The sequence below is a fragment of the Martelella mediterranea genome (genome assembly GCF_004342225.1).
Classification (GTDB): Bacteria; Pseudomonadota; Alphaproteobacteria; order Rhizobiales; family Rhizobiaceae; genus Martelella; species Martelella mediterranea_B.
In genome coordinates, this window is sequence record NZ_SMAR01000012.1 from 1 (window position 1) to 105,177 (window position 105,177).

Sequence of the window (105,177 nt, forward strand, 5' to 3'; positions counted from 1 at the left end):
CGATCGCGATGGAAGAAAAGCTTCGCTTCGCGATCCGCGAAGGTGGCCGCACCGTCGGCGCCGGTATCGTGGCTTCTATCGTCGAGTAATCGACGCGCAATAGTCAATTCGAAAAAGCCCCGTCGGAGCGATCCGGCGGGGCTTATTCGTATGGTAGTTCAATAGCTTTTGTTGTCCTGCACCGGTACTGCCTGTTTCCAGAGATCTTCATAGATCGCTATCTTGGTAGTGGCGATTGTAGGTTGAAGGGGCACTAGATATGTGGGTTTTTTGCCTGCGTCTTTAATTGAGCCACCAACTATCCAACAATCATTGCCATCAACTATAACTAGGCGATCATGTAGGTCTCTGCTTTTTCTCAGCAGCGGTTCGCGGCCGTATTGAGCCTTAAACGCTGATAAATGGCCCGCTACGTCGTTTGCATATCGGCCGCATAGCACTTTTATTTCGCACCGCCCGCCTATGGACGTAAAATAGGTTTGAAATGTTGCTCCATCGAAGTATGGATCGACAACGAAAACGGAGGTTTGAGCGGCTGAAATGATCTCGCTTAGGTCTTTCAGGAAATCGTATTGTCGCTGCGATTCATATACCTCGCCAATATGTTCGTGACCTTCGAGCTCTAACTCGAGTTTTATCTCCTCCGCTGCCGCTACCAGCAGCTGGCGGAATGACTCTCTGGACAATGCCCAATATCTGACTGTGATCGACTTCTGGTTGTTGAAGGCCAATTTATGCTCAATTCCTAAACGTGCCAGTAGTGCACCAATCCGAGCAATCCATTGCTGAGGTGCAGAAGTTGCATCTGCGATGTACATCTCTCCGAAATCGGGTGCTGTTTCTATCTCGTGCAAAATCTTCATCAGCAACACCTGCATTGCTGCGGGATCATTCGTTCCTAGGTGTATCATTTTCTGGCCCCCTTGTTTCGCTTCTTGTTATTCCAGTCAGCTCATCCACCCAAAACCAGCATTACCATCGGTAGCGTAAAGAACGACAGTACTGTCTGCACCGTTACCACGGCTGCATAAAGCCGGGCGTCGCCACCGAGCTGGCGCGCCAGCACATATCCGTTCATCGCTGTGGGAACACCGGCGCCCAGGACCATCATCGTCAGAGGCGTGCCGGAAACACCGAGGGTTTTTGCAAGGGCGAAGATGATGACCGGGAACAGGAGGAGCTTGAAGGCTGACGGCAACAGCACGAGCGGCTTTGGCTTCAATGCGTCGGAAAGCACCAGTCCTGCGCCGACCAGCACAAGGCCCATGCCCAGAGCAGCGCGGGCCATCAGGTCCATGGTGACGAAGACCGGCTCATAAACCGGAATACCGCCGAAGTTGAAAACAATGCCAAGCAGCGACGCAAGCACCAGCGGGTTGGTGACGATTTTGCGGATCATCGCAGTGATATTCCGGTCTTCACCAGAAAACCAGACAAGCACAAATACATTGATGATGTTGAGAGGGATGATGTTCACCGTCATCATCAGGGCAATAACGGCCATGCCCTCAAGGCCAGCGAGCTTGTCGGCGATGGCAAGTGCCATAAACCCGTTCCAGCGGGTGGATGTCTGGAAGAGTGAGGTAAAGGCAGGCGAGCCGACACCGGCTTTTTTCAGCGGAAACCACAAAGCCATGGTGAGCGCGGAAAGCGCAAGGACGCCGAGAAAAGAGGCAGTGCCGATACCGCCTGCCGCAAGATCTGAAAAATCCGCCCGCGCCAGTGTCGTAAACAGAAGCGCCGGGAAAAGGACATAATAGCCAAACTGGTTCAGGCCAGACCAGAAGTCGCCGGTAAAAATCGGCAGGCGTTTCAAAAAAGCGCCAAGGGCCACAGTCAGAAATATTGGAAGAATACTTTCAAAAATAATGATCATCGTGTCCGCATATTTGCTTCGGGTTAACCGTTCGCGTGAAAGTCGCTTGCCAGAACGCACTGCAATCTGTCAGAAAGGCGATAACGAAGGATGAATGTATTCATGCGCCCGATTTCCGGACAGTGTATTAATGTCGGCCTGATGAGCCTGTTTTTTGTGCTTCTCCCTCTGGAGTTGCCAATCAGTGCGGCCATCATGGGGGCGATCGTGCTGGCGGACTATGCTTTCAGCCCTGAGCGTATGTTTAAATCAGAGCAGGATGGTCAGCAGCCGGCGCAGGAGTGACGCTGCTTTTAAAGTGCTTTCAGCCGATCCAGCGCGCCCTGAAGAATGAATGCGGCGGCCGCTGAGTCGATCCGTTCTGCACGCTTCTGGCGCGACACGTCCATTTCCAGCAAAGCCCGTTCTGCAGCAACGGTTGAGAGCCGTTCGTCCCAGAAGGTGAAGGGGATGTCGGTTTTCGGTTCCATATTGCGTACGAAAGCGCGTGTGGCCTGTACCCGAGGTCCGGCGCTGCCATCCATATTCATCGGCAGGCCAATCACAAAAGCCGCGATACGCTCCTTTTGCGCGAAGCTCAGAAGAATTTCGGCGTCTTTTGTGAACTTTGTTCTTTTCAGTACCGGACGTGGACTGGAAAAGCGTCGCGACATATCCGAAACCGCAAGGCCAATCGTTTTGGTTCCAAGATCCAGCCCGGCAATGACAGCGTGACCGTCAAGGGTTTCGGCCAGATTCTCGATGGTCAGAACGGTCATGTCTGCTTCCTGTCAGTCAGATTGATGGTGCGCCCGCATGGAATCTGACACGGTTCCGCATTAGTTTATTGTCAGAAGCATTCCACATACCGTCCGCAAGGAGGAAAAGCAAAATGAAGCTCATCTGGCTTGGACATTCCGCATTTCGCATCGAAACGGCTGAGGCCACAATCCTGATCGACCCTTTCTTTACGGGCAATGCCTCATTTGAGGGGCTTGACCGGGAAAAGCTCACCGAAGGCGTCACTCACATTCTCCTGACGCATGGGCACGGCGATCATCTGGGGGATACGGTTGAAATCGCCAGGCAAACCGGTGCGACAGTGCTCGCGAATGCGGATCTTGCGTCCTGGCTTTCCACCAAGGGGCTGGAAAAGCTGGAGCCCGGCAATACCGGAGGCACGGTCGATTTCGGCTCTTTCACGGTCACCTTCACCAATGCGCTTCACTCGTCCGCATTCCTGACAGAAGATGGGGTGTCGCATGCGCTGGGTAATCCTAACGGTCTGATGCTGCACATAGATGATGAACCGACTGTCTATCATATGGGGGATACAGATATTTTTTCCGATATGGCCCTAATCAACGAGCTTCATGGCCCGGCGATCGGTCTGGTGCCAATCGGGGATCGTTTCACGATGGGGGGAGCTGTGGCGGCGCTGGCCTGCAAGCGCTATTTCAATTTTGATGCTGTAATCCCGATTCACTATGGCACGTTCCCGATTATCGATCAGACACCGGATGCCTTTGTAGAGGGGATGGCCGGGTCCTCCACCGTGGTGAAAACGCCGAAACCGGGCGAGGCAATCAGTTTCTGAAGAAATGCCCCGTTGCGAAGGGAGGCTCAGCCCTTTATAGCGGTTGATGAAACTGTTGATCCGGAGAAAATTTCATGTCCGTGGACACCGCCACTGTAAAACGCGTTGCAAAACTGGCCCGTATTGCTGTCGATGACGATGGTGCAGAACGTATGACCGGTGAACTGAATGCGATTTTAGGCTTTGTCGAACAACTGGGAGAGGTCAATGTTGATGGCGTTGAGCCTATGACTTCGGTCATGCCCATGGACATGAAAAAGCGCGAAGATGTCGTCACCGACGGTAACAAGGCCGACGATATTGTCGCCAATGCGCCGGAGACGGAACGGAATTTCTTTCTTGTACCTAAAGTCGTGGAGTGAGGTATGGTACGTCCCATTATTGATATCGAAAGCCCGCATGACGATTCGCTGCGCACGCTCTTCGTTGAACTGAAATCTTCGATGACGGCGATGTCGTCATCGGACGTTATTGATTATCAGCTTTCTGTCGATGTCAGTTCCCCCAGTGCAACAACCTTCGTTGCGCGCGTGGATGGCAAAGCTGTCGGTACCGGTTCGCTGGTGCGCCATTCCGGCGGTGTGGCAGAAGCCAAGAGGCTTTTCACCGAGCCTGCTTACCGCAAACACGGCATTGGCCGGTCTATTTTGCGCCATATCAGCTCTCTTGCCGCCTCTGAGGGCTTCAAGGAGCTTGTGATGGTGACGGATGCCAAACTCGATGATTCAATTGCTTTTGCGGAGAAAGCAGGATTTTCGCGTCGCGAAAAGATTCTCGACCATGCGCCCAGCAAGCATTCGATTTTCTTTGCCAAGACGCTCCCCTGATTTGAAGTGACAGAAATGACCGAACTGACCAGCCTGACCATCGCCGAGGCCCGCGACAAGCTTGCGGCGAAGGATATTACCGCGACTGAACTGACGGCCGCTTACCTGAAAGCGATTGAAGATCATAACAGTACGTTTAACGCTTATGTCGCGGTGACACCCGAGCGCGCTCTGGCCATGGCCAAAGCCTCGGATCTCAAGCTGTCTCAGGGGCAGGGCGGAGCACTGGAAGGTATTCCGCTCGGCGTCAAGGACCTGTTCGGCACCAAGGATGTTCACACTCAGGCCGCCTCGCATATTCTTGACGGATTCAAGCCGAAGTATGAGTCCACCGTCACCCAGAATCTCTGGGATGACGGTGCGGTTATGCTGGGCAAGCTCAATATGGATGAGTTTGCCATGGGCTCTTCGAACGAGACATCGTATTACGGGCCGGTTATCAACCCCTGGCGCGAACAGGGATCAGACCGTCAGCTTGTGTCCGGTGGTTCTTCGGGTGGTTCTGCTGCTGCCGTGGCTGCATGGCTTTGCGCCGGCGCAACGGCAACGGATACGGGCGGCTCGATCCGCCAGCCCGCAGCCTTTACCGGCACAGTCGGCATTAAGCCGACCTATGGCCGCTGCTCGCGCTGGGGCGTGGTTGCCTTTGCGTCCTCGCTGGATCAGGCAGGCCCGATTGCCCGTGACGTGCGCGATTCAGCGATCCTGCTGAAATCCATGGCCAGCGTTGATGCCAAGGATACGACCTCCGTCGATCTGCCAGTGCCGGATTACGAAGCCGCCATCGGCCAGTCCGTGAAGGGTATGAAGATCGGCATTCCGAAAGAATATCGTGTTGACGGTATGTCGGAAGAAATCGAAAAACTCTGGAGCCAGGGTATTGCGTGGCTCAAAGATGCCGGCGCTGAGATTGTCGATATCTCCCTGCCGCACACCAAGTACGCGTTGCCGGCTTACTACATCGTCGCCCCTGCCGAGGCGTCTTCAAACCTTGCACGTTATGACGGCGTGAAATACGGCCTGCGCGTGCCCGGCAAGGACATTGCCGACATGTACGAAAAGACCCGTGCAGAAGGTTTTGGCGAAGAAGTACAGCGCCGCATTATGATTGGGACTTACGTGCTTTCGGCAGGCTATTACGATGCCTACTATCTGAAAGCCCAGAAGGTTCGCACCCTGATCAAGCGTGACTTCGAAAATGTTTTCGCACAGGGTGTCGATACCATCCTGACGCCTGCGACACCGTCAGCTGCCTTTGGTATTGCCGATACAGAGCTCGCCAGAGACCCGGTGAAGATGTATCTGAATGATATCTTTACGGTGACCGTCAATATGGCTGGTCTACCGGGCATTTCTGTGCCTGCCGGTGTCGACGCCAAGGGGCTTCCGCTTGGTCTGCAGCTTATCGGTAAGCCCTTCGATGAAGAGACGCTGTTCCGCACGGCTTCGGTCATTGAAAAGGCCGCTGGACGCTTTACCCCTGAAAAGTGGTGGTAGGGCTTTTATCAGCCAGTTGATTGCTTGGTGTAAGGCAGTGAATACGAAAGAGGGCTTAAGTGCCCTCTTTTTGCGTTTCGGCGGCCTCAGCCGCTAAATGATCACCGATTTTGCGGGTTTTAGACGCATTTCTGAATATGTCTGCGCGCTTTCAAAGCGTCAGAAGAAATGTGATCGTGAAGACCAAAACCCTCCTGTTGATAGCGCTACTGGTGACAGTGGCATCGTGTTCAACCCTGCCTTCCGGTAATCCGGAGACACAGGCCCGCAACCACTTCGTCGTTCAGTCCGCCAGTGGAGACGGAGGTGCCAGCGACACCGGGCCGGATGATCGGCTTCGTCTGTCCTATGCCTCTCCGGCAGCTAGCGGAGAGGATTCGCTGACGGGTGCCTCTTCTGCTTTCGACCTGATTGCGCGGTTTGGCAACAGCGAAATCAATGTCTACCGGTTTAAAGATCCTGATAGCGGTCGCATGGCCTTTTACGACGCCAAAGGCGAAAAGCTGGGGCAGTATCTGCTACGCAATCCCGTGCCGGATGGCCGGAAAACGTCTGGCTACGGCATGCGCCGTCATCCCGTGTTGAAGACAACCCGCATGCATGCCGGTGTCGACTGGGCAGCGCCTGTGGGCACGCCGATTTATGCGGCTGCAGATGGTATCGTTCGCTTTGCAGGCCGGGATGGTGGCGATGGTCAGCAGATCGTGATCGATCACGGCTTCGGTTACAAAACAGCCTATAGTCATCAAAGCAAATTTGCCAAGGGCATCAAATCCGGTGTGGCAGTGAAGCAGGGCGATATCATCGGCTATGTCGGCCAGTCGGGTCTGGCGACTGGTCCTCACCTTCATTACGAGGTCATCGTCAATGGCCGCAAGGTAAACCCCATGCATGTGCATTTCATCATTGAGGGGCAGTTGAAAGGCCGTGACCTTGCGAGGTTTAAGACAGACGTAAAACGGGCCGAAGCTGCCAGCTGAGGAATTGGTGGATGCGACGAAACTCTTGAAAGCGGATCCTCCAAAGATCACATCATGGTCGTGATAAATTTCGAGGAGGCTTGAATGGCTGTCGATCAGACACAAAAACTGGCGATTGCGCTTGATAAGCTGGCAGCTGCCGGATTTTCCATGGGGCCTGAATGGGAAGGGTTGCATGCCATTTGTCAGGCCTATGAAGGTGCGCCGTTGTTTGACCGTGGTCATGCGCTGTGTCACCGGATTGAAGGCGATAGCTGGAATGCCGGTTATTGGTACCGCCGTGCGGGCACCACACCGCCCGGCGGCACGCTGGGATCCGAGTATCGTCAGCTGAAGGCGGATATTGAGGATAGTGTGTGAGGAACGCGGATAGCCGCGTCCCTCTGTTGGCTGTTTTATCTGTTATCCGGCTGGCTTCTGACCAGTTCCAGGCCGCGCTGCGTGATCTGGTAGGGTCGTCCGCGTGTTGAGCGGATTGCCCGTTTCGCCTTCAGTTTGCGAAACAAAATCAGATCGACACCGGGAAAACGCCAGCCTTCCCGTGTGTAGCAATCGATCCGGTCGATCTTTCTGCTGTCATTGCGGATGAGCTCGATTCTGCCGCCCTGAGCCAGCAGATGCAAAATGCGCTGTTCGTCGCGCGAAATGTCCATTGTTCTGAAATCCGTACACGGCGCTCTTTTTTAAAAGAGCGCAAACGATCTTTGCCGCACATCTTAAGCGATGGCGGGGCTTATCGTTCTGGCCACTGCGCACGCGCGTCCCTGATACTTCAGAGAAAGCGGGCAGGGCCCTTACCGGGATTCCATATGGTTAGACATCAAAACTCCTGATTGTCAGCCTTGAGATAGTCAAGCTTCCGGATAAGGTCAAGCAATTGCGCACATCCGGCGTGTTCAGCCGCTTGCGTCAGGCGCGCAATTGCTCTACCTCACAAAGCAAACCTTCGAATGTGAATGACGAGCTGACCATGACCATTGTCGATACCCGCACGCCTGATCCGAAACGCCTGATTCCCGGAGCCACCGGTGATTGGGAGGTGATTGTCGGTCTGGAGGTGCATGCGCAGGTCACCAGCAATTCCAAGCTGTTTTCAGGTTCATCCACCGCCTTCGGCAAGGCGCCAAACGCCAATGTTTCGCTGGTGGACGCCGCTATGCCTGGTATGCTGCCGGTGATTAACGAGGAATGCGTAAAACAGGCGGTGCGCACCGGACTTGGTCTGAAAGCACAGATTAACAAGCGCTCGATCTTCGACCGGAAGAACTATTTTTATCCCGACCTGCCGCAGGGCTACCAGATTTCTCAATATAAGGACCCGATTGTCGGTGAGGGCAAAATCACGATTTCGCTCGGCCCGGACAAGAAGGGCAATTTCGAGGATATCGAAATCGGTATTGAGCGGCTGCATCTGGAGCAGGATGCGGGTAAGTCGATGCACGACCAGCATCCGTCCATGTCGTTTGTCGATTTGAACCGCTCCGGCGTGGCGCTGATGGAAATTGTCTCCAAACCGGATTTGCGCTCTGCGGACGAGGCGAAGGCCTATGTGACGAAGCTGCGCACCATTGTCCGTTACCTTGGCACCTGTGACGGGAATATGGATGAAGGCTCGATGCGCGCGGATGTGAATGTCTCCGTCCGTCGCCCCGGTGAGGACTTTGGTACGCGCTGCGAAATCAAGAATGTGAACTCGATCCGTTTCGTCGGCATGGCAATCGAGAGCGAAGCGCGTCGCCAGATTGATATTCTGGAAGAGGGCGGCGCGATTGATCAGGAGACCCGCCTGTTTGATCCGGTCAAGGGTGAAACGCGGTCGATGCGTTCCAAGGAAGATGCGCACGACTACCGCTATTTCCCCGATCCCGATCTGCTGCCACTCGAATTCGATGATGCCTTTATCGAAGAACTGGCAAAGGATTTGCCGGAGCTTCCTGACGATAAAAAGGCCCGCTTCATCAACGAGTTTGGTCTTTCGGTTTACGATGCATCTGTTCTGGTGTCCGATAAGGCTGTTTCTGACTATTACGAAAAGCTTGTTGCCGGTCATGACGCAAAGGCTGGCGCAAACTGGGTAATCAACGACCTTTTGGGCGCCTTGAACAAGGCTGGTAAGGGCATTGATGAGACGCCCGTTTCGCCCGAGCAGTTGGGCGCGATCCTTGATCTGATCAAGGAAGGCACGATTTCCGGGAAGATTGCCAAGGATCTGTTCGAAATCGTCTGGAACGAAGGCGGTGACCCGAAAGTGATCGTCGAAGAACGCGGTATGAAGCAGGTCACGGATATGGGGGCGATCGAAAAGATCGTCGATGATATTATCGCGGACAATCCCGAGCAGGCCGAAAAGGTCAAGGACAAGCCGTCTCTGGCTGGCTGGTTTGTCGGTCAGGTGATGAAGGCCTCCAAGGGCAAGGCCAATCCGCAGGCTGTGCAGAAGCTGGTGAAGGAAAAACTCGGCGTCGAGGAGTAAGGTTTGTTTTTTGTCCGAACCGCCATGGAAAGCGATCTCGACGCCGTTCGCGATCTGCTGGAAGTGACCTGGCACGCAACCTATGATGATATTTTAGGGACGGCGAAGGTCAACGAAATCATTGCAAGCTGGCATTCTGCCAATGCGCTTAAGCTGCGTATGAACCGCAAGGATAGTGAATTCCTGGTTGCAGACAGCGGCACGCGCATCGGCGGTATGGCCTATGCTGCACCGGATCACGATCGCACAGGCGTCGTCAATCTCAGTCAGCTTTATGTCCACCCGAACCTTCAGCGTCAGGGGATTGGCCGGGATCTGTTCGCGGAAATCGAAACCTGCTTTCCCAATGCCCGCCGGCTGAGCCTTGAGGTTGAGCCGGAAAACCAAGCTGCACGGGCTTTTTATGCGGCGCATGGTCTGACCGAAACCGGGCGTACGGAAGACAGTGGTGGTTGTGGTGCCGGTATTCCGGCGATCGTCATGGAAAAGGACCTGCCCGGTGCCTGATTTTAAAGACGTGGTCATTCGCGAGGCGCGGGCAGAAGACCTTGAAGCGCTGGTCGCGATTTTCGCAAGCGACGATAAAGGCGGGCACGGGGATACCACGGATCCGGAGGCATTCTCAGACTATCGCGAAGCCTTTGAAGCGATTGCCGCGTCTGCGAATGACACGCTCTATGTGGCCGAATCGGATGGCGGCATTGTTGGTACTTTTCAGACGACATATTCGCGGTCCTTACCCGGACGCGGCGGTGCCAATCTGATTCTCGAAGCGGTTCAGACCCACCCGGATTATCGCGGTAAGGGCATTGGCAAGACAATGGTTCAGGCCGCAATTGACGAGGCTCATATCCGTGGGTGCCGCCTCATTCAGCTGATGAGCAACGCCCAGCGCACAGATGCGCACCGCTTTTATGAGCGCATGGGTTTCAGACAATCCCATCTTGGGTTTAAAATGAAGCTTAAGTAGCCCGAAGCGTGACCGAAGCCTCTGGACAAGCGCGGCCTTAAGCGCCATACACTGGGCGAGGATTTTTAGGCTTATGCCCGCTTTGCCTGTCGTGACGAAGGATGAAAGATGGCAAATTTTCTGACGAAGATGTTTACCTGGTGGAACGGTTCTACGATCGGAACCGACGTATTCACCCGCCGTTTCGGTAAGAAAGTTGGCGAAGATCAGTTTGGCAATGTCTATTACGAAGGTGGAAAATCGACCTACGGTCTGACGCGCCGCTGGGTCATTTACAACGGATATGCAGAAGCTTCTGCAATCCCGCCCGGCTGGCATGGCTGGATGCATCATCGCACGGACACGCCCCCACCGCAGCAGACTTATACGGCCCGGGAATGGGAAAAGCCCCATCACCCGAATCGTACAGGAACAGCACAGTCTTACCGTCCGCCGGGTTCGCTTGCCGTGAAGGGTGAACGCCCGAAGGTGACTGGCGATTACGACGCCTGGACCCCCGGAAGCTGACCGCGTTTTGCCGCATTTTGCCTTTAGCCAGTTTGCGGTCCGGTATTATTTCAAAGCGCGGCCATGGGTCGCGCTTTTTGCATGAGGGATATGATGGCTATAGCTGGGAAGAAAATCGGGCAGGCAGTAACAGCACTGCTGGCACTTACCGCTTTTACGGGGGGGATGCAGAGCGTTCCGGCTTCAGCTGCGCGCGTCGAAAATCCGGTGGCCGTGTTCGGTGGAATCGACAAGATCACCGGCCGGACTTACACGTTTAATGCCTATGTCGGTGAGACTGTTCAGTTTGGCCGTTTGCAGGTGACACCGCGTGTCTGTTACTCGCGTGACGATACCGAGAAGCAGCAGATTGATGCCTTTGTACAGGTTGATAAGGTTTCTCTGCAAAACGAGATCGGTCGTATCTTCTCTGGCTGGATGTTTGCCGACTCGCCAGCGCTGAATGCCGTGCAGGATCCGATCTATGATGTGTGGCTGACAGATTGCGTCCAGCAGGCGGATGTGCCCCCGCCGGAGCGTGTCGACACTGGCTCTCAGTGAACGTTTACTACTTCGCTTTATAGGCTGCGACTGCCTTGGATTTTGGAGCCTTTTAAAAGCCGGCATAGCGGGTACCGGTTGCCTTTTTGCATTTTCTGAACCAACAAATATGCTAGTCTGCATTTAGGCATTTGCTGACTGGCGAAGGCCTGTTTTTTGTTGAGGAGGTCTTTTATGTCGGTCGCCCGCCCGCAGCTCAACGCAGAGCAAGCCAGGTATTTCCATTATTCTGAAGTTTTAAAATATACCGGCAGAGCTGGCGCTGAATGCCTTGATCCGTGGGATCCGAAGGCAGACCTTTTTATGAAAGGCGAAGCGTCGGTCATCCCGGACTATACTGTCAGTAAAAACGAAGACGGATGTTTCGGGACCATTCAGGCAGCCATCAGCCAGGCTGTTACTGATGCCAGAAATGCAAGGGCGCACAGGCGCTTCTATGTGGCTGTGAAGCCCGGTCTCTATGAAGAACTGGTCTATATTCCAAGATTGATCGTTGATGGCGTGTCGGTTCCCATCACCCTTTACGGAACAGATCAGAATGCTGAAAACACGACCATTCGTATTGCGATCGATCAGGGCATGTCAGGAGAAGCCTACCGCAATGCGTTTTCAGCCGCTATGGAGGGTCTTGCCCCTGAAATCCGTGATATCTTCCGGGCCAATGCGACGTTGCCAAGGTTATCAACGGAGAATGCCTGTGTGCTTCGGGTCGAGAATGATGGCTTTCAGGCCAGGAATCTGACCATCCACAACAGCTATAACTGTGACCGCGCTGATGAAAACTCCAAGTGTGATCACGGCAAAGGCGGTCCAAAAAACGATGCCGGGCAATTTTCCAAAGGCTGGCATCAGGCCGTCGCCGCACTGATCCATAATGCCGACTGCGTACATTTCGATAATGTCCGTTTCAAAAGCTTTCAGGATACACTCTATTTCAAGGGTCGGGTGCCTGGCGAAACCGTCCGGTCGTTTTATACAAACTGCTATATCGAAGGTGATATCGATTTCATTTTTGGCCGTTCGACGGCGTTCTTCGAGCGATGCGAAATCCGCTCTCTTGGTTCGCGCGTTTCCCACACCTATGTCGTCGCGCCGTCAACCAATATGCTGACGCGTTACGGCATTGTCTTTAACGATTGCGATTTCACCCATGACAACAGCGTGGCTGCGAAGCAGGGAACGTTTTCACTCGGTCGGCAGTGGTTTCAGTCCGTCAGAGCAACGCCTTATGGCGTTCCGAATATCGAGGGTTATGAGACCCATCTGGCTGAAACGTCCGAGTTCGATCATCCGCCGAAGGGGACGATTTCACTCGATGTGCTGGAAGCGGTTGGCAAATGCGTCATCATGAATTCGCGGATCGGAGCGCACATTAACGCTTCGGCGCCCTGGGATGACTGGAGCGGCGGGCGCCGGAATGCGGACGGAGAGTTTATGCCCGGCGAATGGAATACCCGCTATCGTCCGGCACAGTATTCGTCCGATGTTTTTTTCGAGAACCTGTCTCAATGGCTTTTGAAAGAGGGTTTGTCTTATGAGCGGCCAAACCCTGCAGAGCCGTGGCTGGCTGAATTCAATAACCGCTAGATTACGACCTCAGGGAAACGGCTGATCGGGCCAGACAAGTGCTGCATTCAGCAGCGTCATGTATTCCTCCTTGGGAAGATCGATCGCCCCCATTGTTTTCAGATGCTCTGTGGTGAATTGCGTGTCGAGAAGCAGGAAATTGTTGGCGGAAAGACGCTCGACAAGGTGAACGAGGCAAATTTTTGAAGCATTGCTGCGGCGTGAAAACATGCTTTCGCCGAAGAAAGCCGCTTTCAGCGACACGCCATAGAGGCCACCGACGAGCCGGCCATCTTCATAAGCCTCAACACTATGCGCATGTCCCATGCGATGCAGCTCATTATAGAGCGCGCGAATTTCGGCATTGATCCATGTTTGTGGCCGGTCAGGCGCCGGTTCTGCGCAGGCGGCAATGACACCATCAAAGTCATGGTTGAATCGAATTTCATAGGGTTGCCTGCGCATGAATTTGCGCAGGCTGTGCGATACATGCAGCCCATCTAAAGGGATGATGCCGCGGATCTCAGGCTCGACCCAGAAAAGCTCTGTGTCTTCGGCTGATTCAGACATAGGAAACAGGCCAATGCTATAAGCATTCAAAAGGAGTTCCGGCGTTATTCCGCTGCCTTTTGCTGCCTTGTCTTCCATGGCCTCTCAGCTATTTTGCCTTGTTTTCCAGATAGTGCTCAAGCCAGTGAATGTCATAGTCGCCATTGGCGATGTCCTGATTTGCTATCAGATCCTGAAAAAGCGGCAGGGTCGTGTCAATGCCATCAACCACGAACTCGTCGAGCGCGCGTTTCAGACGCATCATGCATTCCACACGTGTGCGGCCATGCACAATGAGCTTGCCGATCAGGCTGTCATAATAGGGCGGAATTTTATAGCCCTGATAAACGCCGGAATCGATACGAACGCCAAGACCGCCGGGCGCATGAAAGTGGCTGATCGTGCCCGGCGAAGGCCGGAACGTGGCCGCGTTTTCAGCGTTGATACGGCATTCAATCGCGTGACCGGAAAAGAAGATCTGGTCTTGCGTGACAGAAAGCCCGGCGCCTGCTGCGACCCGGATCTGCTCATGGACAAGATCGATGCCGGTGATGGCTTCTGTCACCGGATGCTCCACCTGAAGGCGGGTGTTCATTTCGATGAAATAGAACTCGCCGTTTTCGTAGAGAAACTCGATCGTGCCTGCACCACGATACTTCATCTTGCGCATGGCTTCGGCACAGACTTCGCCGATCTTCATGCGCTGCTCGACGTTGAGTGCCGGTGAATTGGCTTCTTCCCACACCTTCTGGTGACGGCGCTGAAGCGAACAATCGCGCTCACCCAAGTGAACAGCGGCACCTTCGCCATCTCCGAAGACCTGGACTTCGATATGACGCGGTGTATCGAGATATTTCTCCATATAAACCGAATCATTGCCAAAGGCTGCACCAGCTTCGCCGCGCGCAGTGCGGTAAGCTTCCAGAAGGTCATCCTTCGAGCGGGCAAGCTTCATGCCGCGACCGCCGCCGCCAGCCGTGGCCTTGATCAGAACGGGATATCCGATCTCATCGGCAACCTGCAGTGCGTCTTCATCCGTGTCCACGGAGCCGCCGGAGCCGGGGACGACCGGGATGCCAAGATCTTCCGCTGTTGTTTTGGCGGTGATCTTGTCACCCATCATGCGGATATGTTCACTCGTCGGACCGATGAAGGTGATGCCGTGCGCTTCAAGGATTTCAGCGAACTTGGCATTTTCCGAAAGAAAACCATAACCTGGATGAACCGCATCGGCGCCGGTGATCTCGCAAGCGGCGACGATCTGGTGGATATTGAGGTAGCTATCGCGTGATGAGGGCGGGCCGATACACACACTTTCATCGGCTAGCCGCACATGCATGGCGTTGGCGTCGGCGGTGGAGTGGACCGCGACGGTCGCAATGCCAAGCTCTTTGCAGGCCCGTTGAACGCGAAGCGCGATTTCGCCGCGATTGGCGATCAGAATTTTCGAAAACATCGCTCTTGGATCCGTCACTCGATTACGACCAGCGGCTCATCAAATTCGACCGGTTGCGCGTCGTCGACCAGAATTTCAACGACCTTACCGCTCTTCGGCGCCGGAATCTGGTTCATCGTTTTCATGGCTTCGATGATCAGAAGCGTCTGGCCTTCCTTAACGTTGGCACCGACCTCGATAAACGGACGCGCGCCAGGAGCAGGGGCGAGGTAGACAGTGCCAACCATCGGGGCCTTGATCGCCTGGTCGTGTTTGCTCGAAGCGGCCGGAGCTGCTGCCGGGGCAGGCACTGCAGCAGGCGCGGGTGCTGCAGCGGGCGCAGGCGCATAAGAAACCTGTTGCGCTGCCGGAGCGACGGTGATCTCACGTGCAACCCGGATATGAAGGTTATCATGCTCGACTTCGATCTCGGTCAGGTCGGTGTCTTTCAGGATGACGGCAAGCTCACGCACCAGCTCTGCGTCGATTGCCTTCTTCTGGTCTGCCATGGGTGTTTTCCTTTGTTCTTTTTATTCCGTGAGGTTTTTCAGCGCACGAAGTGCAAGCAGGTAGCTGTCCGGACCGAAGCCGCAGATCATGCCTTTCGCTGCCGGGGCGATCATGCTCTTGTGGCGGAATTCCTCACGGGCATGAATATTCGATATATGTAGCTCAACAACCGGTATGGATATTGAGCGGACCGCATCGTGAAGCGCTATGGACGTATGGCCATAGGCCCCTGGATTGATTGCCACACCTGCTGCTGCATCATCGGCCTCGTGAAGCCAGTCAACCAGCATGCCTTCGTGGTTTGTCTGCCGGAAATCGATCTGAAAACCGATAGACTGAGCTTCTTCACGGCAAGCTTTCTCGATTGCAGCGAGCGTCATATCACCATAGATACCAGGCTCGCGCTTGCCCAGAAGATTGATGTTCGGACCATTTAGGACAAAGACAGTGCGTGTCATACGTCAATTCCAGTTTCGAGACCACCTATAGACGCTCACGCCTTTCAGGAAAAGCCCTTTCAGCGGATACTAAAAGGGCCTGGTTAATTGTGGTTTGCGGGATCAGAAGAAATGCTCTTGCCTCAAGAGCAGGTCGCGCTGCCGCATTCCCTTACATTATCGATGCGATCCTGCAGCGTGTCCGCGCCAACAGCACCACTGATTAAGGCGTCTCCCACGATATAGGCAGGTGTGCCATTGACGCCGATGGAGCTTGCGAGCGCGAAATGCTCCTGAAGGGCTTCATCGCCAGGATAATCAACCATTGCCTGCTGCATCGTTTCTGCGTCAAAGCCAAGAGAGTCCGCAACTGCAAGTGCTGTATCTTCGGTTGCGCGACCGCCGGATTGCATCAGGGCCCGGTGAAAGTCTTCGTATTTTTCAGGAGCGATCCGCATGAAAGCGTAAGAAACCCGCTGCACAGCTTCAGATTCTGGGCCGAGAACCGGTATTTCCTTCAGGATGAAGCGCACATCGTCATTCGTTGCGATAAGCTCATCCATGTCTGCCAGCGCACGTCTGCAGTAGCCGCAATTGTAGTCGAAGAATTCGACAACAGTGATGGCGCCGTCCGGGTTGCCCAGCTCGAAATCATAGTCGGGCTGATAGAGCTTTTCCTGGTTCTGGGCGAGAACTTCGGCCGCAGCCTTTTGCTGTTCGGCCACCTGCTTTTCTCTGAGCGCGGCCTGAACGTCCAGAAGGATTTCAGGGTTTTCAAGAAGGTAATCGCGGATCTGCGGACCAATATCCTGATCTTCAGAGACAGCAGCAGCTTGTGTCTCGTTTTGGTCGCTTCCCGGCGTGCCATAGTGATAGATCGCAGCAGTCGTGGCGGCTGCCGTTGCGATCGCTGTTGCAAAAACAGCTGCAACTGCCAGTGTCGTTCCCTTCGCAGACATGCGTTCCCCTTCAAACGGTCAATAAGGTGGTTTATCGCGTAAGAACCAAATGTGGGGAAATGTCGGCATTGTCCAGACTGAGTGTGTGGTTTATCCCGTTTCAACCATCAAAATTTCTTTTTTTGGGCTTTTCTGTCCAGAACGACCCAGAACGACAATGAACGACGCATGCCCGCTTTAAAAAAAAACGAGTCCGGATCACGAGGGGCGGTTCGGGTTCCAACCAAGATAAGGATTGTTCCATGCTCACGCCTTCCGGTCGCAGCGATATCGATTCATTTCTGGCGATGGATGTTCTCGCAGAAGCCAACAGACGAAAAGCCGAAGGAAAGCCGGTTATTTCGCTCGCTGTCGGTCAGCCATCGCATCCGGCACCAGATCTTGCTCTGAATGCGGCGCGGAATGCTCTGTCTCACGGGCATTTCGGTTATACCGATGCTTTTGGTCTGCAGTCACTGCGTGTCGCGATCGCAAAAGACTATGAGACGCGCATGGGGCTGAAGATCGATCCGGCGCGGATCGCAGTGACAACGGGCTCGTCAGCGGGTTTTAATCTTGCGTTCCTGGCGTTGTTTGATGCCGGTGATGCCGTTGCAATCGCGCGACCGGGCTATCCGGCCTATCGCAATATCCTGAAGGCTCTGGATCTGAAGGTCATCGAGGTGGAGGCTGACAGGGCGCATGATTTCACCATCACACCGGAAAGTCTTGAAGCGGCAGAAAAAGAACACGGCGTTCGTTTCAAGGGCGTTCTTCTGGCAAGCCCCGCCAACCCGACGGGCACGGTCACCGGCAGGGCGGCACTGAAACATCTTTCAGACTGGTGTTCCGAGCGCGGCACGGCCTTCATCTCCGACGAGATTTATCACGGTCTGGTTTTTTCCGGTGAAGAGGTCTCCGCTCTGGCCGTCACCGATGAGGCGATCATCATCAACTCGTTTTCTAAATATTATTGCATGACCGGCTGGCGCATCGGCTGGATGGTTCTGCCTGAGCGGTTGATCCGGGTGTTTGAGCAACTGGCGCAGAATATTTACATTTCCGCACCTGAGTTTTCTCAGATTGCCGCAGAGGCTGCGCTTCAGGCGCGCGCGCAGCTTGATCAGTATCGGGAGATCTATCGTAAAAACAGAGCGTTCCTGGTCAATGCACTGCCAGAGATTGGCCTGCCGGTTGTCTCTCCGGTGGACGGTGCGTTTTATGCCTATGTCGATGTCAGTGCCCACTCAAATGACAGCATGGCGTTCTCGAAGCGAATGCTGTCAGAAATTGATGTTGCGGCAACGCCGGGGGCGGACTTCGATCCCGTCAGCGGAAACCAGTTTCTGCGTCTTTCTTATGCAGGAACGGAAGCCGAGATTCGCGAAGCAATTGAACGCATCGGAAACTGGCTGGCCTGAATTTCCGGTCATGGTCACAAAAAAAGCCAGCCCCGAAAGGCTGGCTTTTAAAACATAAACAACGATCAACGGATCAGCCGGCAGCGCGCGATTTCTCGAAGCGCTTGCGTTCGTTGGGATCCAGATAGAGCTTGCGCAGACGGATCGATTTCGGCGTAACTTCCACCAGTTCATCATCCTGAATCCAGGAAAGCGCGCGGTCCAGTGTCATGCGAACCGGCGGCGTCAGCTTGACAGCTTCATCCTTGCCGGCGGATCGGATGTTGGTGAGCTGCTTGCCTTTCAGCACATTGACTTCAAGGTCATTGTCACGGGTATGGATGCCGACGATCATGCCAGCATAAACCTTATCGCCGGGATCGATGACCATCGGGCCGCGATCTTCCAGATTGAACATCGCGTAGGCCACGGCCTCACCAGACTGGTTCGAAAGCAGAACGCCCTGATTACGTCCACCGATCTCACCCTTGAAAGGCTGATAGTCGTGGAACAGGCGGTTCATGATGGCTGTGCCGCGCGTATCGGTCAAAAGCTCAGACTGATATCCGATCAGGCCGCGCGTCGGCGCGAAGAAACGCAGGCGAACGCGGTCGCCGCCGGATGGACGAAGCTCGACCATCTCGCCTTTACGCTCAGCCATTTTCTGAACAACAACGCCGGAATGCTCCTCATCAACGTCGATGACGACTTCCTCAATTGGCTCCATCAGCTGGCCGGTTTCTTCGTCTTTGTGCATGACAACACGCGGACGTGAAACGGCAATTTCGAAGCCTTCGCGGCGCATGGTTTCGATCAGCACTGCAAGCTGAAGCTCGCCGCGACCGGAGACATAGAAGGATTCCTTGCCCGGAGCCTCTTCAATTTTCAGCGCGACATTGCCTTCGGCTTCTTTGAACAGCCGGTCACGGATGACACGGCTCGTCACCTTGTCGCCTTCGGTGCCTGCAAGCGGACTATCATTGACGATGAATGACATCGTAACAGTCGGAGGATCAATCGGCTGTGCGGTCAGCGCCGTGGTTACTGACGGATCGCAGAACGTGTCCGCCACGGTGCCTTTGGAAAGACCGGCAATGGCAACAATGTCGCCTGCCTGAGCCTCTTCGATCGGCTGCCGTTCAATGCCACGGAAAGCCAGAATTTTGGACACGCGACCGGTTTCGACGGTCTTGCCGTCTTGCCCCAGAACCTTGACGGGCTGGTTTGGCTTGAGGGTCCCTGAATTGATACGGCCGGTGATGATGCGCCCGAGATAGGGGTTGGCTTCCAGCAGCGTACCGATCATGGTGAACGGACCTTCGGCAACCGGCGGCTCGGGAACATGATCGACAACCAGGTCCAGAAGCGGGCCGAGACCCTGATCTGTCGGGCCTTCCGGTGAGGTGTTCATCCAGCCTGCGCGGCCAGACCCGTAGAGTATGTGAAAGTCGAGCTGTTCGTCGGTTGCGTCGAGCGCGGCAAACAGGTCGAACACCTCGTTGACGACTTCGTCAGCGCGGGCATCCGGGCGGTCGATCTTGTTGATCGCGACGATCGGCTTCAGGCCAACCTTGAGCGCCTTTCCGACAACGAACTTGGTCTGCGGCATCGGACCTTCAGCCGCATCGACGAGAACGATGGCGCCATCCACCATCGACAGGATGCGCTCAACCTCACCACCGAAGTCGGCGTGGCCGGGCGTGTCGACGATGTTGATGCGGGTATCCTTCCAGACGACCGATGTTGCCTTGGCAAGAATAGTGATGCCGCGTTCTTTTTCGAGGTCGTTGGAGTCCATTACGCGTTCATCAACGCGCTGATTTTCACGGAATGCGCCGGACTGTTTCAAAAGCTCATCGACGAGTGTCGTTTTGCCATGGTCAACGTGCGCGATAATCGCGATATTGCGAAGTGCCATACTATAAATCTCTGGGGCTGGGGCGCAGTCAAACAAAAATGGGGAGGGGGCGCCCGTTAGTCATGAGGGCGCTCTTACACATTTTTTGACGAAAACGAAAGAGAATGTTTTGTGGCAGTCTCTAGCTAAAGCCCAGAAGCAAGGCACTCTGATAGAAAATGAACGCCACAACCCAGGCATAAACAAGCGATACGATCAGTGAAAAGACCATGAAGCCGGTTGATTTGCTTTCCGCCTTTACCGTGGCAACCGTTGTCAGGCATGGGGTGTAAAGCAGGCAGAACAGGCAGAAGGAATAAGCTGCTGCCGGTGAAACTGTGATGGCGATCTGATGCGCGACGAGGCCTGAAGACATGGCATAGATCGTCGATAATGAGCCGATCACGACTTCCTTGGCGATAAATCCGAAAATCAGCGCCAGTGTAAGGTACGGGTTGATGCCAATGGGAGCCATCACCGGTTGCAGGAATTCACCGAGCTGCCCACCCCATGTTTCAAGCCCGGTCGCATTAGTCGGGAAATTGGTCAGAAACCAGACTGCAATCGTGCCGACGATGATAAAGCGTGTGGCCCGACGCAGAAATTCGCGCAGCTCGCCATACCCGCGCAGCCAGACCTGCCTGAGTGTCGGCACCCGATAGGGCGGCAACTCCAGCACAAACGGTTCTGTATTCTTGAACTGTTTTGACCGGCTGAAAATGGCAGCGGCCAGAAAGGCCGCGGCAAAGCTGATGATATAAAATGAGAAAAGCACCAGTGGTCCCTGCGATGCAGGGAATACGGCTGCGATGATGAAGACAAAAACAGCCAGTCGCGCCGAACACAGCGAAAACGGGATGATCAGCATAGAAAGCAGGCGCAAAGGCTGTGAGCGCATCACGCGCGTACCCATCAATGCCGGCACATTGCAGCCAAAGCCCATCATCTGCATTACGAATGCACGGCCGTCCAGGCCGATCTGGCGCATGAAGGCGTCCATCAGATAGGCGGCGCGGGAGAGATAACCGGAGTCTTCTACCGCTGCCATGCAAAAGAAAAACAGCATGATCAGGGGTATGAACGAGGCGACCGTCGCGACGCCAAGCCAGATGCCATTGATGACAAAATTCTGAAGCCATGCCGGACCGAGGCTTAAGGCCGGCTCCAGCGCATACCTTTGAATACTGTCGGTGATAAAGCCTGCCCAGTCTTGTGATGGCAGTCCGATAGCCCAGACGATATAGAAAACAAGCAGCATTACCGCGAAGAAGATCGGCAGGCCGAGGACGGGATGAAGCAGGATCCGATCCAGCTTTTCCGTCAGCGTTTTCGGCGGGGTGTCCGGATATTTCACTGCACCGTTCAGGGCTTCAGCGAGAGTTTCCTCCGACATCAGCGTTGAGCGCAATGTGTCGTAATCTGCCAGAACCGGCGGCATGTTTTCGCGCGCGCTCAGCGACCGGCTGACCGTTTCAATGGCATCTGCATAGCCTTCACCATATTTGGCGCTGATGAGATGAACCGGCAGGCCAAGGCGTGCTGAAAGGGCTTCCGGATCGATTTCGATGCCATGTTTGCGGGCCTCATCGCACATATTGAGCATAACGACAGCTGGAATGCCCAGCTTCTGAACCTGAAGCGGTGTCAGAATTTGCCGGTCGATCTGGCTGGCATTGATAACAATAACAAGAAGATCGACGGGATAGGTTTTGAGGAAATTGGCGACAACCGTTTCATCTTCGGAATACCCCTCGAGATCATAAATGCCGGGCAGGTCGACGAACTCGACTTCTCGGCCATCCAGCCTGATGCGGGCGTTGGAGAGCGAAACCGTGATCCCCGGCCAGTTACCGACATAGGCATTGGCCCCGGTGATGCGGTTGTAAAGCATCGATTTGCCGGTATTCGGCTGACCGAGCATTGCAACACGCGGTACATCGTTCAGATCAAGATTGGCTTCGGCGGGGGAGCAGTGACTCATCATGGCATCCAGAAATATTGTCCGGCCCCCACATCTGATGCGACGGACCGGAGTGGTCATACTGTGTTTTGTCTGACCCGGAGCGCTTTAAATATGCGCTTCTCTTTGAGGGAGATATTCCTGCAGGAGGACGTAGGAAAAATGCTGAAACAGCGTAACGGTTCGTCAGATCCTGCGTACCTTGACCAGCTCTGCTTCCGAGCGACGGATTGCGATTTCCGTGGTTTTACCGGCGCGCACAACCAGCGGACCACCGAACCAGCCGTGGCGGAGCATCGAAACCTGATGTGATGAACTGACGCCAAGCGCTCGCAATCGAACAGAAAGGCCGTTTTCATAACTGCCTGCTTCGACGATTTCTACAATGCCGCTTTCGCCCGGCTGCAGGTTGTCGAGTGAGACAATCCTGCCTGCAAGGACGGTTTCCAACGCCGGATTGTTCATGCACCTTCTCCATTGATCTCAAAAGATCGCTCGAATGGAACAGGCTTTGCGCGGCACGACCCGCTGAGTGTCAGAAAAGCAGCATCGGCCGGAGAACAAAGTCTTAGTCGTTTATGCGCCAAAAGGTCAGCTATTTGCAGAGCGGCCAAAGCCAAGATCTGCGAATGCTTCTCAATTCGACTGCTAATCTATGCCACGCTGAGTGACTTTGCGCAAGATACTTAACCTAAAACTGAAAGTTTTAATAAGTAATTGAAAAATATAAAAGAAGTATAGAATTTCGTAGAATGATTCTAAGGAGAAATAGACCTGGATATGCGGCCAATCAACGCAGATGGCATTGTCGGATCTATCCAGGCGAGACGGTATTTCAGTGTGAAATGAAAAAGCCGGCTGCAAATATACAACCGGCTGAGAGCGTCGGGCGAGAAAGCCGAACCCGGTTTTTCGTTACCCTGACCTGTCAGGAACTTCAGCTACATCAGGCGATGCTGACCAATCGCCCGGTGTTATGGACAACGCGCAATGCGTTTGAAGAGGCTTACATCACTGCGCCAACCTGCCACGGCACGAATTCATTATCGCCAAGGCCCAAAATCTCTGACTTGGTTTTCTGGCCGGACGCGGCTGCGAGCACATAGTCGAGAATTTCCTGTCCTTTTTCCTCAATGCTGGCGCCACCGGAAAGGATGTCTCCACAATTGAGGTCCATGTCATCGGGCATTGAGGCAAACAGCGCCGAGTTGGTGGCAACCTTGATTGTCGGTGTGGGCTTGGACCCAAAGGCAGAGCCGCGGCCCGTGGTAAACACCAGCATCTGCGCGCCCCCTGCAATCTGACCGGTTGCCGAAACCGGATCATAACCGGGCGTATCCATGAACAGGAGCCCCTTTTCGCGAATCTGCTCGCCATATTCGAGCACATCGGCCAGCGGCGTGCTGCCCGCTTTGGCCACTGCACCAAGCGACTTTTCCAGGATCGTCGTCAAGCCGCCCTGCTTGTTGCCGGGGGAGGGGTTGTTGTCCATCGAGCCATGGGCCGCTGCGGTGTATTCCTCCCACCATTTGATCCGGGTCAGCAGTTTCTGTGCAACCTCTTCGCTGGCAGAACGGCGCAACAGCAGTTGTTCAGCACCATAAATCTCCGGTGTTTCGGAAAGAACGACCGCGCCGCCCATTCCGATCAGAAGGTCTGAAGCAACACCAAGTGCAGGGTTTGCGGTAATGCCGGAAAAACCATCCGAGCCGCCGCATTGGAGCGCCAGTTTCAGTTCTGATGCCGGGATTTCAACGCGCTTTGCCTCGTTGACCTTCGGCAGGAGTTTTTTGATGTGATCGACGATCATGTCGATGGATTTCTGCGTGCCGCCATTTTCCTGAATGGTCATCATGAAGAAACGGCTTTCATCCATCTCACCATGGATTTCGCGCATCCGCGCAAGCTGCATCTGCTCACAGCCAAGGCCGACGAAGAGCGCCGCACCGGTGTTCGGATGAGTTGCGTAACCCCAGAGAACCCGTTGCAGGTTATCAAAACCGGGGCCGGAATTGGCCATGCCGCAGCCGGTGCCATGGGCAAAGGCGGCCACGCCGTCAACATTGGGATAGTTTTCCAGAATGCCGGAATGGTTGATGATGTCGGCCGCCTTGCGGATGACCGTGGCGGAACAGTTCACCGTGCCGCAAATGGCGATATAATTGCGCGTTCCCGCAGAGCCATCCTCACGCCGGTATCCCATGAATGTGCGCGGGGCGACTTCGGGAATGGCTGCCTTTGCGGCTTCCAGATCGGCGCCGATCTGATATTCACGGCCATGATCACCGAACGAGCAGTTGTGGACATGGACATGTTCACCAGCCCTGATCGGACGTGAGGCATAGCCGATCAACTGGCCGAATTTGTAGATTTCACCGCCTTCGGGAATATCAACATTGGCGATCTTGTGGCCGCGGGTGACTGGCTTTTCAAGCGGCACTCCAGAGCCCAGCGGTGTAGCACCGGCATTGGCATTCACAGTCAGGATTGAGACCGTGTCCTTCGGGTGCAGTTTCAGACAGTCGGATTGTTCAGCCATCATAGACCTCCAGACGGGCAGCGGCTTGACCCGCTATTCATAATGGCCGGCTTCTGGCGGAAGAGTTACCAGGCCGGATTCTTTTTGCATTCGGGCAAGGGGTGGCTTTCGCCACCCCAAACATCAGCTTTAGGCAACGACCTGTTCAGCCATAACGCGTGCACCCTTTTCGACAAGTCCCTCATATGCAGAGACGAGGCCTTCAACGAATGCCTTATTTTCCTGCAAAACCTTGGGGAAGACGTCGTCGACGGCGACCATCGCTTCGACCTTCTTGCGTGGTGTTTCGCCGCTGTCTGAAAGCGCTTTCAGCTTTTCGGCGAGCGGGTCTCGCACATCGATCGGGTTGCCGCGTTCGTCCACACCGCCGACATAGCGCATCCATGCAGCAATCGCGAGCGAAAGGCCGGGAACCGGACGATCGGCTTCCAGATCCTCAGCGACGGTCTCCAGAATACGCTGCGGCAGCTTCTGTGAACCATCCATGGCGATCTGCCATGTGCGATGCTGGATCGACGGGTTTGAGTACCGCTCGAACAGAGCGGCGGTATATTCCTCAAGGCTGACACCGGGCGGTGCGTCAACAGCCGGGATGATTTCTCTTTCCCAGAGGAATTTGCAATAGGCTGCAAACACCGGATCGGAAACGGTTTCGAAGATGGTTTCCTTGCCCGCCAGATAACCAAGATAGGAAATCGAGGAGTGCGTACCGTTCAGGCATCTGAGTTTCATATGCTCAAACGGGGTTACGTCTTCAACCAACTGCGCGCCGGCTGCACCGATATCCGGGCGTTCATTGTCGACAAACTTGCCTTCAACGACCCACTGGCGGAAGGGCTCGTGCATCACCGGAACCGGATCGTAAACGCCGGTCAGTTCTGCAACCTGCTCGATATCTTCCGGCTTGGTAGCCGGAACAATCCGGTCAATCATGGTGCAGGGGAAGGTGACTTCTTTCTCGATCCATTCGGCAAGCTCAGGATCGATCATGCCAGCCAGTTCGACGACAACGGCGTGGACGACATGGCCGTTATTGGGAAGGTTGTCCGAACTCATCATCGTAAACGGACGGATACCAGCCTTGCGGCGACGATCCAGTGCGCGAACGATATATCCGATTGCCGACTTCGGCTTGTTCGGATCTTTCAGGTCTTCCAGAATGAACGGATGCTCACGGTTGAGCTTTCCGGTTGACGGGAAATGGCAGTAGCCTTTTTCAGTCACCGTCGATGTGACGATCTTGATTTTCGGATCGGCCATCAGTGTCAGTACGGCTTCCGGGTCTTCAGGTGCGTCGAGCACATCATTGAGAACCGGGATAACCTGCGGCTTGATGCCATCAGGTGCCAGCGAGACAGCTGTGTAGGCAAAGCCCTGCGGCTCGAAAATCTCGCGCTGAAGCGGCGGAGTCATCAGGTTGACGCCGACAATACCCCAGTCACCGCCGGATTTCTTCATAGCTTCATAAAAATAAATGGCGCCATGGGAGCGGTAAAACGCTCCCAGGCCCAGATGCACAATCCCCGAACCCGGACGTTCAACGTCCGGGCGTTTGAGGCGGGGAAGGTCTTTCACATTAGCGGGCAAGCCAGCCTCCATCGACATTAAGAACCGCGCCATGGATATAATTAGCCGCTGGCGAGGCGAGGAATACGGCCGTTCCCCCCATATCTTCCGGGGAGCCCCAGCGACCTGCCGGGATACGACCGAGAATTTCCGCAGAGCGCTTTTCATCTGCGCGCAGTGCGGCTGTATTGTTGGTGGCGATGTAGCCTGGCGCGATGGCATTCACATTGATGCCTTTCGCGGCCCATTCATTCGCCAGAAGCTTGGTAACACCGGCTACACCGCTTTTTGAGGCGGTATAGGAGGGAACGCGAATGCCGCCCTGAAACGACAGCATCGAAGCGATGTTGACGATCTTGCCAGTGCCGCCGCGTTCCAGAACCTTCTTGCCAAAACCCTGGCAGGTGAAGAACACAGCCTTGATGTTCATATCCATCACGTCGTCCCAGTCTTTTTCCGAGAAATCGACTGCGTCTTCGCGACGGATCAGGCCGGCATTGTTGACCAGAATATCAATCGGCTTGTCATAGGCCTCAATGAATTTCTTGCCATTCATCGGATCTGACAGGTCGAGGATTTCGCTGACGGCCTTGCCGCCAGCGTCCTTGATGATCTTGACCGTTTCATCCGATTCAACGTGACTGGTGCATATGACTTCAGCACCTGCCTGGCCGAGAGCAATTGCAATGCCCTGACCGATGCCGGTGTTCGCGCCTGTCACCAGTGCGCGCTTACCTTCAAGAGAAAAAGAAATAGCCATTACTTAATCGTCTCCATGGATACCATTTCAACATCTTTGTAATCGACGTTATCGCCAGCCATGGCCCAGATGAACGCATAGTTGGATGTACCTGCACCCGAGTGGATCGACCAGGACGGGGAGATTGCACCTTCCTCGTTCTTCAGGACCATGTGACGTGTTTCGTCCGGCTCGCCCATCATGTGGAAGACCCGCGCATCTTCATCAAGGTCAATGTAAAGATAGGCTTCCATGCGGCGATCGTGCACATGGGCCGGCATGGTGTTCCAGACGGAACCTTTCTGCAGCTTGGTCATGCCGACAACAAGCTGGCAGGACTTCATCACGTCAGGGTGGACGAACTGATAGATCGTGCGTTCATTGCAGTTTTCCGAAGAGCCGAGAGTGACATTGGCAGCTTCTGCGATCTTGATGAGGCGCGACGGGTAGGTCTGGTGGGCCGGAGCCGAGATGATATAAAAGCGGCCTTCACCGGAAAAGGTGATCTTGCCTGCGCCCATGCCCAGGTAAAGCATGTCGCCGTGCACCATATCGTATTCAGCATCGCAGGTGACCTTTCCGGGGCCGCCAAGCTTCACGATGGTCATTTCGCGGCGGTCGAGAACCGAGGCTGTACCGCAGGGGGCAACGTGATCCAGCTCCAGCGTACTGTCGCCGGGGCAGGCGCCGCCGACCATCATGCGGTCGTAATGCGTATAAATCAGATTGATTTCACCCGGTACGAAGATGTCGCTGACATGAAAATGCTCGCGCAGCTCGGACGTGTCAAACGTACTGGCCGTAACCGGGTCAATAGCGTGGCGGATTTCGATATTAAGCATCGTCTTCTCCTCAAATGTTAAAGAAAATCATCACGGCGGGGCGTGAAGGTGTCGATCAACGTGCCCTTTTCCAGCGCTAGGCAGCCATGCGTTGCGTTGGAAGGAATCACGAAACTGTCGCCGGGACCGATCTCGAAACTTTCACCCTCAATGGTGAATTTGAAACGGCCCGACTGCACATAGGTTGATTGTACATGCGGGTGGCTGTGAAGGCTGCCTTCTCCACCCTCACTGAAATGGAACTCGACAACCATTAGTTCCGCACTGTCTGCAACAACCTTGCGCATAACTCCCCCGCCGGCATCAACGGCGGGGAATTGTTTGATCGGGGTTTCAGCCATGTTTTTCTCCTAATGGAACAATGATGGCAGGAAGAGGGTCAGCGCTGGTATGTAAGTCACCAGCAGCAGAGTAAAGACGGCTGCGAAATAAAACGGCCAGATGGTTCTGATGGCTTGTGAAACCGGTATCTTGCCGACTGCGCAGCCAACAAAAAGCACAGATCCCACAGGCGGTGTGCAAAGCCCGATGCCGAGGTTCAGGATCATGATCACACCGAACTGAACCGGGTCGACGCCAAAGGCAGAGGCAACCGGCAGGAAAATCGGCGTTGTGATCACGATCAGCGGTGACATGTCCATGAATGTACCCAGAACCAGAAGGGCGACATTGATCAGGAGCATGATGATGATCGGATTTTCCGAAACCGTCTGCATGAAGGCGACGATGTTTGCAGGCACCCGCAAATAGGCCAGTAGCCAGCCGAAGCAGGCGGCAGAACCAATCACCAGAAGCACCATTGCTGTCGTTTTGACCGCACCGACCGTTACTTCGACGAAGGCTTTGAAGTCCATCGTCTTGTAAAGGAAGATCGTGCACAAAATCGCATAGACCACAGCGATATTGGAGCTTTCTGATGCGGTGAAAATACCGGAGCGTACACCACCGAAGATGATGGCAATCAGGATCAGACCAGGGATTGCATCCAGAAACAGATGCCCGGCCATCTTCAAACCCGGAAACTTTTCCGTCGGATAACCACGCTTCTTTGCCACAAAATAAGCGGCCACCATAAGTGCCAGCGCCAGAATGATGCCGGGAATGATGCCCGCCGTGAACAGATCGGCAATCGAGATACGGCCACCACCGGCGATCGAATAGATGATCAGGTTGTGAGACGGCGGTAGCATCAGCGCGATCATAGCCGCCGTCACAGTGATGTTCACCGCGTAGTCCGCGTCATAGCCACGTTCACGCATCTGCGGCACCATCAGGCCGCCAATGGCTGACGCATCAGCTGCAGCAGAGCCGGAAATGCCGCCAAAGAGCACCGATGCAGCAATATTGACCTGGCCAAGACCACCGCGGAAATGTCCGACCGCTGCACCGGCAAGCGCTACAAGGCGCCGGGCGATGCCGCCGCGGACCATGATTTCACCGGCGTAGATGAAGAAAGGAATCGCCATCAGCGCGAAAACCGACACACCGGAGTTCAAACGCTGAAACACCACCAGTGGCGGAAGGCCAAGGTAGAGAATTGTGGCGAAGGATGAAATTCCAAGGCAGAAGGCAACCGGCGTTCCGATAAAAAGCAGGAAGGCGAAGGTGCCGAATAGGACTATCAGTTCCATGATCGTCACTCCTCGTCAAAAAGATCGGTTTCGCCAAACCGTGCTGTCGGAAGTCCCGCGAAACGTCTTGCAATGCGTTCGAGCGAGAAAATGGACATGAGTGCACCGCCGCAGACCAGCGACAGGTAATCAATGCCACCGGGAATACCGAGCGCTGGTGTGGTCGCACTCCAGGTTCCGGCAACCAGCTGGGACCCGTAGATGACCATGCCAGCGGAAAAGGCGATGACGAAGAAGTCGGAAATGGTGAAGAAGGTGAGCTTCACCTTACGTGGAACGACATGGATCAGAATGTCGAAGCTCAGATGATAGCCCTGACGGATGCCGACGGCCGCGCCAAGGAAAATAAACCAGCCCATCAGAAGAACAGAGGTTTGCTCTGTCCAGATCGGCGTTGAATTCAGAACATAACGACCAAAGACCTGCCATGCGATGAAGATCGTCATCAGCGTGAGGCCGATGGCTGCCCCCCAAAGCGCGATGTTGGCGACAACACCCAGCACCCGCGCTATTGATTTCATTGTCTGTTGCACTGTTTTTACTCCCCCGAGGAGAGAACGCGGCGGCGATCAAACCGCCGCGCCCATCTGTGCTTACTGGGTTTCCTGAATACGCCTGACCATGTCTTTCAGCTTCTCGCTGGTGACATGCTTTTCGTAGACAGGGCCCATGGCCTCAATGAACGGGGTCTTGTCGATATCGGTGATGATCTCGACGCCAGCCTCGCGGACGATGGCTTCGGACTCGGCTTCACGCTCAGCCCATTTTTCGCGCTGATACTCGACCGATTGCTTGGCCGTTTTACGTACGCAGGCCTGATCTTCCGGTGAAAGCTTGTCCCATGTGGTTTTCGACATCACCAGCACTTCCGGCACGATCAGGTGCTGATCGAGCGTATAGTATGGGGCGACATCGTAATGGCTGGACGATTCAAAGGACGGCCAGTTGTTTTCTGCTCCATCGATAACGCCGGTCTGGATCGAGGAGTAAACCTCGCCATAGGGCATCGGGGTTGCGTTAGCACCCAGTGCGTTGACCATGTCGACAAAGATGTCGGACTGCATCACGCGGAATTTAAGACCGTTGAGGTCTTCCATCGAGGTGATTGGCTTTTCGCGGTTGTAGAAGGAGCGCGAGCCACCATCATAAAAGGCCAGTCCCACGAGCCCGTAAGGTTCGAAGGCAGCCAGGATTTCATCGCCGATCTCGCCATCCATGACCGTATGCATGTGGTCGACGGAACGGAAGATGTAAGGTAGCGAAGGAACCTGCGTTTCTTCGATCAGACCGTTAAACGGCCCGAGACTCACGCGCAGCATATCGATAACGCCAAAGCGGGCCTGCTCGATTGTGTCTTTTTCCTCCCCGAGCTGAGCTGAGTCGTAAACATCAATGGCAAGGCCGCCATTGGTGCACTCTTCCAGCTGATCACTCATATATTCGACGGCGACAACCGTCGGATAGCCCGCCGGATGCGTATCCGACGAGCGCAATGTCATATCTGCGGCATTTGCCGAAATGGCCCCCGTCGCAATGATCGCGACGGTTGCAATTCCCACTCCCAGTTCTTTCAAGCTTTTCATAAGGTCCTCGCCCTGCTTGAAAATGGCTGTTGCTACAGCCTGTATGCGCGCTTGACCAGATTGTAGGCCAAGTCGCGCGCGACTTCGGGCGCTTCGTCCTCAGCGAGGCGCCCCGTGGCGACGAGTGTCGCCAGAAATGCACAGTCGACACGACGGGCAACGTCATGGCGCGCGGGGATCGAGCAGAATGCGCGCGTGTCGTCGTTAAAGCCAACTGTATTATAGAAGCCTGCAGTTTCCGTCATCATTTCGCGATAGCGACGCATGCCTTCAGGGCTGTCATGGAACCACCAGGCAGGACCTGCTTTCAGTGACGGATAAACACCGACGAGCGGTGCCAGCTCACGCGAATAACTGGTTTCATCCAGCGTGAACAGGATGATCGAAAGCTTCGGGTTCATGCCAACGGCATTGAGAAGCGGACGGAGATCGCGAACGTAGTTGGTCTGGGTCGGGATGTCGAAACCCTTGTCACGCCCGAACCGTGCCATCACGTCATCATTGTGGTTGCGCATCGATCCGGGGTGGATCTGCAGGACCAGACCATCTTCAATGCTCATGCGTGCCATTTCCGTCAGCATGTGGCCGCGGAAGGCATCGGCTTCTTCAGCAGAGCATTTTCCCTTAAGCGCCTTTTCAAAAAGAGCTTCGGCTTCAGCCTTCGGCAGATCTTCCGTGCGTGCGGTCGGATGACCGTGGTCGGTCGATGTTGCGCCATATTCCTTGAAGAACGCACGGCGAATGCGGTGGGCTTCGAGATAGCCGTCATAGTTTGTGGCGTCGACGCCGGCCATTTCACCGAATTTTTCGATGTTCCCGGCAAAACCTTCAAAATCCGGGTCGACAACCGGGTCGGGACGGTAGGCCGTTACCACCTTGCCGCCGGTCCAGCCGGACTCCTTGATCATCTTGTGCCATTTCAGATCATCAAGCGGGCTTTCCGTTGTCGCGATCACTTCGATGTTGAAGCGTTCAAACAAAGCGCGCGGGCGGAATTCCGGCTTCTGCAGACAATCATTGATGTGGTCGTAAAATTCGTCCGCTGTTTCCGGGCCAAAACGTTTGGTCAGGCCAAAAACATGCTCAAAGGAATGTTCCAGCCATCCGCGGCTTGGTGTGCCGCGCAGCAGGTAAAAGTTCTCGGCAAACAGGCGCCAGATCTTGCGGCTGTCGGTCTCTGTTTCGCCGCCATCTGCACGCGGAACGCCCAGAGAAGTCAGGTCAACACCCTGCGAGCAGAGCATGCGGAAGACGTAATGGTCGGGAACGACGAAAAGTTTGGCCGGGTCCGGGAAGGGCTCGTTTTCAGCATACCAGCGCGGATCCGTGTGACCGTGCGGGCTGACGATCGGAAGTGTGCTGACTTCATTGTAAAGCGAACGTGCAATATCCCGTGCACGCGGTTCGATCGGAAAGAGCCGGTCTTTGTCGAGCATTATTTTGACCTCCCCAGATGGGCTTTGGTGTCGCGGCTGAAAAAGCGCGATTGCATTTCACGAGAAAACTAATATGTTAGTATGCACCAAGTGTCAATGGAGGTCGTGATGGCCGGAAAACTAAATATCGGGGCTCTGGAGCCGACGCGCTCTCCATCCGTGACGGATCTGGTTTATGAGCACCTTTACAAACAAGTTGTTGAAACGGATCTGCCGCCTGGCGCCAAACTTTCGGAAGTTGAGGTGGCGCGGCAGCTTGGAGTTTCGCGTCAGCCCGTTCGCGATGCGTTTTACCGTTTATCGCAGCAGGGCTTCCTGCTTATACGGCCGCAACGTGCAACGCTTGTGACACCGATTTCGATTGAGGCGGTGATGCAGGCACATTTTATCCGCACCTCGCTGGAAATGGCAACGGTCAGGGCCGCGGTGGAAATGGGACCGGAGTGCAACACGAAGGTCCTTGATGAAATGCTGGAACAGCAGCGCGAAGCCTATGATGCGGGCGACAAGGCGCTGTTTCATCAACTGGATGACGAATTCCACAAGATCATTTCTGAGCTTTCCGGCCATGGTTACACCTGGTCATTGATCCGCGAACACAAGGCGCATATGGACCGGGTGCGCTTTCTCTCGCTGTCATTTACTGCGAACAACGCGCTCGAAGAACATGAAGGCATCGTCAAAGCCATAAAGGAAAACGATGTTGATGCTGCAGTCGAGGCAATGCGGTTTCACCTTTCCCGCATTGCCGGCATCGTTGAGCGAATCCACACGACCCATCCCGGTTTTTTTGAAACGGACGAAAAATGAAAAAACTGCCTCCCAAAATCATGTGCATCGGCGAATGCATGGTCGAGATGGCGCCGCGCGAAGACGGGGCCTATCGGCGAGGATTTGCCGGCGATACCTTCAATTCGGCATGGTATCTTTCAAAGCTTCTGCCGAAAGACTTCTCTGTCGACTATTTTACCGGTGCAGGCACGGATGCAATCTCCGGTGCAATGATAAGCTTTATGGAAGATGCGGGCGTTGGAACCTCCAGCATCCGCCGGTTCGACGATCGCACTGTCGGGCTTTATATGATCGCACTTAAAAACGGAGAGCGCAGCTTTTCCTACTGGCGTGATATGTCGGCTGCCAAGCTTCTGGCAGAGGACCGGTCTGCGCTTGAAAAGGCCGTCGAAGGCAAGGGCCTGATCCTGTTTTCCGGCATCACCATGGCGGTGATCTATCCCGAACATCGTGACATTCTTCTGTCGGTTCTTGCGGAAGCGCGCAAGGCCGGTGCTGTTGTGGCTTTTGATCCGAATATGCGTGAGCGTCTGTGGCCGTCACGCGAGGTGATGGCGGAAGCGATCACCAGGGCCGCTGCCGTCAGCGATATCGTCCTGCCGTCCTTTGATGAGGATGGCACGATTTTCGGTGATGAGAACCCGCAAGCAACCATTGCACGCTATCGTTCGAAGGGTGTCAAAACCGTCATCGTTAAAAACGGCCCCAATACGATCTTTGCAGAAGATGCCGATGCCGGGCCCGTAACCTTTGATCCGACACCGTCTGAGAATGTTGTTGATACCACCGCTGCCGGTGACAGCTTCAATGCTGGTCTGATTTCGGCCCTGATGGCAGGTGCTCCTCTTGTTGAGGCGCTTGAGAAGGCTTCAGCACTTTCTGCCCGCGTCATCGGTGCCCGTGGCGCTCTGGTCCCTGAGGCTATCTGAGCGATGCCTGAAGTAGCGCGTTAGCCATCCCGCTATATTTTCGATGCGGGAATGAATTTGCGGCAATGGAGCGGTGAGATGGCGAGACCATATCACCGCTCTTTTCGTATGTCTCGGACAGCGCGCATCCGTGTTGAATTGTGGCAAAAATACAACCTTAAATTAAAACCAGATGTTGCTAACGTTCGTTAAGGCGATTTAATAGACGCGTCCAGATGGAGATGGCATTAATCAATAACTCGCTTTAGTTGTTTTAGTGAGGGATTAAATGATTGATTACAGGCCTCTTTGCCTCATTCTGCCGCTGATCGCAGGGTGTCAGACCGCTAAGCCGGTTTCTATGGTTGTGGATGCAACCCCGACTGTCGCGTCAGTCAAACATGGCGATGTGCTGGCCGCTCAGCGTGCAGCCGGTCAGGATATCCCGGAGGTGAGGGGATTCGACTACGTGACCGTTCGTGCCGTTGCTGTTCTGCGTGACGAGGAAACAGGCAGATCAAAGAACGAAGAGCTTGAGGGAATACCTTGCACGGTTTCCAGTGAAGGATATACCGCTGAAGTTAAAACGGCAGCGCAGGTTAAGGTTCCCAATTATGGTTATGCATCGCGCCCGATTGAAGTGCGGTGCAAAGCTCCGGGATACAAGGACGGAGTTAAAACTGTTTCGGCTTATGACATCACGAGCTCCAACCGCTTGAATTCGGCTGCTTCCGGTGGCTTGCTTGGTGTTGTGGTTGTCGGTCTTATTGATGCGGCAGATTCAAAAGATGACCACAAGTTCGGTTATCCGGAGGTCAGGGTTTACATGTATCCGCAGGCATCGAAGCAATCGGCATCAAAAAGCTGAGCTTTTAACATCAAGCGACGGAACGTCAGTCGTTCGGTCTCAAAAGAGGGTAGAGGGTCATGCCATCCTCTTCCCCCCTTGGGAAGCCACCATCCTGATGGCGCTTCTGCAGTATCTTGTAGCCAGCAGGGCTGACGCCGATATAGCGCTTGAACATGCGAGAAAAGTAGTAGCTGTCGGAATACCCGACGAAGGCGGCGGCCTGTTTGACGCTCTGTCCGCTTGCTAGAAGCGCCATGGCGCGTTCCATGCGCTTGAACTCCTGATATTTCGGCGGTGTCAGGCCGACCTGCTTTCTGAATTCCCTGCGAAAATAATCTTCATTGTAAGGGATGCCTTCGAGTACGCGGGTTACCGTATCTTCGCTGATCGGATCTGCTGCGATCTGACTGGCCGCGACCATCACTGACAGAGACAGGCTGTCCGGGCTGTTGACCGACACATCCTGTTGCGGCTTCCAGCGAATGAATGCAGCTTCGATAAATTCTGTCAGCAGCACGATAAACATATGGTGCTGGCTGAACGTGGTGGAGGAGAGTGGTACCGACTCGCGGTAGTGTCGCGCCAGAGGTTCGATCATGTCCCAGCGCGGCAGGTCGACCCATTTTTGGTATTCCAGCTGGTCCAGAAGGTCCATGCGGCCGAAAACTTCAGCTCTGAAATGCTGTGCCACGCCGGTATAAAGCTCTTTCGACAGGGACCGGCCGATGAAGCGTTGTCCTGCACGAATCAGCATCGCCCGGCCTGGCTTCATCTCGAAAGCTTCGCCGTCAATTTCATATTCAGCCCGACCGGTGAGGCAGATTACAAGGTCATGGACCCGGTTGATTTTGTCCGTTGTCCACGTGGACGTGTGCAGCATTTTGATGGCTGAGCGGGTTAATGTGAGGTTCAGCGCATTAACCGCAAGTCCGTCAAGAATGCCACCTTCGATTTTGTCCATCTTTTTGTCCGAAACCCTCTATTCCCAATTTCGCGCCATCCATGATTATTAGCAGTCGAAACGTCAAATTCCAGACGTTGAAACGAATATTCAGACTGGGAGGACAGTACAGGCATGGGAGTAAAACGAGTTTAATCGGTTTAATTCCGCTGTCTGTCTGCATGCGCCATGCACAATTCAGAACATATAAAGGCGTGTCATAAAATACGATGGGGAGGAGGGTCGCTGGTTTCGGCGACAATGCGCCCGGTAATGAATTGCCGGAGCTGCGCCCCTGTCTGGCAACGCCAAAACAGAATCGATATGCCTTTTGAAGGTCGGGTCCTGCATTCCCTTTTCAGTGCACGGATCAGCAAAAGAGGGCGTCTTTCGGGATCTGCCAGTGAGCGGTATAATGCTGCTTCTTGCCCGAGCGCACCTTTCGACCCGACTATGGCAGATGCGAAACGCCAAAGCGCCACTGGCAGGGTCGCTATGGCATATCAACCCGAACGGCCCGTTTTGCCGTTCATCTCTCACAAAACCTTCGTCTGCGCCAGCCGTCTTTTGGCGGCTCTTTTCCAGCGCAATAAACTGATCGTGGCTTTCGGGAGGGGTTCCGAAAATCCGTTCACAGTCATGGGGACCAAGTCATGAGCGGCGAAAATCGTTTCATGGGCCTGGCCTATCTGTCTCCGTACATTATAGGCCTCCTGCTCTTCACGGCCGTACCCTTTATCGCTTCGTTTGTGCTGTCGTTTACCGACTACAGCCTGATGAGTGCGCCGCACTGGGTCGGTCTGAAAAATTATATCCGGCTTTTCACGCATGACCGGACGTTCAACAAATCGCTGACCGTCACGCTGATCTACGTGTTTTCCACTGTTCCGCTGAAGCTTGCTTTTGCACTCCTGATTGCGGTGATCTTGAACTATAAGCTGAAGTTCATCAACTTCTTCCGCACCGCCTTTTATGTTCCATCGATCCTCGGTGGTTCTGTCGCAATTGCGGTTTTGTGGCGCTATCTGTTTGCCGATGTCGGCCTCGTCAATATGATGCTGGAAGGCCTTGGTTTTCAGGCTGTCAACTGGTTCGGCGATCCCAACAACGCGCTGTTCACGATCACGCTTCTGCGTCTGTGGCAGTTCGGTTCGGCCATGGTGATCTTCCTGGCTGCTCTGCAAAGCGTTGATAATTCGCTCTATGAAGCGGCTGCGATTGATGGTGCCGGCAAATGGCGAACCTTCTTCTTCATCACTTTGCCGCTGATTACGCCGGTGATCTTCTTCAACCTGATCATGCAGACGGTTCAGGCCTTCCAGGAATTCAATGGTCCTTACATCATCACCGGTGGCGGTCCGCTGAAATCAACCTACCTGCTGCCGCTCTACATCTACGACGAAGCGTTTAAAAACTTCCGCATGGGTTACGCCTCGGCAATCGCATGGGTGATGTTTGCCATCATCATGGTTCTGACACTGATCGCTTTCTGGTCGTCCCGCCACTGGGTCTACTACGCTGGCGACAAGAGGAGCTGAGAAATGACCGAAGCTTTGTCAAACGCAACAATTTCTGCGAAAGATCTGGAAGCCGCCCGCGCCCGCAAGAATGAGCAGCGCAAGGTCCTACTCTCTTCGATCATCCGCTATATCGTATTGTTCGCCGTCGGGCTGATCATGCTTTATCCGCTGATCTGGCTGATCGGTGCCTCGTTCAAGACCAATTCGGAGATGTTCGCCAGTGCCGGTTTCTGGCCGAAGAACCCGACCATCAGCGGTTATATTGAAGGCTGGAGAACCTCGACGCCTTATACGTTCGGCCGGTTCTTCCTGAACACCTTCCTGATCCTGATCCCGAAAATGATCGGAACGGCGATTTCGGCAACGGCTGTTGCCTACGGTTTTGCCCGGTTCGAATTTCCCGGCAAGAAAGTGCTGTTCGCCTCGCTGATCGCGATCCTGCTTCTGCCGAACGTCGTCACCCGTATTCCCCAGTATCTGCTGTTCCGTGAATTCGGCTGGCTCGACAGCTTCCTGCCGCTATGGGTGCCATCTGCACTCGCCGGTGATGCCTTCTTCGTCTTCATGCTGGTTCAGTTCCTGCGCGCTATCCCGCGTGACATGGAAGAGGCTGCCCGCGTTGACGGTGCATCCAGCTGGCAGGCGCTGCTGTTCATTGTGGTGCCACTTCTGACACCGGCGCTGATCTCGGTGTGCCTGTTCCAGTTCATGTGGACGATGAACGACTTCCTCGGTCCGTTGATCTATCTCTCATCTGTCGACAAGTACCCGGTATCGCTGGCGCTGAAGCTTTCCATCGACACCACTGAGGCATTTGCCTGGAACAAGATCCTGTCAATGTCGGTCCTCGCAATCACACCCGCCCTCGTCGTGTTCTTCATGGCGCAGAAATATTTCATCGAAGGGATCTCCGCAGGCGGAGTTAAAGGATAAGAACCATGGCTAAAGTTGAGCTGAAAAACCTCGAAAAGGTCTATGGCAAATTCCAGGCCGTGCATGGCATCAACCTGGAAATCGAAGACGGTGAATTCATGGTGCTCGTCGGCCCGTCCGGCTGCGCCAAGTCCACCACGCTGCGTATGATTGCCGGTCTGGAGCGCATCTCCGGCGGTGAAGTTCGCATCGGTGATGATCTTGTCAACGACAAGGCACCCGGACAGCGTGGTATTGCCATGGTGTTTCAGAACTACGCGCTTTACCCGCATATGAAGGTTAAGAACAACCTGTCCTTCGGTCTTCGCCTGAAGCACGCGCCGAAAGATGAGATTGCTGCGGCGACGGATGACGTTTCGCACATCCTGGAGATTGAGGAATACCTTGAACGACTGCCAAAGCAGTTGTCGGGTGGTCAGGCCCAGCGTGTTGCCGTTGGCCGTGCGCTGATCAAGAAGCCACAGGTGTTCCTGTTCGACGAACCGCTGTCAAACCTCGATGCAAAGCTTCGCGCTTCTATGCGCGTGCGCATTACCGACCTGCATAAACGCCTTCTTGAAGAAGGTATGCATTCAACCGTGGTTTACGTCACGCATGACCAGACAGAAGCCATGACCATGGGAGACCGTATCTGCGTGATGAAGGAAGGCCGGATCATGCAGGTTGCCGATCCCTACACGCTCTATCAGAAGCCTGCGAATGCTTTTGTGGCTGGCTTCATCGGTTCGCCGGAAATGAACATCGGCGATGCGACGCTTGGTAGCGACGGTACGATCCGCATCGGCACGCAAGTGCTGAAGCTGGATGAAAAAACGCTATCTCGTATCGACAAAGATGCACCGAGTGAAGTGACCTTCGGCCTGCGCCCGCAGAGTTTTGATCTTGTCGATCCCGAGAACGGCGAGGGTTTGCTTGGCCGCATTTCTCACGTCGAGTTCATGGGGCACGAAATTTTCCTTTATGTCACGGTGGAGGATCAGTCCTTCACGATTGTGGTGCCTGCATCCGGCATGGAGGGACAGTATCAGCGCGATCAGCAGATCCGCGTGAAACCGCGTGAAAACGCGATGCACATTTTCCACCGTCGTACCGGCGAGAACATCTCGCTTTCGGCATAACGTCTGACGATCATCTTTTTTAGGGAGGATACTATGAAACTGAAGATGACTGTACTGGCTGGCCTGATGGCCGCAACCTCACTTTCCGCCGTTCAGGCTGCGGATCTCCGCATGTCCTGGTGGGGCGGTGACAGCCGTCACCTTGCCACGCAGGAAGCTTTGAAATACTGCGGTGAAAAGCTTGGTCACACGATTTCGCCGGAATTCACCGGCTGGTCAGGTCACCAGGAAAAAATTACCACGCAGCTTGCCGGCGGCACTGAGGCCGACATCATGCAGATCAACTGGCCCTGGCTCCCACTGTTCACGCCCACGGGCGAGGGCTTTGCCGATCTGAACGAGTTTTCCGACACGATTGATCTGTCACAGTGGACCGATGCCGAGCTGGCAACATCCACCGTCAATGGCCACCTGCAGGGTCTGCCGCTTTCCATCACCGGCCGTTTGCCGTGGTTCAACAAGACTACGTTTGAAAAAGCCGGACTGGAAATCCCGACCACCTGGGCTGAGCTGGAAGAAGCAGGCAAGGTGTTCAAGGAAAAGCTGGGTGAGGACTACTATCCTTACGAAGCAACGGGTCAGGATGGCCTTGATGCCCGTCTTCTTATGACAGCTTATCTGACACAGAAGACCGGCAAAACGATGATCGACCCGGAAACGCTGGAGCTCAACTACTCCATGGATGAGCTTGTTGAGGCGCTGAACATGTACAAGCGCTTTTCAGATGAAGGCGTGATCATTCCGTGGCCGAAGGTCGCTGCAGGCGGCAATCTGGTTTTGAACGAAAACCCCAACTGGTCTGATGGTCACATTGCGGGCACCTATCAGTGGGACACGGTTTACTTCAAGATTTCCGACCCGCTGCAGGAAGGTCAGGAACTGGTTCCATCCAGCATCCTTCTTGCTGAAGGCGCAACCAATGATGGTGTTTATCGTAAGCCATCCATGTTGTTCTCGATCTCGAAGAACTCCGACAACCAGAAAGCCGCTGCTGAAGTCGTCAACTGCCTCCTGAACGATGAGGGCGCAATTGACATTCTGGGCACAACCCGTGGTCTCCCGGCTTCAAAGAAAGCCTTTGATCAGCTGATGGAAGCCGGTGAAATCGCTCCGGAACAGATCGAAGCTCACCAGATCATTCTGGATGCAACCGGACCAACGATTTCGCCATACTTCGAACATCCGCAGATTGCTCAGGCGATCGGCGATACGCTCGAGGAGTTTGCCTATGGCCAGATCGACGCCGAAACAGCTGCCGACGACATTATCTACAACGTCAACGACGTTCTTGATCGGCTGAACCGCTAGAAATAACGAAGGGCGGCGGTTTTCTGCCGCCCTTTCCTCCGCCTACCTGATTGGACGAAGAACATGACCGCCATTGAGCTGCTTGCCGTTTCGGCGAGGACGGTGACTTTTGCTGCCTTTTCGAGGCAATCCAAATACTTCCTGAAGGATACGCTTGATTGGCGCGTCGTAGACGCTGCCTCTGGTGACACTGTTGCAAAAGGCCAGACCGCGAAAACAGTCTTCAGTGTCTTCGGTCTGGAACCGGCAAGCGATTATCGTCTTGAAATCGGTGACGAAGGCCTGGCCTTTAATACTACTTCAGAAGCCCGCTTTGCCGATATTACCGAGTTTGGCGCGACACCGGAAAGCCCGAACAATGCCGCGGCCATCCAGAACGCACTTGATACGCTGCCTGCCGGTTCAACGCTGTTTTTCGGTGCCGGTGTCTGGAGCACGGGGCCGCTCTTTCTGAAAAGCGGTATCACGCTTTATCTTGCTGAAGACGCTGTCCTTTATGGCATTGCAGACCGTGATCAGTATCCGATCCTTCCCGCGCGCCATGACGATGGCCGGGTGCTCGGTACATGGGAAGGTGTTGCAGAGCCCTGCTATGCCTCCGTTATCACTGCGATTGATCAGAAAAATATCACGATCACCGGTCCCGGACGGATTGATGCCGGCGGTGATCGCGGCGACTGGTGGACCTGGCACAAGGAAACCCGCAACGGTGCGCGCCGTGCCCGGACCCTGTTCCTGAGCGGCTGTGAAAACATCACTGTTACAGGTCCCACGATTTGCAACTCTCCCGCCTGGATGGTGCACCCTGTCTTTACTGAAAATATGCTGGTTGCCGACGTGAAGATCGAAAGCGATCCGGATTCGCCGAATACGGACGGTTTTGATCCTGAATGCTGCACCAATGTTGTTATGCGCGGCATTCATTTTTCTGTTGGAGATGACTGTATCGCCATCAAGGCTGGCAAGCGCGACCCTAAAGGCGGGCTGGATGGTCCAACACGCAATATCTGGATTGAGAACTGCTTTATGGAGCGCGGCCACGGCGGTGTCGTTGTCGGCTCGGAAATGAGCGGCTCGGTTTCCAATGTCACTGTCGCTCGCTGCGAAATGCGCGATACTGACCGCGGGTTCAGGGTTAAAACCCGGCGCGGCCGTGGTGGTTTTGTTTCACAGATTTTGATGGAAGACTGTGAAATGGACAATGTCGTCAGCCCGTTCGTAATGAACGCGTTTTACTTCTGCGATAGTGATGGCAAATCCGACTATGTACAGTCTCGCGATCCGGATGCTGTTTCTGATGTTACACCGCGCATGTCGGATATCACGATGCGTCGTGTTGTTGCGCGCAATGTTCACACCTCTGCGGCGGCTTTTTACGGGTTGCCGGAGATGCCGATCGAGAACGTCACGATTGAAGATTACACAGTTTCTTATGCGCCACATGCTATCGCCCAGCCGCCGGTCATGGCCTGCCAGATCGATCCCGTTCGCCATGCAGGCATTATCGCTGAAAACGCATCTGTGACCGCGACGAATGTGGTTTTTGAGCGCGAGGCGTCAGTGGAACCATTCTACCAGCAGGCGCTTTTGCGTTACTGCGATGAATATGCCCGCGATTACGAGGCTTATAAGGGCGGCCCGCTTTGCTATGAAGATGGCTGCCTTTATCGCGGTCTGATCGCACTTTATGAAACCACAGGTGAAAAGCGCTGGTTTGATCATCTGGTTCGCCTCGTGAGTGCGCAGGTTGATGAAAACGGCGTTATGGCCGGGTACGTGCTGGAAGATTTCAACATTGATAATGTTCTGTCCGGCCGTGCGCTGGTCTGGCTGGCGCGAAACAGCGAGGATCAGCGTTATAAAAAAGCTGCTGACACGCTGGTCGAACAGCTTAAAAAACATCCGCGCACCAAGGAAGGCCCGCACTGGCATAAGCATCGCTACCCGGAGCAGGTCTGGCTTGACGGGCTTTATATGGGGCTGCCGTTCAAACTCGAATATGGTCTGGCCTTCGATGTACCACATCTGATTGAAGAAGCCGCTGACGAGCTTCTGGCTGGCCTCGATGTGACCTATGACCCGGAAAGCCGGCTCTATCGTCATGCTTATGATTCTGCGCGTGTTCAGCCGTGGGCCGACAGCCAAACCGGACAGGCACCGGCACACTGGTCGCGGGCGATTGGCTGGGCCGCGATGGCACTGGTCGATATCATTGAAAACCTGCCGGATGGCGAAAAACGCAATCGTCTGATTGCGCGCTGGGCGGCACTCGCCGGGCAGCTTGGTGGGATGACCACTGCCGACGGACGCTGGCTGCAGGTGACAGATAAGCCGGAAATGGGTGGCAATTATGCGGAGAGTTCGGCAACGGCCATGTTTGCCTATGCCTATATGAAGAGCCGCCGTCTGGGCCTTGCCGGAGTGGATGCCGCAATTGGCGATCAGGCTTTTGAAACACTGGTGCGCAAGGCTTTTGAAACCGATGAGAGCGGCCGCCGGGTTCTTGGAAAGATCGTTTGTGTCGCCGGTTTGGGAGCCTTCGGTGGTGTCATTCGCGACGGCACACCCGGATATTATCTGACCGAGGCTATTCGCGCTGACGATATTAAAGGAGTTGGCCCGTTCATGATGGGCTTTGCCGAGGTGCTGGCCGAATCCAGGGCTGCTGGTCTCGTGGCAGAAGGCAAGAGCAGGGCGGTCGCCTGAACGACCGCATACGCTGAAGAAACAGCGCCGCATTTTCGGTCGGCGGCGCTCTTGGATGGAAATTGCGCGTGACCATCCATCCTGTTTTTAAATCGCGCGATCCTCCCGACTGGGCGGCTGATTTGGGTCAGCCGCCCCTTTTTTGTCGGGCATTATGTCAGCATCAACTGATCGTCATCGATTTCGGTGCCTGCCGCCCGGCCAAAGCGTTCCAGAAGGTCGGTCACCTTCAGCCTGGAGCGTTCTTCGCCCTTGATATCGAGAACAATCTGCCCGGCATTCATCATCAGCGTGCGCGTGCCGTAAGCCAGTGCATCCCGCATGGAATGCGTCACCATCAGCGTGGTCAGCTTACGTTCCTGTGCAATTTCGGCAGAAAGGGTGAGAACCTTGTGCGCGGCCGATGGGTCGAGTGCGGCTGTATGCTCATCAAGCACCAGGATTTTCATCGGCAAAAGCGTTGCCATCAGCAGACTGACAGCCTGACGCTGACCGCCGGACAGCGCGCCGATTGGTGTGCCCATACGGTGTTCAAGTCCAAGGCCAAGCTTCTCCAGATGTTCGGCAAACATCTGCTTCTGGCCTTTTTTACCAAGAGCAAGCCGCAATCCCCGGTTCTTTCCACGGGCTGCAGCAAGGGCCAGATTTTCTTCAATCGACAGCGACGAACAGGTGCCAAGCCGCGGCTCCTGAAAAACCCGGCCAACATGGCGCGCGCGTTTGGCTGCAGACCAGTCGGTGACATCATCTGTATCGAGATAGACCGAGCCGGTATCAGGTTTCACCGTGCCGACGACCGTGGACAGGAGGGTCGACTTTCCTGCTCCGTTGGAGCCGATCACGGTTACGAATTCGCCCTCGTTGATATCGGTGGTGATGCCGCGAAGCGCCTTCACCTCGGTTGCGGTTCCGGCATTGAAGGTAATATGGATATCGGTCATCCGCAGCATTATTCTGCCCCTTCTTCTGTGGCCCGGTCACCGCGTACCAGCCGGAATTTGAATAACGGCTTGCGACGGCCTTTGTTGCCGCGCCTTTGCGAGAGCACCACAGCAACAGCCACAACAATGGCGGTGATCAGATTGAGGTCCTGTGGGCGAATGCCGATAAAGCCGGCTGAAAGCGCAAGCGCAATGAACAGGCGGTAGACGACCGCGCCGATAATGCAGCCAAGGGTCGCCAGAAACACCGTGCGGCGCCCGAGAATGGCTTCGCCGATAATCAGCGCTGCAAGACCAGTGACGATGGTGCCAACACCCATGGTGACGTCCGCCACGCCCTGCATCTGCGCAAAAAGCGAGCCGCCAAGGGCACAAAGTGCGTTGGCAATCGACATGCCGAGCAGAGTCATCGCGCCGTTTTTGATGCCCTGTGCCTCGGCCATGGCCGCGTTTTCGCCGGACGCGCGCAAACCAAGGCCGATTTCTGTCTTTAAAAACCAGTCAATGATCAGCTTTGCGCCAACAGCGAAAAGCAGAAGCAGGATCGAATTGCTCCACAGCCCGGCATTAAAGAGTGAATCGGCGCGGGTAAACACGGTGTCGTGACCGTAGACTGGCAGGTTCGGCCGGCCCATGATGCGAAGATTGATCGAAAACAGCGCAACCATCATCAAGATGCCGGACAGCAGGTTCATGATCCCGAAGCGGACATTTAAAAGGCCTGTGACGAAACCAGCCGCTGCACCGGCCATAGCGCCGAGAAACGTCGCAATAAACGGATCGACGCCATTGATGATGGCAGCCGCCGAAACGGCAGCGCCCAGTGGGAAACTGCCATCGACCGTCAGGTCAGGAAAATCAAGCACGCGGAATGACATGAAAATGCTCAACGCCACGAGGGCGAAGAGCAGGCCGGTCTCCAATGCACCGGCAAGAGCGAAAAGCGTCATTTTATTCGATGACCTTCTTGGCTTTGGCTTTCATTTCGTCGGGAACGGTGACGCCCATGGCCTCAGCCGATTTCAGGTTCAGGTAAAGATCCTGGTTACCCGGAACAACGACTGGAATTTCGGCGATTGCCTTGCCGTTCAGGATATCGGCAACCATCTGTCCGGTAACAACACCCATTTCGCCATAGTTAAAGCCCAGCGCTGCAACGGCGCCGCGCTCAACAGAGTCCGTATCCGTTGTGAATACCGGCAGCTTGGCGCGCTCGCCAACAGTCACGATGGCTTCCAGCACCGAAATCACCGAATTGTCGGTCGGCAGAAGGATCGCGTCGGCTTTGCCAACAAGGTTGCGCGCTGCATCCGGCACCATGGTTGACTGGGCAGCGGGGCTTTCGATGACTTCCATACCAAGTGCTTCAGCGCCGCGCTTGATGTCTTCCACCTGGGCCACGGAATTGGCTTCACCAGGATTGTAGATCACACCGATTTTTTCGGCGTCAGGCACAAAGGCCTTGATCATCTCAAGGGCAGGTTCTGCGGGCTGGTTATCAGACGTTCCGGTGATATTGGCTTCCGGTGCGTCAGGGCTTTCAACGAGGCCGGCTGCGACCGGATCGGTAACGGCTGCGAACACCACGGGCGTATCGCCCATCGAATTTTTCAAAGCCTGTGCAGACGGTGTTGAGATGCCTACAGTTACATCGGGCGATAGCCCGGCAAACTCGGATGCGATCTGCGTCTGGGTGGTCATATTGCCCTGTGCAGAGCGGGCAACGATTTTCAGATTGTCACCTTCGGTGAAGCCATTCTCGCCGAGGCCCTCAATGATGCCCTCGCGCACGGCGTCCAGTGCGGGGTGTTCCACAATGTAGGTGATGGCGACGGTTTTCTCGTCGGCGTCCTGAGCCTGGGCAACGCCTGCAAGGCCGGCGAGCGTTGCAACGGTCGCAGCAGCCAGAGCGGCCTTTTTGAAATTCAACATATCGAAACCCTCTGTAAGGATAGGAGATTGTGCGTTTTTGATCACAGTCGACACTTTGGCGTGCAGCCTTGCCTTGGTCAATCACTCACGACAAGTCTTCGTATGTTTCCTGAGGGCAGAGAGGCGCTTCGGTCATACAGGTTTCGATCATTTTTTCTTGGTATAAAATTGGAAATCAATAATATAATTCGCCATTTTATATGTAAAAGTGATTTCTTTATTCTGTTCCAGAAAGACATGAGGACTGTGTCAAAATAGCTATGGAGATACATAAATGCCAAACGATGGGATCTCTGGTTCGCAGCAACCACGAGCGCCGCAGCCAATAAACTGGCAACCAGGTCCGCAGCAACCACAAGCGCCGCAACCGGGAACTCAGTCACAACGCGTGCCACGACCACCAACTTGGAGACCACAGCATCCGAGCCAGAGAGCGATAGATAGAACAGAGTTGAGGCGAGAAGCAGCTCAGGCTCGTGGGCAACAGCCGTTGCCTAGTTTGCGCTCCACAATCAATCAGGCCAATACAGCAATGAATGATGCCCGAGGGGTTCTCGCTGCGGCGCGGCAATTTTTACAACATGTTCCTCAGCCGCCGCAGATGCAGCAGCCTCGGGCCGACGATCAAGGCGGTAGGGATAACTCTCAGCAGCCAGGCACCAGTGCTTCAGACAGTGGAGAATTCCGTCCGGCTCAGCCGCGAAGCTAACCTGCGTCCTCAGCCGACTGTGTTGTTACCGTTCTGTCATCGTCGAGCCTAATCTTCCGCACTCTGCGACCTTCGTCTTAGGGATAAGGGCGGTAGTTTGAGCCTTGGCAAATGCATTTGCCGCCACGGTGAAGGCCGCCGTAAACTTGCTCAGTTTGGATTTCCCGTCGAATAGTGCCGACACGAAAGCGGTGAGCTGTATTGTTTTGTCCTCCTTTTGCCAACTCAAACCCGCTTCGCAGGAGCGCGCGTAGCGGGTTTGAGAGTTTCGCAGGCAGTTGCATCGCCGCGGCCGTGAGGGTAACAATAACAGCATCTGGCAAGGGATAGGGTGTGATGACAGAGAGCGAAATCAGGCTGGATGAAGGCTGGAAAGAACGTCTGAAGCCGGAGTTTGAAAGTCGCTATATGGAAGATCTCAGAGGTTTTCTACGAACCGAGCTGAAATCGGGAAAAACCATATTCCCCAAAGGCAGTGAGTATTTTCGCGCCCTTGACCTGACACCGCTGGAAAATGTTCGTGTCGTCATTCTGGGGCAGGATCCCTATCATGGTCTGGGGCAGGCGCATGGGCTTTGTTTTTCAGTTCAGCCCGGCGTGCGAACGCCGCCATCCCTCGTCAATATTTATAAAGAGCTTCAGGCCGATGTCGGGTTCCAGCCCGTCAAACACGGTTTTCTGGAGCATTGGGCGAAGCAGGGCGTTCTTCTTTTGAACAGCGTTCTGACCGTTCAGCAGGCGCAGGCTGCCTCTCATCGTGGCAAGGGATGGGAGCAGTTTACCGATGCTGTCATTCGTGTGGTCAACGAGGAGTGCGAGCACGTCGTCTTCATCCTCTGGGGGGCTTATGCCCAGAAGAAAGCCTCGTTTGTCGACACATCGAAGCATCTGGTGCTGAAAGCACCGCATCCTTCGCCGCTGTCCGCCCATAATGGCTTCTTCGGTTGCCGCCATTTCTCAAAGGCCAATCAGTTCCTGCTGGAAAAAGGTCTTGAACCGATTGACTGGCAATTGCCGGAAGATCCGAAACAGGAATAACCTGCGCCAAGATTGCAGACCCGCTGGCAGAGGCCTATCTATAAATGCTAGAATCGGGCATCACCATTCGGGCTGATTTTAAAATTTTAGCAGGAGATCTTCATGCAAAATCATCTGAAATTCTATATTGATGGCGCATGGGTCGACCCTGCCGACACCAAAACACTCGACGTTATCAACCCGGCGACAGAAGACGCGTTTGCTCGGATCGCGCTTGGCAATGCCAGTGATGTTGATAAGGCAGTAAAGGCAGCCCGGTCGGCTTTTGCTGATTTTTCCAGGTGGTCGGTCGAAGACCGCGTTGGTCTGCTTGAGCGCATCCTTGAGTGCTACATGGCACGCTTTGACGATCTGGTCATGGCTGTCAGTCAGGAAATGGGCGCACCTGTTGAATTTGCACGTGGCTCGCAAGTGCCTGTTGGCGCTTCGCACATCAAATCCACGCTCGAGGCTCTTAAAACTTTTTCGTTCTCCGAGGCGCGGAACAAGGGGCTGATTGTGCGTGAGCCGATCGGCGTATGCGCGCTGATCACGCCGTGGAACTGGCCGCTGAATCAAATTGCTGCCAAGGTCGCACCGGCAATTGCCACTGGCTGCACCATTGTGCTGAAGCCCTCCGAGATTGCGCCGGTTTCAGGCATCATCTTTGCTGAGATTATGGATGCTGCAGGTGTGCCGAAGGGCGTGTTCAATCTGGTCAATGGTAATGGGCCGGATGTCGGTCAGGTCATGGCAGGCCATCCGGAAGTTGATATGGTGTCCTTCACCGGTTCGACGCGTGCAGGCATTCTGGTTGCCAAGACCGCGGCTGATACCGTCAAACGTGTGTGCCAGGAACTGGGTGGCAAATCGCCGAACATTGTGCTTCGGGATGCGGATATTGAAGCGGCTGTCGAAGCCGGTGTGCGCGGCTGCTTCGATAATTCCGGCCAGTCCTGTGATGCACCGACTCGAATGCTGGTGCCTTCCGAAAGCCATGAAAAGGCGTTGGCGGTCGCAAAGCGTGTGGCTGAAGCGCTGAAAACCGGTGATCCGACGGCGAAAGATACCGACCTCGGGCCCGTCGTCAGTCAACAGCAATACGATAAAATTCAAGGGCTTATTACTGCTGCCATTGACGAGGGCGCGACACTGGTGACCGGCGGGCCTGATCGGCCCGACGGCATCAATCGCGGATATTTTGTCCGGCCAACCGTTTTTGGTGATGTTCGCAACGATATGACCATCGCCCGGCAGGAGGTTTTTGGTCCGGTCCTTTCGATTTTGCCTTATGAAACCGAGGAAGAGGCGATTGAAATCGCCAATGATACTGAATACGGGCTTGCAGCTTATGTTCAGGGGGAGCTGGAGCATGCCCGTGCCGTTGCTATGCGTCTGCGTGCAGGAAATGTCTCGATCAACGACCCGGATTGGGACACGGCAATCCCGTTTGGTGGATACAAGCAGTCCGGGAATGGTCGCGAGTTTGCTGATTTCGGTATGGAAGATTTTCTGGAAATCAAAGGTATTCGAGGGTTTAAGGCCTAGAAACGGTTACGAAATGCCTTAATATAAGGCCACAGCCCGGTTGTCGGTGAGAGCTTGACAGCCGGGCGTTTTTACGGCCATGCGTCAACCATCGTTCGGAGGCAGGTAATTATGAAAAAAAGCATCAATCCAACCGGTGTACGCAAGCCGTTCGGAAACTACAGCCACGGGCTTTATGTGCCGCCCGGTGCCGGTCTTCTGGTCACCTCAGGTCAACTGGGTATTGGTCCGGATGAAACCATTCCGCGTTCGGTCAAAGGCCAGGCTGAACTTTGCTTTGAAGCCATCGCCAAAATTCTTGCAGAGGCGGATATGAGCTTTGAGGATGCCATTCGCATTACCGGCTATGTGACCATGCGTGAGGATTTTCCGGCTTATATGGAAGTGCGCGATCGCTATATATCCGATCCAAAGCCCGTTTCCACGCTTCTGGTCGTCAGCGGGTTCACCCGTGCGGAATTCCTGGTCGAGGTTGAGGTTACAGCCGCCAAGGTCCCGTGATCTGCAAGTGCGTGTTTGCACTGCAATTCAATTGTTTCTGTCTTGTCCATATACCAGAACAGTGCGGGGGCATGTCTTCCACGCTGTTCTGGTATTTTCTGTAATTTTCCACAAAACCACTTGACCTTCCAGCTGCTGGAAGCCCCATCTTCCTGTTCATTGAACAAAAGGAGTGTCGAAGATGGCTGAGAATATCACCCTGAAAATTGAAGGTATGGGCTGCGCAAAATGCACCGAGAAGGTCGAGAAAGCCCTTGCGGCGCTGGATGGCGTTTCTGATATCAAGGTCAGTCTTGAAGAGAATGCCGCGCATTTCACACTTTCCGCCCCGGCCAGCCGCGATCAGGCCGTCGAAGCTGTCGAAGACAGCGGCTATGATGTGATCAGCTGAAGCAGGGCGTGAGCCGTCCGTTGCATTTTCAGGAAGGAGCGATCTCATGGAAAAGACGCTTTCAGGTTCAGGGACAGAAATTGGAAAGCAGCAGCATCTGACAATTCCGGTCTCGGGCATGACCTGCGCATCTTGCGTGCGCAGTGTTGAGCGCGTTGTTGGAAAGGTTGATGGTGTCCGAGAGGTTGCGGTGAACCTGGCGACTGAAAGCGCGGATGTCACGCTCTTTGACCGGAAAGCCGGACCTGCCGTCGTGGCCGCGATTGAAAAGGCTGGCTACGGCGTGCCGCTTCAGACGATTGAGCTGGAGGTTTCCGGCATGCACTGTGCTTCCTGCGTTCAAAGTGTTGAGCGTGTGCTGTCAAAGGTGCCCGGCGTGATTGATGCGAAGGTGAACCTTGCAAGCGAGCGGGCGCAGGTTTCTCTTGTGCCGTCGACACCCATTGAGGCGCTGGAGCGTGCGATTGAAAAAGCGGGCTTCGAGCCACGCCGGATCGGCAGTGCCGCAGATGCTGCCGAAGCCCATGACAAGGCAAAGGCTGAGGAGCTTTCAGCGCTGAAGCGCGATCTGTTCATGGCTTTCGTATTCACTCTGCCGCTGTTTGTTCTTGAGATGGGATCGCATGTCATTCCGCCGCTCGGCGCAACGCTGAAGGCATCCATCGGATTGTTTCCCCTTCACATCTTTTACTTCGCGCTGGCGACAATCGTGCAGTTTGGTCCCGGTCGCCGTTTCTATCGTCATGGCGTTGCCTCATTCCGTCGGAAGTCACCGGATATGAATGCGCTGGTGATGCTCGGATCAAGCGCCGCCTGGGGATATTCAACGGTCGCGACTTTTCTGCCGCAGATTTTCCCGGAGGGTGCGGCGCAGGTCTATTTTGAGTCTTCCGCTGTAATCATCACACTCATCCTGCTCGGGCGCTCCCTTGAAGCCAAGGCAAAGGGGCGCACCTCCGCCGCGATCAAACACCTGATGGGGTTGCAGCCCAAAACAGCCCGCGTCGAACGAGGCGGAGAAACACGCGATATTCCAATCGCTGAATTGAAGCTGGACGATATCGTAACGGTTCGCCCTGGTGAAAAGGTTGCGGTCGATGGTGTCGTGACGGACGGGTCTTCCTATGTCGATGAATCGATGATTTCCGGAGAGCCCGTTCCTGTTGAAAAAGGCGCCGGTGATACGGTGACCGGCGGCACGATCAACAAGACCGGCTCGTTCAGTTTCCGGGCCACGGCAATCGGTGCGGACACCGTGCTTTCACGCATCGTGAAGATGGTCGAGAATGCTCAGGGTGCCAAGCTGCCGGTTCAGGCCATGGTGGACAAGGTGACTGCTTGGTTTGTGCCAGCTGTGCTGGTTGCGGCTGCGATCACCTTTTTCATCTGGCTGTTTTTCGGTCCGTCTCCGGCCCTCAGTTTTGCGGTTATCAATGCGGTCGCGGTGATGATCATCGCCTGTCCTTGCGCTATGGGGCTGGCAACGCCAACCTCGATCATGGTCGGTACAGGCAGGGCGGCTGAAATCGGCGTTCTCTTCCGAAATGGCGAGGCTCTGCAGACCCTGAAAGACACAAAAATTGTTGCCTTCGACAAAACAGGCACGCTGACAGAAGGCCGTCCGCAGGTGACAGACGTTCTGACGGTCAACGGTTTCTCGCGCTCTGACATTCTGGCACGAACAGCCTCGGTTGAGGCGGGATCGGAGCATCCGCTGGCCGAAGCGGTCGTGTCTGCTGCGTATGAGGAAGCCGTCAACGTCGAAAAGGCAACCCGCTTTGAGGCGGTTCCCGGCTACGGTGTGAAAGCAGATGTAAGCGAAGAGAACGTGGCCGTTGGTGCCCGCCGTTTTATGGAACAGCTCGGTATTAAAACGGCTGATCTTGATGAACAGGCAGAAAATCTGGCAGCGGAAGCCCGCTCATTGTTGTTCGTCTCGGTGGATAACAGGCTGGTAGGCGTGATCGGCGTGTCTGACCCGGTTAAGCTCACAGCGAAAAGTGCCGTCGCCGCGCTTCATTCCGCCGGTGTCAAAACCGCAATGATCACTGGCGATAATACAAAAACGGCAGAGGCTATCGCGCGTGCGGTTGGCATTGATACTGTGGTTTCGGATGTGTTGCCGGATGGCAAGGTTGAAGCGCTGGAAAAGCTACGGCGTCAGCATGGCGCCATCGCCTTTGCCGGTGATGGTATTAACGATGCGCCCGCTCTTGCAACGGCTGATACTGGCATAGCGATTGGCACGGGTACGGATATCGCGATTGAGACCGCCGATATTGTGCTGATGTCCGGCGAGCTTTCAGGAGTGGTCAATGCTGTCGCACTGTCGCGGGCTGTCATGCGCAATATCGCGCAGAACCTGTTCTGGGCCTTTGCCTATAATGTGGTTCTGATCCCCGTGGCGGCCGGGCTTCTCTATCCCGTCAATGGTACGCTTCTCTCGCCAATGCTGGCTGCGGCAGCGATGGGGCTTTCCAGCGTGTTTGTGCTGTCGAACGCATTGCGACTCAAGCGCTTTAAAGTCTCTGACGCGATAGAAGCATAAATTCGCCGGATATCAGGCCTGAAATCAACAAAGACCTTTCATCAAATCGGGAATGCCCTATCATCAGGGTGTCCCCGATTTTCGTCGTTCGTGGACCATTGCAGCAGTTTTTTGGATGGCGGATCGGGGTTGCTAAACACATGACGTGTTTTGGACTTAAAAAAGATCAAGTTTGATCCCGATCAAAACGAAGCCTTTTAAAACGATTTATGTGTCGTTTTGTAGAGATCGAGCGGTCCTTAATCGGAAATGAGAGAAACGCTTTTGGCAATTGCCATCCGATAGCAAAGCGTCAGGAAGATTTAAGGGGCCTCATGGCACCGAGCCCAAGATCGGCGTCCGGCTCACTCATGGATTGTCAGTAACCGCCGGCCCTCAAAGGTTTCGGCAAGAAGCGCAGGAGAAGTCCCATGCCGGCTACCAGCACGACCGAACTAGACCAGCTCGTTGCCCGGACAAAGGCAGCGCAGCAAAAGTTTGCGAACTTTACCCAGGAACAGGTTGACTACATCTTCCGCTCGGCAGCCCTTGCTGCCGCCGATGCCCGCATTCCACTGGCCCGCATGGCCTTTGAAGAGACGGGCATGGGTGTGATGGAAGACAAGGTCATCAAGAACCACTTTGCCTCGGAATACATCTACAACAAATACAAGGACGACAAGACTTGCGGCATCCTTTCTGAAGAGCCTGAATATGGCATCTTCACCGTCGCTGAACCTGTCGGCCTGATTTGCGCCATCGTCCCGACGACCAACCCGACCTCGACGGCGATCTTTAAGGCGCTGATCAGCCTGAAGACCCGAAACGGGGTGATCTTCTCGCCGCATCCGCGTGCAAAGCGTTCGACCTGTGAGGCGGCCCGTATTGTTCTGGACGCTGCCGTCAAGGCCGGTGCTCCGAAGGACATTATCGGCTGGATTGATGAGCCGACCGTCGAACTTTCAAATGCGCTGATGCATCACGATGACATCAACCTCATTCTCGCAACCGGTGGACCCGGCATGGTCAAGGCGGCCTATTCATCGGGCAAACCGGCCATCGGCGTTGGCGCCGGTAACACACCTGCCGTGATTGATGAATATGCCGATATCAAGCGTGCTGTTGCCTCGATCCTGATGTCGAAGACGTTCGACAATGGCGTAATCTGCGCCTCGGAACAGTCGGTTGTCGTCGTCGACAAGGTTTATGATCAGGTGCGTGAGCGCTTTGCCAGCCATGGCGCCTATGTGCTTTCGGGCAATGAGGCCGGTGCGGTTCGCGATATCATCATGAACAAGAAGGGCACGCTGAACGCCGAAATCGTTGGCCAGTCGGCTGTCAAAATCGCGCAGATGGCGGGTATTGAAGTGCCGCCGCGCACCAAGGTGCTGATTGCCGAAGTCGAAGATGTGAATGATGAAGAAGTCTTCGCGCATGAGAAGCTGTCACCGACGCTTGCCATGTATCGGGCGAAGAATTTCGATCACGCGACGCGCATCGCCGCCGATCTTGTTGCCCTTGGCGGTATTGGACACACCTCGGTTCTTTATACCGATCAGGACCTGCAGCAGGAACGTGTCGCGGCTTATGGCGACCGCATGAAGACTGCGCGAGTTCTCATCAACTCGCCGGCATCGCAGGGTGGCATTGGTGACCTTTATAACTTCCGTCTGGCACCATCGCTGACGCTGGGCTGCGGTTCGTGGGGCGGCAACTCGATTTCGGAAAATGTCGGCCCGCAGCATCTGATCAACAAGAAGACAGTCGCAAAAAGGGCTGAGAACATGCTGTGGCACAAGCTTCCCCCGTCAATCTACTTCCGTCGCGGCGCACTTCCCTTCGCGCTGGAAGAACTGAAGGGCAAGAAGCGTTGCCTGATTGTCACCGACCGCTTCCTGTTTGAAAACGGTTATATCAACGAGACGGTTGCTGTTCTTAAAGGTCTGGGAATTGAAGTCGAAACCTTCTTCGATGTTCAGGCCGACCCGACGCTGGCTGTTGTGCGCAAGGGCTGGGAGCTGGCCCGCTCCTTCGAGCCGGATATCATTCTTGCACAAGGTGGCGGTTCGCCGATGGACGCGGCCAAGATCATGTGGGTGATGTATGAACATCCGGAAGTCGAGTTTGCCGATCTGGCGCTGCGTTTCATGGATATCCGCAAGCGTATCTATCGCTTCCCGAAACTTGGTGTGAAGGCACAGTTTGTTGCTGTGCCGACGACATCGGGGACCGGTTCGGAAGTCACGCCGTTTGCGGTTGTGACTGATGAGAAGACAGGCATCAAATATCCGATTGCGGACTATGAGCTGACCCCGAACATGGCCATCATCGATGCTGATCTGGTGATGAACATGCCGAAGTCGCTGACAGCACATGGCGGTATCGATGCGGTCACGCATGCGCTTGAGGCCTATGTCTCGATCATGGCTAACGAGTATTCTGACGGTCAGGCGCTGGCTGCCCTGAAGCTTCTCAAGCAGTACCTGCCTTCTGCCTATAAGAATGGCGCAAGCGATCCCAAGGCGCGTGAGCAGGTTCATAACGGCGCGACGCTTGCCGGTATTGCCTTTGCCAATGCCTTCCTGGGTGTCTGCCACTCGATGGCGCACAAGATCGGTGCCCAGTTCCATTTGGCACATGGTCTGTCGAATGCTCTGCTTCTGGCCAATGTCGTCCGCTACAATGCAGTCGACAATCCGACCAAGCAGACAGCATTCAGCCAGTATGATCGTCCGAAGGCTCTGTGCCGTTATGCCGAAGTCGCTCGTCACCTCGATCTTGGAGGCAAAACGGATGAGGAATCGGTCGAAAATCTGGTCAAATGGATTGAGCAACTGAAGAAGGATTGCGATATTCCTGCATCGATCCAGGCTGCCGGCGTTGCCGAAGCGGACTTCCTCGATCATGTCGATGAGGTTTCTGAAAAGGCCTTCGACGACCAGTGCACAGGCGCAAACCCGCGCTATCCTCTGATTGCGGAGATCCGTCAGGTTCTGCTCGATAGCTATTATGGCCGGGCCTATAAGGAAGGCGTGACATATGAGGAAGAGGCAGAGGCCGAAAGCTCGGTGGTTCCGCTGAGCGCCCGCAAATAATCAGGCGTTCACAGACCCCTGAAACCAAAAGCGCCGCCTCTGACAAAAGGGGCGGCGCTTTCTAATTTTGGTTTCTCGTTCTCTCCGTTCGACCCGTGTTCAGGCTCGGGCCTGCGGACGAAGGCAGACGGTGGGGTTGCCGTATTGAAGTGCGATACGGGCGGCAGCCTGATCAATGTCTTCACGCGTCACCCGCATGACAGCGCCGCTGGCATGCACGAGCGTTCGTTCGTTTTCCATGATCCCGACATGGCCGGTCCAGAAGACCAGATCGCCGCGCTTCAGGCTGGTGCGTGGCACGGTCTCAGCTTCCATCAGCTCCTGCATGTCCGAATCGCGTGGCACGTTGATGCCTGCCATCATCATCGCCATCTGAACCAGACCTGAGCAGTCAATGCCAAAGCCTGAACGTCCGCCCCACAGATAGGGGGTCTCCAGAAAGCGCAATGCGGTTTTGACGGGGTCTGGTTCAAAGACCCGGCCAAGCTTATGGCAATGACCGGCAAAGACGGCACTACCATCCTCACAAGTCAGATAACGTGTGCCGCGGGTTTCCGTTTCGCCGGTAAACGTCAGCCGACATCCCATTGAAAGTGCGCAGACCGGGCTCATTCTCAGCTCGGCGTCAGGATAAAGGAAGGTCCGTGTTGCCGAGATCATGTGTGTGGCTGTGCGCTCACCGTCTGCCAGCATCGCATCCGGCAGATAACCGACGTAAGAATCATAACGAGACTGAACCCATGCCCAGCCGTTATGACGTTCGAAGACATCGACGGTTTCACCAAAAAGAAGCTGGGTATCAATGCCTGCTTCTTCAGATGGTTTCGGTCTGAGCGGTGCGACAGGAGCGATGACCTGAGCTGCGACCGGATCTGAAAACCGTTCAGCCTGAACCATACCGGACAGTCGCTGATCGGCGAGATCAGGGCGAAATGCGTGAAGCCTGCGATCAAGTTTCATCTCTCAGCCCTTGCTGATGGTTTCAAAAAGAGCACGGATGGCTTGCGCCTCGCCGCCAGCCGGGCCGATATCACGGTCAGCGGGGGCGTGGCCATAAATATCGAAATGCGCCCAACTGCTTTCACCGGAAACAAACTGCTTGAGAAACAGAGCGGCAGTGATCGCGCCTGCCATGCCGCCCGACGGGGCATTGGTGAGGTCTGCAATGCGGGTTTTCAGCTTGCTCTCATAGCCCGCAATAAGCGGCATGCGCCACAGCGGATCGTCAACGGCGTCAGACGCCTGGCTCAGTTTTTCGGCAAAGGCGTCATCATTGGTGAAAAATGGCGGAACATCCGGACCAAGTGCTACGCGTGCAGCGCCTGTCAGCGTCGCCATATCGATAAGAAGCTCCGGCTGGTATTCATCGGCATAGGTCAGCGCGTCAGCCAGTATCAGGCGGCCCTCGGCATCTGTATTGTCGATCTGGACTGTCAGTCCTTTTCTGCTGCGATAGATGTCGCCGGGGCGGAAGGCATTGCCCGCGACCGCGTTTTCAACGCTCGGCACGATAACGCGCAGATCGATATCAAGCCCGGCATCCATGATCATCAAGGCAAGCGCCATCACATTGGCTGCGCCGCCCATGTCCTTTTTCATCAGCCCCATGCCCGCCGCTGATTTCAGGTCCAGACCTCCAGTGTCAAAACAGACACCCTTTCCCACGAGGCTAACCTTGCGCGCGCCTTTGCGGCCCCAGCGCAATTCCATCACGCGCGGCGCCTTTTCACCGGCGCGGCCCACTGCATGAACCAAAGGAAAGCCTTCGGTCAGGAGGTCATCACCACGTACGGCCGAAAAGCTTGCGCCGTAATGGTTTGCAAGCGCCGCAAAGGCTGCTTCGAGGTGGTCGGGTTGCATATCATTGGCGGGGGTGTTGATCAGGTCTCGCGCCAGAAAGACAGCGGCTTCGGTGCGCATCAGTGCTTCACAATCCTGCCCCTCAGGCACCACCAGCCTTGCCTTCGGTTTCGCCGGCTTCTGATATCGGTCAAAACTGTAGCAAGCCATGGCAAAACTGATCAGTGCCTTGGCGATATCTCCGGCGTGATATGCAAAGCGCCAGTCACCTTCCGGCAAAAGACGAGCCAGTCTGCCAGACACAAAGGGCGTTTCTGCAGGATTGGTGCCGAGACCGAAAATAGCAGCTTCAAGCTGTCCGCCTTCACTCGGGCAAAGAAGAAAGGCTCCGGCATCTGCCCTGAAGCCCGCTGATGCGGCAAAGGCCGCGATGTGCGGGGGAAGATGCGTCTGGTTCTCCAGGTCATCTGGTGTAATTGCATAAATCGGTTTTGCGGTTTTGGGGGCAATAGAGAACGCGCTCTTGCGTTCAGTGATTGAGAAAGCTGTCATGAAACCTGTCTCATCTTTTTTAAGGCTGGCTGGCGCAGGCTTTTTGCTGCCAGAACTTTTATGTAAATTCTGTTTAAAGATCGGTTTTGATTCGTTGCGCCGGTCATAATACGGCAAACCAGCGGAGTGTGGGAAATGGCGTATCGAATCGCTTTTCAGAAAACAACAGCAGCGGCTCTGACCGTTTCTCTGATTGTGCTTGCGGGCTGCGCCAGCACGCGCGGCAGCAATATGGAAAATATTGCTGGCCTGACGGTAGAACAGGTTGCGGCGATGCCGGCAGCGCAGCGGGCTGTTTTAAGCCAGCGGTTGGAAATGGATTTTCAGCGTTACCCCGGCAATGCCGAAAATGCCATCGCATATGCGGAATTTCTGAAAGCTGAAGGCCAGTTCGACAAGGCCAATGATGTGATGAAAACCGCAGCCGGGCGCAATCCGGGCTCGGCCAGCGTTCAGTTGTATTTTGCGAGATCACAGGCTGCGATCGGCAATTATCCCGATGCCCTTCGCACCAGCCGCCGCGCTGCACAGCTCGCCCCGAATGATTGGCGCACCTATTCGCAGGAGGGCCTGATCCTCGATCAGATGGGCAAGCCGATGGACGCGCGTATGGCCTATCGCAAGGCCCTTTCGCTTTCCCGCAACAACCCGGAAGTGCTCTCCAATATGGCAACGTCCTATGTTCTGACGCATGACCTTGTCTCTGCGGAAGGCTTTTTGCGAGACGCCGTGAAGCAGCGCGATGCTGATCCGGATGTGCGGGTTAATCTGGCACTCGTTTTGGCACTTCAGGGGAAACGTGATGAAGCGCAGCGCGTGGCAACCGCGGCGGTATCATCTGAGCAGGCGGCCCGTAATCTGGCTGCACTGAATGCTGCGACGGCGCCGGGCGGCGCCTGGGAGCAGTATTCGGCTGGTATGTGAAAGAACATGGACCGGTCAGCTCCGCGCTGGCCGGTCCTTTAAGATTGCATATCTAAACGGCAGAAATCGTTCAGTCTTCGTACCAGCCTTCGTCGTCAGCCTTCGACTCATCTTCTGCGACAGGAATGCTGTAGGAGCCGGTCAGCCAGCGCGAGAGGTCCAGCTGGCGGCATCGCTCACTGCAAAAGGGATAGTTTTCCCGTGTCGATGTTTTTCCGCACTCGGGACATTTATGAGGTTTGCGCAAAGGCTCTACGCTTGCTTTCGGTTTGGCATTCATTCGCTGTGTTTCTCCCATTCGGCGAAAACAGGAAAATCACGTCCGGCAAGCAGAGCTGCCGTTTCATGCAGGGGCAGACCAACAACGGCAGAATAAGAGCCTAAAACACGTGATACAAAGGCGGCTGCCAGCCCCTGAACGGCGTAGGCACCCGCTTTTCCGTGCCATTCGCCAGAGGCGAGATAGGCCTGCTTTTCCGTTTTCGACAGGTGCTTGAAAGTGACGCGGGTTTCAATGACCCTCAGGCTTAAGGAACCATCTGCAACCGAGCCAACGCAAAGGCCGGTAAAGACGCGGTGGTTGCGTCCGGAAAGCAGATCGAGACAGGTTGTCGCTTCTGCTTCTGTCTCCGCTTTTGGTAAAATGCGTCGCCCGGCTGCCACAACAGTATCGGCTGCAAGCACCAGCGCGTCCTGCCAGTCCGTCTTGATGTGCGGTTGTGTCAGCACAGCCTCAGCCTTTTGCCGGGCCAGTCGTCCGGCCAGAAGGCGTGGTGTTTCTCTGACCGCCGGTGTCTCATCGATATCGGCAGGTTCAATCAGATCGGGTGTGATGGCGATCTGTTTTAAAAGATCGACCCGGCGCGGCGATGCAGATGCCAGAATCAGTTTCGTCTTCGCCACGTCAATGCCCTGCCTGCTCTAACCTATTGAATCTACGCATCGTGCTTTCCGAAAATCGGAAGCGATTTTCGGAAAGCACGATGCTGTAAAGCGCAACTCGACCTGAGTGGATCAAGATTGGCACCCTGATCTTTCGTTCCAGCCTCATGATCTTGTCCGTCATCGCTAAGGACAGATCATCTTCTAAAGTCAGCGGGTCGCTCACTTGAAGCGATAGGTGATACGGCCCTTGGTCAGATCGTATGGAGTCATCTCGACGAGCACCTTATCGCCTGCCAGGACACGGATGCGGTTTTTGCGCATGCGGCCTGCAGTGTGAGCGATAATCTCGTGATCGTTTTCCAGTTTAACCCGGAAGGTCGCATTCGGCAGAAGTTCAACGACAACGCCGGGAAATTCCAGTACTTCTTCTTTTGCCATTTATGTCTTTTCTTTCATACATCGGAAAACGATTTCATTTCGTTTTCCGGCACATAACCATCTCGCCAGCTCCGGCTGACGGACTGGGTCAGGCGCGTTTTGTTTTCATTCTTCGGGTCACCGCGTAAATTTGTTTCACGCTGGCAGGACCTTGAATTTGCCGCGGAACCTACACAATCCTTTAACGTTTGTGAACCTTGTTTGCTCCGGCGTCGATTGTTTTGTTCACTCTTTGATTTCGAATGCGCCTCTGTTGCGGGTGAAACGTGCGTAAAACCTGTCTCACCCACGCCAGTAAAGCACACAAACGAGTGTGAAAAGCCGCCGTGCGGTATCGAAATCCAGCGTTATTTTACCGCTAAGACGATCCATCAGCGTCTGTGAACCTTCATTGTGAACACCGCGCCGTCCCATATCGATGGCTTCGATCTTGGTCGGGGAGGCGGTCTTGATCGCTTCATAATAGCTCTCGCAGATCATGAAATAGTCTTTCACGATCCGTCTGAAGGGGGTCAGCGACAGAATATGCGTTGCGACCTGATCTCCGTTTTCCAGCGTAATGTCGAAGACAAGCCGCTTGTCGGCAATGGAAAGGGTCAGCTTATACGGGCCGCCGTAATGACCTTTTGGTTCGAAATGATTTTCTTCCAGAAGGTCAAAAATGGCGACCGCGCGTTCATGCTCGACATCGGGCGAGGCGCGGCCGATGCTCTCGTCAAGAACAACATCGCTCAGCCTGTAATCGCCCTTAGCCATGACTATTCCTTGCGGTTGAGCCGGATGGATACAGATCGGGCATGTGCGCCCAGCCCTTCACATTCTGCAAGCTCGATAGCCGGTGGCGCAAGTCTGTTCAACTGTTCTGGTCCCAGACGAAGGATGGATGTGCGCTTCATAAAGTCCAGAACGGTCAGCCCGGAGGAAAAACGAGCCGAACGGGCCGTCGGCAAAACATGGTTGGAACCGCCGACATAGTCGCCAATCGCTTCAGGTGTGTAGTGACCTGCAAAAATCGCTCCGGCATTCCGCACCTTCGGGATCAGAGCATCTGGATCATCGACGGCCAGCTCCAGGTGTTCGGGCGCGATACGGTTGGCAAGCGGCATGGCGGTCTCAATATCGGGCACGGTGATGATCGCGCCATAGTCACGCCAGCTTGCACCGGCAATCTCGCCGCGTGGCAATGTCTTCAGCTGCCGCTCGACGGCTTCCTCTACGGCTTTGCCCAGCGATTTGTCTGTTGTGATCAGGATGGATTGCGCCGCCGTATCATGCTCTGCCTGTGCCAGAAGGTCGGCTGCAATCCAGTCTGGGTTGTTTTCACCATCGGCGATGATGAGCACTTCAGACGGGCCTGCGATCATATCGATCCCGACAGTGCCAAAAACAGCGCGCTTGGCCGCCGCGACATAAGCGTTACCAGGGCCAACGATCTTGGAAACAGGCTTGATCGATTCCGTGCCATGGGCAAGGGCGGCAACGGCCTGGGCCCCGCCAATGCGATAGATCTCCGAAACACCGGCAATCTGTGCCGCTGCAAGCACAGCCGGGTTCACTTTTCCCTTCATCGCCGGAACGACCATGACAATGCGTTCCACACCGGCGACGCTGGCAGGCACGGCATTCATCAGAACCGAGCTTGGATAGCTCGCGGTTCCACCGGGCACATAAAGCCCAACGGCTTCAACCGCAGTCCAGCGATGACCGAGGCCGACACCGATTTCGTCTTTATAAAAGTCGTTTTCCGGAAGCTGTCTTGCGTGGTGGCTGCGAATACGGGCCTCAGCGACCTTGAGCGCTTCAACCACTTTCGGATCGACCTCTGAAAAGGCCTGAGCAACTTCGCCTTCACTGACTTTCATTGGTGTTGCCGGCTCGTCGAAATCAACTTCATCGAAGCGCTTGGAATAGGCGGCAAGTGCTGTATCGCCGCGTTCGCGAACATCATCAATGATGGCATCAACCACAGTGCCTACATCGGCCGAAACTTCACGCTTGGTCGAAAGTAGAGCCTTGAAGCGCTCTTCGAAATCGGGAGCTGCCGCATCGAGCCAGATAGCCATATCTAAAGCCTCATGTGAGTTATCGAGAAGAGTTGAATACCTTTTGCTCAGCCCGGATGATGCGGTGTGCGTCCGCCTTGCCAGCTTTCACTGACATCAGCCAGAGACAGCTCGATCGTCTCAACATCCAGAATGATTTCGGCACCACCGGACAACACGAAAATCAGGCTGCCATCCGGCCCTTCGCCGTTTCTTTCAAACTGGATTGCCAGCAGATTGTGCACTTCCTGATCGTTCTCCCGGTCAACACCAACGCTTCTGATTGTGGTGACCCGCTTGACGATCAATGTCGCCCGGCGACGTGCTGATTTCTTGAAGAACCAGCCTTTGCTACCGGAAACCAGCCTGTTGGCAGAAATCTCGAACTGACCGAGACGGTTGTCCCCGTCGCCTTTCGGGGCACGATATGTCAGATCGCGCGACAGAAAAACAGCGTCCTGAAGATTTGCTGAGATGACGACGAGGTCTTCTTCATCCAGTGCAATCAGGCGAAGTGGCGCAGAGGTCATGGCTGGTCTTCCCGGCGGGTGTTGAAATTCAATCTCCGAGATAAGCCGACAAACACACAAAGGCAACCGGCGGCAGAGCGCGGCACACCGTTGATTTGCCTTAAATTGTGCAGGAGCGGACAGATTTGACGAAGCTCAGCCTGAGGCGCATACCGGTTCTCGGTCAGCCGTCGCTGATGCGTTCGATTTCGGCGCCGCAGCGCGTGAGCTTTTCTTCAAGCCGCTCAAATCCGCGATCCAGATGGTAAACCCGTCCAACTGTGGTTTCGCCCTTGGCGGCAAGACCGGCAATAACCAGAGAAACCGAGGCTCTGAGATCGGTTGCCATCACCGGTGCGCCGTGCAGCTCATTGACGCCGGTTACAGTTGCTGTCTGGCCGGAAAGCGAGATATCGGCGCCAAAGCGCGCCAGCTCCTGCACATGCATGAAACGATTTTCAAAGATCGTTTCGACGATGTGGGACGTGCCCCTTGCGCGTGTCATCAGGCCCATAAACTGCGCTTGCAGATCGGTCGGAAAGCCCGGATAAGGCTCTGTGCGGATATCCACCGGACGGATATCGTCGCCATGACCGACAATATGAATTCCCGATGCAGTCGAGGTGATTTCTGTGCCTGCGGCCCGGAGCGCTTCCAGCGCTGAGCTGAGCAAAGCGGTATCTGTGTTTTCAAGTGTCACATCGCCACCGGCCATGGCAACGGCCATGGCATAAGTCCCGGTCTCAATACGGTCCGGCAGAACGGTATGGCGTGCACCTGACAGAGAAGTGACGCCCTCAATCGTGATGGTGCCGGTGCCAGCGCCTTCGATCTTTGCGCCCATGGCTTTCAGGCAGTTGGCCAGATCAACGACTTCGGGTTCGCGCGCTGCATTTTCCATGACCGTCGTGCCATTGGCCAGGGAAGCCGCCATCATCAGCGTGTGGGTTGCGCCGACAGAAACCTTCGGGAATGTGTAATGCGCACCGATCAGCCCGCCGGACGGGGCTTTGGCCTCGACATAGCCCTGTTCGATCTCAATCTGAGCACCGAGTGCTTTCAGGCCATCAATGAAGAGATCAACCGGGCGTGTTCCAATCGCGCAGCCGCCTGGAAGCGAAACGCGGGCAACACCTTCGCGCGCCAGAACCGGGCCGATGACCCAGAAAGAGGCGCGCATTTTGCGCACGAGCTCATAAGATGCTGTCGTATCGGTGATGGTTGGGCAGTTGAAGTGAATCGTCCGGGCATAGCCATCTGTCTGGCGTTCACGGCGGCCATTGACCGAGATGTCGACGCCGTGGTTTCCGAGAATGCGCATCAGCAATTCAACGTCTGCCAGATGCGGCACATTTTCCAGCGTCAGCGTTTCGCTCGTCAGAAGAGAGGCGATCATGAGGGGCAGGGCGGCGTTCTTGGCGCCGGAAATCGGGATGCTGCCCTTGAGCGTGTTTCCGCCGACGATTCTGATTTTATCCATCCAATATTCCGGGCGTTTTGTCCCGGCCTCTCCATGCGTTGTGGCGTGTCGCTTTAGACGAAGCACCGGCGATGATCAATCGCAATGGTTGACAAGTGGTTTCCAGACGGCGGTAAGAACAGGGAAAAGTGGCGGCGAAGTGACCTTGTTTCAGCGCATTTGCATTTTTGAAATGGCTGGAAGCGGTGACGTTGTAAGTCCGCAACAGGTTTCATTTATCGGACTTTGCGGCGGGCAGGCCATCGCTCTTGTCGGCTTCACCATGCCGCCGGGCGCGCGTCTGCTGTTTGCGTCGCATCAGATTCTCCCGCAGTGTCTTCGCTGCGCGGGCTCTGCGTTCTTCTGCTGCCTTATCTGCTTTGCTGCCGCGTGAATTCGGTGTGTCAGCCATCAAACCCTCCTTTGCGTGATCGTCATTTGCCTGTCAAAAAGTGGCATGCAATATAAAAGAAATCGAAATAGCGTCTTGCACTCAAGGCTGAGCTATGGCAATAGCCCGCTTGCCCGCACCGGCAAGGTGGGGTCATAAGTTTTCCGGTCACCCGGAAACGGGCTGCTATAGCTCAGGGGTAGAGCACTCCCTTGGTAAGGGAGAGGCCGAGAGTTCAAATCTCTCTAGCAGCACCATTCTTTATGTTTGATTTTCAAATACTTGGCTGTTATCAGGGACTTACAAGCACCTCGGTGGTACACATGGTCCTGCAAATGCCCCGCCCAACGAAGTCTCACAAGACCGGCATCTACTATTTCCGTGCCAGATATCCCGCCGATCTCTTTTGGGCTATGCTTGGGGCGTTGAACGCAAGCGCCAACTGATCGAAGGTGAAAAGGTGGCATGAAACAGGGCCCATCGCCTCAACCACGCCTGCCGCGCTCACCGCCTGGGCATTGCCTTCATTGTGGGTGCAGCCTCACCAAACCTCCGCCCGCACTTCTGCCAAAGTAGTACCAGTTCAACACATTCATGTGCTGCGTGAAACCATCGAGATTCGCTCTGTCATGAAGTCGTAGGCACTGGCCGCCTCCTCAATCTCCATCACATGAGTAACCAACAGGTCCAGGAAGGCCCGGACCGCAGGTACGTTCGACCTTTTTGGCGGCAGCGCTGCAAAGAGTTCCATTTGCGGTCCGGTGAAATCCGGCAGGGCGCGGACTAGGGCGCCGGCGCGGGCCAATGGCTCAGCGTACAACATCGGAAGAAGCGCGACCCCGGATCCGGCGCTCAGGATACCGAGCGCGACGGTCGGTTCGCTCACAGTCATCAACGGCTCGTTCGCAAGGTACACAGTCTCGCCCTTCGAACTGGTCAACCGCCATTCATGAGGAAACTCATCAATGGCGATGTCGATCCGGCCAAGGCCCTCTACCGCACTCGGATCGGAAAGGTCGACCTCAGCGCCGCGCGTGCGGAAGGTGTAGAGCGCGAGCGGCGAGGCGACGATCTTCCTGGCGACGAGATAAGGTTCGCTCGGTCGCCCGACGCGGATCACGACATCAAGCTCCTCGGCGACAGGATCCGGTCCGCCGCTCGTGACACGCAGGCTGGCCTTTACCGACGGGTACCGTTCGGTCAGCCTCGCGAGCACCGGCGCCAGCAGTTTCTGGCCCGAAAGGGCGCTGCCTGCGATGCGCAAGCGTCCACTCGGCTCCCCCTGACCGAGGCGCACGGCTTCCTCCGCCGTCGAAAGGAGCGAGAGTGCATCCTCGGCGGCTGGAAGGAGGCTCTCACCGAGCGGGGTCATGCGCAAACCCCGGCCGACGCGATCGAAGAGAGGAGCGCCCGCGGCATTCTCCAGCCGGTGCAGTGCGCGCGACAGGGTCGCCTTGGGCACCCCGAACCGCCGCGAGGCGGGGCTTAATCCGCCAGCGCTCGCGATCAGGCCAAATCCATGAAGATCGTTCAGGTCAAAATTGTTCATACTACCGTTCCGATTTCCGAACGTTTTGTTCAAGAATGATCGGTTTTCGTGCTGAATGTCCAGTGACAATATGCGTCCAACGTGTACAAACGAACGGAGCTCAAGATGGCCGACAAGCTGCAACTCTTCACCAAACCCGATTGCCGGTACTGCGTCGCAGCCAAGGAGACGCTGTCACGCGTCGGCCTCGGGTTTGGCGAGCATGACGTGAGCGCCTCGCTGCGGACCGCCAATCTCAGCGTCTACCTGTCCGGTGTGTCGACAGTGCCGCAGGCCTTCGCCGGCGAAATGCATATCAACGGTTCGAAGGATCTCGTCGCGCTTGACGCTGCCGGACGGCTTGTGCCGCTGGTTGCCGCGGCGACCGCCCTGATCGACACGGATCATCTCTCTGACGATGCCATCGCGTATGGCGCGGAAGACATTGTCCTCAAAGACTATATTCCCGAAAGCGACGGAACGCGTTCGGATGATCCCGAACAGTGGGCCATTCTGCGATTCTACAAGGATTTCTTCGGTTTCTGGCCAAACTGTTTTTACTTTCAGCATCATTGGCCGGAGAGCTATAAGCTCTTCGTCTATGCCCACAATGTCGGCGCCATCGGGATGGGGCAGAAGATTCTGGGCGAACCGGTGATGATGGCAACCGGCTTTTCCACGTCCGAGGCGTCGGGATGCAACTATTGCCAGGTCCACATGACGTCGGCGGCGGGCGAGAAATCGCTCGGCATCCCGAAACTGATCGAAGCCGCCCGGCAGGGACAGGCGCCGGAAGGTTCTCCGATCGGCCCCTTCGAAGCGGCGCTCGCCGATCTCGCCGCCGCTGCAACGACCAACATGGTTAGCGACGAACTGCTGGCGCGGGTGCGGGCAAACGCCTCACGGAAGCGCATTTCTCAGGAAGACGTCGAGGCCAATATCACCGGAACGGCGATGATCGCCTCGGCATTCGGTTTCCTCAACACCTTTAACGATCTTACCGGCGTCGACATCGAAGCCCACTGGGCACGACAGTCCGAGCAGAGCGCGGGCATTGAGGCCGGCCGTCACGGTGTGAGCGAGGATCGCACAGCGACCAATCTCGACCACGACCTGCCTGAGGGCGGTCCCTCTGTGGAGGCGATGGTCGCGAATTACGAGGCGATTGTCGAGGAGGCGGGCGGTGCGGACGCATATGCCAGACAGGAACTGGGGCTTCTGCCGGACTGGATGCGCCTCTGGCCGGAGCACCTGCGCGCCCGCCACGCGGTCTTTTATGCCGAGATGATGCAGGACCGGCCCCATTCGCCGGTGCCATCCGAACTCAAGCATCTGATGGTGCGTGTCGCCGCCATTGCCAGGGGCCATGACTATCTCGCCGCGGTGGAGGGACTGCTTGCCCACAGGGCGGCCGGGGGCGATCAACGCGCGGTCGAGCGTGTCCGTCATTGTTTCGATGCGGCGAAGTCGCGCCACGAGGGGCAGGCGCTCTTCACCGAAAAAGAGCGTGCCGCATTGACCGTGGCCTGGCTTTCAGGCCAGGCGCCGATCACCACACCCAGGCGTTTCATTCAGCCCGCGATCGATCAGTGGACGCCGGTCGAACTCATTCATCTTTTCACCGTCTGCGGCGTTGCGGGCCTCGTTCAGCGGTTCTCGGCTATTGCCAGGCCGAAGATCGAATCCCAGACCAGAGACTTTCTGGAGCAGAACGAACTGACCGCGGACACGCTCGCCCTACGCTATCCGCTGCCCGAAGAGCGCCACAGGACCGCGACCTGACAGAAAACGTATGCCGGTTGGCCCGGGCGTTTCCGGCATTCGCCTGCAGCGGCGTTGAGAACGAACGCCGGAATCGGACCACCACAGCTCTTACGCAGCTCCGGATGTTGATCCGCCATGAAATGCGTCCGGAATCGCTCCGGACACAGCATTAATTCGAAAAAGGACCTTCCATGATCCCTTTAATCTCATCGCTTGTCACAGTCTGCTTCGCCTTCGCATGCGGAATATTCCTGACGCTGTCCTATATCGAGAAGCCGGTCTGGGCGGTCATGCGCAATCCGATGACGCCGAACGTGTCGGACGAGACGGCGCGGACGGTCCATGCGGCACTCAACCGCCTGATCCGGCTCTTGCCCCCGACCATGATGGCCACGATGGGGACGGGAACGGTATTGCTCGCAGTGCAGGCGTGGCAGCGCGATTTCGCCTGGGCACCACTCACGGTGCTGATCGTGCTGGTGCTGTGCCTGGGCTACATGCTGAGCCAATTGTTCGGCCGCATCGAGGCGGTCAAGGACTACCCGTCAGACGGCAAGATCGAGATCGTACGCGAGGGCCTGGGCAAGCTGGCCGCACTCCATCATATCGGGTTGTTCTCGGCGGCGCTGACTGTCTTGCTGCAGGTCGCGCTCGTTCAGGCGTAGTCAAGTCCAGCGCCTGCGGTGCCAATCCCGCCCGTAACGCCGTTCTCGCCGGAAAACGACCGACCTTGCGCACCACCAGGCGCTGAACGCCGCCGATTCTCCTCAATTTGCCTATCCTTGCGCTCCGCCCGCGGTGTGACATGCCAGCTGAAGGATGATGGTATCGTCCGTCTTAGCGGCAAAATCGCCGCTGTTGTCGACAATGCAAGACGGACACGGGTTGCAGCAGATCGATGTCACCGGCAGACGCATGTGCACAACCCGGCTGGTCTTGTTCAAAGCAAGGTTTTCGCCCAATCCTTCCGCCCCCGGACCGAAGAGGAAATCCACACCCATCCATCGGCCTCGTTGATATACATAGGAGTCCTATGTAAAAAGACTGACATGGAAAGCGCGATGACAGAGAAATTTCATATTGCCACAGGTCTTGCCAAGATCGGCCTGTATCTAAGGGCTGAAGGGTGGCAGCAGGCCGAGAGTGAATCTCTCACGCCGACGCAGGGGCAGATTCTCGTTCATCTCGTTCGGCGCGGGCCCGCACGCATTACCGCGCTCGCGGAGGAACTTGCGGTAACGCAACCGACCGCAAGCGACGCATTATCGGCGCTGATCCGCAAGGGTCACGTCGAAAAACGGTCCGACCCGGCAGACGGGCGGGCCTCGCTGCTGCATGTGACGACGCAAGGGCGCCGTGTCGCCGAGGTGATGGCCGAATGGCCGGATGCGCTTCTCTCCGCGATCGATACGCTGGAGACCGGCGAACAAGCGGTTTTTCTGAGGGGCCTGACCCGGATGATCCGCGAGTTGCAGGTCCGCGGCGCGATCCCCGTCCAGCGCATGTGCGCGACCTGCAGCTTTTTCCGGCCGAACGTCCATAACGATCCGGCCGCTCCACATCACTGCGCCTTCGTGGACGCCGCCTTCGGGGACGCGCAACTGCGCCTCGACTGCGGCGAGCATGAACCGGCAGGCGAATCCGAGACCTCTACCCTGTGGCAGAAGTTTCTCGGGACGTCATCCGGAGAAGTGGACGCCCCGCCCGCGGCAACGGGCGAGACGTCCTGATGTCTGAACCCGACTCTTAAAAGACAGGAGACACCAACATTATGACACAGAAAGCCATTTTCTACCATGCCGGCTGCCCGGTCTGCGTTGCCGCCGAAAACAACATCATCGAGATCATTGATCGCTCCCGCGTCGATCTGGAGATCGTCCATCTCGGCGATGCGCCTCAGCGAATCGACGAGGCCGCTGCCGCAGGGGTGACATCCGTGCCTGCACTCGTCGTTGATGGTTCTGCGCTGCACATCAATCATGGCGCCGCTCTCTCGGATTTGCGGTGACCGCCATGAAAAACGCTATAGCAGCAACGGCGATTGCCGCCGCCCTGGCCGCACCGGCTATGGCGCATGACATGGATCATGCGGGAGGCATCCACGCCGAAACTTCGGACGCGGTCCCGGCACAGTTCGACATCGTTAATGCCCGGGTCACGACGGAGAAGAATACCGCCGTTTTCCATATCGGCGTCTCCGGACGCGCGGGCGAAAGCAAGCCGGCACCATCAGGCCAGCTCGCAGGAAGCGAGGTGTTCGCCTATGTCTGGCCGACGAACATCGACCCATATGAAGTCGGGTTCGAGCGCGGGACGGGCATCCTCGCCCTTGCGGTCACGGCCCATCCGGATTTCGACGATACACCGCTGTTCGATGAGAATGGCGATGGCAACCCAGGCAATGACGGCGATCTCTGGCACAGCCACTGGGTCGTCCTCGGTCCCGACGATGCCTGCGGACCCGGCGCGCTGAAGGTTATCGATATCCCCGAGGGCGCCAGCCCGAGACTGCCGAAGACCTGGCCGGGCCTGCCGATCCTGATCGACAGTCCGGGTTGGGACCCGCTGATCCACGAAGGGATCGTCGCGGTGCGCGTACCGTTCGACGATATCGGCGTTGTTGAAGCAGCGTCCTATGACGGCGTGACCGTCGGGCTTCGGGTCAATGAGAGTATTCACGCACCGCTTCTGTGCGTCGCCGATGTCTTCGACGTCGCTTCGGGCGATCTGAGCCTGCCCGGAAAAGTGAACGAGTGAGTCCGTGATCACGCGCCCCGAGCCTACTCCGGCGCTCCAGGCGGTTCGGCGGCTGAACGCCCCGGGCCGCCGCCCGGACTCGCCCACTTCTGCGAAGGCGCGTGTCCACCAAAGCCTTCCGGATGTTATGCCCGGCCTGCGATGAGGTCGAACATCCCCCCAAAGAAATGCAGGGAGATCGCCCAGTATGAAGTCAGCCATTGCCATCCGCCATGTCGGTTTCGAGGATCTCGGCGCCTTCGCGCCGGCGCTCCGCGCAGCCGGCTATCAAATCCACTACCGGGATGTCGGCGAGCAGGAGTTCCGGATGCCGGATCCGCTCAAGACCGACCTTCTGATCGTGCTGGGCGGCCCGATCGGCGCCTACGAGAACGATACCTACCCTTTTCTTGCCGAAGAAATCGAAATCCTGGAGCAACGCCTCGCCGCAAATCGCCCGACCCTGGGTATCTGTCTCGGCGCGCAGCTTATCGCTCTCGCCGCAGGGGCCAGGGTGTTTCCCGACAGAACGAAGGAAATCGGCTTCGCGCCCATCAGACTGACGGAGGCGGGCCGATCATCCTGCCTCGCGCCGTTTTCGGAAGAGCCGATGACGTTGCACTGGCATGGAGATACGTTCGATCTGCCGTCAGGCGCCGAACGGCTCGCCTCGACCGATTTATGCGAGAACCAGGCCTTCACGATGGGGCCCAATATTATCGGTTTTCAGTTTCACCCGGAAGTGTCGGCCAAAGGCTTCGAGAAATGGCTGATCGGCCATGCTGCCGAACTCGCCGCCGCAAAGGTAGACGTGCCGCAGTTGCGCTTGGCAGCCGCTCGTTATGGCCCCGAACTTCAGCGCAAGGGACAGGCGACAGCCTCAGCGTGGCTTGCCGGCTTGGACGGCTGAGCCGGTGAGCAGAGCGGCAGCTATGCCCTGCAATTTCCCTATAGCGCGCAGCTTCCCTGTAGCGTGCAGCACGGATGACATCCTGCGCAATCTCTCCGATGTTCGGACGCGGATTGTCCATGAGCGTCGCGAGCTTGGGCACCTTCGGCCTGATCTGGTCGGCGACATTGCGCCATTGCTGGCTGGTGGCTTCAGGTGTGTCCTGGGCGAAGGCGATTGTGATAAAGGCTGATACGACGCGTCGTTCGCTCTTTCCAGCATGAGCGAGCGCATTCCTCATGAAGTGGACGCGGCACCTTTGTCATGTTGCGGGCAGAATTTTGGAAACAACCGCCTTGATGCCCTCATGGGCACCGGAGACGACAAGCTTGACGCCGCGCAGACCGCGCCTTGTCAGCTTGCGCAGGAGTTCCGTCCAGATCGGCTCGGCCTCTGATGTTGCGATCTCTATTCCAAGAACCTCACGACGTCCATCCGTGTTGACGCCGACGGCGATGATGACAGCAACAGAAATAATGCGACCGCCGCGACGAACTTTGAGATAGGTGGCAGCGATCCATAGATATGACCATTCACCTTCGATGGGTCTGTCGAGAAAGGCCTTTACCTTCTCGTCGATCTCGTGCTCAAGATCGGGCTGGGTGGTTGGCTTTTCAGGGCAGGGGTGCGCCGATCTTGCTGGATCCAACGGCTTAGCGTCGAGAGGCCGACGCCAAAACCTGCCGTTACCTGCCTACGCGGCAAGCCGCTGGTCAAAGCGACCCGCACTGCCTCAGCGCGGAATTCCCGGGTCGGTTGTTGTGCCATGATGTTTCTCCTTTGTGGCAAAATACCAAGTCAAAGGAGCGGAACAATTCTGTGACAGGTCCAATCCCTGTCACCAAACTTCCCGCGCAGGGCTCGATCATCAGGTTTCCGGAAGGAGAACCGCCAGAGACGCACTATTCGATGATGCAGCGCGTCAACGAGTTCATGGTCGGCATGTTGAGGCCCGGCGAATGGCTGCGCGGGGTACAGGAAAGCAGCTCATTCCTCGAGCGGAAATTCCTCGTCCTCGATCTCGAAGAGGTCGGGGCAGGCGTGTTTCCGCAGGGCGCGAGCGACCAACTCGTCGACGCTCTCAAGGCGACAATCAAGACTGGGGTTCTACCGAAAACCACGGCACCCACGCCGGAGCGTCCCCTGACCATCGAAACGCGCTTTGATGCTGCTCACCTCGTCGTCGGGGCCGAGCAGCATCTGGAGCGTTTCGAGCAGATTGTCGGCGCCGCCAAGTCCAACATATTCGTCCTGTCTACATTCGTTGCGTCGCAATCCGACGAAAAGGGCAGGGAACGCCGCGAACGCATCGTGCGAGCACTTGAGGATGCGTGCAAGCGCGGCGTGAGATGCCACCTCTTCTTCGGAACCTCGCTTGATCGCGCCAAGCACGCCGCGGCCATGCAGGAACTGTATCTGCGGCTCTCCGCTGCCCGACAGACCAGAGGATATCTCCTGGTCCAGAGGGATCCAGTCGAGAGCCACGCGAAGTTCCTAGTTGCCGACAATGGCCACGACGGCGCGGTGGTTCTCATGGGCTCCTGCAATTGGCTCCACTCTCCATTCTCGGCCGTTGAAGTCTCGGCCGAGCTCAGTGACCCCAAAGCCGTCGCAGAAGGGCTCGATCGACTCCGCCAGATTGTCTCCAAGCTATCGAGCGCTAGTCGGTCGGTCGAAGCACTGCAATTCATGGCGTCCGAGCTGCGGCGACAACGAAACATGCTCTCGCCCCCCGAGGAGGCACAAGCGCCGACCGCCACGCTGACAATCCTCCATGCCGCTGACCACGAGCGGCTGCTGCGCGCCGCCGCCCACGAAGCGCGGCAGCGCTTCATCTGCTGTACCAACAAGGTCGGTGCGAACATGGTGCCGGCCCTGTTCGATCCCGCCGAGGTCGCGGGCCGGCGCCTGGGTGACGTGCGCATCTACTATTCGCGCCGCACGGGACCGGTGAAGCGCGGCCATGTGACGAAGCATCGCGAGCGTCTCCACGGCATAGTGGACCTCACGGGGGTGCCTGAGCCGCAACTGCACGCGAAGTTCCTGGCCTGGGACGCGGACCATGTCGTTGTCAGCAGTCTGAATTGGGGATCACAGTCCGGGCTCGAGGACAATCCGTTGGACGAGATTGGCCTTTATCTTGAGGGACCCAACTTGGCGACGGCGTTGCTTGAGATGTTCGACGCCGAGCTCGTCTGACAGTGTGGCAACCTGTCGCTCATTTAAGTGGTGGCGCGTGATCGCAGTTCTGGAACTGGCTGCAACCGAGAAAGCGGCGATTGGCCGGCCCGGTCCGCTCCACCAGATGACCCGCGCGACAGGTGGGATATTGCTGCTTGGGGTCGCCGTCTGCGCTCTCGAAGCGGAGGTTGTCGCCAGCGATCTCGGAAAGTTCTCGGATGTATCGAGATGGTTCACGACTTTTGCTCAGCAGAAACACGCTGCAGCTTGCGCGCGTCAGGGGGACGTAAAACAGGCGTCGTTCTTCCGCATGCCCGAAGGTTTCGGGTCGAGGTTCGGAGAATGCGGTATGTAGCCTGCGCCCGGTCCGCGTGCCGCCAGACGGCAGCAATCTACCTTTCATTGCCACACGCAGCCGGTCGGCTTCCGGCCCCATTTTAGTCACCCACTGTGCTGTTACTTATCGCCACCCTCAATGCGCTACTTTCTTCGAGACCATTGATGCAGTATGCGTCAAAATCTGATGACCGGCAAAAATATCGAAACACTCATGGCCCTGGATTTCGAAGCCTCGTCTCTTTCGGTAGAGAGCTGGCCAATCGAAGTCGGCATATCATGGATTGAAGGCAACCAGGTTCAGACATGGTCGTCGCTGATACGGCCAGCATCGGTTTGGGAGCGCGCGGATTGGTCGAAGCAAAGCGAAGCTGTGCATGGGATTTCGATGTCGGATCTGGAGTCCGCCCCGACCGTTTAAAACGTCGCCCAACAGTTGATGCCCAAGATCGAGGGTTTTATCCTTGTTTCAGATGCTCCAAGGCTTGAACATCACTGGCTGCGCCGTCTCCTTGTCGCCGCTGGCTGGGCATTTCCGGCGGTCACTGTCGAAGACTACGATGCTGTGAGCTTCGCTCATTTCGATGGCCTTGCCCTGGATTTTCTCTACGAAAAGCTCGAGCGCATGGGTGTGCCTCATCGGGCCGGCCCCGACAGTGCTCGTCTGGCTTCGGGTTGGCTCAAGGCCTTGCAGGTATGCGAGCAACAGAAATCTGGATAATCCCTCGAATCGCGGCGGTTGCCGATTTACAGGGTGAAATCGCAAGGTCTGCCGAAGGCAGCCATTCTGAACAACAGTATGCAGAAATCGACCGGTTTTTCGTGCGGGAGGATGCACCTCAATCGTTCTCAGTGCCGTGTCATGGGTTGAACGAGGTCGTCCGTCTCGAGTTTCAGGCCTGAGCGCCACAGGGCTGTTTTCGCTACGATGTATTCCAGCTTATTATCCTGGTCGCGAAGCTCTTGCACGGTGATCAAGCCGCTCCATTCCAGAGGCTTGAGGACGCAAGCACTGAATGCATGAACTTCACGCCAGTGCCGGTCACTACCGTCTCCTGCCGCGCCATAAAAGCAGCTGAACAGGTTGTCTTCGCTCGCCCCGACTTCGATCTCGACATTCATGACATTGAGCCAGACATCCCACTTGCCGAACACGCCTTCGCCGAGGCGGGAATAGGCCGCGTGGTCGATATTGAGCACGAAAAAGGATATGAGCCGTTTGAATAGCAGCCCGGGATGTGCCGCGAGATTTTTGCCTTCGGATGTGACGCGGAACATGCCCTTGTAATGACGGCCCAGACGGAGCCGGATCAGCAGGAAGTGCAACATATCGACCGGTGGAAAGTCAGCTTCATTGATGACTGACTGGTAGCGGAACACCTCTTCGGCCGATTTGCCTGGCCATTCAAAATTCTCCACCGCCCACCTTACGAAATCGCGCTTGAACGCCTTGGTCGCCGTCAAGCCGATCCCGCCGTGTTCCCCGGCATGGTTGAGTATCAGGCAAGCACCGCGTAACAGGGGCGACAAGGCAAGATCAGGATGGTCGTCTGGTAGGGATTGAAACTCGATCATGGGGTTTGCTCTGTGTCGGAGGTCGGTGCCAAACTAAACGTTCTGATCGCTGCGGCAAGACCGGCGAACAATCACCAATCCTCTGATGAGATGACTGAATGATCAGTCGTTTGCTCCGCACTGTCGCTCTCCGCCGTGCCGGCGAGATCAGACATCGATCATGCCCCGCATCAAGAATTCAGCTTCCTGCCCGGTCTCCACCTCCGATGGATAACCAAGCGAAACATTGCGGACAATCGTGTCGCCTTTTAAAGCTTCACGCTGCCGGTGCGTATGCCCGAATAACCATGCGTGTGGACTATGCTTGGCAATCAGCGCCCGAAGGTCCGAGCCATAGATCGGATCGAACTCACTTGGCGTATCTGACAGCAGCTCCGGATGCGGACAGTGATGCGTGACCACCACCGTCTTGCCAGCAAACGGCGTCGCCAACTGGTCCTCCAGCCAGCGCCGATGATCACCGTGAACGAGCACCGTGTCTGATGGCTGGATCTTGCCGTACCGGGGTGATTTACGGATATAGCGGTAATCATTCATCCGTGTTCTGGCGAACGTCATGGCCGCAGCAGGCGATCCATGAAGCGCGAAGTCGGTCCAGAGCGTGCAACACAGAAACCTTGTATTGCCGACCGTGATTGCTGCTTTCTGAACAAAGTTGGCGCCAGCCTGAGCTGTCAATTCGGCAAGGCGGTCATCGCCATCAATGACGTGGTGGTAATAGTCGTGGTTTCCTGGGAACACGTAAATGCGTGCCGGGTCGACATAGCGTCCAAGATGCCGGAGCAATCGCGACCATCTCACCTTCGGTTTGTCCGCCAGATCTCCTGCGATGATCAGTGCATCCAATGTACCGAAGATCTCAGCAGGCAGCGCGGCGAAGGGATCACGTCCTTCTTCAAGCCATTGGTCGAGATGCAGGTCGGCGGTGATCAGAACGGGCATGAGAGGTGTTATCCGAAGGAAGCAACAAGGGGTCTGGATGCGTTCTTGCACGACGGCGCCACACTTACAATGCTTTGTATTGAAACGATAAAATGCGAAAAACAGAGTGGCGATCTATTATTCGCAGTAGCCGTCTCCGAACGCTTTCCGGCACTGAACGTGGGACCAGAAACATCTGAAAGGTACAGTCAGGCCACCCGAGCGTAGGGGTAGCGAAAAGACCACCGTTTGCTCGGCTCTATTGAAACCCCAGATATTCCGGAGCTACCCATTCCGTCAGCCAGACACCATTGTCGGCGACCCAAAAGGGACACTGATCTTCGTGCATGCGCTGCGCATCGATACTCAACACCACAGGCTTGCCATGGCGCTGGCCAACCCTCTCGGCAGTGGTGGCGTCCCGAGACAGGTGGACGTATTGGCGGCGGCCCGGCTTGATGCCATCTGCAAAGATGGCGTCCAGGTTGGCGCGGGCGGTTCCATGAAAAAGCACCGGCGGCGGCACTGACAATGAAAGTCCAAGGTCCACCGCGATACTGTGCCCCTGCGCCGCCCTGATCATCTGACCGTTCTCCGAAAGAGTGAAACGCTGTTTGTCATTGTCTGCGACCAGCTGTTTCAGCTCTTTCACATTCAACGGACGGCCAGCCTTCTTCAATCCGCGCAACAGGTCAGAAACAAGCACCCATCCGCCCGCGCGTAGCTTAAGCCCCAGAAGCTCTGGCTCGTGTCGGAGCACGCGGGAGATGAATTTGCTGTCGTTGCTCATTGCGTGACCTTTAGCGACTTTCCGGCCAGCTGTGCTCTTGTGGCAGGTATTCTTCTGAATGAAGGGGATATCGATATGGCGCAATGACGTGGGATTGGCAAATTCGCCGGATAGATCGCGTCACTAATGATCATTGTATGATCCATAGAGACATTAATGGTACATATAAGGTTCGTGAGTTTGCGTTTCGACCATTTTGGGCTATAATGAGCCTTAAAATACCCATAGACAGCCAAAGGGCTTTTAAATGATCCGCTCAACGGAGCTATCATGAAACGAACGCGCAGCTACTCCCGTGCCACAAAACAGGCCTTGTCCTTGTTCGGCAAGCTGATCAGGGCCGCCCGCGTTGAGCGCGGCCTGACCGCTGTCGAGCTCTCTGAGCGCGCCGGCATCACCCGCAAGACGCTTCGCAGGATCGAGTATGGAGAATCGGGACCGGAAATCGGCACGGTCTTCGAAGTCGCCACTCTGGTCGGCATCCGCCTGTTCGATCTGGATGATCAGACACTGGCCATGCACAACGCCCGCCTCGATGAGAAGCTGGCGCTGCTGCCCAAGAGCGTTCGTCATAGCCCACGGGAGATCGATGATGACTTCTAGGCTCTCGCAGCACAAGGAGGCCTATGTCTGGATCTGGCTGCCAAGGCAGACTGAACCGGTTGTTGCCGGCCGCATCATGCATGATGGCAACCGCTATGTCTTCAACTATGGCGCCAGCTATCTGGGCCGTGACGATGCGATCCCGATATATGAGCCCGAACTTCCGCTCCGTCGTGGCTTGATCGAGCCGGACGCCGGCCTGCCCATGGCGAGCTGCCTTCGGGATGGCTCGCCGGACGCATGGGGACGCAGGGTTATCCTCAACCGTCTGGTGGGCGGCAAGCCTGCCGAAGACGACACCGGCGATATCACGGAGCTGACCTATCTGCTGGAATCCGGTTCCGATCGGATCGGCGCACTCGATTTTCAGCAATCGGCGACGGAATATGTTCCGCGTCTCAAGGCCGAGGCGTCCTATGAGGAACTGATTGAAGCTGCTGGCCGAATCGAGCGGGGCGTTCCGCTGACGCCCGCCTTGGATCAGGCGCTCAACCACGGCACTTCGATCGGCGGTGCTCGGCCGAAGGCGCTAATCGACCGCGGTGACCGAAAGCTGATCGCCAAGTTCTCTTCGAGCAACGATCTTCATAGCGTCGTAAAGGCCGAATTCATCGCGATGCGGCTTGCGGCGGCCTGCGGCCTCAACGTTGCGCCGGTCTCGATGACCTCTGCCGCGAACAAGGATGTCCTCCTGATCGAACGCTTCGACCGCGTCAAAGGAGACAATGGCTGGCAGAGGAAGGCCATGGTCTCGGCTCTGACCATGTTCGGCCTCGATGAAATGATGGCGCGCTATGCTTCCTACGAGAACCTCGCCGAAATTATCCGCCACCGGTTCACCCAGCCAAAGGAAACGCTGAAGGAACTCTTCGGGCGGCTCTGCTTCAACATCCTGTGCGGCAACACCGACGATCACGCCCGCAATCATGCAGCCTTCTGGGACGGCAGGATGCTGACGCTTACACCTGCCTATGACATCTGCCCGCAGGGCCGAACCGGCAATGAAGCGACGCAGGCTATGCTGATCGGCGGAGACAACCGCATGAGCACGCTGAAGAGCTGCATCGATGCGGCTGCCAATTTCCTGCTGAGCGAGGTCGAGGCCGTTTCGATCATCGAGGGCCAGATTGCGACCATTGCAAACGAATGGGATCGCGTTTGTGAAGAGGCGCGACTGAGCGAGACGGACATGAAGCTGCTAGCCGGACGTCAGTTTCTAAACGCATACTGCGTCGATGGTCTCGCCGACAGCAATGCGACTCTGGCGGAAACGTTCATTCACGCACGAAGGCGGATTGCAAGCATCTGACCATGATCGGTGTGGATTAATCATTTCGCTGCCTGTTGTCTGAAAGGGAGCCGATGCGGTCAGTCTGTCCGCTGTGACGTTGATGGTGGGATGGTCAGGCTAGCGTGAACCCTCCTGTCGCCCGTAGTGTTGCTGATGAACAGATTTCATGGCAGGACAATCTCCAAACTGATGGAGAGCCGACATGGCCGCGCCTGGCGAAGAGCTTAAATCGATCCTACAGAACCATCCTGCGGCCCCGTTCCTGTTCGTGGGCTCGGGTTTCTCGCGACGATATCTAGGTCTGGGTGATTGGGCTGGGCTACTGCAGCATTTCTGCAAACCAATTAAAGATTTTGGCTACTACAGCTCGAAGGCGGACGGCGACCTGCCTGCAGCCGCGTCTAGCATGGCGCATGACTATAATGAATGGTGGTGGTCTGCGCCTGAAATGGCAGACAATCGGAATCGGTTCTCAGGCATCGTCAAAGGGAGCGCCGATGCTTTGAAGGTGGAGATTGCCAACTATCTAGGCCAATTCTCTTTGGAGGATGCACGAAAGTCGGAATTCGGCAGCGAGATCGCCGCTTTATCCAAAATTGCCGTGGATGGGATCATCACTACGAACTGGGACTTCTTCCTGGATGAATTATTCCCAGACTACAAGGTCTTTGTAGGACAGGAGGAACTGCTATTCGCGAATCCGCAGTCGATCGGCGAAATCTACAAAATCCACGGCTCGGCGAGCGATCCACAAAGTCTTGTCTTGACGGCCGAAGATTATGCTGAGTTTAACGAGAGAAACCCATATCTAGCGGCTAAACTAGTCACGATCTTCGTTGAGCATCCGATCATTTTCTTCGGATATTCGATTACGGATCCCCACATCCGCGCACTAATCTCGTCGATCGCCAAATGCCTGCCTAAAGACAAGATTGACGCTTTCCAGCAGAATCTCATTTTCATCCAGCGAACCAAAGACGATGAGGAACCTGTTATCGAGAAGACGACGATCCAATCCGGCGAATTCAGTGTAACGATGATGGTGGCGAAGTTCTCGGACTTTGGTCAGGTCTACGCAGCGTTATCGGAGTCGAAGCGTAAGATGCCCGCAAGAGTGCTACGCTTCTTCAAGGAGCAACTTTACGAATTGGTGCATGCACCAGTAGAAAGCGAAAAGAAGATCGCGGTCGTCGACTACGACGAGATCGGTTCAGCGGAATCTGTCGAGTTTGTAGTCGGGGTGGGTGTTGCCCAGCGTCAGCAGGATTTGGGGGCCAAAGTCGAAAAAGCGGTTGAAAGTGCCTTTGCGAAGAAAGGCTATGCGGGAATTTCCCCTGAAGAGGTGTTTATCGATTGTCTCGAAGACACCTCAAAGTATCAAGCGTCCGATCTGCTCAGCTCAGCTTTCCCAGCCTACGCCAGATCAAATCGAACGTTCATTCCGATTTTCAGGTACCTAAATGCCGCAGGAATAAAGTCGGAGGATGACCTAGCCAAGTCAAACTACGAAGGCGCGAAGAAAGTTGTTGGGAAGCTGCGGAAGGCCGATTACACGCTGCCCTCTTACGCCGGGCGATACAAATCGTCATTCGTCGGCCTTTCAACTAAGTCGATTATTGAAAAGGCTTCAGGTCCTGCCGAGGCCTTGCTTATGGTGGCGTTCCAGCCTGTTGTTGATATAGATCGGCAGGAATTGCGCCAGTTCCTCCGCAATAATTTGGGCAGCTTTGAACCGGAGCCTTACAGGACAGCATATCGAAAGGCTGTCTGCTTGGTTGATCGGTTATTGTACGGTTTTGATACCGATCCCGATTGACGCCCCTATGTCCGTCTAGGGTGCGTAAGGAACTATATTGGACTGTTCGCTTTCCAGTCGTCTATGGTTTTGCCTTGGGTACTACCCAAGCTAGCCTTCAAGCAGAGGATAAACTTCGGGATCGAGTTCACCATTCAATCTGTAGCGTAAATACCGCCCTACTAACGACCAAGCCCGACCTGCAGTCTTTTGGTTGGTGGCCGCGTCGACTTCGGTTCTGTCGCCATGCCGAGATGCCTTTGAAACGTCCGAAAGCGACCTGACGTAGGCTTCATCAACTCGCAATGTCCGCCTTAAGTTTTTCCATTGCTCCGTTCGGTTGACGTTTGGCGAGATTAGACGCGCAAGGCTATCAGCCACTCTGCCGCAGGCTGTCGGCGAATAATGCGCTTTCCCGAGCGTCATCAAAATGTCGGAAAGGACAAGGCCGCACTTGAGGTCGACCAGGCTGATATCGGAGAGGGCCTCCAGATCATCGTCGGTGAAGTCGTGCATAGCGGCAAGCGATCGGTCGCCTAATACGTAGGCCCGAACTTCTCCGTTAGGAAGAATGACCCTGTCGAGGTTCACCGAGTACGGAATGCCCTTTACGAATCCGGCGGTCTCTACAAAAGTCCGGGCGACGTCCCAAGCTACTAAAAACAGATCGCTTGCGATCTCCTCATTGACAACCGATGTGGTAACCCGAACGCGAATCCGACCCACAAACACAATCACCTCGTACTCGACCTCGGGCGTAGATTGTGTCTCCTGCCGCAGAAACTTTGGTCGGTAGTCCAGGGTAAGCGGAGCCGCCTCCGGTTCGATCTTGCCTTCGTAGATCAGTGTCTGCACTACGCTCTCCTGCCAGTCAGCCGATAAACTTGATCAGGATTGCTTATACTTCAAGAACTCTGTTTGTAAGAAATTATCATCGCACGTGGAGCGATCCACACTACATCAGAGTTATGGACGTCACCTCATGTGTGCGGCCGATTCAGTTCTGACGCCCTAAATGGGGGCGCTTTCCAGACTGGCCGGTTTGCGTGTTACATGATAGCGATCCAACCGTCCGAGTGCTAATCAGGCAGCAACCACTCGAAATGGCGTTGCCGAACCAGAGCGCTAATGATGCGGATACTCGTTACAGCCGATTGGCACCTGGACTTATGGTGGCGAAGCTATCGCGATCCTTTTGCGACGTTCAGGTCGATTCTCGAAGGGCTCGATGCCCTTGTGCTGGCGGGTGATCTCGCGAACAACCCATTGCTGAACTGGCCGAGAGGCCTGGAGCAGCTGGCACGCCTGATTGATCCGGCAAAGGTATTTATCCTGCCGGGCAACCACGACTATTATCAGTGGCAACTCGACGGCGACGAGCAGCTGAAGTCATTGGTGGAAGATGCCGGTATGCGCTTTATCCAGAAGGAGGCGCTGGAACTCGGTGGTATCCGGTTCCTTTGCTGCACGCTTTGGACCGATCTCTGTCTGACCGGGGATCGTGGAGCTGCTACCCGGCAGGCGAGCTATCGTATGACCGATTATGATCGGATCCGAGTCGACGGGAGAATGGTGTGCCCCGATGATTCGATTCGAGTTCATGCGGACCATCTCGAATGGTTGACGCGAGAAATCCAGGAGCCTTTTGACGGTCGTACCATCATCGTCAGCCATCATGCGCCCAGTCCATGTGTGGCAGGACCTGTCGATGATCTGACGCCTTGTTTCGCTTCCGATCTGGATGGGTGGATTTTGCACCATAGCCCCGACTTATGGCTGTTTGGGCATACGCACCGCCACCTGAGCGGAAAAGTTGGAAGAACGCCGATCGTGAACGTTTCTTTCGGGTATCCGGAAAACGTCAGTGCTGGTGCGGAAGTCGATGTGTTGCTGCGCGGTCTGATTGATACAGACAATACCAGTCTGTTGGCGCGGGAAGCTTAGCACCGGCTGATCGGCGTCGCGCGGCATCTATTTTTCAATTCATGGGTAAGGGGCGAAATCAGTAGGCGCCCGATTGGGAAGGCGACGAGGCCTCCGAGGCACTACCGTTGTTGTTTGTCAGATGAGGCTGCAATATCCGGGAATAAGTGGTAACAGCTGGGAACGGTCGCGAAAGCCCGGTATATCAGGGGATCTGGCAATAGAACGGGCAGGCATTCTGTGCAGCGCTTTTGACAGCATGACACACTTCAAAGCAGCCTGCAGAGGGAACGCGCGCCGACTGCGGTCAACTTTTTCAATCAGCGTGAATATGAGAGTACTCGAGCGCTGTGCGCCATAAGGTGGCTTATGGAACTGAAGTGGCGTCTCGCCTCTGATCGCCCGAAACATAAGGCTTTGCGGGCTGCGGGGGATTTTCGCGGGCTGGCCTCAAATGCGCTTAGGACGGGCTTCAAAAGCCCTTTGAGCTACCCTTCCAATGCCCTATAGAGCCGCCAAATTTGAATCCGAACATGGAAGTTGCTGTCATGTTCGTGAATTTATGAGATGTTTCAGATCATTAGCTGAAAATACTGCCTGACAAACATGGTAGTGAGGCCTGTTCGCCATTGACTAGAAAGCGACCCGATCAAGTTTCTTGCCTTGCTGTTGTGGGCGAATATTGGTTTACTGCGCACCACGATAAAACCACTGGTGCTCGCTTTTGCAAAAAATCCGGCCAAATCTAATTCCGCCAACTTACGGCGCCGTCACGCAGGGGACTGTGTTTTCGTGTGCGAAGGCTTCGCGTTACGAGCTTTGTGAAATACATGGGCTAACAATTACGGCCCGATGCGATGTAGCTCAGCAAAAATATCCCGTCCTAAATTACCTTCCGCTCGTCAAACTCCATGACTGGATCAGACGTGACGGACTCGACATTCTTGTGGAACGCGAGAGTCGGAATATGAAGGGGACACTGAATAAGATGCTGAAGCAAGCACAAATCTCTGAAGCATTGCTTAGGGCAGTGTCGTTGAAACAAGTTGCAGAAACACATTTTCCGATCGGTAAGGGCAACAAGGCCCATAAAGAAGCTAGTCGCCGGTTCCACGAACTTGTTGAAGAGAATAGAAGCTTTGAGGCTTTACTCAAGAAGTCCCCCAACGAAGTCTTTTCTTGGTTCGTTGAACACCGACCAAAGGATGTCGAGGCGTTAGTACGTCAACTCAGTCGACACCAGGTTTTGGGCCATTATTTCCTCGAAAAAATCTCAGAAGAAGAAGATGGAAGCGCCACTGGTTACGTTTGCTTGCTGAGAGAGGTTATTACGCTACCACGCAGCGTTGCGGAAAGGCTTGGTAGAGGATTAGATCAAGGAACTTATCAAAGCATATGCGCTGGCGAGGTCTTCGAGAATGGACTTTGTATTCAAAAGAACGACCTTGCTATGCCCGTGGTTGAAATAGGTTCGCCCACCATCGAACATATTTTACAATCGTTCGCCCAGCTGTTCGGACGCATAGGGGTCGCGGACCCCGTTGAAGACGTGATCGGTGGTATTGTTGAGCACTGCATTTCAAGCGATAGGTGACGTAAAATATGAAGTATATCTGCATTGATGACGGGGCTCTCACAGAACTTATCTCTGGGCGCGAGTATCAGTCTATTGACTTCGAGGAGGGCGATCGCCTCGTCAAGTCTCTTTTTGGATATGTCTCTTTCGTTGCGAAAATGCGAAAGATTACGCTCTTCCAAGATAGCGAGGGCGCCTTTCTCACGACACCAGGGCCTTGGAAACGGAAAAAGTATCTAGTCATTGACTGTGAGATGTCAGCCTTGTTCACGCAGCTTCGATCTGGAGAGTCCCTTCAGTCTTTCCAGAAACTATTGCGGTTTTGCGCTAAGTATTGGTCGGGCGGAGTTCTTAACAATTCGGAAAAAATCGTCTCAGGCTCGTCCAAAGCAATTATCTTCCCTCTCGCATACTCTACGAGGCCGTATCGTATTGCGATCGAACGCGCTCCGATGGCCGATCGCTTGAAGAGACGGGACATGGACGGGCATTTCTTGCTGGTTTACAAGACGGGCTGGGAAGGTGCCAACTCATCAACAGAAACACCTGATGAAGCCAATTTCCGCCGAGTTTTTGATCGCCTGCAGGAAATCTACTCGGTGACTTCAAAAGCCCACGCTCAGGTAGACAAAGTAAGTGGGCATGAGCAAATAGCTGTCACAAACCTTGACCAGGACATTAAGCCTGTACATTCGCTACACAACCCATTTGATGATTGGGTTCCGCGCTTAACAGCTCGTCAGAAGAAGTTTGTTTTTGCGAACGCAAATACACCGCACCGTCTGCTCGGGCCAGCCGGGACTGGAAAAACACTGTCATTGCTTCTCAGGACTATCCGCGTGCTAGGTCAAGCCGAGCACGATGGAGACACTTGTAAAGCTCTACTCGTGACACACAGCGAAGCCACGAGGCAATCGATTAAGGATGCGCTGAGAGTGATTGATCCCAGTGCATATCAAGACCGAGACCCTAGAATTGAGCCAGTCTCTCTTTCGGTTGAAACACTGGCTTCCCTGTGCGCCAGCATCTTGAAACAATCGATCTCAGAGTCTGAGTTCGTGGACCGAGATGCGCAGGACTCGAAGCTTTTGCAGCAAATGTATATCGAGCAAGCCATCGAGCGTGTGCATACTGACGACTTTCATTCCTTTAAACCACACTTGAGCCCTAAAATGAAGGCGATTTGGGAAGCCAAGGGCAATAGTGAATTGGCTGTGCTGTTTCAACACGAGATTAGTGTTCTCATTAAGGGGCGTGCCGGCGACTCATTTGACGTTTACAAAAATTGTCCTTCACTGAAATACGGTCTCCCCATTTCGGGTGACGCTGATAAGGGGTTGAGTTTTCAAGTATTTAAGCGCTACCAAGAGCAGCTTGAGGCTTCAAGCCAGTTTGATACGGACGACGTAGTCATCTCGGCCGCTGGGCAACTTGACACCCCTATTTGGAGGCGTCGTCGTGCTAGAGAGGCCTATGACTTCATTGCCATAGACGAAACGCATCTCTTCAATATTAACGAGTTGCACATCTTCCATCATTTCACACGTCACGCTGATTCTTTACCAATTTCATTCACAGTTGATCATGCACAAGCAGTTGGTGACCGTGGTTGGAATGACGTCGATTCTTTTGCAGAGCTGTTCGGAGATGGATCACAGCTCGAAGAAGAGCAAACAGCTGTAAGCGCAGTTTTCCGAAGTTCACCGCAGATACGAGATTTCTGCCAGTCGGTTCTAGCTTCTGGTGCGACACTCTTCACTAATTTTGATGACACATTGGCTGCGACCACAAGTGCCTTCACCAGCGAAGAAGAAAGGCGCGCTCAACCCGTACGCTTTATTGAATATGCCGATGACGCGAGGCTTGTGATGGGAGCTTTTCAGAAAGCAGAAGAGTTGCAATCGGAAACCGGTTCTTCGCGCTCTCAGGTTCTGATCACTACGCTTGACGATGACCTCTTGAAACTATTGCAAGAATACTCTTCAAACCATAATAAGCCGACTACCTTTTTGAAACGCCGAGGCGACTTCACCACGGTCGCGACTGCTGAAAAGTCTGGTCACATCGTCCTAGGGCATGCAGATTTTGTCGGGGGTCTTGAATTTGACGTTGTCGTGATAGTGGGTGTCGATAAAGGGCGAGTCCCTCAAAATGGTGAAACAGAAGTATCCAACTCGAGGAGTTTTGCCTCGTATGCTGCGCACAACAGGCTATATGTGGCTGCTTCAAGAGCTAGATTTGCGCTGAATCTCTTGGGTGTTCAATCTCGTGGACCCAGTGACCTGTTGGGAGTTGCGATCAAGAACAAACTAATCGAGGGGATCACTTGAGGTAGCCACTTTAACCGCCCTGTGCTATCCCACACAACTACGGCACTCGACAAAAATAGACCACTCGGCCCAGAACGCTCAGCTCGTGGCTACGGGTGGCGTCGATGGTTTCTGGCGGGTAGGCGGCGGTGTTGTCTGAGATAAGCTCCAGTACATTATCCATCCGAACCCGCGCTCGTTTGACCAGAAGCGTTTCCCCAACTCTGAAAACATAGATGCAGCCATGGTTTATCTCGGTCTGGCTCTGGTCAACGATCAGCAGCGAATTGTCCGGGATCGTCGGCTGCATGCTGTCACCACGCGCCTTCATCAGGAAGCACTTGTCCGGTGACGCACCAAGGTCGTGCAAGAACACCCTTTCGAATGCGACAGAACCGGTTGGAAGCTCGTCCAGGGCAATGCGACCGAAGCCCGCTGCAGCTTCAGCCTCAAAGAAGGGCAGAGGAAGCCATTCGGTTTTTCCAATGGTGCTTTCGGAGGCTTCCTTCGGGAGCTCATTCTTTTTTTCAAACATTTCGCCGTCACCAGTAACCAACCATCTCACATTGACACCGCAATGTTTTCGGTAGGTGTTCAATGCAGTCGCGGTGGGCTCAGTTTCTCCGCGTTCATAAGCTGCCAAGGTATTCTTGCTGACACCTATCGCGCGGGCCAATTCGTCTCTCTCTGGGTCCCCTAACGCTTTCCTGACGTCGCGTAGGCGCCGTGCCAAAGGGGTTTTAGGTTCTACTTCCGGCCTAGCCAATCGCAATCACGCAATAAAACCAAAAATCCGTTTTACAAAAACAAAAAATTGGTTTAATCCTACATCTGTAGCGCACTCGCTGACGGCAAATGCGCGTTGTTTGACCCAAAAAATAGGCTGCTCCAACAGCCTGAGACCGGAGAGACAGATGCCGGATAAGCCCAAGACATGGGATCAGTTCGAGATTAAAGCAGAGCTTCATCGTCGCGGTATGACGCTGACGAAGCTTGCTGAAATCAACAAACTCAATCCCGGAACCTTTCGCGCCGTATGGAAGCGGCCCAACCAGAAAGTTGAGCGCGCGCTTTCGGCCTTTCTCAAGGTGCCGGTCGAGCGGCTGTTTCCGGACCGTTACCCCAAACGGTCTCACACTATTCTTTCGCGCAAATACGCCAAAGAGTCCATTCCCGCGCAGACATCCCACAAGAAGGATGCGGCGTGATGGTTGAGACGCGGCTGAAACATAAGGCTCTGGCCATTCTTTCCGCGCTTGCGGCAGGGCCGAGCTTTTTCTGGACTTCGTGGCCGGCGCTTACATTCATCCGCGTCTCGGCAACGACTCTGACCGGCTCAGCCTTTGTCCTCAAGTCTAATCGCCGGAGCGGATTAGACATGGATTTTGGCTTCCTAAATCAGATTTCGACATGCGGGAGAAACGCATGACCTTCAATCCTCACAACGCGAACGAACGCGAAGACGCGCTTTATCATGCCTGTATTGTGGCCGTGCGGGAGGGCTTTCCGCATTTGGCTCTCGCTGAGATCATTGATCCACCGAACGATATGTTCGACGCGGCTCTGGCACGGCAGATTGCATTGCACATCATGATCCGGCGCTTCCATGTGCCGAAACGGCGCGTCGTCGAAATGCAGGGCCGATCCCGCGAAGCGGTGAACCGCGCCTTGCGCACTATTGACGAACGTTGCGAGCGGTCCGTCTTCCTCGCCCATTATGCCTTTATCGCCGGGAGAGCCAGTTCCGTCTTGCTTTCGATGTTTGAGGAGGCTGCGTGATGGCTGTTTCCAAATCGATCCCGATTGCCAAAATCCATGTGCCGGAACGACTGCGCGCAGTTGAGGAGGATCATGCATTGGCGATCTCGGCAGCGATCGTAGAGCATGGGCTTTTGAACCCGGTAACGGTTCGCGCCACACCTGCCGCCAAGGGCGGGGCCTATACGCTTGTCGCTGGCGCACATCGGTTACGCGCCATGGAGCTTCTGGAAGAGGCGGAGATTGATGCGGTTGTTGTCGATGCCGATCAGGAAGAGGCCGTGCTGCTTGAGATCACCGAGAACCTTTTTCGCAATGAGCTCTCGGTGATGGACCGGGCGATCTTCGTGCAGACCTATCGCGATGTTTGGGAAAGCAAGTTCGGTAAGGTTGAACCGGGTCGTCCCGGAAATTCCGCCAACTTGGCGGAGTTAATCTCTCAGGAAGAACAGGCTGGCTTTTCGGCGAATGTTGCGGATCGAATGGGACTTTCTAAGCGTGCCGTTGAGCGGCTTGGCCAGATATCTAGACGCTTGCATTCCGATCTTCGCGCCGCCGTGCGCGGAACGCCGGTGGCGGATAATCAGGCCGCGCTGCTGAAGCTTGCCAAGATGGAGCCTCAGGACCAGCGCCGCGCGGCGATTGCACTTCGCGCTGAAGGCGGGGATCTTAAAAAAGCGCTTGGGCATGTGAAAGCCGTTCAACCTTCGGAAAAGCCTGAAGTGAAACGCGATGCCATGCTGAAGGCGCTTTTGGAAATCTGGTCAAAGTGCGACGAGGCGACGCGTAAGTCGTTTCTGGCGGAGATTGGTCAGGAGGATGCGGCATGAAACCCGATCCCGACCAGCTCGATTTCTTCGCAGAGCCACTGTTTCCGGTGCGAGAGGCCGCTCAGTCTATCGACCTCGAACGGTTCCGTGCGCGCGTGAAGCGCGCGATGGCGCGGGCCATTCGTGAATGCCCTTATGATCGGCCAACGATTGCGGCGCGCATGGCGCAGTATCTCAGCCTGCCGAACATCTCCAAGGCAACACTTGATGCTTATACAGCCGAAAGCAAGAGCGGCTACGACATCAGCCTGGTGCGGTTCAAAGCCTTTGTGCGTGCGACCGGTGCAGTCTGGCTTTGGGACGAGGTTGTTTCTGACGACGGATTGCTTCTGCTGGAAGGTGACGAAGCACGGCTTGCCGAGATCGCGCGACTTGAGCAGGAGCGGCGCAAGCTGACTGCGGATCTGAAAGCGCTGACGGCGCGACCGGTGAATATTCGGCGGGGGCGGCCATGAAAGAGTGGTTCACCAGCTCCGAACTGGCTGAGGCGCGCCTGCCGGATTTGCCCGCATCGCGCACGGGGGTCGAAAATTTCGGCGAGCGCCAAGGCTGGCGTGAGAGCCGTTTTGCCCGCAAGCGCAAAGGACGCGGCGGCGGCTATGAATATCATATCTCACTTTTGCCCGATGCCGCGCAGGCGCGACTTCGCGTGGCACATCTTGAGGCTGAGAATGAGAAGGACCGGAGTGCGGCAGCGGCCCGTAAGGCACTTTGGAAGAGATATGAGGCCCTTTCAAAGCCGCATAAGCAAACCTGTGAAAAGCGTTTGAATGCGCTTTTAAAGGTCAATGAGATGGTTGGCGCAGGTGTCAGTGCGCGTACCGCCTTTGAGGTGGTGGCGAAGATGGAAGGCGTTAGCGAGCGCATCCTCTATTACTGGCAATCACTGGCAGACAAAGCACCAAGGGCTGACTGGTTGGCCGCTCTGGCCCCTTCTTTTGCTTCGCAGAAAACGCATGCGGAATGCCATGAAAAAGCATGGCAGGTGCTGTTGTCCGACTATCTGCGACCGGAAGCGCCAGCTTTTTCGGCGTGCTATCGCCGGATGACGAAGGTTGCTGAACGCGAGGGTTGGTTACCGGTGCCGGGCGAACGCTCACTACGCCGCCGCCTTGAGGCCGAGGTGCCGCGCTCCGAACAGGTGATTGCGCGTGAAGGCAAGGAAAAGGCCAAGGCGCTTTATCCTGCCCAGCGACGCAGCAAGACCAACCTTCATGCGATGCAGATGGTCAATATGGATGGCCACAAGATCGACGTGTTTGTCCGTGTGCCCTGGTCTGAAAAACCGGTGCGTATGTATCTGCTCGGCATTCAGGATGTCTTTTCCGGGAAGATCGTTGCCTGGCGGCTTTCTGAAGCTGAAACCTGGACGGCGGTGCGGCTGGTGATCGGCGATATGGTCGAGCAATACGGCATTCCAGATGACATGGTCCTGGACAATGGCCGCGCTTTTGCCAGCAAATGGATTTCCGGCCAGACGCCGACAAGGTTTCGCAACAAAATCCGCCCCGAAGATCCGCGCGGCCTGGTGACGACACTCGGCATCAACCTTCTCTGGTCGCTGCCATATTCCGGCCAGTCAAAGCCGATCGAGCGCGCATGGCGTGATCTCGCAGAGGCGATTGGCAAGCATCCATTCTGCTCCGGCGCTTACACAGGCCCAAATCCTGATGCCAAACCGGAAAATTACGCACAACGCGCAATCCCGCTTGAGGACTTCCGGACGCATGTTGCTGCACAGATTGCAGACCACAATGCGCAGCCCGGCCGCCGCGCCGAAACCTGCAGGGGACGGAGCTTCGACGAAACCTTCGAGGCAAGCCTTGCGCAGCCGACCAGCATCGTGCGCTGGCCAACGGCCGCACAACGCTCAGTCTGGCTGCTGGCCTCTGAGGCTTTGAAAGCCGCCAAAGGTAACGGCCTGATCCATTTTCAGAAGAACCGGTACTGGTCGCCGGAGCTTAGCCAGTATGCGGGCAAGAAGGTCACGGTCCGGTTTGACCCGGATAATCTGCACCAGCCCCTCAAGGTCTACGACCTGAATGACCGGCTGATCTGCGAAGCCAATTGCCTTGACGATACCGGCTTTAAGGACATGGGCGCAGCCAAGGAACATGGCAAGGCACGCAGCAGCTATCTGAAGGCCGAAAAGGCCGCGCTAGCGGCGAAGCGGAAGCTGACCGCCAGCGAACTTGGGGAAATCATCTATCGCGGCAAAGACCCGCAAAAGCCTGCCAAGCCAATGCCGCAGCGTCCAGTGGTTACACGTCTGGCAACGGCTCACCAGCTCAAACCGGTACAGCAGGAAGATGATGATTTCGAAGAAAGTTTCTCCCGCGCGCTCTCCCTGATCAAGGGGGATGACGGGGTGATCAAGTTCCCGAAAGGGAAAGCGTCGGGCGAGTAAGGCCCGGCAAAATGACCGAGAAGTAGTGCGTACGGTTCCAAAAAAAGAGGGCGGGGAACTCCCCGCCCACAAATCTAAAGCAGAGGAACCATAGATGAATATTCACACAGGCACAAGCCAATCCAAAAGCAACTGGGAGCGTCCGATCGCAGGGCCGGAGCTTTCATCAAACAGATCGCAGGCCGATATCGACCTCTGGTGGTCGCTGATTGACCGCGTGATTGAGACGGCAACCACGAACGGCTGGACAAAGGCTGAGGTGGCGCGCCGGTGCGGCATGGCCGACGGCACGTTTTCACAGTGGGTGTCCGGCAAATATAACGGGCGTCTCGACAAGCAGAACCAGACCGTGCGGCAATGGCTGGAAGAGGTGGAAGATCAGACGGCATTCGCCGCTTCCATTCCGCAATCGCCGACATTCCTGAAAACCCAGACTGCGCGAGAGGTCGTTGAGACGTTGAACTGGGCACAGATCACGTCTGACTTCGTGATCGTCACGCTCGCCGCAGGCATGGGCAAGACGATAGCCTGCAGGCATTATTGCGCCACGCATCCACATGCTTATCTGGCGACCGTCAGCCCGCACACCAAAACCGTTCACGCCATGCTCGTGGAACTGGCTGCCGAGCTGAACGTGCAGGAGCACAATCCCGCCAAGCTGACACGGGCGATCGGCAAAAAGCTGGAGCGCATCGGCTCCGGCACGCTGCTGATCGTCGATGAAGCTCAGAACCTTGTCGATGATGCGATCAACCAACTTCGCCACTTTGTCGATATTTATGGCTGTGGCGTCGCACTTGTCGGCAATGATGAGGTCTATGGCCGGTTTACCAACAGGTCTGAGGGGCGCTCCTATGCGCAGCTCAAACGCCGGATCGGCAAACGTCTGAACCGCCAAAAGCCGCTGAAACAGGATCTGGAAACATTCATTGCCGCATGGGGCGTAAGCGATCCCGCCGCCATCAAGCTTCTTGCCGGGATCGGCTCGAAGGGTGGTGCGCTTGGCCAGATCGACAAGACGATGAAACTGGCTGCAATGCTGGCGCTTGGAAGAGGGGAGGACGTCGGTGTCAAGCATATCGAGACTGCCTGGCGGAACCGTGACGTGGAGGACATCGCCTGATGCGCCATCTCGACACAACACTGAGCGACACCATCACGTTTTACGCCCTGCAGTTTGAGGACTGCGCACACACGGGCTGCTCACTTTCTGCAGGTGAAACAGACCGGCTCGTCCAGCAGCTTAAGAAAATGCGAAAGCTTGCCCGCAATCTCGAACAGGAAGTCGCGGTTCACCGAATGACAGAAGCCCATCATACCCATGGTGCGGCTCTCGAAAAGGAAGCGAGCGTCAAACTTCAGCAGCTGGTGACTGACCCGGACGGCAAGATCGTCCGGCCTGATTTCAGAGGAGGCAGAAAATCATGAACCTTTGTGCATCCGAATATTTGTCCGGCGTGCGCGATGAAATGCGGCTTTTCGTGCGCACGCAAAAGCGTCCGAGCGTGCAGGAAATCGAATATATCGTAACCCGCCTCAATACCGGCATCGCCCTGGCAGAAGAGCTGGAAGAAGAAAACCAGCTCTACAAAAGCGCCCGGCATTCCCGCCCGGATCTGACATTGATTTTTCACGACGACAACAATGGAGGTGATGCGGCATGAATATAGAAGCTTGCATTCTCGAAACCCAGCAGAACCAGCCGCGCACCGCCGAAATTAATGGCGGTCGCTACATTGAGGACGTGCGCGGCCGGTTCGTACCGGAAGCGCTTTACCAGGCGCAGGTTCGCGACGTCGGTACCGGCGTAACGCTCGTCAATGGCCGCAAGATGATGACGGATGCGAGCGACCGGCTTGTGCCTCTGGATTTAGTGAAGCCGCAACATCAGTTGGAAGATGAAGTCGTGCGCAAGGTCATCGGCTTTGCCTTCGACCTGTCTGCCCAGATTGGCCGGTTTCTTGAACACACAATGATTGACCTGGATGGTTTCGATGCGCTTCTGGCTCAGGAATACGAAATCACCAAGGGTGGCAAGAAGGGCAACCGGACTTACCAGTCTTATGACGGTCTCTACAAAATTCAGGTGCAGGTGTCCGAGCGGATTGATTTCGGACCGGAGCTGCAGATTGCCAAAGGGCTGATCGACGAATGCCTGAATGAATGGTCGGCAGAAAGCCGCCCAGAGATCCAGGCGATTGTGACGCGCGCCTTCAATACTGACAAAGAAGGCCAGATCAATCGCGCCGAAATCTTCAGCCTGCTTCGTCACAATATTGAGGACGAGCGCTGGCAGCGGGCCATGGGCGCAATTCGTGATGCCATGCGGGTGACCGGCTCAAAGCAATATGTTCGCTTCTACTACCGCAGATCAGTCGAGGATCGCTGGCAGGCGATCACGATCGATCTGGCGAAGGCAGGGTGACAATGACCGTTTATCGTACCATCCATGCGATTTCAAACAAGCTCGGCCTTGATGATGAGGCGCGGCGCGGCGTTTACCAACGCGTATCGGGCAAACCAAAACTCACGCTGATGAACGAAACTGAGCGTCAGGCGGTTGCCGATGAGCTCAAGCGGCTTGACGATGACCGCCGACCGGATGGTCGCAGGAAGCTCACAGGTCCATTTGCACCAAAGCTGCAGGCTTTATGGATTGCCGCGTGGAACCTTGGCATTGTCTCCAATCGCGATGACAAGGCTCTGCTCGCCTTTGTCAAACGCCAGACCGGGATCGATCATACGCGCTTTCTCTACTATGGCGATGACGCGGCCAAAGCGATTGAAGCCCTGAAGGGCTGGATGACACGCGAGGCGGACGTCGACTGGCATGTGGACCGCAATTGTTCGATCTGGCGGCAGGCCGATGGCTACAGGATCGCCATGGCGCAGTGGTTTCTGCTGAAAATGCAGCCTGAAAACTTCTGGCCTGAAATCTGGTCTATCTCAGGTCATCGTTCCGGCGACCGGAATTTGAGCCGGGCCGAGTGGATCACCGTGATGAATGCGCTCGGGTCGCAGATCAGAGGCAGGAAAGGGTGAGGCATCCATGACCTATCTTCCGGAAGTGCTGGAAGAGATCGCCGAAGTCGCAGGCAAGGAGGCTGCCTGGGAAATCGCCCGCGCTCACGGCGGACGGATGGTCTATATTCCTGCTTCTCCGACAGGCGGTCACTGGCTGACACAGCTGGTTGGCTATGAGCGAGCCGCTAAAATCTGTGAGCATTTCCGTGTTGGTGATAGCGGCATGCGCATCCTTATACCGCTGGCTAAATATGCCAGCCAGCGCGAACGGCTTTCCCGTGCACTGGATGCGGGCATGAGCGCGCCAGAGGCGGCCGAAGTGTCGGGCATGCATGTGCGGTCGGCTTACCGGGCGCGGGCACGCCAGCGCAAAGACGGTGATGATAATCAGGGCGATCTTTTTTAGGCGTTATGACAAGATCATCATGGTGTTAATCGTTATAGTTGTTAAACTGCGACTGTCTACCAACGAGGTTTTTGATGAAAAAGATTGCTTTAATTTCAGCCGCCACACTGGTTTTGACCGCATCGCTTGCAACAGCACAGAACAGATACACGCCCGGCGTTTTTATGGAAATCATGGGGAGCGCACATGCCTATGAAGAACTGTGCGACAATCTGGTTATCGACGAGGACGTGATGCAGCAGGCCGCAATGGTCAACAACATCACTCAAATGGTTTTTGACGATGCTGGAAACCAGGCACGATTTACCGGCCAATACCAAAGAATGATTCAGTCCGCTGAGAGCTATACGGACCGAGATTTCTTCTGCGATAACGGATTGGTGGAGTTTGGAAAAGACGGGGTGAACTTCCCCGGCCTTCTGAAACAGAAAAACTGACCATTCTGACCTGCGGCCTGACATTGTCAGCCTGCTAATCCCATCTCTTAAAACAGCATACTGGCTCCGACTTCACGGTCAAGACGAAGTTCTTCGACCTCCAATCTGAAGACGGAAAGCCGGTATGCGCCCCATCAACGAGATCATTATTCACTGCACGGCCACGCCTGAAGGCCGACCGGTCAGGGTTGCCGAAATCAACGAATGGCACCTTGAGCGCGGCTGGTCCGGCATTGGCTATCATCGCGTCATCCATCTTGACGGCCGTCGCGAAACAGGCCGTCCGATGGAGCGTATCGGCGCGCATGTCAAAGGCCACAATACCGGTACGATCGGCGTGGTCTATGTCGGCGGCATGAACCGCGACTTCACGGCGGCTGCCGACACGCGGACGCCCGCCCAAAAAGAAGCGCTTCTGGCCGAAATCATCGATCTGCGCGATCGGTTCGATATCGGAAAGATCAGCGGTCATCACGACTATGATGCGGGCAAGGCCTGCCCTTCCTTCGACGCCCGTCCGGAATACGCCCACCTATTCCCCGCAATGGAAGAGATTGCTTCGTTCGAAGACGCGGTTCTGCAGCGCGGCGATATTGGCCCGGTCGTCGTTATCTGGACAGAGCAGCTTCACGATTTCCGCGAGATGATCGGCCACAAATGGCCGGTGCAGCCGACCGATACCTTCGATCACACAATCGAGATGGTCACCATCTGGTTCCAGAAGCATCGCGGCATTGTTGCTGATGGCATTGTCGGCCCGCAAACCCGTGATGAAATGGACCGGGCGCTGGCCGGAAAACCGCCCTTCAGGGCGATGGAGCTGTGATCATGGAGAAGCCAAGCTATCGCAGCTCCAAGCGCTTTATGGGCATTTCCCATGCGCTCGCCTGGGCGGTGATTTTCATCATCGTTGTATCCGCGTCCTATGGTTCAGACGGCGCGCTTGCACTTGCGCCGACCATCATTCCTCTGATGGTCGGAATGATCCTCGCTTTGCTCGGCATCCATCGCGGTCTTGGTTCCGTCGACATGCGCACCATCGCCCGTTTCGGCGGCCAGCCGGAAAAGGGAAGCTAATGCCCGCTTTTCTGGCGAAATATCTCTCACCGGGCGTGGTCGTTGTCGTGCTGTTATTGGTCACGACCGGCCTTGCGTTTCTGGCCGTCCGCGAAGTCAACGGCATGGTGAAGGATGCCAGGGCAAGTGCGGTGAGCGAGCGCGACGCCTTCTGGAAAGGCGAGATCGCCGAGGCGAATGCAGCGAAGAATGAAGCGGTCGCCGCGCAGCTGCGTGCTGTCATGCTCGCCGACAACAAAATTCGTGCGGCCGAGGCCGAAGCCGAAACCAAACTGAACGAAATGGAGAGAGCGAATGCGGCTTTGCCTGGTGGCGCTGCTTGCGGCCTTGGGCCTGAGCGCGTGCGTATCCTCCCCCGATGAACCGATCGTCATCACTGAGATAGTTAAACCGGTACTGCCGTCAGAGGCGCGCAAACCATGCCAGTCGCCTTCTGCGTTGCCGGATGATCGAGGCCTGACCGAGGCTGAAGTGACTTCGCTTTGGGGCGCTGATCGTGTGTCGCTGAAAACGTGCGAGACCCGGCGCGCGGCCGCCGTCAACGCGGTTGATGCTGCGCCGGAAACGATGGAGGCCGATGGTGGTTATTGAAGTCGGCACGTTTCTGCCCGTACTCACCGCGATTTCCTTGTTCATATCGATCGGCTCGTTTGTGCATTCGATCTTCACCGCCCGTGCGAAAGGCAACACTGCAAAGCTGGAGTCACTTGAGGAGGAAGTCACCAAGCTGGACCGCCGCACATTGAATGTCGAGGCAGAGGTCAAGCAGCTTCCGGGCAAAGACGAGTTGAACAAGCTGGAGCTTTCACTGGCCAAGCTTGAAGGCACGGTCACAGCAACAGGCCAGGCCGTTGGACGTGTTTCCATGACCGTGGATCGTATCGACAACTATCTCAGAAACCGGGGTGAAGGTGCATGAATTTTGAAGAAATTTCCACCCGCGATGCACGGCTGATCATGCTCAAAGGGCTGGCTGGCGAAGTTGATGGTGCATTGAACGAAACTTTGCTCACAGCGGTTCTTCGTACCTTCGGTCATAATCGCAGCCGCGACTATGTGCGCACGCAAATCCGCAAGCTGGAAGAGTTGGGCGCTGTCACCGTTACCGAAGCCGGTTCTGTGCTGATTGCCTCCATCACCCGCGCCGGGCTTGATCATGTCGAGCGCCGTTCGATTATCGAAGGTGTCGACCGTCCATCACCGGGAGTTTGAGCATGGCGACCAGAGGACGCGGCCGACTATCCAAGATCGATCTTTTACCCGAAGAATGTGACGATGTTGTCGCGTGGGCAGCGCAGGAAATGGCCGATCGCGACCGACCCTTAACCGAGATCTATCCGGAGTTCCGCGACAAGCTGATTGCCGTCCAGGGCGAATATGGCGTTGCCTTTGACATCCCATCTTTCTCCGCCTTCCACCGGCACTCAGTCAAGCTGGCGCAGATGACGCGCAGGCTTGAGCAGACCCGCGAAATGGCCGCGATCATTTCCGAGCGCATGGATGCCGAAGCTTCCGATGATTTGACGCTGATTGCCGCCGAGGCGATCAAGACGCTGATCTTCGAACTGCTCCAGTCTTCCGGCGAAAGCGGCCTTTCCACGAAGGGCGCTCAAGAGTTGGCCAATGCGCTGCGGGCGGCCACTGCCGCTCAGTCCGTCTCCACCACACGCCGCCAGAAGGTCGAGGCCGCGTTCGAAGCGAAGACAGAAGAGGTTATCGAGAAGGTCTCGCAGGAAGCCGGTCTCTCCTCTGAGACTATTGCACAGCTCCGCCGTGATTTCCTCGGCGTCAGACCGAAGGAAGGCCGCGCTTCATGAAGGGCAAACAGAACATTCCACGCGGGGAATGGCGCGACCCGATCCTGCCGCGCGAACCTGACAAGCTGCCGGAAGAATGGCCGCGCGGCGCGGATATCCCTGACGAACTGGACCCGCTTGCCGATGGCGTTCTCATGCTCCATCAAAGCGAGTGGCTGGAAGATGAAAGTGACCTGAAGGCGTGTGCAAAGGGCCGACGCACCGGCATCACCTTTGCCGAGGCGCTGGACGATACGCTGATTGCCGCCGCCAAGCGCTCGGCGGGCGGGCAAAATGTTTTCTATATTGGTGATACCAAGGATAAAGGCCGCGAGTTCATCGGCTATGTGGCGCAATTCGCAAAGACGGTTGCCAAGCAGCTCGTGTCGATCGAAGACAGTTTCTTCACCGACCAGAAGGCCGACGGCTCAACCCGCCAGATCGCTTCTTATGTCATTCGCTTTGCATCCGGCTTCCGCGTCGAGGCGCTCTCGTCCCGGCCGGAAAATATTCGTGGCCTGCAGGGCGTCGTCGTCATCGATGAGGCTGCGTTTCACAAGGATGTCCGTGAAGTCCTGGATGCGGTAAACGCGCTTCTGATCTGGGGTGGCAAGATCCGCGTGATCTCCTCGCACAATGGCAACCTGAACCCGTTCAACGAATTGCTGCGCGAGGCGCGTGCGGGCAAGGTACCGTTCAGCGTCCACGAAATCCCGTTCACCGATGCTGTCACAAATGGTCTCTATCGCCGGGTCTGCCTGATCAAAGGGGCCGAATGGACCGAAGAAGGCGAGCGCGAATGGGAAGGGCAAATCCGCAATTCCTATGGTGTGCGCACTGCCAAAATGCGGCAGGAGCTGGACGCAATCCCTGCCGATGCCGAAGGCGCGGCGCTTTCCCGCGTCCAGATTGAAGCCTGCATGAAACAGGGCATTCCGGTCATTCGCTGGGCCTGCAACGACGATTTCAAGAATGCGTCTGATGACGTGCGCACCCGCGCGGCGCTGGATTTCTGCGAGAAGGAACTGAAGCCTGTTCTCGACCGGCTGGACAAACGCCGGTCGCATTATTTCGGTGAGGACTTTGCGCGCAAGGGCGATGCGACGGTCATCCTGCCGCTTGAACTTGGCCGGGATCTCGTTCGCCGTGCCGTGGCCCAGGTTGAATTGCGCAATGTGCCCTTCGATCAGCAGCGCGAGATCCTGTTTTATATCGTTGACCGCTTGCCGCGCATGTCTGGCGGTGCGCTCGATGCGCGCGGCAATGGTGCCTATCTGGCGGAAAAGGCAGCCCAGCGCTATGGCTCGAATGTCGTTGAGGTTCAGCTTTCCGACAGCTGGTACAAGACCGAGATGCCCGCCTATCTTGAAGCTTTCGGCGACAAGACGATTGTGCTGCCTGCCAGCGAAGACACGCTCACCGATCATCAGGCGCTCGCCTATGTCAACGGCTATGTGAAGATCCCGGACAATCACCGCTTCAAAGGCACGGACGGCTTTGACCGCCATGGCGACAGCGCCATTGCAGGCGCGCTGGCCTATTTCGCAACACGGCAGGAGATCGAGATCATCGAATATACCGGCGCACACGAGACGGTCGATGAAGGCGTGAAGCTGTTTGACGACGATGAAACCACCGGCGGCGGCATGCTGCCGGAACTTTCCGGAGGCCTTTACTGATGGTGCTCTATGACCACCGTGGTGAACCAATAAAAACCGCCAAACTGAAAGAAGAGTTCGCAGCGCCTGAAACGTTCGGCGTACGCTCGGTCTGGCAGGACACGATTGCCAGCGGTCTCACGCCGCATGGTCTGGCCTATCTGCTCGACCAGGCAGCGCGCGGTTATCATGAGCGTTACATTGCGTTGGCCAGTGAGATGGAGGAACGGGATCTTCATTATGCTGCGGTTCTTTCCACGCGAAAGCTCGCCATTGCAGGAATTGCCCCGACAGTGACAGCGGCTTCCGACAGTTCGGAAGACGAAAAGATAGCCGACGATGTGCGCTGGCTCGTCAGTCAGCCCGAATTCATCGACGATTACGTGCTGGATTTGCTTGATGCGCTCGGAAAGGGCTTTTCCGTTGTCGAAACGCTCTGGGACTTTTCCGAGCGACAATGGTGGCCGAAAGGTTATCGCTGGCGCGACCAGCGCTATTTCGTCATCGACCGAAGAGATGGTGAGACGCTCCGCCTGAAAGATGGCACCAATCTGCAGGGCATTGATCTTCCTGCTTTCCAGTTCACCATTCATCATCCGAAGTTGAAAAGCGGTCTGCCGGTGCGTGGCGGGCTGGCGCGTCTTGCTGCCTGGGCGTTTCTGTTCAAGTCCTACACGCTTAAAGACTGGATGGCGTTTCTGGAAGTCTACGGCATGCCGTTCCGTGTTGGCCGCTATGGCAAGGGAACGTCGCCGGAAGAACGGCGCGTGTTGTTGAAAGCCGTGCGCCAGCTTTCCTCCGATGCCGCAGCGATCATTCCGCGCGAAATGGATATCGAGTTTATCGAAGCCAAAGGCGGCTCCGGCAATGCGGTCTTTGCTGCCAAGGCGGAGTATCTCGACAAGCAATTATCAAAAGGTGTGCTCGGGCAGACCATGACCAGCGATGATGGTGCGTCGATGGCGCAGGCGCAGATCCATGAAAATGTCCGCATGGATATTGCGCATGCAGATGCTCGTCAGATTGTCGCTACGATCAACCGTGATCTGATCCGGCCGTTTGTGGATCTGAACCATGGTTCGCGCGACAAGTATCCACGGGTTGAATGGCCGATTGCTGAGCCTGAAGACGTCAAGGCTTTGGCTCAGGCACTGGAAAAACTTGTTCCACTCGGCCTCAAGGTTTCAATGTCCGACATTCGAAGCAAACTTGCCTTGGATGAACCGGAGGATGAGGAAGAGGTTCTCACAGCGCCAGCCGCCCCGCCATCAGCGGCTCCGCCACCGGAAGAACCACCGGAAGAACCACCGGAAACGGCACGGTTGAAGCCATGCGCGCATTGCGGTGAGGTGCACACCGCCGCCACCGAACAGAGCGAACTGGATGCGCTGGCCGAAGACGCGCTTGCCAATTGGGAGACCGACCTTGAGCCGATGATAAAGCCGCTTCGAGACCTGTTTGAACGGGCGACATCCTATGAAGATATCGAAAACGGACTGGATGATCTGATCGCCAAAATGGATGCAGGTCCGGTCGCCGATCGGCTGGCGAAGCTCGCAATGAAAGCGCGCGGCCTTGGCGATCTCGCAGATGAATAATCCGGCGAAGCCGCAAGCGCGACCGCGCGGCGGCAGTGTGAGGACAAAACATGTCTGATCTGTTCAAAACCGCACCGAAAGAGGTCACGCGCTATTTTGACAGCAAAGGATCGGTGCCGACTTTCGACTGGCGCGACATTGCACCGGACGAACATGCCTTCACCTTCACCGTTGCCAAGACGGCTGGCTTTGATGTCCTGGACGATATCCACGATGAGCTTGCAAGGGCGGTGCGCGATCAGGTGCCCTTCGAGGAATTCCGCCAAAGCCTCACGCCAACGCTGCAGAAGAAAGGCTGGTGGGGCCGCGCCATCGCCACCGACCCGAAGACCGGTGTTCCCGATATCGTCCAGCTCGGTTCGCCGCACCGTCTCAAAACCATCTATTGGGCGAACACGCGCACGGCCTATGCGGCCGGTGAATGGGAACGCACCCAGCGCAACAAGGCGTTTCTGCCCTTCATCCTTTACCAACGCACAATCGCCCGCGATCCGCGCGACGAGCATCTGGGCTTTGTCGGGATCGTTTTGCCGGTCGAACATCCCTTTTGGGAAACGCACTACCCGCCGAACGGTTGGGGCTGCGAATGCACGGTGCGGCAGATCTCGCGGCGCGAGGCGATTGCACTTGGCTGGTCGGAAGATCAGGAAGAGCCGGTCGTTGTTTTCGAGAACTGGAAGAACAAGCGCACCGGCAAGACCGAGAAAGTGCCGCGCGGCATAGATCCCGGTTGGGCGCAAAACCCCGGCAAGAACCGCGCGAAGAATGTTTCGAGCTTCCTGTCGGATCGCGTCGCGGCCCTTCCGGGTAATCGGCGCACCGCCGCGATTGAGGACATTGTCGGCTCACCGCTTCTGAAGGCGATGTATGAGAAGCCGAAGAAAGGCATGTTCCTGCCCATTGCCCCCGTCAGGCAGGACCTCGCCCAGGCACTTGGCGCAGAGCCAAGCTTCGTGCGGTTGTCATCGGATAGCCTGCAGCACATGATCAACGAACGCAAAGAACGTGGGCTGACCCTTGAGGATATGAGCTCTGCCCTGACCGTCGCCGCGAACCCGGAAGCGGCCATTCCGCTCAAATCGAAAAAGGGGTTCACCTACCTGGGAGAAGCCAATGGCAAAAAATGGCGGCTCGTCGTGAAAGCGGTCACGAATGTGCGTAGCGGCGAGACGGAATGGTGGCTTAACAGCTTTCACCGCAAAACGCGCAAAGAGATTGACCGCATCGTCAGACGGGCAGAGAGAGACGGCACATTGCTGAAATGAGAATAACGGCGTGGAAGGTCGTGAACTCCTTCGCTGATCCGGCAAGCCGTCCAGGTAGCACGAAAATGGCTCACGCCGTGAGCACATAGTTCCACAGTTTCCAGTTTTTTTCAACTGAGACAGGCTGTCCGTAGAAGCATCGCTAAGAGATACATTCTAGTTGACCGGTATTCGTAACTGCAACAATGTCTAGCAAGAGTGCTTCAGATAAGGTGGGCGTAATTTGGCAAAAATTGAAACGATCCTTCGAAAGGCAATTGACGACCTACCGAAACAGGACCGCGCCCAAAGGATGCGCATATACACAAGAGCCTATTTGGCTGTGCGGCGGCAAATGGATCGTATGAACCCGCGACCACCCCGCGCGATGTTTGATAGGCAGATTGCCAAAGTCGAGGATGCCATACTCAACGTAGAGTCCTCATTTTCGGAAGATGATCCCACTGCCGAATTAGCCCATATGACTGACGAGGAAAATTCCGATATCGATCGACCGGACCTCTCGACTGGCAGTGACGCTTTTCTAGCGTTGACCTTGGCAGAGCTGGAAGAATTGACGCATGATGCCATAGAGCGGGAAAAGAGCCATTGGACCCCGACTCAACTCATGAGACTTTGGGCCTCGGAGCATGATGGTTCTAGTTCAATCCGTTTCCCGCCAATCAATCTAGTCGCTCACGACGAGCCTGGTCTTTCATTTCAACCTCGCGACGATGGTAGATATAGGCTAAAGCGTAGCGGCAAGGCCTCGACTGATGACCTGAATGATGTCAGCTTGCTTTGGGGAGAGCTGGTTGAAATCACGGCATTAATGATCGAGAAGGCCAGCGTTTCCAATACACATACCGAAATGTCCGTTGTCATATAAAATGGGACATCAGAGCGGCTTGAGCATTGGAGGCTCTGGCTGGTTTGTGTGATTGATTATGCTGCTTGTTTTTGATGTTGCAAGCGGCGTTGTCGGATTGTCTGTTTCTTGACCTTTTCTCTTTCCCTGAGAATGGCTTTGTCGCGACCGAAGTAGACGTCAGCTGGTGTGACGTTGTTCAGGCTCTCGTGGTAACGCTGGTTGTTATAATATTCGACGAAGGCCCCGATCTGACGTTCAAGATCGCCTGGCAAATAGTAGTTTTCCAGCAGAACCCTGTTTTTCATGGTCTGGTGCCAACGTTCGATTTTGCCTTGGGTCTGCGGGTGCAATGGTGCGCCGCGGACATGCGTCATTTTCTGATCCTCCAACCACTTGGCCAGATCGCCAGAGATGTAGCATGAGCCGTTGTCGCTGAGCAGACGTGGCTTGTGCCGCACAACCGCCTGGTCGCAGCCTGATGTTGTCAGAGCCAGCTCAATCGTATCTGTCACATCTTCGGCCCGCATATTTGTGCAGAGTTTCCAGGCGATGATGTAGCGGCTGTAATCATCCAAGATCGTGCTGAGATAATACCATCCCCAACCGATGATCTTGAAGTAGGTGAAGTCTGTTTGCCACATCTCGTTGATGGCTGTGGTTTTGTCTTTGAATTCCTCCGCCGCTTTGACCACCACATAATCAGGGGCAGTAATCAGATCAGCAGCTTTGAGAATGCGGTAAGCCGATGATTCAGATATAAAATACCGCTTATCATCCGTGTATT

At 55.6% G+C, this 105,177-nt stretch carries 109 protein-coding genes, 1 tRNA gene and 2 pseudogenes; 69 read left to right on the top strand and 43 right to left on the bottom strand.

Translation table 11 applies throughout. The features are described from left to right. A pseudogene (locus EDC90_RS09520) lies at window positions 1-89 on the top strand (elongation factor Tu); the annotation flags it as partial. A 69-nt stretch (window positions 90-158) separates the two neighbouring features. Here EDC90_RS09520 and EDC90_RS09525 read toward each other — a convergent pair. Together EDC90_RS09525 and EDC90_RS09530 are read right to left on the bottom strand one after the other, a co-directional pair. Then, window positions 159-863, bottom strand: coding sequence for a hypothetical protein (locus EDC90_RS09525; protein ID WP_132310915.1), 705 nt, complete (start codon window positions 861-863; stop codon window positions 159-161). Window positions 864-952: 89 nt separating this feature from the next. Next, window positions 953-1,876 (bottom strand): AEC family transporter, encoded by a 924-nt coding sequence (locus tag EDC90_RS09530; protein WP_132310918.1) that lies wholly within the window; start codon window positions 1,874-1,876, stop codon window positions 953-955. A gap of 102 nt (window positions 1,877-1,978) precedes the next feature. On the opposite strand from EDC90_RS09530, the gene EDC90_RS09535 reads away from it, so the two are divergent. After that, window positions 1,979-2,161: a hypothetical protein gene (locus tag EDC90_RS09535; RefSeq protein WP_132310920.1), complete on the top strand. Its 183-nt coding sequence runs from the start codon at window positions 1,979-1,981 to the stop codon at window positions 2,159-2,161. Between the two features lie 8 nt (window positions 2,162-2,169). Here EDC90_RS09535 and ruvX read toward each other — a convergent pair whose 3' ends face one another. Then, window positions 2,170-2,634 (bottom strand): Holliday junction resolvase RuvX, encoded by a 465-nt coding sequence (gene ruvX / locus EDC90_RS09540; protein ID WP_132310922.1) that lies wholly within the window; start codon window positions 2,632-2,634, stop codon window positions 2,170-2,172. A gap of 113 nt (window positions 2,635-2,747) precedes the next feature. On the opposite strand from ruvX, the gene EDC90_RS09545 reads away from it, so the two are divergent. From EDC90_RS09545 to EDC90_RS09570, 6 genes are all read left to right on the top strand, one after another. Beyond that, complete coding sequence (locus EDC90_RS09545; RefSeq protein ID WP_132310924.1) at window positions 2,748-3,452, top strand: metal-dependent hydrolase; 705 nt, start codon at window positions 2,748-2,750, stop codon at window positions 3,450-3,452. A gap of 74 nt (window positions 3,453-3,526) precedes the next feature. Next, window positions 3,527-3,814 (top strand): Asp-tRNA(Asn)/Glu-tRNA(Gln) amidotransferase subunit GatC, encoded by a 288-nt coding sequence (gene gatC / locus EDC90_RS09550; RefSeq protein ID WP_132310926.1) that lies wholly within the window; start codon window positions 3,527-3,529, stop codon window positions 3,812-3,814. A gap of 3 nt (window positions 3,815-3,817) precedes the next feature. Further along, complete coding sequence (locus tag EDC90_RS09555; protein WP_132310928.1) at window positions 3,818-4,279, top strand: GNAT family N-acetyltransferase; 462 nt, start codon at window positions 3,818-3,820, stop codon at window positions 4,277-4,279. Window positions 4,280-4,294: 15 nt separating this feature from the next. Then, entirely contained in the window at window positions 4,295-5,776 is a 1,482-nt protein-coding gene (gatA, locus tag EDC90_RS09560; RefSeq protein ID WP_132310930.1) for an Asp-tRNA(Asn)/Glu-tRNA(Gln) amidotransferase subunit GatA, read from the top strand. Between the two features lie 176 nt (window positions 5,777-5,952). Further along, the gene (locus EDC90_RS09565; RefSeq protein ID WP_245511010.1) at window positions 5,953-6,756 is read left to right on the top strand and encodes a M23 family metallopeptidase; all 804 of its coding nucleotides are present in this window, start codon (window positions 5,953-5,955) and stop codon (window positions 6,754-6,756) included. Between the two features lie 84 nt (window positions 6,757-6,840). After that, complete coding sequence (locus EDC90_RS09570) at window positions 6,841-7,116, top strand: hypothetical protein (protein ID WP_132310934.1); 276 nt, start codon at window positions 6,841-6,843, stop codon at window positions 7,114-7,116. Between the two features lie 35 nt (window positions 7,117-7,151). Here the strand turns inward: EDC90_RS09570 and EDC90_RS09575 are convergent, their stop codons facing one another. Continuing rightward, window positions 7,152-7,409, bottom strand: coding sequence for a YjhX family toxin (locus EDC90_RS09575; RefSeq protein ID WP_132310936.1), 258 nt, complete (start codon window positions 7,407-7,409; stop codon window positions 7,152-7,154). A gap of 317 nt (window positions 7,410-7,726) precedes the next feature. Between EDC90_RS09575 and gatB the strand changes: the two genes are divergently transcribed. From gatB to EDC90_RS09605, 6 genes are all read left to right on the top strand, one after another. After that, a complete protein-coding gene (gene gatB / locus EDC90_RS09580) occupies window positions 7,727-9,229 on the top strand; it encodes an Asp-tRNA(Asn)/Glu-tRNA(Gln) amidotransferase subunit GatB (protein ID WP_132311113.1) in 1,503 nt (500 codons plus the stop codon). A gap of 3 nt (window positions 9,230-9,232) precedes the next feature. Further along, window positions 9,233-9,736, top strand: a complete 504-nt coding sequence (locus tag EDC90_RS09585) for a GNAT family N-acetyltransferase (protein ID WP_132310938.1) — start codon at window positions 9,233-9,235, stop codon at window positions 9,734-9,736. After that, the gene (locus EDC90_RS09590) at window positions 9,729-10,199 is read left to right on the top strand and encodes a GNAT family N-acetyltransferase (RefSeq protein WP_207903884.1); all 471 of its coding nucleotides are present in this window, start codon (window positions 9,729-9,731) and stop codon (window positions 10,197-10,199) included. Before EDC90_RS09585 ends, EDC90_RS09590 begins: the two co-directional genes overlap by 8 nt. A 108-nt stretch (window positions 10,200-10,307) precedes the next feature. Further along, complete coding sequence (locus EDC90_RS09595) at window positions 10,308-10,706, top strand: NADH:ubiquinone oxidoreductase subunit NDUFA12 (RefSeq protein ID WP_132310940.1); 399 nt, start codon at window positions 10,308-10,310, stop codon at window positions 10,704-10,706. 93 nt (window positions 10,707-10,799) lie between these two features. Beyond that, entirely contained in the window at window positions 10,800-11,246 is a 447-nt protein-coding gene (locus EDC90_RS09600) for a DUF2155 domain-containing protein (protein ID WP_132310942.1), read from the top strand. 174 nt (window positions 11,247-11,420) lie between these two features. Then, window positions 11,421-12,833 (top strand): pectinesterase family protein, encoded by a 1,413-nt coding sequence (locus EDC90_RS09605; RefSeq protein WP_132310944.1) that lies wholly within the window; start codon window positions 11,421-11,423, stop codon window positions 12,831-12,833. 9 nt (window positions 12,834-12,842) lie between these two features. Here EDC90_RS09605 and aat read toward each other — a convergent pair whose 3' ends face one another. From aat to EDC90_RS09630, 5 genes are all read right to left on the bottom strand, one after another. Continuing rightward, on the bottom strand, window positions 12,843-13,460 hold the full coding sequence (gene aat / locus EDC90_RS09610) for a leucyl/phenylalanyl-tRNA--protein transferase (protein WP_132310946.1): 618 nt from the start codon (window positions 13,458-13,460) through the stop codon (window positions 12,843-12,845). Between the two features lie 10 nt (window positions 13,461-13,470). Next, entirely contained in the window at window positions 13,471-14,817 is a 1,347-nt protein-coding gene (gene accC / locus EDC90_RS09615) for an acetyl-CoA carboxylase biotin carboxylase subunit (protein WP_132310948.1), read from the bottom strand. A 14-nt stretch (window positions 14,818-14,831) separates the two neighbouring features. Then, window positions 14,832-15,305, bottom strand: a complete 474-nt coding sequence (gene accB, locus EDC90_RS09620) for an acetyl-CoA carboxylase biotin carboxyl carrier protein (RefSeq protein ID WP_132310950.1) — start codon at window positions 15,303-15,305, stop codon at window positions 14,832-14,834. A gap of 21 nt (window positions 15,306-15,326) precedes the next feature. After that, on the bottom strand, window positions 15,327-15,764 hold the full coding sequence (gene aroQ, locus EDC90_RS09625; RefSeq protein ID WP_132310952.1) for a type II 3-dehydroquinate dehydratase: 438 nt from the start codon (window positions 15,762-15,764) through the stop codon (window positions 15,327-15,329). 122 nt (window positions 15,765-15,886) lie between these two features. Further along, entirely contained in the window at window positions 15,887-16,702 is an 816-nt protein-coding gene (locus tag EDC90_RS09630; RefSeq protein WP_132310954.1) for a DsbA family protein, read from the bottom strand. A gap of 242 nt (window positions 16,703-16,944) precedes the next feature. On the opposite strand from EDC90_RS09630, the gene EDC90_RS09635 reads away from it, so the two are divergent. Next, window positions 16,945-18,102 carry a pyridoxal phosphate-dependent aminotransferase gene (locus tag EDC90_RS09635; protein ID WP_132310956.1) on the top strand — a complete coding sequence of 386 codons (1,158 nt, stop codon included), beginning with the start codon at window positions 16,945-16,947 and terminating at the stop codon, window positions 18,100-18,102. 73 nt (window positions 18,103-18,175) lie between these two features. On the opposite strand, the gene typA is transcribed toward EDC90_RS09635, so the two are convergent. From typA to uxaC, 12 genes are all read right to left on the bottom strand, one after another. Further along, a complete protein-coding gene (gene typA / locus EDC90_RS09640; protein WP_132310958.1) occupies window positions 18,176-19,999 on the bottom strand; it encodes a translational GTPase TypA in 1,824 nt (607 codons plus the stop codon). A 121-nt stretch (window positions 20,000-20,120) separates the two neighbouring features. Next, entirely contained in the window at window positions 20,121-21,962 is a 1,842-nt protein-coding gene (gene feoB, locus EDC90_RS09645) for a ferrous iron transport protein B (RefSeq protein WP_245511011.1), read from the bottom strand. 162 nt (window positions 21,963-22,124) lie between these two features. Beyond that, window positions 22,125-22,403: a FeoA family protein gene (locus EDC90_RS09650; RefSeq protein ID WP_132310962.1), complete on the bottom strand. Its 279-nt coding sequence runs from the start codon at window positions 22,401-22,403 to the stop codon at window positions 22,125-22,127. A 541-nt stretch (window positions 22,404-22,944) separates the two neighbouring features. Beyond that, window positions 22,945-24,480 (bottom strand): altronate dehydratase family protein, encoded by a 1,536-nt coding sequence (locus tag EDC90_RS09655; protein WP_132310964.1) that lies wholly within the window; start codon window positions 24,478-24,480, stop codon window positions 22,945-22,947. Between the two features lie 126 nt (window positions 24,481-24,606). Next, window positions 24,607-26,064, bottom strand: coding sequence for a mannitol dehydrogenase family protein (locus EDC90_RS09660; RefSeq protein WP_245511012.1), 1,458 nt, complete (start codon window positions 26,062-26,064; stop codon window positions 24,607-24,609). Beyond that, a complete protein-coding gene (gene kduD / locus EDC90_RS09665) occupies window positions 26,054-26,803 on the bottom strand; it encodes a 2-dehydro-3-deoxy-D-gluconate 5-dehydrogenase KduD (protein WP_132310966.1) in 750 nt (249 codons plus the stop codon). Before kduD ends, EDC90_RS09660 begins: the two co-directional genes overlap by 11 nt. Next, complete coding sequence (kduI, locus tag EDC90_RS09670; protein ID WP_132310968.1) at window positions 26,803-27,624, bottom strand: 5-dehydro-4-deoxy-D-glucuronate isomerase; 822 nt, start codon at window positions 27,622-27,624, stop codon at window positions 26,803-26,805. The genes kduD and kduI overlap by 1 nt, the downstream gene beginning before the upstream one ends. 17 nt (window positions 27,625-27,641) lie before the next feature. Then, on the bottom strand, window positions 27,642-27,965 hold the full coding sequence (locus tag EDC90_RS09675) for a cupin domain-containing protein (RefSeq protein WP_132310970.1): 324 nt from the start codon (window positions 27,963-27,965) through the stop codon (window positions 27,642-27,644). A gap of 9 nt (window positions 27,966-27,974) precedes the next feature. Continuing rightward, window positions 27,975-29,255, bottom strand: coding sequence for a TRAP transporter large permease (locus EDC90_RS09680; RefSeq protein ID WP_132310972.1), 1,281 nt, complete (start codon window positions 29,253-29,255; stop codon window positions 27,975-27,977). Window positions 29,256-29,260: 5 nt separating this feature from the next. Next, complete coding sequence (locus EDC90_RS09685) at window positions 29,261-29,788, bottom strand: TRAP transporter small permease (protein WP_245511013.1); 528 nt, start codon at window positions 29,786-29,788, stop codon at window positions 29,261-29,263. A 60-nt stretch (window positions 29,789-29,848) separates the two neighbouring features. After that, window positions 29,849-30,838 carry a TRAP transporter substrate-binding protein gene (locus EDC90_RS09690; RefSeq protein WP_132310974.1) on the bottom strand — a complete coding sequence of 330 codons (990 nt, stop codon included), beginning with the start codon at window positions 30,836-30,838 and terminating at the stop codon, window positions 29,849-29,851. 32 nt (window positions 30,839-30,870) lie between these two features. Next, window positions 30,871-32,274 carry a glucuronate isomerase gene (gene uxaC / locus EDC90_RS09695; protein WP_132310975.1) on the bottom strand — a complete coding sequence of 468 codons (1,404 nt, stop codon included), beginning with the start codon at window positions 32,272-32,274 and terminating at the stop codon, window positions 30,871-30,873. Window positions 32,275-32,382: 108 nt separating this feature from the next. On the opposite strand from uxaC, the gene EDC90_RS09700 reads away from it, so the two are divergent. The 3 genes from EDC90_RS09700 (at window position 32,383) to EDC90_RS09710 (ending at window position 34,842) form a co-directional block, all read left to right on the top strand. Continuing rightward, window positions 32,383-33,084, top strand: coding sequence for a GntR family transcriptional regulator (locus EDC90_RS09700; RefSeq protein ID WP_132310977.1), 702 nt, complete (start codon window positions 32,383-32,385; stop codon window positions 33,082-33,084). Continuing rightward, a complete protein-coding gene (locus EDC90_RS09705; RefSeq protein ID WP_207903886.1) occupies window positions 33,081-33,995 on the top strand; it encodes a sugar kinase in 915 nt (304 codons plus the stop codon). The genes EDC90_RS09700 and EDC90_RS09705 overlap by 4 nt, the downstream gene beginning before the upstream one ends. 268 nt (window positions 33,996-34,263) lie before the next feature. After that, complete coding sequence (locus EDC90_RS09710; RefSeq protein ID WP_132310979.1) at window positions 34,264-34,842, top strand: hypothetical protein; 579 nt, start codon at window positions 34,264-34,266, stop codon at window positions 34,840-34,842. A 25-nt stretch (window positions 34,843-34,867) separates the two neighbouring features. Here EDC90_RS09710 and EDC90_RS09715 read toward each other — a convergent pair whose 3' ends face one another. After that, the gene (locus EDC90_RS09715; protein WP_132310981.1) at window positions 34,868-35,785 is read right to left on the bottom strand and encodes an AraC family transcriptional regulator; all 918 of its coding nucleotides are present in this window, start codon (window positions 35,783-35,785) and stop codon (window positions 34,868-34,870) included. 632 nt (window positions 35,786-36,417) lie between these two features. On the opposite strand from EDC90_RS09715, the gene EDC90_RS09720 reads away from it, so the two are divergent. The 5 genes from EDC90_RS09720 (at window position 36,418) to EDC90_RS21495 (ending at window position 43,349) form a co-directional block, all read left to right on the top strand. Then, window positions 36,418-37,302: a carbohydrate ABC transporter permease gene (locus EDC90_RS09720; protein ID WP_132310983.1), complete on the top strand. Its 885-nt coding sequence runs from the start codon at window positions 36,418-36,420 to the stop codon at window positions 37,300-37,302. Between the two features lie 3 nt (window positions 37,303-37,305). Further along, window positions 37,306-38,217: a carbohydrate ABC transporter permease gene (locus EDC90_RS09725; protein WP_132310985.1), complete on the top strand. Its 912-nt coding sequence runs from the start codon at window positions 37,306-37,308 to the stop codon at window positions 38,215-38,217. Between the two features lie 5 nt (window positions 38,218-38,222). Further along, the gene (locus EDC90_RS09730) at window positions 38,223-39,335 is read left to right on the top strand and encodes an ABC transporter ATP-binding protein (protein ID WP_132310987.1); all 1,113 of its coding nucleotides are present in this window, start codon (window positions 38,223-38,225) and stop codon (window positions 39,333-39,335) included. 33 nt (window positions 39,336-39,368) lie between these two features. After that, window positions 39,369-40,643, top strand: coding sequence for an ABC transporter substrate-binding protein (locus EDC90_RS09735; RefSeq protein WP_132310989.1), 1,275 nt, complete (start codon window positions 39,369-39,371; stop codon window positions 40,641-40,643). 63 nt (window positions 40,644-40,706) lie between these two features. Next, a complete protein-coding gene (locus EDC90_RS21495; protein WP_348633696.1) occupies window positions 40,707-43,349 on the top strand; it encodes a glycoside hydrolase family 88 protein in 2,643 nt (880 codons plus the stop codon). A gap of 152 nt (window positions 43,350-43,501) precedes the next feature. Here the strand turns inward: EDC90_RS21495 and EDC90_RS09745 are convergent, their stop codons facing one another. Genes EDC90_RS09745 through EDC90_RS09755 form a run of 3 tightly spaced genes read right to left on the bottom strand, consistent with a single transcriptional unit; the run spans window position 43,502 to window position 46,222 of the window. Next, window positions 43,502-44,299: an ABC transporter ATP-binding protein gene (locus EDC90_RS09745; protein ID WP_132310991.1), complete on the bottom strand. Its 798-nt coding sequence runs from the start codon at window positions 44,297-44,299 to the stop codon at window positions 43,502-43,504. Beyond that, window positions 44,299-45,240 carry an ABC transporter permease gene (locus EDC90_RS09750; RefSeq protein ID WP_132310993.1) on the bottom strand — a complete coding sequence of 314 codons (942 nt, stop codon included), beginning with the start codon at window positions 45,238-45,240 and terminating at the stop codon, window positions 44,299-44,301. The genes EDC90_RS09745 and EDC90_RS09750 overlap by 1 nt, the downstream gene beginning before the upstream one ends. Before the next feature lies 1 nt (window position 45,241). Next, window positions 45,242-46,222: an ABC transporter substrate-binding protein gene (locus EDC90_RS09755; RefSeq protein WP_132310995.1), complete on the bottom strand. Its 981-nt coding sequence runs from the start codon at window positions 46,220-46,222 to the stop codon at window positions 45,242-45,244. A gap of 1,045 nt (window positions 46,223-47,267) precedes the next feature. Here EDC90_RS09755 and ung point away from each other — a divergent pair. The 6 genes from ung to adhE all read left to right on the top strand — a co-directional run bounded on the left by ung (window position 47,268) and on the right by adhE (window position 56,010). Next, window positions 47,268-47,969, top strand: a complete 702-nt coding sequence (ung, locus tag EDC90_RS09760) for a uracil-DNA glycosylase (protein WP_132310997.1) — start codon at window positions 47,268-47,270, stop codon at window positions 47,967-47,969. Between the two features lie 102 nt (window positions 47,970-48,071). Further along, window positions 48,072-49,496: an aldehyde dehydrogenase family protein gene (locus EDC90_RS09765; RefSeq protein WP_132310999.1), complete on the top strand. Its 1,425-nt coding sequence runs from the start codon at window positions 48,072-48,074 to the stop codon at window positions 49,494-49,496. Between the two features lie 111 nt (window positions 49,497-49,607). Further along, window positions 49,608-49,997: a RidA family protein gene (locus EDC90_RS09770; RefSeq protein ID WP_132311001.1), complete on the top strand. Its 390-nt coding sequence runs from the start codon at window positions 49,608-49,610 to the stop codon at window positions 49,995-49,997. Window positions 49,998-50,178: 181 nt separating this feature from the next. Continuing rightward, window positions 50,179-50,388: a heavy-metal-associated domain-containing protein gene (locus tag EDC90_RS09775; protein ID WP_132311003.1), complete on the top strand. Its 210-nt coding sequence runs from the start codon at window positions 50,179-50,181 to the stop codon at window positions 50,386-50,388. 46 nt (window positions 50,389-50,434) lie between these two features. Next, on the top strand, window positions 50,435-52,936 hold the full coding sequence (locus EDC90_RS09780) for a heavy metal translocating P-type ATPase (RefSeq protein WP_132311005.1): 2,502 nt from the start codon (window positions 50,435-50,437) through the stop codon (window positions 52,934-52,936). Between the two features lie 410 nt (window positions 52,937-53,346). Beyond that, window positions 53,347-56,010, top strand: a complete 2,664-nt coding sequence (gene adhE / locus EDC90_RS09785) for a bifunctional acetaldehyde-CoA/alcohol dehydrogenase (RefSeq protein ID WP_132311007.1) — start codon at window positions 53,347-53,349, stop codon at window positions 56,008-56,010. 99 nt (window positions 56,011-56,109) lie between these two features. Here adhE and EDC90_RS09790 read toward each other — a convergent pair whose 3' ends face one another. Further along, window positions 56,110-56,970 carry a C40 family peptidase gene (locus tag EDC90_RS09790; RefSeq protein WP_132311009.1) on the bottom strand — a complete coding sequence of 287 codons (861 nt, stop codon included), beginning with the start codon at window positions 56,968-56,970 and terminating at the stop codon, window positions 56,110-56,112. Window positions 56,971-56,973: 3 nt separating this feature from the next. Next, window positions 56,974-58,362 carry a leucyl aminopeptidase family protein gene (locus tag EDC90_RS09795; RefSeq protein WP_132311011.1) on the bottom strand — a complete coding sequence of 463 codons (1,389 nt, stop codon included), beginning with the start codon at window positions 58,360-58,362 and terminating at the stop codon, window positions 56,974-56,976. 135 nt (window positions 58,363-58,497) lie between these two features. On the opposite strand from EDC90_RS09795, the gene EDC90_RS09800 reads away from it, so the two are divergent. Beyond that, window positions 58,498-59,286 carry a tetratricopeptide repeat protein gene (locus EDC90_RS09800; RefSeq protein ID WP_132311013.1) on the top strand — a complete coding sequence of 263 codons (789 nt, stop codon included), beginning with the start codon at window positions 58,498-58,500 and terminating at the stop codon, window positions 59,284-59,286. 70 nt (window positions 59,287-59,356) lie between these two features. On the opposite strand, the gene yacG is transcribed toward EDC90_RS09800, so the two are convergent. The 8 genes from yacG to EDC90_RS09840 all read right to left on the bottom strand — a co-directional run bounded on the left by yacG (window position 59,357) and on the right by EDC90_RS09840 (window position 65,031). Further along, a complete protein-coding gene (gene yacG / locus EDC90_RS09805) occupies window positions 59,357-59,566 on the bottom strand; it encodes a DNA gyrase inhibitor YacG (protein WP_132311015.1) in 210 nt (69 codons plus the stop codon). Further along, window positions 59,563-60,195, bottom strand: coding sequence for a Maf family nucleotide pyrophosphatase (locus EDC90_RS09810; protein ID WP_132311017.1), 633 nt, complete (start codon window positions 60,193-60,195; stop codon window positions 59,563-59,565). Before EDC90_RS09810 ends, yacG begins: the two co-directional genes overlap by 4 nt. Before the next feature lie 195 nt (window positions 60,196-60,390). Further along, window positions 60,391-60,609 carry a translation initiation factor IF-1 gene (infA, locus tag EDC90_RS09815; protein WP_024708546.1) on the bottom strand — a complete coding sequence of 73 codons (219 nt, stop codon included), beginning with the start codon at window positions 60,607-60,609 and terminating at the stop codon, window positions 60,391-60,393. A 282-nt stretch (window positions 60,610-60,891) separates the two neighbouring features. Further along, on the bottom strand, window positions 60,892-61,365 hold the full coding sequence (locus EDC90_RS09820; protein ID WP_132311019.1) for a UPF0262 family protein: 474 nt from the start codon (window positions 61,363-61,365) through the stop codon (window positions 60,892-60,894). A 2-nt stretch (window positions 61,366-61,367) separates the two neighbouring features. Then, complete coding sequence (gene hisD, locus EDC90_RS09825; protein ID WP_132311021.1) at window positions 61,368-62,672, bottom strand: histidinol dehydrogenase; 1,305 nt, start codon at window positions 62,670-62,672, stop codon at window positions 61,368-61,370. A gap of 47 nt (window positions 62,673-62,719) precedes the next feature. Then, complete coding sequence (locus tag EDC90_RS09830; RefSeq protein WP_132311023.1) at window positions 62,720-63,181, bottom strand: DUF2948 family protein; 462 nt, start codon at window positions 63,179-63,181, stop codon at window positions 62,720-62,722. 163 nt (window positions 63,182-63,344) lie between these two features. After that, entirely contained in the window at window positions 63,345-64,640 is a 1,296-nt protein-coding gene (gene murA, locus EDC90_RS09835) for a UDP-N-acetylglucosamine 1-carboxyvinyltransferase (RefSeq protein WP_132311025.1), read from the bottom strand. A 211-nt stretch (window positions 64,641-64,851) separates the two neighbouring features. After that, window positions 64,852-65,031 carry a hypothetical protein gene (locus EDC90_RS09840; RefSeq protein WP_132311027.1) on the bottom strand — a complete coding sequence of 60 codons (180 nt, stop codon included), beginning with the start codon at window positions 65,029-65,031 and terminating at the stop codon, window positions 64,852-64,854. A 161-nt stretch (window positions 65,032-65,192) separates the two neighbouring features. Between EDC90_RS09840 and EDC90_RS09845 the strand changes: the two genes are divergently transcribed. Next, window positions 65,193-65,267 (top strand) — tRNA-Thr (locus tag EDC90_RS09845). A 335-nt stretch (window positions 65,268-65,602) separates the two neighbouring features. Here EDC90_RS09845 and EDC90_RS09850 read toward each other — a convergent pair. Continuing rightward, window positions 65,603-66,559 carry a LysR family transcriptional regulator gene (locus EDC90_RS09850; protein WP_132311029.1) on the bottom strand — a complete coding sequence of 319 codons (957 nt, stop codon included), beginning with the start codon at window positions 66,557-66,559 and terminating at the stop codon, window positions 65,603-65,605. Between the two features lie 105 nt (window positions 66,560-66,664). On the opposite strand from EDC90_RS09850, the gene EDC90_RS09855 reads away from it, so the two are divergent. The 6 genes from EDC90_RS09855 (at window position 66,665) to EDC90_RS09880 (ending at window position 71,948) form a co-directional block, all read left to right on the top strand. Further along, window positions 66,665-68,320, top strand: coding sequence for a glutaredoxin domain-containing protein (locus EDC90_RS09855; RefSeq protein ID WP_132311031.1), 1,656 nt, complete (start codon window positions 66,665-66,667; stop codon window positions 68,318-68,320). Window positions 68,321-68,493: 173 nt separating this feature from the next. Next, complete coding sequence (locus EDC90_RS09860) at window positions 68,494-68,967, top strand: hypothetical protein (RefSeq protein WP_132311033.1); 474 nt, start codon at window positions 68,494-68,496, stop codon at window positions 68,965-68,967. A 396-nt stretch (window positions 68,968-69,363) separates the two neighbouring features. After that, window positions 69,364-70,032, top strand: coding sequence for a MarR family winged helix-turn-helix transcriptional regulator (locus EDC90_RS09865; protein ID WP_132311035.1), 669 nt, complete (start codon window positions 69,364-69,366; stop codon window positions 70,030-70,032). Window positions 70,033-70,073: 41 nt separating this feature from the next. Further along, window positions 70,074-70,310, top strand: coding sequence for a thioredoxin family protein (locus EDC90_RS09870; RefSeq protein ID WP_132311037.1), 237 nt, complete (start codon window positions 70,074-70,076; stop codon window positions 70,308-70,310). Between the two features lie 5 nt (window positions 70,311-70,315). Further along, complete coding sequence (locus tag EDC90_RS09875) at window positions 70,316-71,059, top strand: hypothetical protein (RefSeq protein ID WP_132311039.1); 744 nt, start codon at window positions 70,316-70,318, stop codon at window positions 71,057-71,059. 187 nt (window positions 71,060-71,246) lie between these two features. Continuing rightward, window positions 71,247-71,948, top strand: coding sequence for a glutamine amidotransferase (locus EDC90_RS09880; protein ID WP_132311041.1), 702 nt, complete (start codon window positions 71,247-71,249; stop codon window positions 71,946-71,948). 97 nt (window positions 71,949-72,045) lie between these two features. On the opposite strand, the pseudogene EDC90_RS09885 reads toward EDC90_RS09880, so the two are convergent. Further along, a pseudogene (locus tag EDC90_RS09885) lies at window positions 72,046-72,570 on the bottom strand (IS256 family transposase); the annotation flags it as partial. A gap of 236 nt (window positions 72,571-72,806) precedes the next feature. Here EDC90_RS09885 and EDC90_RS09895 point away from each other — a divergent pair. The 4 genes from EDC90_RS09895 to EDC90_RS09910 all read left to right on the top strand — a co-directional run bounded on the left by EDC90_RS09895 (window position 72,807) and on the right by EDC90_RS09910 (window position 75,225). After that, window positions 72,807-74,186, top strand: a complete 1,380-nt coding sequence (locus EDC90_RS09895; RefSeq protein WP_245511014.1) for a phospholipase D-like domain-containing protein — start codon at window positions 72,807-72,809, stop codon at window positions 74,184-74,186. A gap of 37 nt (window positions 74,187-74,223) precedes the next feature. Continuing rightward, entirely contained in the window at window positions 74,224-74,523 is a 300-nt protein-coding gene (locus EDC90_RS21205; RefSeq protein ID WP_245511015.1) for a hypothetical protein, read from the top strand. 168 nt (window positions 74,524-74,691) lie between these two features. Further along, window positions 74,692-74,925: a hypothetical protein gene (locus tag EDC90_RS09905; protein ID WP_132311045.1), complete on the top strand. Its 234-nt coding sequence runs from the start codon at window positions 74,692-74,694 to the stop codon at window positions 74,923-74,925. A gap of 18 nt (window positions 74,926-74,943) precedes the next feature. Further along, window positions 74,944-75,225, top strand: coding sequence for a hypothetical protein (locus EDC90_RS09910; RefSeq protein WP_132311047.1), 282 nt, complete (start codon window positions 74,944-74,946; stop codon window positions 75,223-75,225). A gap of 128 nt (window positions 75,226-75,353) precedes the next feature. Here the strand turns inward: EDC90_RS09910 and EDC90_RS09915 are convergent, their stop codons facing one another. The 3 genes from EDC90_RS09915 to EDC90_RS09925 all read right to left on the bottom strand — a co-directional run bounded on the left by EDC90_RS09915 (window position 75,354) and on the right by EDC90_RS09925 (window position 77,790). Further along, complete coding sequence (locus EDC90_RS09915; RefSeq protein ID WP_132311049.1) at window positions 75,354-76,079, bottom strand: hypothetical protein; 726 nt, start codon at window positions 76,077-76,079, stop codon at window positions 75,354-75,356. Between the two features lie 147 nt (window positions 76,080-76,226). After that, on the bottom strand, window positions 76,227-77,021 hold the full coding sequence (locus EDC90_RS09920; protein WP_132311051.1) for a metallophosphoesterase: 795 nt from the start codon (window positions 77,019-77,021) through the stop codon (window positions 76,227-76,229). A gap of 238 nt (window positions 77,022-77,259) precedes the next feature. Beyond that, a complete protein-coding gene (locus tag EDC90_RS09925) occupies window positions 77,260-77,790 on the bottom strand; it encodes an RNA 2'-phosphotransferase (RefSeq protein WP_132311053.1) in 531 nt (176 codons plus the stop codon). A gap of 270 nt (window positions 77,791-78,060) precedes the next feature. Here EDC90_RS09925 and EDC90_RS09930 point away from each other — a divergent pair, with 270 nt between their 5' ends. The 3 genes from EDC90_RS09930 to EDC90_RS09940 all read left to right on the top strand — a co-directional run bounded on the left by EDC90_RS09930 (window position 78,061) and on the right by EDC90_RS09940 (window position 81,500). Continuing rightward, on the top strand, window positions 78,061-78,393 hold the full coding sequence (locus EDC90_RS09930) for a helix-turn-helix transcriptional regulator (RefSeq protein WP_132311055.1): 333 nt from the start codon (window positions 78,061-78,063) through the stop codon (window positions 78,391-78,393). Continuing rightward, window positions 78,383-79,702, top strand: coding sequence for a type II toxin-antitoxin system HipA family toxin (locus EDC90_RS09935; protein WP_132311057.1), 1,320 nt, complete (start codon window positions 78,383-78,385; stop codon window positions 79,700-79,702). The genes EDC90_RS09930 and EDC90_RS09935 overlap by 11 nt, the downstream gene beginning before the upstream one ends. Before the next feature lie 184 nt (window positions 79,703-79,886). Further along, complete coding sequence (locus tag EDC90_RS09940) at window positions 79,887-81,500, top strand: SIR2 family protein (protein WP_132311059.1); 1,614 nt, start codon at window positions 79,887-79,889, stop codon at window positions 81,498-81,500. A gap of 90 nt (window positions 81,501-81,590) precedes the next feature. Here EDC90_RS09940 and EDC90_RS09945 read toward each other — a convergent pair whose 3' ends face one another. Then, window positions 81,591-82,334, bottom strand: coding sequence for a hypothetical protein (locus EDC90_RS09945; RefSeq protein ID WP_132311061.1), 744 nt, complete (start codon window positions 82,332-82,334; stop codon window positions 81,591-81,593). A 273-nt stretch (window positions 82,335-82,607) separates the two neighbouring features. Between EDC90_RS09945 and EDC90_RS09950 the strand changes: the two genes are divergently transcribed. The 3 genes from EDC90_RS09950 (at window position 82,608) to EDC90_RS09960 (ending at window position 87,308) form a co-directional block, all read left to right on the top strand. Then, the gene (locus EDC90_RS09950) at window positions 82,608-83,423 is read left to right on the top strand and encodes a metallophosphoesterase family protein (RefSeq protein ID WP_207903887.1); all 816 of its coding nucleotides are present in this window, start codon (window positions 82,608-82,610) and stop codon (window positions 83,421-83,423) included. Window positions 83,424-84,390: 967 nt separating this feature from the next. Next, window positions 84,391-84,996, top strand: a complete 606-nt coding sequence (locus tag EDC90_RS09955) for a hypothetical protein (protein WP_132311063.1) — start codon at window positions 84,391-84,393, stop codon at window positions 84,994-84,996. A gap of 8 nt (window positions 84,997-85,004) precedes the next feature. Next, window positions 85,005-87,308, top strand: coding sequence for a UvrD-helicase domain-containing protein (locus EDC90_RS09960; RefSeq protein WP_132311065.1), 2,304 nt, complete (start codon window positions 85,005-85,007; stop codon window positions 87,306-87,308). Between the two features lie 37 nt (window positions 87,309-87,345). Here the strand turns inward: EDC90_RS09960 and EDC90_RS09965 are convergent, their stop codons facing one another. Beyond that, entirely contained in the window at window positions 87,346-88,059 is a 714-nt protein-coding gene (locus EDC90_RS09965; protein ID WP_348633697.1) for an XRE family transcriptional regulator, read from the bottom strand. 142 nt (window positions 88,060-88,201) lie between these two features. Here EDC90_RS09965 and EDC90_RS09970 point away from each other — a divergent pair, with 142 nt between their 5' ends. From EDC90_RS09970 to EDC90_RS10080, 22 genes are all read left to right on the top strand, one after another. Then, a complete protein-coding gene (locus EDC90_RS09970) occupies window positions 88,202-88,495 on the top strand; it encodes a helix-turn-helix domain-containing protein (RefSeq protein WP_132311067.1) in 294 nt (97 codons plus the stop codon). Window positions 88,496-88,712: 217 nt separating this feature from the next. Next, window positions 88,713-89,066, top strand: a complete 354-nt coding sequence (locus tag EDC90_RS09975; protein ID WP_132311069.1) for a hypothetical protein — start codon at window positions 88,713-88,715, stop codon at window positions 89,064-89,066. Further along, a complete protein-coding gene (locus EDC90_RS09980; protein ID WP_132311071.1) occupies window positions 89,066-89,875 on the top strand; it encodes a ParB N-terminal domain-containing protein in 810 nt (269 codons plus the stop codon). The genes EDC90_RS09975 and EDC90_RS09980 overlap by 1 nt, the downstream gene beginning before the upstream one ends. After that, a complete protein-coding gene (locus EDC90_RS09985; RefSeq protein WP_132311073.1) occupies window positions 89,872-90,330 on the top strand; it encodes a hypothetical protein in 459 nt (152 codons plus the stop codon). The genes EDC90_RS09980 and EDC90_RS09985 overlap by 4 nt, the downstream gene beginning before the upstream one ends. After that, a complete protein-coding gene (locus EDC90_RS09990; protein ID WP_132311075.1) occupies window positions 90,327-92,282 on the top strand; it encodes a transposase domain-containing protein in 1,956 nt (651 codons plus the stop codon). Before EDC90_RS09985 ends, EDC90_RS09990 begins: the two co-directional genes overlap by 4 nt. A gap of 94 nt (window positions 92,283-92,376) precedes the next feature. Beyond that, a complete protein-coding gene (locus tag EDC90_RS09995; RefSeq protein ID WP_132311077.1) occupies window positions 92,377-93,405 on the top strand; it encodes an AAA family ATPase in 1,029 nt (342 codons plus the stop codon). Further along, window positions 93,405-93,710, top strand: a complete 306-nt coding sequence (locus tag EDC90_RS10000; RefSeq protein WP_132311079.1) for a hypothetical protein — start codon at window positions 93,405-93,407, stop codon at window positions 93,708-93,710. The genes EDC90_RS09995 and EDC90_RS10000 overlap by 1 nt, the downstream gene beginning before the upstream one ends. After that, window positions 93,707-93,946, top strand: a complete 240-nt coding sequence (locus tag EDC90_RS10005) for a hypothetical protein (protein ID WP_132311081.1) — start codon at window positions 93,707-93,709, stop codon at window positions 93,944-93,946. The genes EDC90_RS10000 and EDC90_RS10005 overlap by 4 nt, the downstream gene beginning before the upstream one ends. Before the next feature lie 167 nt (window positions 93,947-94,113). Next, window positions 94,114-94,707 carry a DUF3164 family protein gene (locus tag EDC90_RS10010; RefSeq protein WP_207903888.1) on the top strand — a complete coding sequence of 198 codons (594 nt, stop codon included), beginning with the start codon at window positions 94,114-94,116 and terminating at the stop codon, window positions 94,705-94,707. A gap of 2 nt (window positions 94,708-94,709) precedes the next feature. Next, window positions 94,710-95,324, top strand: coding sequence for a regulatory protein GemA (locus tag EDC90_RS10015; RefSeq protein ID WP_132311085.1), 615 nt, complete (start codon window positions 94,710-94,712; stop codon window positions 95,322-95,324). A gap of 7 nt (window positions 95,325-95,331) precedes the next feature. Continuing rightward, window positions 95,332-95,712 carry a helix-turn-helix domain-containing protein gene (locus EDC90_RS10020; RefSeq protein WP_245511017.1) on the top strand — a complete coding sequence of 127 codons (381 nt, stop codon included), beginning with the start codon at window positions 95,332-95,334 and terminating at the stop codon, window positions 95,710-95,712. A gap of 74 nt (window positions 95,713-95,786) precedes the next feature. Then, window positions 95,787-96,149, top strand: coding sequence for a hypothetical protein (locus tag EDC90_RS10025; RefSeq protein WP_132311089.1), 363 nt, complete (start codon window positions 95,787-95,789; stop codon window positions 96,147-96,149). Window positions 96,150-96,273: 124 nt separating this feature from the next. Next, window positions 96,274-96,975, top strand: coding sequence for a peptidoglycan recognition protein family protein (locus EDC90_RS10030; protein ID WP_132311091.1), 702 nt, complete (start codon window positions 96,274-96,276; stop codon window positions 96,973-96,975). Between the two features lie 2 nt (window positions 96,976-96,977). Next, entirely contained in the window at window positions 96,978-97,226 is a 249-nt protein-coding gene (locus tag EDC90_RS10035; protein ID WP_132311093.1) for an NAD(P)+ transhydrogenase beta chain, read from the top strand. Continuing rightward, window positions 97,226-97,588: a hypothetical protein gene (locus tag EDC90_RS10040; protein WP_132311095.1), complete on the top strand. Its 363-nt coding sequence runs from the start codon at window positions 97,226-97,228 to the stop codon at window positions 97,586-97,588. Before EDC90_RS10035 ends, EDC90_RS10040 begins: the two co-directional genes overlap by 1 nt. Window positions 97,589-97,803: 215 nt before the next feature. Beyond that, entirely contained in the window at window positions 97,804-98,145 is a 342-nt protein-coding gene (locus EDC90_RS10050; protein WP_165972800.1) for a DUF2730 family protein, read from the top strand. Beyond that, entirely contained in the window at window positions 98,142-98,438 is a 297-nt protein-coding gene (locus tag EDC90_RS10055; protein ID WP_132311101.1) for a VpaChn25_0724 family phage protein, read from the top strand. The genes EDC90_RS10050 and EDC90_RS10055 overlap by 4 nt, the downstream gene beginning before the upstream one ends. Window positions 98,439-98,440: 2 nt before the next feature. Beyond that, window positions 98,441-99,043, top strand: coding sequence for a DUF3486 family protein (locus tag EDC90_RS10060; RefSeq protein ID WP_132311103.1), 603 nt, complete (start codon window positions 98,441-98,443; stop codon window positions 99,041-99,043). Further along, window positions 99,040-100,701: a hypothetical protein gene (locus EDC90_RS10065; RefSeq protein WP_245511018.1), complete on the top strand. Its 1,662-nt coding sequence runs from the start codon at window positions 99,040-99,042 to the stop codon at window positions 100,699-100,701. Before EDC90_RS10060 ends, EDC90_RS10065 begins: the two co-directional genes overlap by 4 nt. Beyond that, window positions 100,701-102,278, top strand: coding sequence for a DUF935 domain-containing protein (locus tag EDC90_RS10070; RefSeq protein ID WP_132311105.1), 1,578 nt, complete (start codon window positions 100,701-100,703; stop codon window positions 102,276-102,278). Before EDC90_RS10065 ends, EDC90_RS10070 begins: the two co-directional genes overlap by 1 nt. A 50-nt stretch (window positions 102,279-102,328) precedes the next feature. Then, complete coding sequence (locus EDC90_RS10075) at window positions 102,329-103,543, top strand: phage head morphogenesis protein (RefSeq protein ID WP_132311107.1); 1,215 nt, start codon at window positions 102,329-102,331, stop codon at window positions 103,541-103,543. Between the two features lie 223 nt (window positions 103,544-103,766). Next, window positions 103,767-104,411, top strand: a complete 645-nt coding sequence (locus tag EDC90_RS10080; protein ID WP_132311109.1) for a hypothetical protein — start codon at window positions 103,767-103,769, stop codon at window positions 104,409-104,411. A 56-nt stretch (window positions 104,412-104,467) separates the two neighbouring features. Here EDC90_RS10080 and EDC90_RS10085 read toward each other — a convergent pair. After that, window positions 104,468-105,177: DDE-type integrase/transposase/recombinase (locus EDC90_RS10085; RefSeq protein ID WP_132311111.1), on the bottom strand; the 710-nt coding region annotated here is incomplete at its 5' end.

Excerpts from the sequence above, each read along its gene's own strand:
- EDC90_RS09525 (WP_132310915.1), bottom strand. The coding sequence starts at position 863 with ATGAAGATTTTGCACGAGATAGAAACAGCACCCGATTTCGGAGAGATG.
- EDC90_RS09530 (WP_132310918.1), bottom strand. The coding sequence starts at position 1,876 with ATGATCATTATTTTTGAAAGTATTCTTCCAATATTTCTGACTGTGGCC.
- EDC90_RS09535 (WP_132310920.1), top strand. The coding sequence starts at position 1,979 with ATGCGCCCGATTTCCGGACAGTGTATTAATGTCGGCCTGATGAGCCTG.
- ruvX (WP_132310922.1), bottom strand. The coding sequence starts at position 2,634 with ATGACCGTTCTGACCATCGAGAATCTGGCCGAAACCCTTGACGGTCAC.
- EDC90_RS09545 (WP_132310924.1), top strand. The coding sequence starts at position 2,748 with ATGAAGCTCATCTGGCTTGGACATTCCGCATTTCGCATCGAAACGGCT.
- gatC (WP_132310926.1), top strand. The coding sequence starts at position 3,527 with ATGTCCGTGGACACCGCCACTGTAAAACGCGTTGCAAAACTGGCCCGT.
- EDC90_RS09555 (WP_132310928.1), top strand. The coding sequence starts at position 3,818 with ATGGTACGTCCCATTATTGATATCGAAAGCCCGCATGACGATTCGCTG.
- gatA (WP_132310930.1), top strand. The coding sequence starts at position 4,295 with ATGACCGAACTGACCAGCCTGACCATCGCCGAGGCCCGCGACAAGCTT.
- EDC90_RS09570 (WP_132310934.1), top strand. The coding sequence starts at position 6,841 with ATGGCTGTCGATCAGACACAAAAACTGGCGATTGCGCTTGATAAGCTG.
- EDC90_RS09575 (WP_132310936.1), bottom strand. The coding sequence starts at position 7,409 with ATGGACATTTCGCGCGACGAACAGCGCATTTTGCATCTGCTGGCTCAG.
- gatB (WP_132311113.1), top strand. The coding sequence starts at position 7,727 with ATGACCATTGTCGATACCCGCACGCCTGATCCGAAACGCCTGATTCCC.
- EDC90_RS09595 (WP_132310940.1), top strand. The coding sequence starts at position 10,308 with ATGGCAAATTTTCTGACGAAGATGTTTACCTGGTGGAACGGTTCTACG.
- EDC90_RS09600 (WP_132310942.1), top strand. The coding sequence starts at position 10,800 with ATGGCTATAGCTGGGAAGAAAATCGGGCAGGCAGTAACAGCACTGCTG.
- EDC90_RS09605 (WP_132310944.1), top strand. The coding sequence starts at position 11,421 with ATGTCGGTCGCCCGCCCGCAGCTCAACGCAGAGCAAGCCAGGTATTTC.
- aat (WP_132310946.1), bottom strand. The coding sequence starts at position 13,460 with ATGGAAGACAAGGCAGCAAAAGGCAGCGGAATAACGCCGGAACTCCTT.
- accC (WP_132310948.1), bottom strand. The coding sequence starts at position 14,817 with ATGTTTTCGAAAATTCTGATCGCCAATCGCGGCGAAATCGCGCTTCGC.
- accB (WP_132310950.1), bottom strand. The coding sequence starts at position 15,305 with ATGGCAGACCAGAAGAAGGCAATCGACGCAGAGCTGGTGCGTGAGCTT.
- aroQ (WP_132310952.1), bottom strand. The coding sequence starts at position 15,764 with ATGACACGCACTGTCTTTGTCCTAAATGGTCCGAACATCAATCTTCTG.
- EDC90_RS09630 (WP_132310954.1), bottom strand. The coding sequence starts at position 16,702 with ATGTCTGCGAAGGGAACGACACTGGCAGTTGCAGCTGTTTTTGCAACA.
- EDC90_RS09635 (WP_132310956.1), top strand. The coding sequence starts at position 16,945 with ATGCTCACGCCTTCCGGTCGCAGCGATATCGATTCATTTCTGGCGATG.
- typA (WP_132310958.1), bottom strand. The coding sequence starts at position 19,999 with ATGGCACTTCGCAATATCGCGATTATCGCGCACGTTGACCATGGCAAA.
- feoB (WP_245511011.1), bottom strand. The coding sequence starts at position 21,962 with ATGATGAGTCACTGCTCCCCCGCCGAAGCCAATCTTGATCTGAACGAT.
- EDC90_RS09650 (WP_132310962.1), bottom strand. The coding sequence starts at position 22,403 with ATGAACAATCCGGCGTTGGAAACCGTCCTTGCAGGCAGGATTGTCTCA.
- EDC90_RS09655 (WP_132310964.1), bottom strand. The coding sequence starts at position 24,480 with ATGATGGCTGAACAATCCGACTGTCTGAAACTGCACCCGAAGGACACG.
- kduD (WP_132310966.1), bottom strand. The coding sequence starts at position 26,803 with ATGGCTATTTCTTTTTCTCTTGAAGGTAAGCGCGCACTGGTGACAGGC.
- kduI (WP_132310968.1), bottom strand. The coding sequence starts at position 27,624 with ATGCTTAATATCGAAATCCGCCACGCTATTGACCCGGTTACGGCCAGT.
- EDC90_RS09675 (WP_132310970.1), bottom strand. The coding sequence starts at position 27,965 with ATGGCTGAAACCCCGATCAAACAATTCCCCGCCGTTGATGCCGGCGGG.
- EDC90_RS09680 (WP_132310972.1), bottom strand. The coding sequence starts at position 29,255 with ATGGAACTGATAGTCCTATTCGGCACCTTCGCCTTCCTGCTTTTTATC.
- EDC90_RS09690 (WP_132310974.1), bottom strand. The coding sequence starts at position 30,838 with ATGAAAAGCTTGAAAGAACTGGGAGTGGGAATTGCAACCGTCGCGATC.
- uxaC (WP_132310975.1), bottom strand. The coding sequence starts at position 32,274 with ATGCTCGACAAAGACCGGCTCTTTCCGATCGAACCGCGTGCACGGGAT.
- EDC90_RS09700 (WP_132310977.1), top strand. The coding sequence starts at position 32,383 with ATGGCCGGAAAACTAAATATCGGGGCTCTGGAGCCGACGCGCTCTCCA.
- EDC90_RS09705 (WP_207903886.1), top strand. The coding sequence starts at position 33,081 with ATGAAAAAACTGCCTCCCAAAATCATGTGCATCGGCGAATGCATGGTC.
- EDC90_RS09710 (WP_132310979.1), top strand. The coding sequence starts at position 34,264 with ATGATTGATTACAGGCCTCTTTGCCTCATTCTGCCGCTGATCGCAGGG.
- EDC90_RS09715 (WP_132310981.1), bottom strand. The coding sequence starts at position 35,785 with ATGGACAAAATCGAAGGTGGCATTCTTGACGGACTTGCGGTTAATGCG.
- EDC90_RS09720 (WP_132310983.1), top strand. The coding sequence starts at position 36,418 with ATGAGCGGCGAAAATCGTTTCATGGGCCTGGCCTATCTGTCTCCGTAC.
- EDC90_RS09725 (WP_132310985.1), top strand. The coding sequence starts at position 37,306 with ATGACCGAAGCTTTGTCAAACGCAACAATTTCTGCGAAAGATCTGGAA.
- EDC90_RS09730 (WP_132310987.1), top strand. The coding sequence starts at position 38,223 with ATGGCTAAAGTTGAGCTGAAAAACCTCGAAAAGGTCTATGGCAAATTC.
- EDC90_RS09735 (WP_132310989.1), top strand. The coding sequence starts at position 39,369 with ATGAAACTGAAGATGACTGTACTGGCTGGCCTGATGGCCGCAACCTCA.
- EDC90_RS21495 (WP_348633696.1), top strand. The coding sequence starts at position 40,707 with ATGACCGCCATTGAGCTGCTTGCCGTTTCGGCGAGGACGGTGACTTTT.
- EDC90_RS09745 (WP_132310991.1), bottom strand. The coding sequence starts at position 44,299 with ATGCTGCGGATGACCGATATCCATATTACCTTCAATGCCGGAACCGCA.
- EDC90_RS09750 (WP_132310993.1), bottom strand. The coding sequence starts at position 45,240 with ATGACGCTTTTCGCTCTTGCCGGTGCATTGGAGACCGGCCTGCTCTTC.
- EDC90_RS09755 (WP_132310995.1), bottom strand. The coding sequence starts at position 46,222 with ATGTTGAATTTCAAAAAGGCCGCTCTGGCTGCTGCGACCGTTGCAACG.
- ung (WP_132310997.1), top strand. The coding sequence starts at position 47,268 with ATGACAGAGAGCGAAATCAGGCTGGATGAAGGCTGGAAAGAACGTCTG.
- EDC90_RS09765 (WP_132310999.1), top strand. The coding sequence starts at position 48,072 with ATGCAAAATCATCTGAAATTCTATATTGATGGCGCATGGGTCGACCCT.
- EDC90_RS09770 (WP_132311001.1), top strand. The coding sequence starts at position 49,608 with ATGAAAAAAAGCATCAATCCAACCGGTGTACGCAAGCCGTTCGGAAAC.
- EDC90_RS09775 (WP_132311003.1), top strand. The coding sequence starts at position 50,179 with ATGGCTGAGAATATCACCCTGAAAATTGAAGGTATGGGCTGCGCAAAA.
- EDC90_RS09780 (WP_132311005.1), top strand. The coding sequence starts at position 50,435 with ATGGAAAAGACGCTTTCAGGTTCAGGGACAGAAATTGGAAAGCAGCAG.
- adhE (WP_132311007.1), top strand. The coding sequence starts at position 53,347 with ATGCCGGCTACCAGCACGACCGAACTAGACCAGCTCGTTGCCCGGACA.
- EDC90_RS09790 (WP_132311009.1), bottom strand. The coding sequence starts at position 56,970 with ATGAAACTTGATCGCAGGCTTCACGCATTTCGCCCTGATCTCGCCGAT.
- EDC90_RS09795 (WP_132311011.1), bottom strand. The coding sequence starts at position 58,362 with ATGACAGCTTTCTCAATCACTGAACGCAAGAGCGCGTTCTCTATTGCC.
- EDC90_RS09800 (WP_132311013.1), top strand. The coding sequence starts at position 58,498 with ATGGCGTATCGAATCGCTTTTCAGAAAACAACAGCAGCGGCTCTGACC.
- yacG (WP_132311015.1), bottom strand. The coding sequence starts at position 59,566 with ATGAATGCCAAACCGAAAGCAAGCGTAGAGCCTTTGCGCAAACCTCAT.
- infA (WP_024708546.1), bottom strand. The coding sequence starts at position 60,609 with ATGGCAAAAGAAGAAGTACTGGAATTTCCCGGCGTTGTCGTTGAACTT.
- EDC90_RS09820 (WP_132311019.1), bottom strand. The coding sequence starts at position 61,365 with ATGGCTAAGGGCGATTACAGGCTGAGCGATGTTGTTCTTGACGAGAGC.
- hisD (WP_132311021.1), bottom strand. The coding sequence starts at position 62,672 with ATGGCTATCTGGCTCGATGCGGCAGCTCCCGATTTCGAAGAGCGCTTC.
- EDC90_RS09830 (WP_132311023.1), bottom strand. The coding sequence starts at position 63,181 with ATGACCTCTGCGCCACTTCGCCTGATTGCACTGGATGAAGAAGACCTC.
- murA (WP_132311025.1), bottom strand. The coding sequence starts at position 64,640 with ATGGATAAAATCAGAATCGTCGGCGGAAACACGCTCAAGGGCAGCATC.
- EDC90_RS09840 (WP_132311027.1), bottom strand. The coding sequence starts at position 65,031 with ATGGCTGACACACCGAATTCACGCGGCAGCAAAGCAGATAAGGCAGCA.
- EDC90_RS09850 (WP_132311029.1), bottom strand. The coding sequence starts at position 66,559 with ATGAACAATTTTGACCTGAACGATCTTCATGGATTTGGCCTGATCGCG.
- EDC90_RS09855 (WP_132311031.1), top strand. The coding sequence starts at position 66,665 with ATGGCCGACAAGCTGCAACTCTTCACCAAACCCGATTGCCGGTACTGC.
- EDC90_RS09860 (WP_132311033.1), top strand. The coding sequence starts at position 68,494 with ATGATCCCTTTAATCTCATCGCTTGTCACAGTCTGCTTCGCCTTCGCA.
- EDC90_RS09865 (WP_132311035.1), top strand. The coding sequence starts at position 69,364 with ATGACAGAGAAATTTCATATTGCCACAGGTCTTGCCAAGATCGGCCTG.
- EDC90_RS09870 (WP_132311037.1), top strand. The coding sequence starts at position 70,074 with ATGACACAGAAAGCCATTTTCTACCATGCCGGCTGCCCGGTCTGCGTT.
- EDC90_RS09875 (WP_132311039.1), top strand. The coding sequence starts at position 70,316 with ATGAAAAACGCTATAGCAGCAACGGCGATTGCCGCCGCCCTGGCCGCA.
- EDC90_RS09880 (WP_132311041.1), top strand. The coding sequence starts at position 71,247 with ATGAAGTCAGCCATTGCCATCCGCCATGTCGGTTTCGAGGATCTCGGC.
- EDC90_RS09905 (WP_132311045.1), top strand. The coding sequence starts at position 74,692 with ATGACCGGCAAAAATATCGAAACACTCATGGCCCTGGATTTCGAAGCC.
- EDC90_RS09910 (WP_132311047.1), top strand. The coding sequence starts at position 74,944 with ATGCCCAAGATCGAGGGTTTTATCCTTGTTTCAGATGCTCCAAGGCTT.
- EDC90_RS09915 (WP_132311049.1), bottom strand. The coding sequence starts at position 76,079 with ATGATCGAGTTTCAATCCCTACCAGACGACCATCCTGATCTTGCCTTG.
- EDC90_RS09920 (WP_132311051.1), bottom strand. The coding sequence starts at position 77,021 with ATGCCCGTTCTGATCACCGCCGACCTGCATCTCGACCAATGGCTTGAA.
- EDC90_RS09925 (WP_132311053.1), bottom strand. The coding sequence starts at position 77,790 with ATGAGCAACGACAGCAAATTCATCTCCCGCGTGCTCCGACACGAGCCA.
- EDC90_RS09930 (WP_132311055.1), top strand. The coding sequence starts at position 78,061 with ATGAAACGAACGCGCAGCTACTCCCGTGCCACAAAACAGGCCTTGTCC.
- EDC90_RS09935 (WP_132311057.1), top strand. The coding sequence starts at position 78,383 with ATGACTTCTAGGCTCTCGCAGCACAAGGAGGCCTATGTCTGGATCTGG.
- EDC90_RS09940 (WP_132311059.1), top strand. The coding sequence starts at position 79,887 with ATGGCCGCGCCTGGCGAAGAGCTTAAATCGATCCTACAGAACCATCCT.
- EDC90_RS09950 (WP_207903887.1), top strand. The coding sequence starts at position 82,608 with ATGATGCGGATACTCGTTACAGCCGATTGGCACCTGGACTTATGGTGG.
- EDC90_RS09955 (WP_132311063.1), top strand. The coding sequence starts at position 84,391 with ATGCTGAAGCAAGCACAAATCTCTGAAGCATTGCTTAGGGCAGTGTCG.
- EDC90_RS09960 (WP_132311065.1), top strand. The coding sequence starts at position 85,005 with ATGAAGTATATCTGCATTGATGACGGGGCTCTCACAGAACTTATCTCT.
- EDC90_RS09970 (WP_132311067.1), top strand. The coding sequence starts at position 88,202 with ATGCCGGATAAGCCCAAGACATGGGATCAGTTCGAGATTAAAGCAGAG.
- EDC90_RS09975 (WP_132311069.1), top strand. The coding sequence starts at position 88,713 with ATGACCTTCAATCCTCACAACGCGAACGAACGCGAAGACGCGCTTTAT.
- EDC90_RS09980 (WP_132311071.1), top strand. The coding sequence starts at position 89,066 with ATGGCTGTTTCCAAATCGATCCCGATTGCCAAAATCCATGTGCCGGAA.
- EDC90_RS09985 (WP_132311073.1), top strand. The coding sequence starts at position 89,872 with ATGAAACCCGATCCCGACCAGCTCGATTTCTTCGCAGAGCCACTGTTT.
- EDC90_RS09990 (WP_132311075.1), top strand. The coding sequence starts at position 90,327 with ATGAAAGAGTGGTTCACCAGCTCCGAACTGGCTGAGGCGCGCCTGCCG.
- EDC90_RS09995 (WP_132311077.1), top strand. The coding sequence starts at position 92,377 with ATGAATATTCACACAGGCACAAGCCAATCCAAAAGCAACTGGGAGCGT.
- EDC90_RS10000 (WP_132311079.1), top strand. The coding sequence starts at position 93,405 with ATGCGCCATCTCGACACAACACTGAGCGACACCATCACGTTTTACGCC.
- EDC90_RS10005 (WP_132311081.1), top strand. The coding sequence starts at position 93,707 with ATGAACCTTTGTGCATCCGAATATTTGTCCGGCGTGCGCGATGAAATG.
- EDC90_RS10010 (WP_207903888.1), top strand. The coding sequence starts at position 94,114 with ATGATGACGGATGCGAGCGACCGGCTTGTGCCTCTGGATTTAGTGAAG.
- EDC90_RS10015 (WP_132311085.1), top strand. The coding sequence starts at position 94,710 with ATGACCGTTTATCGTACCATCCATGCGATTTCAAACAAGCTCGGCCTT.
- EDC90_RS10020 (WP_245511017.1), top strand. The coding sequence starts at position 95,332 with ATGACCTATCTTCCGGAAGTGCTGGAAGAGATCGCCGAAGTCGCAGGC.
- EDC90_RS10025 (WP_132311089.1), top strand. The coding sequence starts at position 95,787 with ATGAAAAAGATTGCTTTAATTTCAGCCGCCACACTGGTTTTGACCGCA.
- EDC90_RS10030 (WP_132311091.1), top strand. The coding sequence starts at position 96,274 with ATGCGCCCCATCAACGAGATCATTATTCACTGCACGGCCACGCCTGAA.
- EDC90_RS10035 (WP_132311093.1), top strand. The coding sequence starts at position 96,978 with ATGGAGAAGCCAAGCTATCGCAGCTCCAAGCGCTTTATGGGCATTTCC.
- EDC90_RS10040 (WP_132311095.1), top strand. The coding sequence starts at position 97,226 with ATGCCCGCTTTTCTGGCGAAATATCTCTCACCGGGCGTGGTCGTTGTC.
- EDC90_RS10050 (WP_165972800.1), top strand. The coding sequence starts at position 97,804 with ATGGTGGTTATTGAAGTCGGCACGTTTCTGCCCGTACTCACCGCGATT.
- EDC90_RS10055 (WP_132311101.1), top strand. The coding sequence starts at position 98,142 with ATGAATTTTGAAGAAATTTCCACCCGCGATGCACGGCTGATCATGCTC.
- EDC90_RS10060 (WP_132311103.1), top strand. The coding sequence starts at position 98,441 with ATGGCGACCAGAGGACGCGGCCGACTATCCAAGATCGATCTTTTACCC.
- EDC90_RS10065 (WP_245511018.1), top strand. The coding sequence starts at position 99,040 with ATGAAGGGCAAACAGAACATTCCACGCGGGGAATGGCGCGACCCGATC.
- EDC90_RS10070 (WP_132311105.1), top strand. The coding sequence starts at position 100,701 with ATGGTGCTCTATGACCACCGTGGTGAACCAATAAAAACCGCCAAACTG.
- EDC90_RS10075 (WP_132311107.1), top strand. The coding sequence starts at position 102,329 with ATGTCTGATCTGTTCAAAACCGCACCGAAAGAGGTCACGCGCTATTTT.